Origin of the sequence: Streptomyces fractus (genome assembly GCF_049844455.1) — a bacterium.
In the GTDB taxonomy this organism is placed as follows: Bacteria; Actinomycetota; Actinomycetes; order Streptomycetales; family Streptomycetaceae; genus Streptomyces; species Streptomyces fractus.
The window spans coordinates 7,160,907-7,272,861 of record NZ_JBMYHI010000002.1 but is presented as its reverse complement, the minus strand read 5'-3'; the positions used below and the strand labels follow the sequence as shown (position 1 = coordinate 7,272,861).

Annotated in this window: 99 protein-coding genes, 1 tRNA gene and 4 pseudogenes (1 of these 104 running past the window's edge); 43 read left to right on the top strand and 61 right to left on the bottom strand. The window is 71.1% G+C overall.

Annotation, left to right across the window (positions count from 1 at the left end):
* A protein-coding gene (locus tag ACP4E5_RS34965; protein WP_425835813.1) for a M20/M25/M40 family metallo-hydrolase crosses the window boundary here: on the bottom strand, positions 1 to 656 show its start. It extends 670 nt beyond the left edge of the window; only the first 656 of its 1,326 coding nucleotides appear in the window; it begins with the start codon at positions 654 to 656; the stop codon falls past the left edge of the window.
* A 197-nt stretch (positions 657 to 853) separates the two neighbouring features.
* Between ACP4E5_RS34965 and ACP4E5_RS34960 the strand changes: the two genes are divergently transcribed.
* Positions 854 to 938, top strand: a tRNA-Leu gene (locus ACP4E5_RS34960).
* 18 nt (positions 939 to 956) lie between these two features.
* On the opposite strand, the gene ACP4E5_RS34955 is transcribed toward ACP4E5_RS34960, so the two are convergent.
* The 6 genes from ACP4E5_RS34955 to ACP4E5_RS34930 are packed head-to-tail and all read right to left on the bottom strand — an operon-like array spanning position 957 to position 7,738.
* Positions 957 to 2,168, bottom strand: a complete 1,212-nt coding sequence (locus tag ACP4E5_RS34955; RefSeq protein WP_425835811.1) for an ROK family transcriptional regulator — start codon at positions 2,166 to 2,168, stop codon at positions 957 to 959.
* Positions 2,165 to 3,154 (bottom strand): ABC transporter ATP-binding protein, encoded by a 990-nt coding sequence (locus ACP4E5_RS34950; RefSeq protein WP_425835809.1) that lies wholly within the window; start codon positions 3,152 to 3,154, stop codon positions 2,165 to 2,167. Before ACP4E5_RS34950 ends, ACP4E5_RS34955 begins: the two co-directional genes overlap by 4 nt.
* Positions 3,151 to 4,137, bottom strand: a complete 987-nt coding sequence (locus ACP4E5_RS34945) for an ABC transporter ATP-binding protein (RefSeq protein WP_425835807.1) — start codon at positions 4,135 to 4,137, stop codon at positions 3,151 to 3,153. Before ACP4E5_RS34945 ends, ACP4E5_RS34950 begins: the two co-directional genes overlap by 4 nt.
* Complete coding sequence (locus ACP4E5_RS34940; RefSeq protein ID WP_425835805.1) at positions 4,124 to 5,056, bottom strand: ABC transporter permease; 933 nt, start codon at positions 5,054 to 5,056, stop codon at positions 4,124 to 4,126. Before ACP4E5_RS34940 ends, ACP4E5_RS34945 begins: the two co-directional genes overlap by 14 nt.
* Positions 5,053 to 6,036 (bottom strand): ABC transporter permease, encoded by a 984-nt coding sequence (locus ACP4E5_RS34935; RefSeq protein ID WP_425835803.1) that lies wholly within the window; start codon positions 6,034 to 6,036, stop codon positions 5,053 to 5,055. Before ACP4E5_RS34935 ends, ACP4E5_RS34940 begins: the two co-directional genes overlap by 4 nt.
* Before the next feature lie 10 nt (positions 6,037 to 6,046).
* Complete coding sequence (locus ACP4E5_RS34930; RefSeq protein WP_425835801.1) at positions 6,047 to 7,738, bottom strand: ABC transporter substrate-binding protein; 1,692 nt, start codon at positions 7,736 to 7,738, stop codon at positions 6,047 to 6,049.
* Positions 7,739 to 8,379: 641 nt separating this feature from the next.
* Here ACP4E5_RS34930 and ACP4E5_RS34925 point away from each other — a divergent pair.
* On the top strand, positions 8,380 to 9,852 hold the full coding sequence (locus ACP4E5_RS34925; protein ID WP_425835799.1) for a protein kinase domain-containing protein: 1,473 nt from the start codon (positions 8,380 to 8,382) through the stop codon (positions 9,850 to 9,852).
* 63 nt (positions 9,853 to 9,915) lie between these two features.
* Here ACP4E5_RS34925 and gnd read toward each other — a convergent pair whose 3' ends face one another.
* Genes gnd through tkt form a run of 6 tightly spaced genes read right to left on the bottom strand, consistent with a single transcriptional unit; the run spans position 9,916 to position 18,205 of the window.
* The gene (gene gnd / locus ACP4E5_RS34920) at positions 9,916 to 10,791 is read right to left on the bottom strand and encodes a phosphogluconate dehydrogenase (NAD(+)-dependent, decarboxylating) (protein WP_425835797.1); all 876 of its coding nucleotides are present in this window, start codon (positions 10,789 to 10,791) and stop codon (positions 9,916 to 9,918) included.
* A 31-nt stretch (positions 10,792 to 10,822) separates the two neighbouring features.
* The gene (gene pgi, locus ACP4E5_RS34915; RefSeq protein ID WP_425835795.1) at positions 10,823 to 12,478 is read right to left on the bottom strand and encodes a glucose-6-phosphate isomerase; all 1,656 of its coding nucleotides are present in this window, start codon (positions 12,476 to 12,478) and stop codon (positions 10,823 to 10,825) included.
* A complete protein-coding gene (gene opcA / locus ACP4E5_RS34910) occupies positions 12,471 to 13,418 on the bottom strand; it encodes a glucose-6-phosphate dehydrogenase assembly protein OpcA (RefSeq protein WP_425835793.1) in 948 nt (315 codons plus the stop codon). Before opcA ends, pgi begins: the two co-directional genes overlap by 8 nt.
* On the bottom strand, positions 13,415 to 14,959 hold the full coding sequence (gene zwf / locus ACP4E5_RS34905) for a glucose-6-phosphate dehydrogenase (RefSeq protein ID WP_425835791.1): 1,545 nt from the start codon (positions 14,957 to 14,959) through the stop codon (positions 13,415 to 13,417). Before zwf ends, opcA begins: the two co-directional genes overlap by 4 nt.
* A complete protein-coding gene (gene tal / locus ACP4E5_RS34900) occupies positions 14,956 to 16,077 on the bottom strand; it encodes a transaldolase (protein WP_425835789.1) in 1,122 nt (373 codons plus the stop codon). The genes zwf and tal overlap by 4 nt, the downstream gene beginning before the upstream one ends.
* Positions 16,078 to 16,120: 43 nt before the next feature.
* Positions 16,121 to 18,205 carry a transketolase gene (tkt, locus tag ACP4E5_RS34895; RefSeq protein ID WP_425835787.1) on the bottom strand — a complete coding sequence of 695 codons (2,085 nt, stop codon included), beginning with the start codon at positions 18,203 to 18,205 and terminating at the stop codon, positions 16,121 to 16,123.
* Between the two features lie 184 nt (positions 18,206 to 18,389).
* On the opposite strand from tkt, the gene ACP4E5_RS34890 reads away from it, so the two are divergent.
* Both ACP4E5_RS34890 and ACP4E5_RS34885 read left to right on the top strand, forming a co-directional pair.
* Positions 18,390 to 19,328: a helix-turn-helix domain-containing protein gene (locus ACP4E5_RS34890; protein ID WP_425835785.1), complete on the top strand. Its 939-nt coding sequence runs from the start codon at positions 18,390 to 18,392 to the stop codon at positions 19,326 to 19,328.
* Between the two features lie 146 nt (positions 19,329 to 19,474).
* Entirely contained in the window at positions 19,475 to 19,852 is a 378-nt protein-coding gene (locus tag ACP4E5_RS34885) for a YchJ family protein (protein ID WP_425835783.1), read from the top strand.
* 22 nt (positions 19,853 to 19,874) lie between these two features.
* On the opposite strand, the gene ACP4E5_RS34880 is transcribed toward ACP4E5_RS34885, so the two are convergent.
* Positions 19,875 to 20,576, bottom strand: coding sequence for a FadR/GntR family transcriptional regulator (locus ACP4E5_RS34880; RefSeq protein ID WP_425835781.1), 702 nt, complete (start codon positions 20,574 to 20,576; stop codon positions 19,875 to 19,877).
* Between the two features lie 129 nt (positions 20,577 to 20,705).
* On the opposite strand from ACP4E5_RS34880, the gene ACP4E5_RS34875 reads away from it, so the two are divergent.
* Together ACP4E5_RS34875 and ACP4E5_RS34870 are read left to right on the top strand one after the other, a co-directional pair.
* The gene (locus ACP4E5_RS34875) at positions 20,706 to 21,230 is read left to right on the top strand and encodes a gluconokinase (RefSeq protein WP_425835779.1); all 525 of its coding nucleotides are present in this window, start codon (positions 20,706 to 20,708) and stop codon (positions 21,228 to 21,230) included.
* Positions 21,231 to 21,281: 51 nt separating this feature from the next.
* A complete protein-coding gene (locus ACP4E5_RS34870) occupies positions 21,282 to 22,688 on the top strand; it encodes a GntT/GntP/DsdX family permease (RefSeq protein ID WP_425835777.1) in 1,407 nt (468 codons plus the stop codon).
* A gap of 64 nt (positions 22,689 to 22,752) precedes the next feature.
* Here ACP4E5_RS34870 and ACP4E5_RS34865 read toward each other — a convergent pair whose 3' ends face one another.
* The 4 genes from ACP4E5_RS34865 to ACP4E5_RS34850 all read right to left on the bottom strand — a co-directional run bounded on the left by ACP4E5_RS34865 (position 22,753) and on the right by ACP4E5_RS34850 (position 26,760).
* The gene (locus ACP4E5_RS34865) at positions 22,753 to 23,370 is read right to left on the bottom strand and encodes a cytochrome b/b6 domain-containing protein (RefSeq protein ID WP_425835775.1); all 618 of its coding nucleotides are present in this window, start codon (positions 23,368 to 23,370) and stop codon (positions 22,753 to 22,755) included.
* Positions 23,354 to 24,007, bottom strand: coding sequence for a molybdopterin-dependent oxidoreductase (locus ACP4E5_RS34860; protein ID WP_425841888.1), 654 nt, complete (start codon positions 24,005 to 24,007; stop codon positions 23,354 to 23,356). The genes ACP4E5_RS34865 and ACP4E5_RS34860 overlap by 17 nt, the downstream gene beginning before the upstream one ends.
* Positions 24,008 to 24,163: 156 nt before the next feature.
* Entirely contained in the window at positions 24,164 to 25,708 is a 1,545-nt protein-coding gene (locus ACP4E5_RS34855) for an APC family permease (protein WP_425835773.1), read from the bottom strand.
* Positions 25,709 to 25,782: 74 nt separating this feature from the next.
* Entirely contained in the window at positions 25,783 to 26,760 is a 978-nt protein-coding gene (locus ACP4E5_RS34850) for a hypothetical protein (RefSeq protein ID WP_425835771.1), read from the bottom strand.
* 224 nt (positions 26,761 to 26,984) lie between these two features.
* Here ACP4E5_RS34850 and ACP4E5_RS34845 point away from each other — a divergent pair, with 224 nt between their 5' ends.
* From ACP4E5_RS34845 to ACP4E5_RS34825, 5 genes are all read left to right on the top strand, one after another.
* Positions 26,985 to 27,875, top strand: a complete 891-nt coding sequence (locus tag ACP4E5_RS34845; protein WP_425835769.1) for a DMT family transporter — start codon at positions 26,985 to 26,987, stop codon at positions 27,873 to 27,875.
* A gap of 10 nt (positions 27,876 to 27,885) precedes the next feature.
* Positions 27,886 to 28,431: an NUDIX hydrolase gene (locus ACP4E5_RS34840; RefSeq protein WP_425835767.1), complete on the top strand. Its 546-nt coding sequence runs from the start codon at positions 27,886 to 27,888 to the stop codon at positions 28,429 to 28,431.
* A gap of 21 nt (positions 28,432 to 28,452) precedes the next feature.
* Positions 28,453 to 28,845 carry a YidH family protein gene (locus tag ACP4E5_RS34835; protein ID WP_425835765.1) on the top strand — a complete coding sequence of 131 codons (393 nt, stop codon included), beginning with the start codon at positions 28,453 to 28,455 and terminating at the stop codon, positions 28,843 to 28,845.
* 17 nt (positions 28,846 to 28,862) lie between these two features.
* Positions 28,863 to 29,168 carry a DUF202 domain-containing protein gene (locus tag ACP4E5_RS34830; RefSeq protein ID WP_425835763.1) on the top strand — a complete coding sequence of 102 codons (306 nt, stop codon included), beginning with the start codon at positions 28,863 to 28,865 and terminating at the stop codon, positions 29,166 to 29,168.
* Positions 29,169 to 29,336: 168 nt separating this feature from the next.
* Positions 29,337 to 30,374 carry a phosphotransferase family protein gene (locus ACP4E5_RS34825; RefSeq protein WP_425835761.1) on the top strand — a complete coding sequence of 346 codons (1,038 nt, stop codon included), beginning with the start codon at positions 29,337 to 29,339 and terminating at the stop codon, positions 30,372 to 30,374.
* A gap of 14 nt (positions 30,375 to 30,388) precedes the next feature.
* On the opposite strand, the gene ACP4E5_RS34820 is transcribed toward ACP4E5_RS34825, so the two are convergent.
* Positions 30,389 to 30,982 carry a TetR/AcrR family transcriptional regulator gene (locus tag ACP4E5_RS34820; RefSeq protein WP_425835759.1) on the bottom strand — a complete coding sequence of 198 codons (594 nt, stop codon included), beginning with the start codon at positions 30,980 to 30,982 and terminating at the stop codon, positions 30,389 to 30,391.
* A gap of 112 nt (positions 30,983 to 31,094) precedes the next feature.
* Positions 31,095 to 32,792, bottom strand: a complete 1,698-nt coding sequence (locus ACP4E5_RS34815; protein ID WP_425835757.1) for a class I adenylate-forming enzyme family protein — start codon at positions 32,790 to 32,792, stop codon at positions 31,095 to 31,097.
* 163 nt (positions 32,793 to 32,955) lie between these two features.
* On the opposite strand from ACP4E5_RS34815, the gene ACP4E5_RS34810 reads away from it, so the two are divergent.
* From ACP4E5_RS34810 to ACP4E5_RS34800, 3 genes are all read left to right on the top strand, one after another.
* Positions 32,956 to 34,206 (top strand): exo-beta-N-acetylmuramidase NamZ family protein, encoded by a 1,251-nt coding sequence (locus tag ACP4E5_RS34810; protein WP_425835755.1) that lies wholly within the window; start codon positions 32,956 to 32,958, stop codon positions 34,204 to 34,206.
* 88 nt (positions 34,207 to 34,294) lie between these two features.
* Complete coding sequence (locus ACP4E5_RS34805) at positions 34,295 to 35,617, top strand: MFS transporter (RefSeq protein ID WP_425835753.1); 1,323 nt, start codon at positions 34,295 to 34,297, stop codon at positions 35,615 to 35,617.
* Positions 35,618 to 35,720: 103 nt separating this feature from the next.
* Positions 35,721 to 37,022 (top strand): serine-threonine protein kinase, encoded by a 1,302-nt coding sequence (locus tag ACP4E5_RS34800; protein ID WP_425835751.1) that lies wholly within the window; start codon positions 35,721 to 35,723, stop codon positions 37,020 to 37,022.
* Between the two features lie 30 nt (positions 37,023 to 37,052).
* Here ACP4E5_RS34800 and ACP4E5_RS34795 read toward each other — a convergent pair whose 3' ends face one another.
* Positions 37,053 to 39,893: a penicillin acylase family protein gene (locus ACP4E5_RS34795; protein ID WP_425835749.1), complete on the bottom strand. Its 2,841-nt coding sequence runs from the start codon at positions 39,891 to 39,893 to the stop codon at positions 37,053 to 37,055.
* Between the two features lie 269 nt (positions 39,894 to 40,162).
* Here ACP4E5_RS34795 and ACP4E5_RS34790 point away from each other — a divergent pair, with 269 nt between their 5' ends.
* Positions 40,163 to 40,765 (top strand): hypothetical protein, encoded by a 603-nt coding sequence (locus ACP4E5_RS34790; RefSeq protein WP_425835747.1) that lies wholly within the window; start codon positions 40,163 to 40,165, stop codon positions 40,763 to 40,765.
* Positions 40,766 to 40,905: 140 nt separating this feature from the next.
* Here the strand turns inward: ACP4E5_RS34790 and ACP4E5_RS34785 are convergent, their stop codons facing one another.
* The 3 genes and pseudogenes from ACP4E5_RS34785 to ACP4E5_RS34775 form a co-directional block, all read right to left on the bottom strand.
* Positions 40,906 to 41,676 (bottom strand): immunity 49 family protein, encoded by a 771-nt coding sequence (locus tag ACP4E5_RS34785; RefSeq protein ID WP_425841885.1) that lies wholly within the window; start codon positions 41,674 to 41,676, stop codon positions 40,906 to 40,908.
* Between the two features lie 963 nt (positions 41,677 to 42,639).
* Positions 42,640 to 43,149: pseudogene (locus tag ACP4E5_RS34780) on the bottom strand (hypothetical protein); the annotation flags it as partial.
* 50 nt (positions 43,150 to 43,199) lie between these two features.
* Positions 43,200 to 43,712, bottom strand: a complete 513-nt coding sequence (locus ACP4E5_RS34775) for a helix-turn-helix domain-containing protein (protein WP_425835745.1) — start codon at positions 43,710 to 43,712, stop codon at positions 43,200 to 43,202.
* Between the two features lie 135 nt (positions 43,713 to 43,847).
* Here ACP4E5_RS34775 and ACP4E5_RS34770 point away from each other — a divergent pair, with 135 nt between their 5' ends.
* Both ACP4E5_RS34770 and ACP4E5_RS34765 read left to right on the top strand, forming a co-directional pair.
* Positions 43,848 to 44,966 (top strand): aryl-sulfate sulfotransferase, encoded by a 1,119-nt coding sequence (locus tag ACP4E5_RS34770; protein WP_425835743.1) that lies wholly within the window; start codon positions 43,848 to 43,850, stop codon positions 44,964 to 44,966.
* Positions 44,951 to 46,291, top strand: coding sequence for a uracil-xanthine permease family protein (locus ACP4E5_RS34765; protein WP_425835741.1), 1,341 nt, complete (start codon positions 44,951 to 44,953; stop codon positions 46,289 to 46,291). Before ACP4E5_RS34770 ends, ACP4E5_RS34765 begins: the two co-directional genes overlap by 16 nt.
* Here ACP4E5_RS34765 and soxR read toward each other — a convergent pair.
* Positions 46,239 to 46,715 (bottom strand): redox-sensitive transcriptional activator SoxR, encoded by a 477-nt coding sequence (gene soxR, locus ACP4E5_RS34760; RefSeq protein ID WP_425835739.1) that lies wholly within the window; start codon positions 46,713 to 46,715, stop codon positions 46,239 to 46,241. The genes ACP4E5_RS34765 and soxR overlap by 53 nt on opposite strands.
* A 102-nt stretch (positions 46,716 to 46,817) precedes the next feature.
* Between soxR and ACP4E5_RS34755 the strand changes: the two genes are divergently transcribed.
* Positions 46,818 to 47,279 carry a MaoC family dehydratase gene (locus ACP4E5_RS34755; protein WP_425835737.1) on the top strand — a complete coding sequence of 154 codons (462 nt, stop codon included), beginning with the start codon at positions 46,818 to 46,820 and terminating at the stop codon, positions 47,277 to 47,279.
* A 45-nt stretch (positions 47,280 to 47,324) separates the two neighbouring features.
* Here ACP4E5_RS34755 and ACP4E5_RS34750 read toward each other — a convergent pair whose 3' ends face one another.
* From ACP4E5_RS34750 to ACP4E5_RS34735, 4 genes are all read right to left on the bottom strand, one after another.
* Positions 47,325 to 47,960, bottom strand: coding sequence for a TetR/AcrR family transcriptional regulator (locus tag ACP4E5_RS34750; RefSeq protein WP_425835735.1), 636 nt, complete (start codon positions 47,958 to 47,960; stop codon positions 47,325 to 47,327).
* A gap of 95 nt (positions 47,961 to 48,055) precedes the next feature.
* A complete protein-coding gene (locus tag ACP4E5_RS34745; RefSeq protein WP_425835733.1) occupies positions 48,056 to 48,256 on the bottom strand; it encodes a hypothetical protein in 201 nt (66 codons plus the stop codon).
* A gap of 52 nt (positions 48,257 to 48,308) precedes the next feature.
* Entirely contained in the window at positions 48,309 to 48,599 is a 291-nt protein-coding gene (locus ACP4E5_RS34740) for a YiaA/YiaB family inner membrane protein (RefSeq protein ID WP_266721342.1), read from the bottom strand.
* A gap of 81 nt (positions 48,600 to 48,680) precedes the next feature.
* Positions 48,681 to 49,832, bottom strand: a complete 1,152-nt coding sequence (locus tag ACP4E5_RS34735) for an acyl-CoA dehydrogenase family protein (RefSeq protein ID WP_425835731.1) — start codon at positions 49,830 to 49,832, stop codon at positions 48,681 to 48,683.
* 90 nt (positions 49,833 to 49,922) lie between these two features.
* Between ACP4E5_RS34735 and ACP4E5_RS34730 the strand changes: the two genes are divergently transcribed.
* From ACP4E5_RS34730 to ACP4E5_RS34720, 3 genes are all read left to right on the top strand, one after another.
* Positions 49,923 to 50,573 carry a TetR/AcrR family transcriptional regulator gene (locus tag ACP4E5_RS34730; protein ID WP_425835729.1) on the top strand — a complete coding sequence of 217 codons (651 nt, stop codon included), beginning with the start codon at positions 49,923 to 49,925 and terminating at the stop codon, positions 50,571 to 50,573.
* Between the two features lie 77 nt (positions 50,574 to 50,650).
* On the top strand, positions 50,651 to 51,367 hold the full coding sequence (locus ACP4E5_RS34725) for an ArsR/SmtB family transcription factor (protein ID WP_425835727.1): 717 nt from the start codon (positions 50,651 to 50,653) through the stop codon (positions 51,365 to 51,367).
* 111 nt (positions 51,368 to 51,478) lie between these two features.
* Positions 51,479 to 52,468 carry an urea transporter gene (locus ACP4E5_RS34720; RefSeq protein ID WP_425835725.1) on the top strand — a complete coding sequence of 330 codons (990 nt, stop codon included), beginning with the start codon at positions 51,479 to 51,481 and terminating at the stop codon, positions 52,466 to 52,468.
* Between the two features lie 31 nt (positions 52,469 to 52,499).
* Here ACP4E5_RS34720 and ACP4E5_RS34715 read toward each other — a convergent pair whose 3' ends face one another.
* From ACP4E5_RS34715 to ACP4E5_RS34690, 6 genes are all read right to left on the bottom strand, one after another.
* Positions 52,500 to 52,982, bottom strand: coding sequence for a VOC family protein (locus ACP4E5_RS34715; RefSeq protein ID WP_425835723.1), 483 nt, complete (start codon positions 52,980 to 52,982; stop codon positions 52,500 to 52,502).
* Positions 52,983 to 53,109: 127 nt separating this feature from the next.
* Positions 53,110 to 54,192, bottom strand: coding sequence for a Zn-dependent alcohol dehydrogenase (locus ACP4E5_RS34710; RefSeq protein ID WP_425835721.1), 1,083 nt, complete (start codon positions 54,190 to 54,192; stop codon positions 53,110 to 53,112).
* Positions 54,193 to 54,324: 132 nt separating this feature from the next.
* Positions 54,325 to 55,551 (bottom strand): MFS transporter, encoded by a 1,227-nt coding sequence (locus tag ACP4E5_RS34705; protein ID WP_425835719.1) that lies wholly within the window; start codon positions 55,549 to 55,551, stop codon positions 54,325 to 54,327.
* A gap of 38 nt (positions 55,552 to 55,589) precedes the next feature.
* A complete protein-coding gene (locus ACP4E5_RS34700) occupies positions 55,590 to 56,996 on the bottom strand; it encodes a CitMHS family transporter (RefSeq protein WP_425835717.1) in 1,407 nt (468 codons plus the stop codon).
* 155 nt (positions 56,997 to 57,151) lie between these two features.
* Positions 57,152 to 57,763, bottom strand: a complete 612-nt coding sequence (locus tag ACP4E5_RS34695; protein ID WP_425835715.1) for a TetR/AcrR family transcriptional regulator — start codon at positions 57,761 to 57,763, stop codon at positions 57,152 to 57,154.
* Between the two features lie 19 nt (positions 57,764 to 57,782).
* Positions 57,783 to 58,295 (bottom strand): hypothetical protein, encoded by a 513-nt coding sequence (locus ACP4E5_RS34690; protein WP_425835713.1) that lies wholly within the window; start codon positions 58,293 to 58,295, stop codon positions 57,783 to 57,785.
* A gap of 178 nt (positions 58,296 to 58,473) precedes the next feature.
* On the opposite strand from ACP4E5_RS34690, the gene hmgA reads away from it, so the two are divergent.
* From hmgA to ACP4E5_RS34675, 3 genes are all read left to right on the top strand, one after another.
* The gene (gene hmgA / locus ACP4E5_RS34685) at positions 58,474 to 59,796 is read left to right on the top strand and encodes a homogentisate 1,2-dioxygenase (protein WP_425835711.1); all 1,323 of its coding nucleotides are present in this window, start codon (positions 58,474 to 58,476) and stop codon (positions 59,794 to 59,796) included.
* Positions 59,797 to 59,856: 60 nt separating this feature from the next.
* A complete protein-coding gene (locus tag ACP4E5_RS34680; RefSeq protein WP_425835709.1) occupies positions 59,857 to 60,606 on the top strand; it encodes a GntR family transcriptional regulator in 750 nt (249 codons plus the stop codon).
* A gap of 88 nt (positions 60,607 to 60,694) precedes the next feature.
* Entirely contained in the window at positions 60,695 to 61,897 is a 1,203-nt protein-coding gene (locus tag ACP4E5_RS34675) for a type ISP restriction/modification enzyme (RefSeq protein WP_425835707.1), read from the top strand.
* Between the two features lie 131 nt (positions 61,898 to 62,028).
* On the opposite strand, the gene ACP4E5_RS34670 is transcribed toward ACP4E5_RS34675, so the two are convergent.
* Entirely contained in the window at positions 62,029 to 62,739 is a 711-nt protein-coding gene (locus tag ACP4E5_RS34670) for a TetR/AcrR family transcriptional regulator (protein ID WP_425835706.1), read from the bottom strand.
* A 63-nt stretch (positions 62,740 to 62,802) separates the two neighbouring features.
* On the opposite strand from ACP4E5_RS34670, the gene ACP4E5_RS34665 reads away from it, so the two are divergent.
* Both ACP4E5_RS34665 and ACP4E5_RS34660 read left to right on the top strand, forming a co-directional pair.
* On the top strand, positions 62,803 to 63,789 hold the full coding sequence (locus ACP4E5_RS34665) for an ATP-binding cassette domain-containing protein (RefSeq protein WP_425835704.1): 987 nt from the start codon (positions 62,803 to 62,805) through the stop codon (positions 63,787 to 63,789).
* Positions 63,790 to 63,818: 29 nt separating this feature from the next.
* Positions 63,819 to 64,571 (top strand): ABC transporter permease, encoded by a 753-nt coding sequence (locus tag ACP4E5_RS34660; protein ID WP_425841882.1) that lies wholly within the window; start codon positions 63,819 to 63,821, stop codon positions 64,569 to 64,571.
* An 18-nt stretch (positions 64,572 to 64,589) separates the two neighbouring features.
* Here ACP4E5_RS34660 and ACP4E5_RS34655 read toward each other — a convergent pair whose 3' ends face one another.
* The 4 genes and pseudogenes from ACP4E5_RS34655 to ACP4E5_RS34640 all read right to left on the bottom strand — a co-directional run bounded on the left by ACP4E5_RS34655 (position 64,590) and on the right by ACP4E5_RS34640 (position 67,506).
* On the bottom strand, positions 64,590 to 66,338 hold the full coding sequence (locus ACP4E5_RS34655; RefSeq protein ID WP_425835702.1) for an amidohydrolase: 1,749 nt from the start codon (positions 66,336 to 66,338) through the stop codon (positions 64,590 to 64,592).
* A 272-nt stretch (positions 66,339 to 66,610) separates the two neighbouring features.
* The gene (locus tag ACP4E5_RS34650; protein ID WP_425835700.1) at positions 66,611 to 66,880 is read right to left on the bottom strand and encodes a hypothetical protein; all 270 of its coding nucleotides are present in this window, start codon (positions 66,878 to 66,880) and stop codon (positions 66,611 to 66,613) included.
* Positions 66,881 to 67,006: 126 nt separating this feature from the next.
* Positions 67,007 to 67,219 (bottom strand): annotated as a pseudogene (locus tag ACP4E5_RS34645) (anti-sigma factor domain-containing protein); the annotation flags it as partial.
* Between the two features lie 131 nt (positions 67,220 to 67,350).
* On the bottom strand, positions 67,351 to 67,506 hold the full coding sequence (locus tag ACP4E5_RS34640; protein WP_425835698.1) for a hypothetical protein: 156 nt from the start codon (positions 67,504 to 67,506) through the stop codon (positions 67,351 to 67,353).
* Positions 67,507 to 67,726: 220 nt separating this feature from the next.
* On the opposite strand from ACP4E5_RS34640, the gene ACP4E5_RS34635 reads away from it, so the two are divergent.
* Entirely contained in the window at positions 67,727 to 69,412 is a 1,686-nt protein-coding gene (locus tag ACP4E5_RS34635) for a serine/threonine-protein kinase (RefSeq protein WP_425835696.1), read from the top strand.
* 36 nt (positions 69,413 to 69,448) lie between these two features.
* Here the strand turns inward: ACP4E5_RS34635 and ACP4E5_RS34630 are convergent, their stop codons facing one another.
* A complete protein-coding gene (locus ACP4E5_RS34630; RefSeq protein ID WP_425835694.1) occupies positions 69,449 to 70,258 on the bottom strand; it encodes an SGNH/GDSL hydrolase family protein in 810 nt (269 codons plus the stop codon).
* A gap of 225 nt (positions 70,259 to 70,483) precedes the next feature.
* Here ACP4E5_RS34630 and ACP4E5_RS34625 point away from each other — a divergent pair, with 225 nt between their 5' ends.
* From ACP4E5_RS34625 to ACP4E5_RS34605, 5 genes are all read left to right on the top strand, one after another.
* Positions 70,484 to 70,939, top strand: a complete 456-nt coding sequence (locus tag ACP4E5_RS34625) for a hypothetical protein (RefSeq protein ID WP_425835692.1) — start codon at positions 70,484 to 70,486, stop codon at positions 70,937 to 70,939.
* A 359-nt stretch (positions 70,940 to 71,298) separates the two neighbouring features.
* The gene (locus tag ACP4E5_RS34620; protein WP_425835690.1) at positions 71,299 to 72,129 is read left to right on the top strand and encodes a glycosyltransferase family 2 protein; all 831 of its coding nucleotides are present in this window, start codon (positions 71,299 to 71,301) and stop codon (positions 72,127 to 72,129) included.
* A 20-nt stretch (positions 72,130 to 72,149) separates the two neighbouring features.
* Entirely contained in the window at positions 72,150 to 73,154 is a 1,005-nt protein-coding gene (locus tag ACP4E5_RS34615; protein ID WP_425841880.1) for a glycosyltransferase family 2 protein, read from the top strand.
* A gap of 44 nt (positions 73,155 to 73,198) precedes the next feature.
* Positions 73,199 to 74,011 carry a polysaccharide deacetylase family protein gene (locus tag ACP4E5_RS34610; RefSeq protein WP_425841878.1) on the top strand — a complete coding sequence of 271 codons (813 nt, stop codon included), beginning with the start codon at positions 73,199 to 73,201 and terminating at the stop codon, positions 74,009 to 74,011.
* A complete protein-coding gene (locus ACP4E5_RS34605) occupies positions 74,004 to 77,906 on the top strand; it encodes a lipopolysaccharide biosynthesis protein (protein WP_425835688.1) in 3,903 nt (1,300 codons plus the stop codon). The genes ACP4E5_RS34610 and ACP4E5_RS34605 overlap by 8 nt, the downstream gene beginning before the upstream one ends.
* Before the next feature lie 299 nt (positions 77,907 to 78,205).
* On the opposite strand, the gene ACP4E5_RS34600 is transcribed toward ACP4E5_RS34605, so the two are convergent.
* Positions 78,206 to 79,627 carry a GH39 family glycosyl hydrolase gene (locus ACP4E5_RS34600; RefSeq protein WP_425835686.1) on the bottom strand — a complete coding sequence of 474 codons (1,422 nt, stop codon included), beginning with the start codon at positions 79,625 to 79,627 and terminating at the stop codon, positions 78,206 to 78,208.
* A 163-nt stretch (positions 79,628 to 79,790) separates the two neighbouring features.
* Here ACP4E5_RS34600 and ACP4E5_RS34595 point away from each other — a divergent pair, with 163 nt between their 5' ends.
* Positions 79,791 to 80,885, top strand: coding sequence for a DUF5925 domain-containing protein (locus ACP4E5_RS34595; RefSeq protein ID WP_425835684.1), 1,095 nt, complete (start codon positions 79,791 to 79,793; stop codon positions 80,883 to 80,885).
* Positions 80,886 to 81,103: 218 nt separating this feature from the next.
* On the opposite strand, the gene ACP4E5_RS34590 is transcribed toward ACP4E5_RS34595, so the two are convergent.
* Positions 81,104 to 81,469 carry a GntR family transcriptional regulator gene (locus ACP4E5_RS34590; protein ID WP_425835682.1) on the bottom strand — a complete coding sequence of 122 codons (366 nt, stop codon included), beginning with the start codon at positions 81,467 to 81,469 and terminating at the stop codon, positions 81,104 to 81,106.
* 71 nt (positions 81,470 to 81,540) lie between these two features.
* Between ACP4E5_RS34590 and ACP4E5_RS34585 the strand changes: the two genes are divergently transcribed.
* On the top strand, positions 81,541 to 82,476 hold the full coding sequence (locus ACP4E5_RS34585; RefSeq protein WP_425835680.1) for a GNAT family N-acetyltransferase: 936 nt from the start codon (positions 81,541 to 81,543) through the stop codon (positions 82,474 to 82,476).
* Entirely contained in the window at positions 82,454 to 82,951 is a 498-nt protein-coding gene (locus ACP4E5_RS34580) for a ribonuclease FAU-1 family protein (protein ID WP_425835678.1), read from the top strand. The genes ACP4E5_RS34585 and ACP4E5_RS34580 overlap by 23 nt, the downstream gene beginning before the upstream one ends.
* Here ACP4E5_RS34580 and ACP4E5_RS34575 read toward each other — a convergent pair.
* Positions 82,944 to 83,555: a class I SAM-dependent methyltransferase gene (locus ACP4E5_RS34575; protein WP_425835676.1), complete on the bottom strand. Its 612-nt coding sequence runs from the start codon at positions 83,553 to 83,555 to the stop codon at positions 82,944 to 82,946. The genes ACP4E5_RS34580 and ACP4E5_RS34575 overlap by 8 nt on opposite strands.
* Before the next feature lie 108 nt (positions 83,556 to 83,663).
* On the opposite strand from ACP4E5_RS34575, the gene ACP4E5_RS34570 reads away from it, so the two are divergent.
* Positions 83,664 to 83,801, top strand: a complete 138-nt coding sequence (locus tag ACP4E5_RS34570; RefSeq protein ID WP_425835674.1) for a hypothetical protein — start codon at positions 83,664 to 83,666, stop codon at positions 83,799 to 83,801.
* 21 nt (positions 83,802 to 83,822) lie between these two features.
* Here the strand turns inward: ACP4E5_RS34570 and ACP4E5_RS34565 are convergent, their stop codons facing one another.
* Genes ACP4E5_RS34565 through ACP4E5_RS34550 form a run of 4 tightly spaced genes read right to left on the bottom strand, consistent with a single transcriptional unit; the run spans position 83,823 to position 87,349 of the window.
* Positions 83,823 to 84,308: a GNAT family N-acetyltransferase gene (locus ACP4E5_RS34565; protein WP_425835672.1), complete on the bottom strand. Its 486-nt coding sequence runs from the start codon at positions 84,306 to 84,308 to the stop codon at positions 83,823 to 83,825.
* Positions 84,305 to 85,813, bottom strand: a complete 1,509-nt coding sequence (locus ACP4E5_RS34560) for a tripartite tricarboxylate transporter permease (protein WP_425835670.1) — start codon at positions 85,811 to 85,813, stop codon at positions 84,305 to 84,307. The genes ACP4E5_RS34565 and ACP4E5_RS34560 overlap by 4 nt, the downstream gene beginning before the upstream one ends.
* A gap of 4 nt (positions 85,814 to 85,817) precedes the next feature.
* Entirely contained in the window at positions 85,818 to 86,351 is a 534-nt protein-coding gene (locus ACP4E5_RS34555) for a tripartite tricarboxylate transporter TctB family protein (RefSeq protein ID WP_425835668.1), read from the bottom strand.
* 14 nt (positions 86,352 to 86,365) lie between these two features.
* Positions 86,366 to 87,349 (bottom strand): Bug family tripartite tricarboxylate transporter substrate binding protein, encoded by a 984-nt coding sequence (locus tag ACP4E5_RS34550; RefSeq protein WP_425841875.1) that lies wholly within the window; start codon positions 87,347 to 87,349, stop codon positions 86,366 to 86,368.
* 155 nt (positions 87,350 to 87,504) lie between these two features.
* Between ACP4E5_RS34550 and ACP4E5_RS34545 the strand changes: the two genes are divergently transcribed.
* Both ACP4E5_RS34545 and ACP4E5_RS34540 read left to right on the top strand, forming a co-directional pair.
* The gene (locus ACP4E5_RS34545) at positions 87,505 to 88,194 is read left to right on the top strand and encodes a response regulator (protein WP_425841872.1); all 690 of its coding nucleotides are present in this window, start codon (positions 87,505 to 87,507) and stop codon (positions 88,192 to 88,194) included.
* A gap of 131 nt (positions 88,195 to 88,325) precedes the next feature.
* Entirely contained in the window at positions 88,326 to 89,243 is a 918-nt protein-coding gene (locus ACP4E5_RS34540; protein WP_425835666.1) for a lytic polysaccharide monooxygenase auxiliary activity family 9 protein, read from the top strand.
* Positions 89,244 to 89,371: 128 nt separating this feature from the next.
* On the opposite strand, the gene ACP4E5_RS34535 is transcribed toward ACP4E5_RS34540, so the two are convergent.
* Entirely contained in the window at positions 89,372 to 89,818 is a 447-nt protein-coding gene (locus ACP4E5_RS34535) for a MarR family winged helix-turn-helix transcriptional regulator (protein ID WP_425835664.1), read from the bottom strand.
* Between the two features lie 87 nt (positions 89,819 to 89,905).
* Here ACP4E5_RS34535 and ACP4E5_RS34530 point away from each other — a divergent pair, with 87 nt between their 5' ends.
* Entirely contained in the window at positions 89,906 to 90,280 is a 375-nt protein-coding gene (locus ACP4E5_RS34530) for a cupin domain-containing protein (RefSeq protein ID WP_425835662.1), read from the top strand.
* 91 nt (positions 90,281 to 90,371) lie between these two features.
* Here ACP4E5_RS34530 and ACP4E5_RS34525 read toward each other — a convergent pair whose 3' ends face one another.
* Complete coding sequence (locus ACP4E5_RS34525; RefSeq protein ID WP_425835660.1) at positions 90,372 to 91,364, bottom strand: DNA polymerase Y family protein; 993 nt, start codon at positions 91,362 to 91,364, stop codon at positions 90,372 to 90,374.
* Positions 91,361 to 94,840, bottom strand: a complete 3,480-nt coding sequence (locus tag ACP4E5_RS34520; RefSeq protein ID WP_425835658.1) for a DNA polymerase III subunit alpha — start codon at positions 94,838 to 94,840, stop codon at positions 91,361 to 91,363. The genes ACP4E5_RS34525 and ACP4E5_RS34520 overlap by 4 nt, the downstream gene beginning before the upstream one ends.
* Before the next feature lie 181 nt (positions 94,841 to 95,021).
* Between ACP4E5_RS34520 and ACP4E5_RS34515 the strand changes: the two genes are divergently transcribed.
* Positions 95,022 to 96,068, top strand: a complete 1,047-nt coding sequence (locus ACP4E5_RS34515; protein ID WP_425835656.1) for a DUF3533 domain-containing protein — start codon at positions 95,022 to 95,024, stop codon at positions 96,066 to 96,068.
* 84 nt (positions 96,069 to 96,152) lie between these two features.
* Here ACP4E5_RS34515 and adhE read toward each other — a convergent pair whose 3' ends face one another.
* The 8 genes and pseudogenes from adhE to ACP4E5_RS34475 form a co-directional block, all read right to left on the bottom strand.
* Complete coding sequence (gene adhE / locus ACP4E5_RS34510; protein WP_425835654.1) at positions 96,153 to 98,750, bottom strand: bifunctional acetaldehyde-CoA/alcohol dehydrogenase; 2,598 nt, start codon at positions 98,748 to 98,750, stop codon at positions 96,153 to 96,155.
* Positions 98,751 to 98,915: 165 nt separating this feature from the next.
* A complete protein-coding gene (locus tag ACP4E5_RS34505) occupies positions 98,916 to 99,998 on the bottom strand; it encodes a S1 family peptidase (protein WP_425835652.1) in 1,083 nt (360 codons plus the stop codon).
* Positions 99,999 to 100,228: 230 nt separating this feature from the next.
* Positions 100,229 to 101,161, bottom strand: coding sequence for a slipin family protein (locus ACP4E5_RS34500; RefSeq protein WP_425835650.1), 933 nt, complete (start codon positions 101,159 to 101,161; stop codon positions 100,229 to 100,231).
* 166 nt (positions 101,162 to 101,327) lie between these two features.
* On the bottom strand, positions 101,328 to 102,230 hold the full coding sequence (locus tag ACP4E5_RS34495) for a S1 family peptidase (protein ID WP_425835648.1): 903 nt from the start codon (positions 102,228 to 102,230) through the stop codon (positions 101,328 to 101,330).
* A gap of 232 nt (positions 102,231 to 102,462) precedes the next feature.
* Positions 102,463 to 103,059 (bottom strand): GTP-binding protein, encoded by a 597-nt coding sequence (locus tag ACP4E5_RS34490; protein ID WP_425835646.1) that lies wholly within the window; start codon positions 103,057 to 103,059, stop codon positions 102,463 to 102,465.
* A pseudogene (locus tag ACP4E5_RS34485) lies at positions 103,043 to 103,306 on the bottom strand (DUF742 domain-containing protein); the annotation flags it as partial. The gene ACP4E5_RS34490 and the pseudogene ACP4E5_RS34485, both read right to left, overlap by 17 nt.
* Before the next feature lie 101 nt (positions 103,307 to 103,407).
* A pseudogene (locus ACP4E5_RS34480) lies at positions 103,408 to 103,837 on the bottom strand (roadblock/LC7 domain-containing protein).
* Complete coding sequence (locus ACP4E5_RS34475; protein WP_425835644.1) at positions 103,834 to 106,212, bottom strand: sensor histidine kinase; 2,379 nt, start codon at positions 106,210 to 106,212, stop codon at positions 103,834 to 103,836. The pseudogene ACP4E5_RS34480 and the gene ACP4E5_RS34475 overlap by 4 nt, the downstream one beginning before the upstream one ends.
* 528 nt (positions 106,213 to 106,740) lie before the next feature.
* Between ACP4E5_RS34475 and ACP4E5_RS34470 the strand changes: the two genes are divergently transcribed.
* Positions 106,741 to 107,190, top strand: a complete 450-nt coding sequence (locus ACP4E5_RS34470) for a cell division protein SepF (protein WP_425835642.1) — start codon at positions 106,741 to 106,743, stop codon at positions 107,188 to 107,190.
* 29 nt (positions 107,191 to 107,219) lie between these two features.
* Here ACP4E5_RS34470 and ACP4E5_RS34465 read toward each other — a convergent pair whose 3' ends face one another.
* Entirely contained in the window at positions 107,220 to 108,842 is a 1,623-nt protein-coding gene (locus ACP4E5_RS34465) for an MFS transporter (RefSeq protein ID WP_425835640.1), read from the bottom strand.
* A gap of 260 nt (positions 108,843 to 109,102) precedes the next feature.
* Between ACP4E5_RS34465 and ACP4E5_RS34460 the strand changes: the two genes are divergently transcribed.
* Both ACP4E5_RS34460 and ACP4E5_RS34455 read left to right on the top strand, forming a co-directional pair.
* On the top strand, positions 109,103 to 110,236 hold the full coding sequence (locus ACP4E5_RS34460) for a hypothetical protein (protein ID WP_425835638.1): 1,134 nt from the start codon (positions 109,103 to 109,105) through the stop codon (positions 110,234 to 110,236).
* A gap of 223 nt (positions 110,237 to 110,459) precedes the next feature.
* Positions 110,460 to 111,449 carry a phosphatase PAP2 family protein gene (locus ACP4E5_RS34455; protein WP_425835636.1) on the top strand — a complete coding sequence of 330 codons (990 nt, stop codon included), beginning with the start codon at positions 110,460 to 110,462 and terminating at the stop codon, positions 111,447 to 111,449.
* Between the two features lie 103 nt (positions 111,450 to 111,552).
* On the opposite strand, the gene ACP4E5_RS34450 is transcribed toward ACP4E5_RS34455, so the two are convergent.
* Positions 111,553 to 111,768, bottom strand: coding sequence for an I78 family peptidase inhibitor (locus tag ACP4E5_RS34450; RefSeq protein ID WP_425835634.1), 216 nt, complete (start codon positions 111,766 to 111,768; stop codon positions 111,553 to 111,555).
* Positions 111,769 to 111,955: the final 187 nt, after the last annotated feature.

Sequence of the window (111,955 nt, the reverse complement as noted above, 5' to 3'; positions counted from 1 at the left end):
TGCCCGGCGGTGCCGGCCACGGCCAGCTTCATCCAGTGCATGCCCTTCTCGGCGGTCTGGACGAGGTAGAGCCGGCGCTGCTCGTTCACCGTGAAGGAGAAGCCGCCGACCTCGCTGATCGCCTCGGTGACGCCCTCGAAGAGGTCCGGGTGGTTGCGCACCAGGTGGCGGGCGCCGAAGACGCCGCCGGCCTCCTCGTCGGCGAGGAAGGCGAGGACGATGTCGCGCGGGGGCTTGCGCCCGCTGCGCAGCCGGTCGCGGACGACCGCGAGGGTCATCGCGTCCATGTCCTTCATGTCGACGGCGCCGCGCCCCCAGACGCAGCCGTCGGCGATCTCGCCGGAGAACGGGTGGTGGGTCCAGTCCGCCGCGTTCGCCGGGACGACGTCGGTGTGGCCGTGGATGAGGAGGGCGGGCCGCGAGGGGTCCTCGCCCTCGATGCGGGCGACCGTGGAGGCGCGGCCGGGGTGGGACTCGAAGATCTTCGGCTCGAGGCCGACCTCGGCGAGCTTCTCCGCCGTCCACTCGGCGGCCTTGCGCTCTCCCGGGCCCGAGTGGTCGCCGTAGTTGCTGGTGTCGATCTGGATCAGTTCGCGGCAGAGGTCGACGACCTCGTCCTGTCCGGAGACCGCCCTGCCCGTGCTCGGCTCGCTCACGTTGGTTCCTCTCTTGCCGTGGATGCCTCTCATCCTCTCTCCCCCGGCCTCGGGACCCAAGGCCGGGCACCTCTCGTCACGTGCCGTTCACAGGCGGGGCCACCGGCCCGGGGGCCTGATCGAGGCACTCCGAATCCCTGGTAATGTTCTCTGTGTCGCCGCGGGGAACACGCCCGCACAGAGGCGGCACACACCTTGTCCGGGTGGCGGAATGGCAGACGCGCTAGCTTGAGGTGCTAGTGCCCTTTATCGGGCGTGGGGGTTCAAGTCCCCCCTCGGACACAGCGAAAAGGCCCCAGTTCATCTGGGGCCTTTTGCGTTGCCCGAAGTCTGGTCGGGGGCGCCCGTGCGTCGCTCGAAGACCAGCGGCCGGGCCACCCGCAGGGCCGTGGTGAGGGCGCCGAGCAGCACCGCGTCGTCGCCCGCTGCGCCCGCCTCGACGCGGGGGCGCAGCGGGGTGAGCCGGTGCAGGGTCGCGGCCACCGTCGTCAGGAGCAGATCGGCGCCGCGGCCCACTCCCCCGCCGAGGACCACCAGGTCGGGATCGAGGACGGCGGTCACGGCGGCGACGGCGACGGCGAGGCGTTCGCCCTCCTGTCGTACGGCGGCGGAGGCGGCGCGATCGCCGGAGCGGGCGGCGTCGAAGACGCGCTTGGCGGTGAGCGGGCCCGTCATCCCGAGGGTGCGGGCCGCGCGGACCACGGCGTCGGCGGAGACGGCGTCCTCCAGCACGCCCCGCCGGGATGCCGTGCCGAGGGCCGCGGCGCCGTCCAGGGGCAGGAAGCCGATCTCGCCCGCGGCGCCGTGCGCGCCGAGGAAGAGTTCGCCGTCGGCGACGACGCCCATGCCGAGGCCTGTGCCGATGAGGACGTAGACGAAGAGGCGGCTGCCCGCGCCCGCGCCGAAGGTGTACTCGCCGAGGGCGGCCAGGTTGGCGTCGTTGTGGACGGACAGCGGGGTGCCGAGGCTCTCGCGCATCCGCTCGATCAGGCCCGGCCGGCCCCAGCCGGGCAGGTTGACGGCGTAGCGGACGCGGCCGGTGTGGCGGTCGAAGACGCCGGGGGTGCCGACGGCCGTGTGGACGATGTCGGCGGGCGCGAGACCGGCGTCCGTCAGGGCCTGTTCGGCGCAGGTGACGGCCGCGTCGGCGACGGTGGTGGCGGCGCGGGCGCTGTTGCGTACCTCCGTGCGGGACACGATGGCGCCGGACAGGTCGGCGACCGCGGTGCGCAGGCGGGCGCGGCCGATGTCGATGCCGAGGACATGTCCGGCGAGCGGGTCGGGCTCGTAGAGGACGGCGACGCGACCGCGGGACCTGGCGTGGGTGCCCGCCGCGCGGACGAGCCCCGCGCTCTCCAGGACGGCGAGGGCGGAGGAGACGGTGGGTTTCGACAGGCCGCTGTCGCGGGCGAGTTGGGCGCGGGAGGCGGGGCCTTCGAGGCGTAATCGCTCGAGGAGCATCCACTCGTTGTTGCTGCGCAGCCGTCGGCGGTTCCACGGGGGCGTGGTCATGCGGCCGGTCCGGGGGCCGTGACGTGGCAGGCCGCGGCGTGGTCATCGGCGACGGGGCGCGGGCGTGGGGTGACCTGGTGGCAGAGATCGGTGACGAGGGGGCAGCGGGCGCGGAAGCGGCAGCCGGGGGTGGGGTCGATGACGACCGGCGGGTCGGTCCGCGCGGCGGCCGCGTCGATGTCGAGAGGGGCGCGGGGGTCGGGGACGGCGGAGAGGAGGAGTTCGGTGTACGGGTGGCGGGGGTGGGCGAGGACCTCTTCGGTGGGCCCGGTCTCGACGACGTGGCCGCCGTACATGACGGCGATCCGGTCGGAGAGGTAGCGGGCGCTCGCGATGTCGTGGGTGATGTAGAGGATCGAGACGCCTTCGCTCTCGCGCAGGTCGGCCATGACGTTGAGCAGGCCGATGCGGATGGAGACGTCGAGCATGGAGACGGGTTCGTCGGCGAGGATCAGTCGGGGGCGGTGGGCGAGCGCCTGGGCGAAGCCGATGCGTTGGCGTTGCCCGCCGGAGAGTTCGTACGGGTAGCGGGTCAGGACGTCGGCGGCGGGGGTGAGGCCGACCGCCTCGACGACGCGGTCGGCCTCCGAGCGGCGCTGCGCCGCGGAGAGTTCGGGGCGGTGGAGCTTGAGGGCGCGCAGGATGCCGTGCGAGACGCGGTAGGCGGGGTTGAGGGAGGCGAACGGGTCCTGGAAGACCATGGGGACGGCGCCGCGGTAGGCGAGTTTCTCGCGGCGGCCGCGCAGCGCGGTCAGCGAGCGGCCCTCGTAGCGGATGTCGCCGCCGGTCGGTTTGTGGACCTGGGCGACGAGGCGGGCGAGCGTGGACTTGCCGCTGCCGCTCTCGCCGACGAGGGCGACGATCTCGCGGGCGCCGACGGTGAGGTCGACGTCGTCGACGGCGTGCAGGAGGCGGCGGGTCAGCCCGGTCCCGACCCTGAAGTGGCGGGTGAGGGCGGAGAGTTCGAGGAGCGGGCCGGGGTTCACGGGGCGGCCTCCGTCGCGGTGGGGGCGTGCAGGAGGCAGCGGGAGCGGACCGCGGCGACCTCGTACAGGGCGGGCTCCGTGTCGTGGCACCGCGGCATGACGACGGGGCAGCGCGGGTGGAAGCGGCAGCCGGTGGGCGGGGTGGCGAGGTCGGGCGGGCTGCCGGGGATGCCCTTGAGCGGGACGCGGGGGCCGCGGATCGACGGGAACGCGTCGAGCAGGCCGCGGCTGTAGGGGTGGGAGGGGCGGTCGAAGACGGTCCGGGTGGGTCCTGCCTCGACGACCTGGCCCGCGTACATGACGAGGAGCTGGTCGGAGAAGTGCGAGACCAGGGACATGTCGTGGGTGACGAACACGACGGCGAAGCCGAGGAGTTGCTGGAGTTCCTTGATCTGCGCCATGAGGGAACGCTGGGCGACGACGTCGAGCGCGGAGGTCGGCTCGTCCATGATGACGAGGTCGGGGGTGAGCAGCAGCGCCATGGCGATCATGGCGCGTTGGCGCATGCCGCCGGAGAGCTGGTGCGGGTAGCTGCGCAGATGGACCGGGTCGATGCCGACGAGGTCGAGGACCTCGACGGAGCGGGCGTGGATCTCCTCGCCGGTGTACGTGCCGTGGGCGGCCATGGCGTCCTTGTACTGGGCGGCGAGGGTCGTGACCGGGTTGAGGGCGTTCATGGCGGACTGGAGGACGACGGAGAAGTCGCGCCAGCGCAGGGCGGCGAGGTCGCGTTCGGTCATGGTCACGAGGTTCTCGCCGCGGAAGCGGACGGCGCCCCCGGTGATCCGGGCGGGCGGGTTGAGGAGTCGCGCGACGGCGAACATGAGCGTCGACTTGCCGCAGCCGGACTCGCCGACGACGGCCGCGAACTCGCCTCTGTGGACGGTGAGTTCGACGTGGTCGACGGCCGTCACCGGCCCTTGGGCGGTGTCGTACGCGACGCTGAGGTCGGAGACGGTCAGCAGGGCGTCAGGTGCGGGCACGGGTGCGCCTCCTTCGGACGGGGCGCAGGGCCGGGTTGCCGATCTCGTCGAAGGCGTAGTTGACGAGGGCGAACGCGACGCCGAGCAGGGCGACGCAGAGGCCGGGGGCGATGGACCAGAGCGGGGTGCCGGTCTGGAGGGCCTGCTGGTTCTGCGCCCAGTAGAGCATCGTGCCCCAGCTCTGCGAGTTCGGGTCGCCGAGACCGAGGAACTGGAGGCCCGCCGCGGTGAGCACCGAATAGAGCGCGGCGCCGAGGAAGTTGGCGACGATGAGCGAGGTCATGGTGGGCAGGACCTCGCGGACGATGATGTAGGAGCGTCGCTCGCCGCGCACCCGGGCCGATTCGAGGAAGTCCCTGCGCCGCAGGGACAGGGCCTGGGCGCGCAGCTGGTTGGCGCCGTAGGACCAGCCGGTGAGGACGAGGACGGTGAGGATCACGGCGAGGGAGCCCTTGCCCGCGTACTTGGCGAGGATGATCACCAGGGGGAACGCGGGGATGACGAGGACGACGTTCGTGAGCAGGGACAGCAGGTCGTCGGCGAGGCCGCCGAGGTAGGCGGCGGAGACGCCGACGAGCACGGAGAGGACCGTGGCGAGGGCGCCGGCCACGACCGCGATGACGAGCGACTCCCGTGTGCCGTAGACGAGTTGGGAGTAGATGTCCTGGCCGAGGGCGGTGGTGCCGAGGAGGTGGGCGGTGGAGGGGCTCAGGCGCGGGGGGAAATTCGCCTCGTCGGGGTCGGCGACGGAGGTGAACAGGCCGGGGAACGCGGCGACGACGGTGAAGACGAGCAGGATCACCGTGCCGGTCACGGCCTTGCGGTTGCCGCGGACGGCCCGCCAGAGGCCTCCGGCGGCGCGGGTGCGGGCGGGGACCTTCTCCGGGGGCGGCGTCGTGACGGCGGTGGTGGTGGTCATGACCTCGCCCTCGGGTCCAGCCACACCGTCGCGATGTCCACGGCCAGGAGCGCCACCAGGACCGCCACGGTGAAGAGCATGAACAGGGCCTGCATCAGCGGGTAGTCGACGTTCTGGACGGCGTTGTAGAGGAGGTAGCCGACGCCCGGGTAGTTGAAGACGTACTCGATGAGGATGGCGCCGGAGATGACGAAGCCGAGGGACATCGCGAAGCCCGCGAGGTTGGGCAGGATCGCGTTGCGGGCCGCGTAGCCGTACATGATGCGGCGGCCCGCGAGGCCCTTGGCGCGGGCCATGCGGACGTAGTCCTCGGCGAGCGTCGTGATCATGTTGTTGCGCATGGTGAGGATCCAGCCGCCGATCGTGGTGATGAGCAGCGTCGCCGCGGGCAGTACCGCGTGCGAGAGGACGCTGCCGACGAAGCCGGGTGAGAAGCCGGGCACGATCGACGTGTCGTAGTTGAAGTTGGCGGGGAGCAGGCCGCCGGTGCCCTGCGAGAAGACCAGGATCAGCAGCAGGCCCACCCAGAAGTACGGGAGCGCCGAGGTGACCACGAAGATCGGCGGCAGGATCGCGTCGAGGGTGCCGCCCCGGCGCCAGCCGGAGACCGTGCCGATGAGCGTGCCGAGCACGAAGGCGAGCACGGTGGTGACGCCGACGAGGCCGAGGGTCCAGGGCAGGGCGCCCGCGATCAGCGTGGTGACCGGTTCGCCGAGCGTCTGGCCGATGGAGCGGCCCCAGTTCCCGGTGAACATGTGGCCCAGGTAGTCGAGGTACTGGACGGCTACGTTCTGGTCGGGCTTGAAGCCGAACGACGTCAGCATCTGTTCGAGGGCGTCCCGGGAGACGCGGCCCCGGGTGCGCACGGTGAGCGCGTCGACCGGATCGCCCGGCATGAAGCGCGGGATGAAGAAGTTCAGGGTGAGGGCCGCCCAGAGCGTCAGGAGGAAGAACCCCAGGCGGCGCAGGATGAAGCGCACAAGTCACCGCCTACTGGGCCGACTTGGAGTACAGGTGGGTGAGAACCTGGCCCGTGTCCGGGAAGTTGTAGGCCGCGGGCTGGGCGTAGGGGTCGGCCTCGGTGGGCCAGCCGGCGATGTCCTTGGTGTTGTACTGGAACCAGTCGACCGCTTCCACGACGGGGATCACCGGGACGTCGTCGAGCATGTACTGGGCGACCTTCTTGACGATGTCGACCTGCCGCGTGTCGCTCGCGGAGGCGTAGTCGTTCAGGAGTCGGTCGACCTTGGGGTTCTTGTAGCGCTCCCAGTTGCTGGTGGCGTTCTTGCCGAGCGGGGCCGCGTTCGCCGAGTGCAGGATCTGCCGCAGTTCGTAGTACGGCGTGGGGCCGCTGGTCTGCTGGGAGTAGTACGCCAGGTCGTAATCGCCGGTGTAGAGCTTGCCGATCATGGCCTGCTGGGCGAGGTCCTGGACGGTGAGGTCGATGCCGACGGCCTTCAGGTTCTGCTTGATGACCTTCAGCGAGGCGTCCCAGTCGGTGTAGCCGGTGATCGTGATGATCTTCAGCTTGAGCGGCTTGGACGGGGAGTATCCGAGGCCCGCGAGCAGCTTCTTGGCGCGGGCCGGGTCGGGCTTGTCGTAACCGGCCTTCGCCACGGCCGCCTTGTCGAAGTACTTGTCGAACGTCGGGGTGACGATGCCCGACTGGTTGGCGGCCGGTTCCTGTCCGCCGACACCGATCTTCGAGACCTTGTCGCGGTCGATGGCGTACGAGATCGCCTGCCGGACCTTGAGGTTGCTGGTCGTCTTGTGGGACGGGTCGAGGTTCGGGTGGATGCTGACGTTCAGGACGGGCGGCGACCAGGTGTGGTTGTCGGGCGACTTGTCCAGGTAGAACTGCTTGATGCCGGGGATGAACTGGCTGCCCCACTGGGCCTTGCCGTTGGCGAGGTCGAGGTTGGCGGGGCCGTTGTCGAGGTAGGCCGGGTACTCGACCTTCTGGATGTACGGCCGGCCCTTCTGCCAGTAGTCGGGGTTCGCCTTGTACTGGATGTTGTTCGGGGTGCACGGATCGACCTCGAACGGGCCGGTGCCGACGGGCTTCTTGTCGACCCACGTGTCGGGGTGGGCGGCGGCAGCGCCGCTGCCGAAGACGTGCTCGGGCACGATGGCGACCTGGTGGGCGAAGGCGTAGAAGTAGGGCTGTGCCGCCTTCTCGAACTTCAGGGTGACCTTGTCGCCCGAGGCGGTGACCGACCGGAGTCCCGCGGTGGTCCACAGGGCGTACAGGTCCGTGGACTTGACGCGTTTCATGAGGTTGAAGGTGAAGGCGACGTCCTTCGCGGTGAACGCCTTGCCGTCGTTCCACTTCACGCCGGAGCGGACGGTGAAGTCGATCCGCGTCCTGGCCGCGTTCCACTTGTAGCTCTTGGCGAGCATCGGCGTCTCGGCCTGGTCCTTGAGGGTGTTGACGTGGATCAACGGCTCGTAGACGAAGCCGATGGACGTGTTGTAGACGGCCGGGTTGAACGGGTTGAAGTTGCAGGTCCAGGTCTGGCCCGCCGTGTTGGCGATGGTGACCGTGCCGCCCTTCTTCTTCGGGCCGCTGCTCTGGGTGCCGTTCGTGTCGTCGGAGCCCTTGTGCTTGGTCTCCGAACAGGCCGTCGCCGTCAGGGCGAGCGCGCCGATGACCGCGGCGGCGAGGATGCGCGTGGGCCTCATGTCCTGCCAGTCCCTTCGTGGGGCGGTGCCTCAGGACCCGGTGCGTGTCGTGGCGCCGCCGGGATCGAGAGCGACTGAACCTTGCACAGGTGGCACGTGGAGCTCCTCACGCCGGAGGCGAGCGCCCGTGGAACCGTCGATAAAGTTAGGTAACTAAACGAGGTGCTACGAGAATGTACGCGCGCCGGATGCCGTGCGTAAGTCCCCGAGCCCGCAAGGAATCCGGGGTTCGGCGGGGGGACCCGGCGCGGTGGACTGCCCGGTGGTGCCGCTGGGGCGCGTGATGCAATGGGCGGCCACGGAACGGATACAGGGTGGAGTGTGCGGCGTGTTGATCAACGGTGGGGCCGATGCGGACAACTTCCGTCCGCTGGACGACCGTGATCCGCGGACGGTGGGTGGATACCGCCTGGTCGCGGGGCTCGGCTCCGGGGGCATGGGGCGCGTCTATCTGTCGCACACGCCGGGCGGCCGGGCCGTCGCGGTCAAGGTCATCAGACCCGAGCTCGCCGAGGACCCCGAGTTCCGCCGCAGGTTCCGCACCGAGGTCGCCGCGGCGAGCAAGGTGCACGGGCTCTACACGGCGCCGGTCGTCGACAGCGACACGGAGAGCCCGATCCCGTGGTTGTGCGACGGCGTACGTGCCCGGGCCCTCGCTCGCGGAAGCGGTGCGCGAGCACGGGCCGCTGCCGGTGGACACGGTGCTGCGGATGACGGCGGGGATCGCGGAGGCGTTGCAGGCGGTGCACGACGCGGGAATCGTGCACCGCGACCTGAAGCCGTCGAACGTGCTGCTGGCGTCCGACGGGCCCCGCGTCATCGACTTCGGTGTGGCGCGGGCGGCGGACGCGACGTCGGTGACGCGCAGCGGTGCGGCCGTGGGCACGGTCGCGTACATGGCTCCGGAGCAGGTGCTCGGCGGCTCGGCGAGCGGGTCCGCCGATGTGTTCGCGCTCGGCCAGACCGCGGTGTTCGCCGCCACGGGGAGCACCGCGTACGGGGACGGCGAGCCGCACGCCGTGCTGTACCGGGTCGTGCACGAGGAGCCCGATCTGTCCAAGGTCCCCGACGCCCTGCGGGAGTTGATATCCCGCTGCCTCAGCAAGCCCGCCGAGGACCGGCCGACGGTGCGGGAGGTCATCGAGACGGTGCGGGTGATCCGCGAGGCGCAGCCCGGTGGGCCGGGTCCCGCGACGGACGCGTGGCTTCCCGGTGAGCTCGCCGAGGGGATCGCGGCGCGTGCCGAGGGGGCCCGGGTGACCGGGGCGGAGCCGACGGGTCTCGCGACGCCGCCGCGCGGGGCCGCGAGTGCGCCCGGGACGCCGGGGAGCCCGGTCCCCGCCGGTGCGTTCGGGCCGCCCGCCGCGCCCGCGGGCGCCGAGACCGCGGCCGTGAGCACGGCTCCGCGGCGCGGGCGTTCCCGTGCCTGGCTGTTGGCTGCCGCCGGGGTCGTGCTGGTCGCGTGCGGTGCGGCGGCAGCGCTGTATTTCGTTCCCGGCGCGGACCACCAGGGCGGCGCCGCCGCGGGGCCGGCCGCGACGAGCCACGCCGGGGCCCCGGGGTCCGCTTCGAAGTCGCCGTCCTCCTCGAAGTCCGCGTCGCCGAGCGGCTCCACGTCGCCGAAGGCCTCCAAGTCGGGTGCGGCGCCCGCCCCTTCGGGCTCGGCCACGGACCCCACGTCCGCTCCCCCGACGCCCACCACGAGCGGCCCGCCGACCTCGGCGCACCCGCTCCCGTCGACGTACAACGGCATCGTGATGACGGACAGCCACGACCTGTACCTCGCGGACGAACCGGTGCGGGCCAAGCCGGACGACGGGCGGTCGAACGAGGATCTGACCTACGCCGTCTACAGCAACGGCGCGGTGCTTGCCCCCGGCAACACGTCGGGAAGTTCGCTCGCGCTGCTCCCCGCCGGGCAGCCGGCCACCCTCGCCGCGTGCCGCGATGCGCACGCGGCCAAGGACTCCTACTGGGTCTACGACCTGCCGGTGGGCCAGCGGATGTGTCTCGTCGGCGGCTCGGGGGACGTCGGGCTCCTGACGCTGCGGGGCAAGACGGAGGGCAAGAACGTGACGCTGGACGCGAAGGTCTGGCGGACCGCCGGACGGTAGACGCACGACGAAGCCCGCCGGACCGCGAGGTCCGGCGGGCTTCGTGTGTGTCGCTCGCGTCGCTTACTTGGACTCGACGGCGTGGCCGCCGAACTGGTTGCGCAGCGCCGCGATCATCTTCATCTGCGGCGAGTCCTCCTGGCGGGAGGAGAAACGGGCGAAGAGCGACGCGGTGATCGCCGGCAGCGGCACCGCGTTGTCGATGGCCGCCTCGACGGTCCAGCGGCCCTCGCCGGAGTCGGCGGCGAAGCCGCGCAGCTTGTCGAGGTGCGTGTCCTCGTCGAGCGCGTTGACGGCGAGGTCGAGCAGCCAGGAACGGATGACCGTGCCCTCCTGCCAGGAGCGGAAGACCTCGCGGACGTTGTCCACGGAGTCGACCTTCTCCAGGAGCTCCCAGCCCTCGGCGTAGGCCTGCATCATGGCGTACTCGATGCCGTTGTGGACCATCTTGGAGAAGTGGCCGGCGCCGACCTTGCCCGCGTGGACGTAGCCGAAGTCACCCTCGGGCTTGAGGGCGTCGAAGACCGGCTTGACCTTGGCGACGTTCTCCTCGGAGCCGCCGACCATGAGCGCGTAGCCGTTCTCCAGGCCCCAGACGCCGCCGGAGACACCGGCGTCGACGAAGCCGATGCCCTTGATGCCCAGCTCGGCGGCGTGCTTCTCGTCGTCCGTCCAGCGGGAGTTGCCGCCGTCGACGACGATGTCGCCGTCGGAGAGCAGGTCCTTCAGCTCGTCGACCGTCGCCTGGGTGGCGGCGCCCGCCGGGACCATCACCCAGACCACGCGCGGGCCCTCGAGCTTCTCGACGAGCTCCTGGAGGGAGGCGACGTCGGAGATCTCCGGGTTGCGGTCGTAGCCGATGACGGTGTGGCCCGCGCGGCGGATGCGCTCGCGCATGTTGCCGCCCATCTTGCCGAGACCGATGAGACCGAGCTGCATGTCAGTTCACTTACCTTCAGGTTGCGGGTGTTCAGGAGGTGCGGCCGCGCAGCGCGCGGTAGGTGCCGACCAGGGACTGCGTCGAGGCGTCGAGGCCGGGGACCGCGGCGCCTTCGGTGAGGGCGGGCTCCACGCGCTTGGCGAGGACCTTGCCGAGTTCGACGCCCCACTGGTCGAAGGAGTCGATGTTCCAGATGGCGCCCTGGACGAAGACCTTCTGCTCGTAGAGGGCGATGAGCTGGCCGAGGACCGACGGGGTCAGCTCGCGCGCGAGGATCGTCGTCGTCGGGTGGTTGCCCTTGAACGTCTTGTGGGGCACCAGTTCCTCGGCGACGCCCTCGGCGCGCACCTCGTCCGGCGTCTTGCCGAAGGCGAGCGCCTGGCCCTGCGCGAACAGGTTGGCCATCAGCAGGTCGTGCTGGCCCGCGAGGGTGTCGGACAATTCACCGACCGGCTTCGCGAAGCCGATGAGGTCCGCCGGGATCAGCTTCGTGCCCTGGTGGATGAGCTGGTAGTAGGCGTGCTGGCCGTTGGTGCCGGGGGTGCCCCAGACGACCGGGCCCGTCTGCCACTCCACGCCGCGGCCCTGGCGGTCCACGGACTTGCCGTTGGACTCCATGTCGAGCTGCTGGAGGTACGCGGTGAACTTGGAGAGGTAGTGCGAGTACGGCAGCACGGCGTGCGACTGCGCGCCGTGGAAGTTGCCGTACCAGACGCCCAGCAGGCCGAGCAGCAGCGGCGCGTTCGCCTCGGCCGGGGCCGTGCGGAAGTGGTCGTCGACGAGGCGGAAGCCGTCGAGCAGCTCACGGAAGCGGGCCGGGCCGATCGCGATCATCAGCGAGAGGCCGATGGCCGAGTCGAAGGAGTAGCGGCCGCCGACCCAGTCCCAGAACGCGAACATGTTGGCCGTGTCGATGCCGAACTCGGAGACCTTCTCGCCGTTCGTCGACAGGGCGACGAAGTGCTTGGCGACGGCCTTCTCGTCCCCGCCGAGCCCGTCGAGGAGCCAGGAGCGGGCGGCCTTCGCGTTGGTGATCGTCTCGATCGTCGTGAAGGTCTTGGACGCGATGATGAACAGCGTCTCGGCCGGGTCGAGGTCGCGGACGGCCTCGTGCAGGTCGGCGCCGTCGACGTTCGACACGAAGCGGAACGTGAGGTCGCGGGCGGTGAACGGGCGCAGCGCCTCGTAGGCCATGGCCGGGCCGAGGTCGGAGCCGCCGATGCCGACGTTGACGACGTTCTTGATCCGCTTGCCGGTGTGTCCGGTCCACTCGCCCGAGCGGACCTTGTCGGCGAAGGCGGCCATCTGGTCGAGGACCTCGTGCACCTTCGGCACGACGTTCTCGCCGTCGACCTCGATCACGGCGTCGGCCTGGGCACGCAGGGCCGTGTGCAGGACGGCGCGGTCCTCGGTCGTGTTGATCTTCTCGCCGCGGAACATGGCGTCGCGCTGCCCGAACACGTCGGTGGCGGTGGCCAGTTCCTGGAGCAGGGCGAGGGTCTCGTCCGTGATCAGGTGCTTCGAGTAGTCGATGTGCAGGTCACCGACGTCGACTGTGTAGCGCTCGGCACGGGCCGCGTCCTTCGCGAACAGGTCGCGCAGGTGCGTGCCGTTGAACTTCGCGCGGTGGTCCTCGAGCGCCGTCCACTGCGGGCGGCGGGTGAGGAGGGGGTTGCTGTCAGGCATGTTGAACGGACTCCTTGGTGACATTGCCGTGGGGGGCTGCCTGGAGGGCCACGGCGTACATCTCGTCGGCGTCGAGGCGGCGGAGTTCCTCCGCGATCAGCTCGGCGGTGGAGCGGACCTTGAGGGCGAGGGTGCGCTCGGGCTGTCCTGGCAGGGTCAGCTTGGCGAGCGGTCCTTCGGGGCGGTCGATACGGATCTCGCCGGCCGGGGTGCCGAGGCGGACCGCGGTGACGACAGGGCCGTCCGTCGTGACCCGCTCGACCTTGACGCCGAGCCGGGCGCCGAGCCAGCGCGCGAGCAGTTCGGCGCTGGGGTTGTCGGCCTCGGACTCGACGGCCGCGGAGACGATGTCGGCGCGGGCCTGGTCGAGGGCGGCGGCCAGCATGGAGCGCCACGGGGTGAGGCGGGTCCAGGCCAGGTCGGTGTCGCCGGGGGCGTAGGACTTCGAGCGCTGGGCGAGCGCGGCGACCGGGTCCTCGACGGCGTACGCGTCGGTGATGCGGCGGGCCGCGAGGGCGCCGAGCGGGTCCTTGGCGGGCACGTCGGGCGCGTCCACCGGCCACCACACGACGACGGGCGCGTCGGGCAGCAGCAGCGGCAGGACGACGGAGTCGGCGTGCTTGCCGGTCTCGCCGTACAGGCGCAGCACCACGGTCTCACCGGTGCCGGCCTCGGAGCCGAGGCGGACCTCGGCGTCGAGCCGGTTGCCCTGGCGGTCGCGGGGCAGGCGCTTGGTGCGCCGGATGACGACGAGGGTGCGCGAGGGGTGCTCGCGGGACGCCTCCTGGGCGGCCTTCGTCGCGTCGTAGGCATTCTCCTCGTCCGTGACGATGACCATCGTCAGGACCATGCCCACGGCGGGCGTCCCGATGGCACGGCGCCCCTCGACGAGCGCCTTGTTGATCTTGCTTGCCGTGGTGTCGGTCAGGTCGATCCTCATGGCCTGCGCCAGCTCCGTCCGTCTCGTGCGAGCATCTCGTCCGCTTCCTTCGGGCCCCAGCTGCCCGAGGCGTACCGGGCGGGCCTGCCGACCTTGTCCCAGTGCTCCTCGATGGGGTCGAGGATGCGCCAGGACTCCTCGACCTCTTCCGTACGGGGGAAGAGGTTGGCGTCGCCCAGCAACACGTCCAGGATCAGCCGCTCGTACGCTTCCGGGCTGGACTCGGTGAACGACTCGCCGTAGGCGAAGTCCATGGACACGTCGCGGATCTCCATCGACGTACCCGGCACCTTGGATCCGAAGCGCACCGTCATGCCTTCGTCCGGCTGAACGCGGATGACGATCGCGTTCTGGCCGAGTTCCTCGGTAGCAGTGTGGTCGAACGGGGAGTGCGGGGCACGCTGGAAGACGACGGCGATCTCGGTGACGCGGCGGCCGAGGCGCTTTCCGGTGCGCAGGTAGAACGGGACGCCCGCCCAGCGGCGGTTGTCGATCCCGAGCTTCACGGCCGCGTAGGTGTCGGTCTTCGACTTGGGGTCGATGCCGTCTTCCTGGAGGTACCCGGGGACCTTCTCGCCGCCCTGCCAGCCGGCCGCGTACTGCGCGCGGACCGTGGACTTCTCCAGGTCGGCGGGGAGCCGTACGGACTTCAGGACCTTGAGCTTCTCGTTGACGAGGGACTCGGCGTCGAACGCGGCCGGCTCCTCCATCGCCGTGAGGGCGAGCAGCTGGAGCAGGTGGTTCTGGATGACGTCGCGGGCGGCGCCGATGCCGTCGTAGTAGCCGGCGCGGCCGCCGATGCCGATGTCCTCGGCCATCGTGATCTGCACGTGGTCGACGTACGACCGGTTCCAGATGGGTTCGTACATCTGGTTGGCGAAGCGGAGCGCCAGGATGTTCTGGACGGTCTCCTTGCCGAGGTAGTGGTCGATGCGGAAGACCTGGTCCGGCGAGAACACGTCGTGCACGATCGCGTTCAGCTCGCGCGCCGACTCCATGTCGTGGCCGAACGGCTTCTCGATGACGGCGCGCCGCCAGGAGCCCTCGGCCGCGTCCGCGAGCCCGTGCTTCTTGAGCTGCTGCACGACCTTGGGGAAGAACTTCGGCGGTACGGAGAGGTAGAACGCGTAGTTGCCGCTGGTGCCGCGCTTCTCGTCGAGCTCGTCGACGGACGCGCGCAGCTGCTTGAACGCGGTGTCGTCGTCGAAGTCGCCGGGGATGAAGCGCATGCCCTCGGCGAGCTGCTGCCAGACCTCCTCGCGGAAGGGGGTGCGGGCGTGCTCCTTGACCGAGTCGTGGACGACCTGGGCGAAGTCCTGGTCCTCCCACTCACGCCGGGCGAAGCCGAGGAGCGAGAAGCCCGGCGGCAGCAGGCCGCGGTTGGCGAGGTCGTAGACGGCCGGCATCAGCTTCTTGCGGGACAGGTCGCCCGTGACACCGAAGATGACGAGCCCGGAGGGGCCCGCGACGCGCGGCAGACGGCGGTCGCGGGGGTCCCTCAGCGGGTTCTCCCAAGCGTTCTCCGCAGAGAAGGGGCTCACTTGGACTCAGCCTCCGTCAGGCGCGCGGAGACGGTGGAGAGCAGGTCGTTCCAGGCGATCTCGAACTTGGCGACGGCCTCGTCCTCGAGCTGCTGGGTGACCTCGTCGAGCGAGATGCCGAGCGCGTCGACGGCCTTCAGCTCGGCGCGGGCCTGCTCGTAGCGGCCGGTGATGGTGTCGCCGGTGATCTCGCCGTGGTCGGCGGTCGCCTTCAGCGTGCCCTCGGGCATGGTGTTGACGGTGCCGGGCGCGACCAGCTCGTCGACGTACAGGGTGTCCTTGTACGCCGGGTCCTTGACGCCGGTGGAGGCCCACAGCGGGCGCTGCTTGTTGGCGCCCGCGGCCTCCAGCTTGGTGGCGCGCTCGGCGGCGAAGGCCTGCTCGAAGGCCTCGTAGGCGAGACGCGCGTTGGCGAGCGCGGCCTTGCCCTTGGCGTCCTTGGCCTCGTCCGTGCCGATCTTGTCGAGGCGCTTGTCGATCTCGGCGTCGACGCGCGAGACGAAGAACGAGGCGACCGAGTGGATGGAGGCGAGGTCGATGCCGCGCTCGTGGGCCTTCTCCAGACCGGCCAGGTAGGCGTCCATGACGGCCTTGTAGCGGTCGAGGGAGAAGATCAGCGTGACGTTGACCGAGATGCCGAGGCCGATGACCTCGGTGATCGCCGGGAGGCCCGCGAGGGTCGCCGGGATCTTGATCATCACGTTGGGGCGGTCGACGAGCCAGGCGAGCTGCTTGGCCTCGGCGATGGTGGCCTCGGTGTTGTGGGCCAGGCGCGGGTCGACCTCGATGGAGACGCGGCCGTCACGGCCCTGCGTGGCGTCGTACACCGGGCGCAGGATGTCGGCGGCGGCGCGGACGTCCTGCGTGGTCATCATGCGGACGGCCTCGTCGACGGTGACCTTGCGGACGGCCAGGTCGGCGAGCTGCTCCTCGTAGCCCTCGCCCTTACCGATGGCGGCCTGGAAGATCGAGGGGTTCGTGGTGACGCCCACGACGTGCTGGTCCGCGATGAGCTCGGCGAGGTTGCCGGACTCGATGCGGGTGCGGGACAGATCGTCCAGCCAGATGGAAACGCCTTCGTCGGACAGCGACTTGAGGGGTGCGACGGCGTTGCTCATGTTCTGCTTCATCTTCTTTCGTACGTACTTGGTTACGTAGGGGTCAGGCGCGGGCGGCGGCGAGCGACTCGCGGGCCTTGTCGGCGACGTTCTCGGCGGTGAAGCCGAACTCGGCGAAGAGGGTTCCGGCGTCGGCGGAGGCGCCGAAGTGCTCCAGGGAGACGATGCGTCCGGCGTCACCGATGTAGCGGTACCAGGTCAGGCCGATGCCGGCCTCGACCGCCACGCGGGCCTTCACCGACGGCGGCAGGACGGACGCGCGGTACTCGGCGTCCTGCTCCTCGAACCACTCGACGGACGGCATCGACACGACGCGAGTGGCGATGCCCTCGGCCTCGAGCTGCTCGCGGGCGGCGACGGCGAGCTGGACCTCGGAGCCGGTGGCGATCAGGACGACGTCGGGGGTGCCCTTCGAGGCCTCGGCCAGGACGTAACCGCCCTTGGCGGCGTCGTCGTTGGCCTCGTAGGTGGGCAGGCCCTGACGGGAGAGCGCCAGGCCGTGCGGGGCCGGCTTCTCGCTGCCGCGCTTGAGGATCTCGCGCCAGGCGATCGCCGTCTCGTTGGCGTCGGCCGGGCGGACCACGTTCAGGCCGGGGATGGCGCGCAGCGCGGCGAGGTGCTCGACGGGCTGGTGGGTCGGGCCGTCCTCGCCGAGACCGATGGAGTCGTGGGTCCAGACGTAGGTGACCGGGAGCTGCATGAGGGCCGACATGCGGACGGCGTTGCGCATGTAGTCGGAGAACACCAGGAAGGTGCCGCCGTAGATGCGGGTGTTGCCGTGCAGCGCGATGCCGTTCATCTCGGCGGCCATCGAGAACTCGCGGATGCCGAAGTGCACGGTGCGGCCGTACGGGTCGGCCTCGGCCAGCGGGTTGCCCTTCGGGAGGAAGGAGCTGGTCTTGTCGATGGTCGTGTTGTTGGAGCCGGCGAGGTCGGCGGAGCCGCCCCACAGCTCGGGGACGACCGGGCCGAGCGCCTGGAGGACCTTGCCGGACGCGGCGCGCGTGGCGACCTTGGTGCCGGTCTCGAAGGACGGCAGGGCGTCCTCCCAGCCCTCGGGGAGGCGTCCCGCGAGCACGCGGTCGAGGGTCGCGGAACGCTCCGGGTTGGCGTTTCGCCACTCGGCGAGCTGCTTGTCCCAGGCGGCGTGCGCCTCGGCGCCGCGGTCCAGGGCCTGGCGGGTGTGCGCGATGACCTCGTCCTCGACGATGAAGGACTGCTCCGGGTCGAAGCCGAGGACGCGCTTGGTGGCGGCGATCTCCTCGGCGCCGAGCGCGGAGCCGTGGGAGGCCTCGGTGTTCTTCGCGGTCGGGGCGGGCCAGGCGATGATCGTGCGCATCGCGATGATGGACGGCTTGTCGGTGACGGCCTTGGCGGCGGCGAGCGCCTCGTAGAGGGCCTTCGGGTCGACGTCGCCCTCGGCGGTGGGCGCGATGCGCTGGACGTGCCAGCCGTACGCCTCGTAGCGCTTCAGGACGTCCTCGGAGAAGGCGGTCGCGGTGTCGCCCTCGATGGAGATGTGGTTGTCGTCGTAGACGAAGACGAGGTTGCCGAGCTTCTGGTGGCCCGCCATGGACGACGCCTCGGCGGAGACGCCCTCCTCCAGGTCACCGTCGGAGACGATCGCCCAGATGGTGTGGTCGAAGGGGCTCTCGCCCTCGGCGGCCTCCGGGTCGAACAGGCCGCGCTCGTAGCGGGCGGCCATCGCCATGCCCACGGCGTTGGCGACACCCTGGCCGAGCGGACCGGTCGTGGTCTCGACACCGGCGGTGTGGCCGTACTCCGGGTGGCCGGGCGTCTTCGAGCCCTGCGTGCGGAACGCCTTCAGGTCGTCGAGCTCCAGCTCGTAGCCGGAGAGGAAGAGCTGGGTGTAGAGGGTGAGGCTGGTGTGGCCGGGCGAGAGGACGAAGCGGTCACGGCCGGTCCACTCCGGGTCGGCCGGGTCGTGCCGCATGACCTTCTGGAAGATGGTGTACGCGGCCGGGGCCAGGCTCATGGCGGTGCCGGGGTGTCCGTTGCCGACCTTCTGCACCGCGTCCGCGGCCAGGAGGCGCGCGGTGTCGACGGCACGCTGGTCGCGCTCGGTCCACTCGAAGGGGGCCAGTCCGTCCGGTGTCTGCGTGCTCATCTGTACAGCTTCCTTCGCATTCGTTGTCCTGCCGAGGTACCGAAAGGCACCGCCCGACCGGGTCGAAAGTCCCAGGTCGAACCACCTACGAATGTAAAGGTCATACTTTTGGCTCGACAGGTGCCCCCGTGCCAGCGTTCGGTGAAAATGGGACACGCACATCGGTCGAACCCCGGGAAAGTGGATGACGGAGCAGGACCCCTCACAGACGAGCGCACATCTGCGGGCGCCCACTGAGAATCGAGCGCACATCCGCACGTACCCGTTCGACCCGGGCGCGAGCCTGTCCGGCGTCGGGATCCAGGTCGGGCCGATGGGCTCGGAGGGTCCGTGGGCGGGTGGCGTCGGCCTGTCGCGGCGCGTGCACCGCATCGACTTCCACGTGCTGCTGTTCTTCCGTGAGGGCCCGGTCCGCCACATGATCGACTTCACCGAGTACGAGGTGGGGGCCGGGGACATCCTGTGGATCCGGCCGGGGCAGGTGCACGGCTTCTCCGAAGAGGACGCGTACGTCGGCACGGCGCTGACCATGCAGCCGGGCTTCCTGCCGCGCGCGATCGTCGAGGCGACGGGGCTCTACCGCTACGACCGGCCGCCGCTGCTGCACCCGGATCCGGATCAACTGGCCGCGATCGACGCCTCGTTGGAGCAGTTGCGGCGGGAGTACCTGGACACGACCACGCTTCCGCTCAGCCTGCACACCGCGGTGCTGCGGCACACCCTGACGGCTCTGATGCTGCGGGTGGCACATGTGTCGGCGCAGGCCGCGACGGAGGACGACGGGACGCCGCAGCAGGACACGACCTTCACGCGGTTCCGCACCGCCGTCGAGCACGGCTTCACGTCCAACCACAGTGTCAGCGCGTACGCGGACGAGCTGGGGTACTCGCGGCGCACGCTCGTCCGCGCGGTGCGGGCCGCGACGGGGCTCACCCCGAAGGCGTTCATCGACCGGCGGGTGGTCCTGGAGGCGAAACGGATGCTCGCGCACACGGAGTTGCCGGTGGGGCGGATCGGGGTCGCGGTCGGGTTCGCGGACTCGGCGAACTTCTCGAAGTTCTTCCAGCAGCACGTAGGGGCTACGCCGGCCGGGTTCCGTGAGGGGACGGTCGGCCGGGGTTGACGACTCGGGGCGCTGCCCCGGACCCCGCGCCTCAATCGCCGGCGGGGCTTCAAAAGATCGGGGCTCCGCCCCGGACCCCGCTGCTCAATCGCCGCAGGGGCTTGATCGGCTCACCCGGCGCAGGGGTGGTCCGTCACAATGAGCCCATGTCACGCACCACCACCTGCCCTTGCGGGCTGCCCGCCGCCTACGAAGGCTGTTGCGGGCGTTATCACTCCGGCCGCAGCGCCGCCCCTTCCGCCGAGGCCCTGATGCGCTCCCGGTACGCCGCGTTCGTCCGGCGCGACGGCGCGTACCTGCTGCGCACCTGGCACCCGGACACCCGGCCGCCCGGCATCGACTTCGCCGACGCCCCGCAGTGGACCGGCCTGGAGATCGTGGAGGCGGTCGACGGTTCCGCGTTCCACCAGCACGGCACCGTCACCTTCCGCGCCCACTACCAGGGCGGCGAGCTGCACGAGCGCAGCAGGTTCTCGCGGGTGAACGGCGCGTGGGTGTACGTCGACGGGGACTTCATCGAGTAACTCCGAGGCCCGGAACGGGAGTTCAGGGCGCCAGGATGTCCAGCTCGTGCAGCGCGCCCACCGCGATCTCCCGCGTGAGTTCCTCCGCCCGCCGCGCGTTCCGCTCCCGTACCGCCTCCGCGACCTTGACGTGCAGGCTGACCGCCGCCGGGTCCGGGTCCTCGAACATGACCTGGTGGTGGGTGCGGCCCGCGAGGACCTCGGCCACCAGGTCACCCAGGTGGGCGAACATCTCGTTGCCCGACGCGTTGAGGACGATCCGGTGGAACTCGATGTCGTGGCCGAGGTACGCCTCCAGCTGCTGGCCCCGTGACGTCGCCACCATGCCGAGCGCGCACTCGGTGAGCGCCGCGCACTGCTCCGCGCTCGCGCTCCGCGCGGCAAGACCCGCGGCGACCGGTTCGACCGCCGAGCGCAGCACCGTCAGCGAGCGCAGCTGGCGCGGGCGGTCGGCTCCGGCGAGTCGCCAGCGGATGACCTGCGGGTCGTAGACGTTCCACTCCTCGGCGGGCCGCACCGTGACACCGACGCGGCGGCGCGAGGCCACGAGGTGCATCGACTCCAGGACGCGCACCGCCTCCCGCATGACCGAGCGGGACACCTCGAAGCCCTGGGCGAGTTCATCCGTGCGCAGCACACTGCCCGCGGGGTACTCGCCCGCGGTGATCGCGGGACCGAGGCTTTCCAGTACGCGGGCGTGCAGGCCCCGGCCCATGGTGGTCATGGGACAACCCTAGCCCGGAGCCAATGGTCTGACTTATATGTCACACCCTCTTGAATTCGTCAGACCTATTGGGTTTCAGTGTGGTGTCACAGCGATGTCGACGAAGACAGCGAAGCGAGGCAGTACCCGATGAGCACCCCCCACGTCGTCGTGGTCATGGGCGTCGCAGGAACCGGCAAGACAACGATCGGTCCCCTGCTCGCCGAACGACTCGGCGTTCCCTACGCCGAGGGCGACGACTTCCACCCCCAGGCCAACATCGACAAGATGTCGGCCGGTACCCCCCTGACGGACGAGGACCGCTGGCCCTGGCTCGACGCCATCGGCCGATGGGCGCACAGCCGCGCGGGGCTCGGCGGGGTGGTCTCCAGCTCCGCCCTGAAGCGCAGCTACCGCGATCGCCTGCGGGCCGAGGCCCCCGGCGCCGTCTTCGTCCACCTCACCGGCTCGCGCGAGCTGATCGAGGACCGGATGGGGCATCGCGAGGGGCACTTCATGCCCACCTCGCTGCTCGACTCGCAGTTCGCCACGCTCCAGCCGCTCGCGGCGGACGAGGCGGGCGTGGCCGTCGATGTCGCGGGTTCGCCCGAGGAGATCGCGGACCGGGCCGTCGCGGCCCTGGCCGAGCTCGACTCCCCCGCCCCGACCGCGTAACCCCACACCGGCAAGTTCTCCCAGTCCCCCACTCGTTCAAGGGATAAGACCGTGACCAGACTCAGCGTCGAGATGCTGGCAGCGGACACCGTCGAGCCGATCACGTCCGCGGGCCATGCCCAGCTCGGGATCGCCGTGCTCGCGGGAATCGCCGTCATCGTCCTGCTCATCACCAAGTTCAAGATGCACGCCTTCCTGGCGCTGACCATCGGCTCGCTCGCGCTCGGCGCGTTCGCCGGTGCGCCGCTGGACAAGGTGATCGCGAGCTTCAGCGCCGGACTCGGTGACACCGTCGCCGGTGTCGGCGTACTGATCGCGCTCGGCGCGATCCTCGGCAAGCTGCTCGCCGACTCCGGCGGCGCCGACCAGATCGTCGACACGATCCTCGCCAAGGCCGGCAAGTCCGGCGGCAGGGCCATGCCGTGGGCCATGGTGCTCATCGCGGCCGTGATCGGCCTGCCGCTCTTCTTCGAGGTCGGCATCGTCCTGCTGATCCCCGTCGTCCTGATGGTCGCCAAGCGCGGCAACTACTCGCTGATGCGGATCGGCATCCCGGCCCTCGCCGGACTGTCCGTCATGCACGGCCTGATCCCGCCGCACCCCGGCCCGCTCGTCGCGATCGACGCGGTCCACGCCAACCTCGGGCTCACGCTCGCGCTCGGCATCCTCGTCGCCATCCCGACGGTCGTCATCGCCGGCCCGCTCTTCTCGAAGTACGCGGCCAAGTGGGTCGACGTCCCGGCCCCCGAGAAGATGATCCCGGCCCGCGCCTCCGACGAGCTGGAGAAGCGGCCGAGCTTCGGCGCCGCCGTCGCGACGATCCTGCTGCCCGTCGTGATGATGCTGTCCAAGGCCCTCGTCGACGTCATCGTGGACAACCCGGACGCCACCGTCCAGCGCGTGTTCGACGTGGTCGGCAACCCGATGATCGCGCTGCTCGTCGCCGTCGTCGTCGGCATGTTCACCCTCGGCCGCCCGGCCGGCTTCACCAGGGGCAAGGTGCTCTCCACCACCGAGAAGTCCCTCGGCCCGATCGCGGGCGTGCTGCTCATCGTGGGCGCGGGCGGCGGCTTCAAGGGCACCCTGGTCGACTCCGGCGTGGGTCAGATGATCATGGATGTCTCCAAGGACTGGTCGATCCCGACGCTGCTGCTCGCCTGGCTCATCGCGGTCGTCATCCGCGTCGCCACGGGTTCGGCGACGGTCGCCACGGTCTCCGCCGCCGGTCTGGTCGCGCCCCTCGCGGCCAACATGACCGACGCGCACACGGCGCTCCTTGTCCTGGCGATCGGCGCGGGCTCGCTGTTCTTCAGCCACGTCAACGACGCCGGTTTCTGGCTGGTCAAGGAGTACTTCGGGCTCAGCGTCGGCCAGACCGTCAAGACCTGGTCGCTCATGGAGACGATCATCTCCGTGGTCGCGGGTGCGCTGGTGCTGCTGCTGTCCCTGGTGATCTAGCCGAGGACCGTACGCCTGGTCACGAGGGCGCCCCGCCCGTCGGCGGGGCGCCCTCGACGCGTGTTCAGGGGGCGTCGAGCCACTCGCCGTGCTCCCGCGCGGCCCAGTCCCGGTCCACGAAGCCGGTACGCAGGCCCCGGCGCGCCTCGGGGTCGCCGACCGCCATGCCGATGTGCCCGGCGAGCACGATGCCGAGGGCGAGCGCCAGCCAGTCGTGCACGAAGGTGCTGCCGGTGCGCACGGCGAGCGGGGCGAGGTGCGTGAACCACATGAGCAGGCCCGTGCCGAGCATCAACAGGACGGCGCCCGCGAGCCAGGCCGCCCACAGTTTCTGCCCGGCGTTGAACTTGCCCGCCGGGCGGTGGCCGGGGCGCCGGTGCAGGGCGGCGCGCAGCCACTCCTTGTCGTGCGGGGCGAACCGGTTGAGGCGGCCCAGGTCCGCGCGGAAGGCGCGGGAGACGAGGCCGGCCAGGAAGGGTGCCGGGAGCAGCAGGCCCGACCACTCGTGGAGCGTGACCACGAGGTCGCGGCGGCCGACGAGTTCGGCGAGCTGCGGAACGTAGAGGCAGGCGGCCGTCACGACGCACACGCCCATGAGGGCGGCCGTGGCGCGGTGCACCCAGCGTTCGGCGCGCGTGAACCGGCGGACGGTCGCCGTGAGTTGTTCAGTGCGTGGGTTCATCGTCGCGTCCGTTCGAGCGGCCGACCCAGGCGTCGACGTCGTAGCCGCGCTCCTCCCAGTAACCCGGCTGCACGTCGTCGGTGACGGTGATCCCGGAGAGCCACTTCGCCGACTTGTAGAAGTACATGGGGGCCGCGTAGAGGCGCACCGGGCCGCCGTGCGCGTGCGTGAGGTCCTTGTCCTGCATCCGCAGCGCCACCAGGACGTCGGCGCGGCGCGCCTGCTGGAGCGTGAGGCTCTCGCTGTACGTGCCGTCGAAGCAGGTCAGGCGTACGGCCCTGGCGGTGGGGCGCACCCCCGCGGCGTCCAGGATCCGCGAGAGCCGTACGCCTTCGAAGGGCGTGTGCGGGACCCGCCAGCCCGTGACGCACTGGATGTCACGGACGAGGCGGGTCTGCGGCAGCGCCCTCAGTTCGGCGAGGGTGTACGTCGACGGGTGGTCGACCAGTCCGTCGACCTTGAGGCGGTAGGTCTCGGCGCTCTTGTGGGGGACGGAGGCCGCGACCGAGTAGTAGCGGAATCCGCCGCCGTTGGGCAGTACGCCCGTCAGGCCGGTGGGGTCCTTGGCCGTGATGGCCTCGAAGCCGCGCTGGAGTGCGGGGGCCGCGGCGACGGTGAGGGCGCCGGCGCCCAGCATCCCCAGCACGACGCGGCGCCCTACCGGAGGGCCTTGGTTCGGTGTCACGCTTTGATTGCAGCACCACGGGTGGGCGTCGGCCAGGGTTTTCCGGTCGACGTCAGCGTTTCGTCACCTGTGGTTGCGCTCCCGGGGCTCTGCCCCGGGCCCCGCTGCTCAATCGCCGCAGGGGCTTGATTTTTGGTCCAGTTGGAAGGCCTCGTTGCCCAGGCCGATCCTCGCGTGGGCGCGCGGGTCCCTGCGGCGGAGGATCAGGCCGTACACCGCGCCAGCCAGTGCGGCCAGGGCGATGATGCCGGGGAGGATCCAGTTGAGGGCGGAGTCCGGGCCCGAGCCGACCAGGACGTCGAAGTCCTTGACCGTGTAGACGGCGATCACGAGGAGGGCGACGCCCGCCACGCCGGACGCCGCGAGGCGCCACGCCTGCGCCGCCGCGGAACCGCGTCGCGCGAAGAACACGATGACGGCGAGGGACGCCGTGGCCATGAGGAGGATGACGCCGAGCGCGCCCACATTGCCACCCCATGTGAACAGGTGCAGGACCGGCGCCGTCGGGTCGCCGAACCGGCCGTCGTCGGCGATCGCGAAGCCGCCGACGACGATCAGCGAGATCACCGATTGCAGCACCGAACTCTTGCCGGGCGCGCCGGTCGCCGTGTTCGTCCGGCCGAACGCGGCGGGCAGCAGCCCCTCGCGGCCCATCGCGAACGCGTAGCGCGCCACCACGTTGTGGAAGCTGAGCAGCGCCGCGAACATGCCCGTCACGAACAGGACGTGGACGATGTCGGTGAACGCGCCGCCGAGGCGGTCCTCGGTGAGGCCGAAGAGCAGCCCGGCCGACTGCTTGCGGGCCGCTCCCACGATGCCCGAGGGCCCCGTCGCCACCGTCATCGCCCACGAGCTGAACGCGAAGAACAGGGCGACGCCGCCGACCGCGAGGAACATCACGCGCGGCACCAGGACGTGCGGCCTGCTGGTCTCCTCCGCGTACACGGGGGCCTGCTCGAAGCCGGTGAACGCGGCGATGCAGAAGCACAGCGCCGTGCCGAGCCCGACGCCCGAGAGGGTCTCCGGGTTGAAGGCGTGCAGGGACAGGCCCTGGGCGCCGGGGTCGCCGATGGCCGCGATGTCGAAGACGACCACGACGGCGACCTCGATGAGCAGCAGCACACCGAGGACCTTCGCGTTCACGTCGATCTTCAACAGGCCGAGCGCGCCGACGGCGACGACGGCCACCAACGCCGGTATCCACCAGGCCAGTTCGAGGTTCAGATACTGCTCGGCGAGGCCCGCGACCTCGTAGCCGAACAGTCCGAAGATGCCGACCTGGAGCGAGCTGTAGGCGACGAGCGCGACGAGGGCCGCGGCGGCGCCCGCGGTCGGGCCGAGGCCGCGCGCGATGTACGCGTAGAACGCGCCCGCGTTGTGCACGTGTCGACTCAACTCCGCGTAGCCGACGCTGAAGAGGGCGAGCACGACGCCGAGCACGAGGAAGAGGAGCGGCTGGCCGACGACTCCCATCACGGCGAACGTCGTCGGCATGACCCCCGCGACGACGAGCAGCGGCCCGGTCGCGGCGAGCACGGAGAGCAGCAGCCCCGCCGTTCCGAGCCGCCCGGCGCGCAGCACGCCCGTCTCGCCCAGATACGTGTGAATGGCCGGATCCGCCGTGGCCTCGGGCGGTCGCTCGCTCGCGCTCATGGGGGACGTCCCTTCCTTCGTGAAGAGTGGAGTGTGCTCTGCGCGGTGCTTCGCGCAGTGCTCTACGCGGTGCTCTACACCGAGCCGAGCGCGGCGCTGCGCGCGACCCGGAACGCTTCGTACGGGTCCCGGTCGGGATACGACCAGGGGTGCGGTGTGCTGTGCCGGCCGATCCGGTGGAACAGGGCGGCCGCCTCGGCGGGGCGGCCCTCGCAGTACTTCGCGTGCGCGAGGTAGTTGAGGTCGATGCGGCCGCGCGGGTGCCCGGCTCCGGGCCGCTCGCGCGCAGCGCCCCACTCCAGCCACCAGTCGAACGCGGCCTTCAGCACGAGCCGGGCGCGCCGCCCCGACCAGTGCCCGGACGCCTTCGGGTCGCCGGGGAGCACGCCCGCGCGTGCGAGCACCCGGTAGCGCTCGGCGTGCGCGACGACCGGGAGCAGCGCCAACGGCGAGTCCGGCGCGACCTGTTCGGACGCCCAGGACGCGAAGTCGTACACCTCGTGCAGCGGGTCCTGCCCGACGTCGGCGCGCCGCTCGGCGAGCCGCGCGACCATCAGGTGGTGCGCGTGGTGGTGCCCGGGGTGCCGCAGGCGCACCTCGTCGAAGAGCCGCACGACGTCCTCCTCGCTCCCCAACTCCCGCTCCAGGAGCATGAGTCCGAGCAGGGGCGTCGGGTCGTCGGGCACGAGTTCCGCCGCCTCGGCGCAGGCCGCGCGCACCTTCTCGGGGCGGCCGCGGCCCTCGACGGCGCGCAGCACGCCGGCGCAGGCGAGCAGGACGACCGCGTCGGTGGAGTCGGGTTCGGCGAGCAGCCAGTCGCGGGCCCAGACCCGGGCCGTGGGTTCGCCGGCGAGGCCGAGGATCCGGTGGCCGCGCAGGTCCCAGTCGGAGCCGGTGGCGCGGAGCAGGGATCTGACCTCGGTCCAGCGGCCCCGGGCGAGGGCGGAGCGCGCCGCGACGAGTTCGGTGTCGTCGAGCGCGGGGTCGCCGAAGGGAGGGGTGTGCGCGGGCTTCTTTCGGGAGCGCCCGAGCGGAGGCGGAGGTGGGGGCACCGCGGCGGGGGTCCTTACGACTGTTCAGATGTGGGCGAGGTGGACGGCACGTCGATGATCACGCACAGCAAACCCGTACGGAGGTGTCCGCGTCAAGGGCGGCCGGTGACGCACCTCACCAACTCGTCGAACCGGCAGGTGAGTTCGGCCGGGGATCGTCCGGGAGTGTGGTGGTCCCGGTCGCTCGCGCGCGGGTGGCCCCGCGGGCCGCTATCGTCGTCAGCGTGTCGGTTCTCGTCCTCGTCCTCGCCGTGAGCGCGGCGTTCTGTCTGGGCATCGGTTTCGTCCTCCAGCAGAACGCGGCGGTGCGGGCGCCCCTCAGTGACTTTCTCTCGCCTCGGCTGCTGCTCGATCTGATGCGCGTGCCGCGCTGGCTCGGCGGCATCGGCCTGATGGTGTGCGGGATGGTGCTCGGCGCCCTGGCCCTCGGCCAGGGCGAGGTGACCCTCGTCGAGCCGCTGCTCGCCACGAACCTCCTCTTCGCCCTGCTGCTCTCGCGCCGTCAGACGAGATCGCCGCTCGGCCGGCAGGGCTGGGCCGGACTGCTGCTGCTCGCGGGCGGTGTCACGGCGTTCATCGTCGCCGGGCAGCCGCGGGGCGGCAGCGCGGTCACCGACCCGCTGCGGCACTGGCTGATCATCGGCGCGATGGTCGGCGGGGCGCTGCTCCTCGCGGCGCTCGCGCGACGCTCCCGGCTGACCGCGGGACCCGCGCTGCTCGCGGTGGCGGCGGGCCTGTTGTACGGGGTGCAGGACGCGTTGACGCGGGTGAGCGGTCAGCGGTTCTCCACGGGCGGCTGGCAGGAGCTGTTCACCGGCTGGCAGCCGTACGCGGTGCTGGCGCTGGGGGTCACCGGGCTGGTCCTGGTGCAGAGCGCGTTCGAGACGGCGCCGCTGCGGATGTCGCTGCCCGCGCTCACGGCGGCGCAGCCGCTGGCCGGGATCGTGTGCGGCGTCGGCTTCCTGGGCGACCGGCTGCGGATGGACACGGGGGCGCTCGCGTGGGAGGCGGTGGGCCTGGCCGGGATCGTGGTGGGCGTCGTCCTGCTCGGGCTGCACCCCGCGATGCCGGGGGCCGCCGCGACCGGCCGGGACCGGGTGAGAGCGCCCCTTTAGCCTGCGGTTCATGAACCCTGCTGAAGTGAGTCCCGCTGAAGTGAACCCCGCCGAGGAAATTCTCGACATCGTCGACGAGCACGACCGCGTCATCGGCCGGTCCCCGCGCGGCGAGGCCTACGCGAAGCACCTGCGCCACCGCTGCGCCTTCATCCTCGCCAGGAACCCGGACGGCGACATCTTCGTGCACCGCCGCACCCCCACCAAGCTCGTCTTCCCCTCCCACCACGACATGTTCGTCGGCGGGGTGGTCGGCGCCGGTGAGACGTACGACGAGGCGGCGCTGCGCGAGGCCGAGGAGGAGCTGGGGGTGAGCGGACTCCCGCGCCCCACCCCGCTGTTCAAGTTCCTGTACGAGGGCGACGCCGGGCAGTCCTGGTGGTCGTACGTCTACGAGGTCACCTTCGACCTGCCGGTGCGTCCGCAGGTCGAGGAGATCGACTGGCACGCGTTTCTCAGCCCCGACGAGCTGGAGCGGCGGATCGGCGAGTGGGACTGGACGCCCGACGGGCTCGCGGCGTACGAGCGGTGGAAGGCCTGGCGGGCTCGCGGGTGACCCAGAGGTAATGTGCCGCGCGTGATCGAATTTGTACGCAGCATCCGCCTCTGGTTCGCCCCGGAGCGGGTCAGGGACGAGGGGGACACCCCCGACTACCGTTTCTCGCTCGCCAACGAGCGCACCTTCCTGGCCTGGGTGCGCACCGCGCTCGCGCTGATCGGTGGCGGTTTCGCCGTGGACCAGTTCCTGCCGGACCTGCGCTGGGGCTGGCGGGTCGGGCTCGCGCTCGCGCTGCTCGCGGCGGGTGCGCTGTGCGCGCTGCGGGCCGTGGGGCACTGGGTGCGCTGCGAGCTGGCGATGCGGCGCGGCGAGGACCTGCCGGTGTCGAGGTTCCCCGCGGTGCTCGGCGTGGTGGTGGCGCTCGTCTCGGTGGCCATGGTCGTCATCGTGTTCGTGGGGTGGGAAGGGTGAGCGGGGCGGGCGGGCCCGTGCGCGACCCCGGGCTCCAGCCCGCCCGGACGCGGCTCGCGTGGCGGCGTACGACGCTGTCGGGCACGGTCGCCGCGGTGCTCGCGGTGAAGGCGACGCTGAACAGCGGCGTCGGACCCATGCGGTTCGTGGCCACGGCGCTGTGCCTGCTGCTGTGGCTGGGCTTCGTGGCGGTCGCCCACCAGCGGATCACCGGGCTCGCCCGGAACGAGGCGGCGCCGCCCGTGATGACCCGTCGGCAGGCGTCCGCCGCCGCGCTGTGCACCGTGGCGATCACGCTGTGCGCGGCGGTGCTCATCACGTGAGGGCGGGTCCGGACGGGTCACCGCCGCCGACCGCGTGTCCGCCTCCCCCGTACCCGCCGGCGCCGTAAGAACGATCACGTTTGCGAGAGCCTCTGGACGTCATACCGACTGGTCGGCATGATGGCAGCCACTGTTGCCCGGATACGCCCGGATCCCCGGAGGACCGCCATGAGTCACCCCCCTGGCCTCGACCTCGACCAGTTGCGCGCCCACCTCGACCGGGAGCGCCCCGGCCTGGTCACCGGGCCGCTGACCGGGCGGCTCATCGAGGGCGGGCGCTCGAACCTGACGTACCGGGTGAGCGACGGCGCCACCACGTGGGTGGTGCGCAGACCGCCGCTGGGGCACGTGCTCGCGACCGCGCACGACATGAAGCGCGAGCACCGGGTGATCGCGGGGCTGCACCCCACGAACGTGCCGGTACCCGAGCCGGTGCTGCTGTGCGAGGACCCCGACAACACGGCCGCCGACGGGGCGCCGTTCTACGTCATGGAGTTCGTGGACGGGACGCCGTACCGCACCGAGCAGGAACTCGCGCCGCTCGGGCCCGAGCGCACACGCGCCGCGGTGCTCGGCCTCGTGGACACGCTGGTCGATCTGCACGCGGTGGACCCCGCCGCGGTCGGGCTCGCCGACTTCGGGCGGCCCGAGGGCTTCCTCGACCGGCAGCTGCGCCGCTGGGGCAAGCAGCTGGACGCGTCCCGCAACCGCGAACTCCCGGGCATCGACGAGCTGCAGGCGGCGCTCGGCCGTGAGCTGCCGACGTCGCCCGCGCCGACGATCGTGCACGGCGACTACCGGCTCGACAACGTGCTCGTACGCCAGGATCCCGACGGGGTCGACCGGATCAAGGCGATCCTCGACTGGGAGATGTCGACGCTCGGCGACCCGCTCACGGACGTGGGCCTGCTGGCGATGTACAGCGCGCGGCTCGACATGCCCGACTCGCCCATCTCCACGACCGCCGCGGCGCCCGGCCACCCCTCCCCCGCCGAGCTGATCCAGCGCTACGCCGAGCGGTCGGGCCGCGATGTGTCGTCGATCGCCTGGTACACGGCGTTCGCCTGGTTCAAGCTCGCCGTGATCCTGGAGGGCATCCACTACCGCTACACGCTCGGCCAGACCGTCGGCGCGGGCTTCGACCGCATCGGCGAGCTGGTCCCGGTCTTCATCGCCCACGGCCTGGACACCCTCAAGGAGGGCTGAGCCGCCGGACCGCCCTACGGTCGCAGCGCCCGCAGCAGCAGGTCGGCCAGCTGGTCGGCCAGCTGCTGCGGGGTCAGCGGGCCGTCGGGGCGGTACCACGTGGACAGGTGGTGGATCGAGCCGAAGTGGTAGTCGACCACCAGGTCGGCCGGGGTCTCGGTCGTGAAGACGCCGGCCTTCTGGCCCTCCTCGATCAGCGCCCGGAAGCGCTCGTGGTAGCGGCGCCGCTCGGCGCGCACCAGCTTGTTCTTCTCCGGGCTCAGATGGTGCATGGAGCGGAAGAAGATCGACGCGTCGTCGAGGTTGTCGATCGTCGTGACGACGACGTCCGCGGCGGCGTCCCGCAGCCGCTTGTCGACCGGCTCGTCCCGGTCGGCGAACGCGTCGAGCCGCTCCTGCTGGAGGCGCAGCACGCGCGCGTACACCTCGTGCAGCAGATCGTCCTTCGAGCCGAAGTAGTGGTAGAGGGCGCCCTTCGTGACGCCCGCCGCCTCCACGATCTCCTGCACCGACGTGCGGTCGTAGCCCTGGGCGGCGAACAGCCGGGTGGCGGCCGCGAGGAGTCGTTGCGGTACGGGCGCGCCGTCGCCGTCGTGCGTCCTGGGCACTGCCGCCACCTGCCTTTCCGTGGTTCTCAGCCTTGTACTGACGGGAAACGCGGTTCCCGCCGGAGGATCTTCCCACTTGCCGGCCGCGGGCGGAGCCCGGCTTCGTCACGCCTCATGAACGAAGCTCCCTGCGGAGGATCTTCCCGGTCGCCGTCTTCGGCAGATCGCCGAGGACCTCCACCTCGCGCGGGTACTTGTACGCGGCGAGGCGTTCCTTGCAGTAGGCGGACAGTTCCTCGGGGCTCGCCTCCGCCCCCGGGCGCAGACTCACGTACGCCTTCACGCTCTCACCCCTGTACGCGTCCGGGATGCCGACGACCGCCGCCTCGCGCACGGCGGGGTGGCCGTAGAGGACGTCCTCGACCTCGCGGGGCCACACCTTGAACCCGGACGCGTTGATCATGTCCTTCTTGCGGTCGACGACGTACAGCCAGCCGTCCTCGTCCATGAAGCCGATGTCGCCGGTGCGCAACTCCCCGCCGGGGAAGCCCTCTTCGGTCGCCTCGGGGCGGCGCCAGTAGCCGGGCACGACCTGGGGGCCGCGTACGGCGATCTCGCCCTGCTCGCCGAAGGGGACGTCCGCCCCGTGGTCGTCGACGATGCGGACGACCGAGTCGGGCCCGGGCACGCCCACCGCGAGCGTTCCCGACGCCGGGTCGACCGGCGCCTCGACGCCCGGCGGCACGGACGCGCAGGGCGCCGTGCACTCGGTCAGGCCGTAGCCGTTGTGGATGTACGGGCCGAAGGCGGCGCGGAACTTCTCCACCAGGGCGGGCGGCACGGGCGCGCCGCCCGACGAGATCGAGTGGAAGGACGCGAAGTGCTCACGCGTCGCCTGCGGCTGCGCGCCGAGCGCCATGAAGGCCGTCGAGGGGCCGACCGTGTACGCGGGCCGGTGCTCGGTGAACGCGTCGAGGACGACGCCCGGCTCGAAGCGGTAGGCGAGCGCGAGGGTGCCCGCGCCCGCGAAGGAGGCGACGAGCTCGCAGACCATGCCGGTGATGTGGAACAGCGGCGCGAGCGCGAAGTAGACGGACCCTTCGGGCAGGCCGAGGCCGGTGCGCTGGCGCTCCGCGTTGAAGGTGATGTTGCGGTGCAGGTTGGTGGCGCCCTTCGGGGTGCCGCTGGTGCCCGACGTGTAGCTGATCAACGCGATGTCGTCGCCGGTGAGTTCGCGCCCGGCGGGCGCCTTGTTGCCCGCGTGCGCGACCGCGACGAGATCGTCGGCGTCCGCCGCCCCCGGTTCGACCCGCGCGAAGTTCAGCACCCGCTCGTCGCCCCGCGTCTGGAGGTCCAGTTCGCAGGCGGTCAGCGCGATCCGGACGGGCGAGTCGGCCGCGGTCTCGCGCAGATACGACTCCCAGGCCCGGTCCGAGCAGACGATGCCGGTCACCTCCGCGTCGTGCAGGACGTGCCCGACCTCCCCCGCCTTGTACATCGGGTTCACGGGGACCACGACCGCGCCCGCCTTGAACGCGCCGAGCAGCGCGAGCACGAAGTGCGGCGAGTTCTGCAGCATGATCGCGACGCGGTCGCCGCGCTCCAGGCCGCGCGCGGCGAGGTGGCCCGCCACGGAGTCGGAGAGCGCGTCCACGTCGGCGTACGAGAGGCGGCCGTCGAAGTAGGCGAGGGCCGCGCGGTCCGGGGCGCGGCGCACCGCGTCGGCGAAGGCGTGCACGACGGTGGCGGCCGGGGTGACCGGGGCCTTCTGCGCGTCGTTGAGGACGCCGAGCCAGGGCTTGGCCTCGTAGATCGAACCGGCCTGTCCCGCGGCCCGGCCCCCGGTCTGTCCCTGCGGATCGTGCACCATCGGTCTCCTTCGAAAGCTCCCCGAAAGTTCCGGCCTGCCGGGCAGACTAACCAGTCGGTATGTCGCTGCGAAAGAGCTTCGTGGTGTCGGTTCGTTCCGCGCGGCGGATTCCGCGACTAGGGTCCGTGACCACGCCAGTCCCCAAGATCACGGAGGTTCACCCATGAACGTGTCGAGACGAGGGCTGCTCGCGGCGAGTGCGGGCGTCGCGGGTGGCCTGGGCGTCGGCGGCGCGACGGCGAGCGCCGCCCCCGGCATCGGCGGTCCCCGGCTGCGCACCGGGTTCGAGCGGCTGGTGGACAGCGGCTACGCGCTGCTCGCGGGCCAGAAGGTCGGCATGGTCACCAATCCGACCGGGGTCACCCGCGACGTACGGCACATCGTCGACGTGATGCACGCCGACGAACAGGTCGACCTGAAGGCGGTGTTCGGGCCCGAGCACGGCTTCCGCGGCACCGCGCAGGCGGGCGGCTCGGAGGGGAAGACCGAGGACCCGGCGACCAAACTGCCCGTCTATGACACGTACTTGAAGAGCGGTCAGGCGCTCGCCGACATCTTCACGGAGTCCGGCGTCGACACGATCGTCTTCGACATCCAGGACGTGGGCGCGCGCTTCTACACGTACATCTGGACGCTCTACGACTGCATGGAGGCGGCCCAGCTCGCGGGGAAGCGGTTCGTGGTGCTCGACCGTCCGAACCCGGTGACCGGGCGGAACGCCTACGGGCCCGTCCTCGACCGGAAGTTCGCGAGCTTCGTGGGCCGCCGCGAGATCGCGCAGGCGCACGGCATGACGGTCACCGAGCTGGCCCGCCTGTTCAACGGCGAGTACCTGGAGCACCCCGTCGAGCTTGAGACGGTGCAGATGACCGGGTGGAAGCGCCGCGACTTCTACGACGCGTCCGGCCTGCCCTGGGTGCCGCCGAGCCCCAACATGCCGACGCCGGACACGGCCCTCGTCTACTCCGGCACCTGCATGTTCGAGGGCACGCTGCTCTCGGAGGGCCGCGGCACGACCCGCCCCTTCGAACTGCTCGGCGCCGAGGGCATCGACGCGGGCTGGGCGGCGGCCGCGAACGAACTCGGCCTGCCCGGCGTGCACTTCAGGGAGGCGTACTTCGCGCCGACGTTCTCGAAGTTCCAGGGCAAGACGATCGGCGGCGTCCAGATCCACGTCGACGACCGCGAGGCGTTCGAACCGGTACGCACGGGCATCGGCCTCCTGGTGACGGCCAAGAAGGTCTGGAAGGACTTCGGCTGGCGGCCCGACAACGCGATCGACCGACTCACCGGCTCCACGCGGGTGCGCACGATGGTCGACGCGGGCGCGTCCACGGACGAGATCGTCGGGGCGTGGCAGGAGGAACTCGCCGCGTTCCGGGGCGTACGGCGCAAGTACCTCACGTACAAGTAAGCAACCGCCACGTAGCCGTCATCTCGGAATCCGGGACGGGCATTCCAAGATATTGACTGGACCGTACACGGACAACGACAGTCTGCTCGTGCTCAAAGACGACTCAACCAGGGAAGACCTCGCCGAGGCGGAACCGGCGCAGGCCCAGCAGGAGAGCCTGCGCCGCGTGGCCGTTGCCAGCTTCATCGGCACGGCCATCGAGTTCTACGACTTCTACGTCTACGGAACGGCCGCCGCGCTCGTCCTCAACGCCGCGTTCTTCCCGAACCTCAGCCCGATCAACGCCACCCTCGCCTCGTTCTCGACGTACGCCGTCGCGTTCGCGGCCCGCCCGATCGGCTCGCTGATCTTCGGTCACTTCGGTGACCGGATCGGCCGCAAGTCGGTCCTGGTGGCCTCGCTGCTCCTGATGGGCCTGTCGACGGCGTTCGTCGGCCTGCTGCCCGGGTACAGCACGCTGGGCGTGTGGGCGCCGATCCTGCTCGTCCTGCTCCGGTTCCTCCAGGGCGTCGGGCTCGGCGGCGAGTGGGGCGGGGCCGCGCTGCTCGCGGTGGAGCACGCGCCGCGCGGCAAACGCGGGTTGTTCGCCGCGTTCCCCCAACTCGGCCCGTCCGTGGGCTTCTTCGCCGCCACCGGCATCTTCTGGCTGCTCTCCGAGTCCCTCTCGGACGTCGCCTTCAAGTCGTGGGGCTGGCGCGTCCCGTTCCTGCTGTCGTTCCTCCTCGTCGCGGTCGGCCTGTTCGTCCGTCTGAAGATCAGCGAGACGCCGGTCTTCGCCAAGGTGATGGCGGAGCAGGAGGCCAGCAGGGCGCCGGCGCTGGAGGTCTTCAAGCGCCACCCGAAGGAGATCCTCCTCGGCGCCGGCGGCATGATCATCGCGTACGGCCTCTTCTACACGGCCACGACCTACTGCCTCGCCTACGGCACGACGACGCTCGGCATCCCGCGCTCCACGATGCTCGCCGTGTCGCTGGTGGCGTGCCTGTTCCTCGCGGCCGGCACCTGGCTCGCGGCGACGCGCTCCGACGGGCGCGGGCGCCGCAAGATGGTGCTCGCGGGCTCGGTCCTCGCCATCGTGTGGGGCCTGGTCCTGTTCCCGCTGATGGACACCGAGAAGCCGGTGCTCATCGCCCTCGCGCTCGGCGGCGCCCTGTTCTGCATGGGCGTGGTGTACGGGCCGATGGGCGCGTATCTGCCGGAGCTGTTCGGGGCGAAGGTGCGCTACTCCGGCGCCTCCTTCGCGTACAACCTGGGCGGCGTCCTCGGCGGCGCCGTCTCCCCGCTCATCGCGACGCGGCTGCAGAGCGCGCTCGGTTCTTCGTCGGTGGGCTGGTACGTCAGCGCCATGGCGGTCGTGTCACTGCTGTGCGTGCTGGCCCTTCCGGAGACACGGGAGCGTCAACTCGGTTGATGGGTCCGTCAATTGACGACGGAACATCTGGCCAACCCCCTGGTACGGCGGGACGATGCGCGGCACGCGTTGCCGCACACGACGCCTACCACGGGGGTTCACCATGTCCGCACCCAAGGCACACCAAGCGCCTGAGGTCCACGTACGGCCCTACTGGGAGCTGAGGTTCGACGCCGACGGCGATCCGGATCCCCATCAGCTCGCCACGCTCCTGCGCGAAGCGCGCCAGGTGCGCGATCTGGTGGTCTTCGCGCACGGCTGGAACAACGACCGCTCCATCGCGAACCGTCTGTACGACCGCTTCTTCGCGCCGTTCCCCGGCCTCGCGCCCGGGGCCTCCCTCGGCTACGTAGGGGTGCTGTGGCCGTCGATGCGCTTCACGGACGAGCAGATCCCGGACTTCGACCCGTCGGCCGCCTCGACCACGGTCGCCTCCGTCGTCCCGCGGACCACGCTCGACAAGGGCACCCGGCAGGGGCTCATCGAGGCCTTCCCGCGCAGTGAGCCCGTCGTGGACCTGCTGGCGCGCCGCCTGGAGGAGCAGCCGGACGCGGCGTCCGCCTTCGACGAGTTCGGCGGTCTGGTACGGCAGTTGGTCGGGGTCGGGCCCGCGGCGTCCGGCGCGGACACCGCGGAGGACGGCGGCCCGCACAGCACGCCCGCGATGCTCCACGAGGACACCCGGGCCATGTGCCTGGAGTTCGCGGCGGCCCTGGAGACGGCGGCTGGACCGGGCGCCGCCGCGGCCTTCCGGCTGCCCGGCGGGCTCGCGAAGGCGTGGAAGGGCGCGCACGAACTGCTGCGCCAGGCCACGTACTTCGCGATGAAGCGGCGGGCGGGGAAGATCGGCAGGTCCGGTCTCGGCCCGGCGCTCGGGCGTCTCGCCGAGGAGGCCCCGAAGGTGCGCGTGCACCTGGTGGGGCACAGCTTCGGCGCGCGGCTCGTCTCCTTCGCGCTGGACGGAATGCCGAAGCCCGCCCGCAACGTGAAGTCCGTGACGCTCCTTCAGGGCGCCTTCTCGCACTACGCGTTCGCCGGCCGGGGCGCCCTGAAGGGGCGGCAGGCGCGGGTGGACGGTCCGCTGGTGGCCTGCTTCTCGCGGTACGACACCGCGCTGAGCGTGATGTATCCGCTGGCGTCGCGGCTCGCGGGCGACGACAGGACGCTGGTCGATCTCGGCGAACGGTGGGGCGCCCTCGGGCACGACGGCTTCCAGGAGGTCGACGGCGCGGTGCGCTTCACGCTGGCGGACGTGCTGCGGGCCGGGGTGCCGGGCGCGGGATGTGTGAGCGTGGACGCGGCGCAGGTGGTGCGCGATGGGCCCCCGCCTTCGGGGGCCCACAGCGACATCTGCCACGCGGAGTTGGCGCGGGTGGTGCTCGGTGCGGGGCGGGTCACCACGTAGGTCGCCCTGCGGGTAACCGCCCCGCTCCGGTCACTGGCGGTGTGCCGGGAACTCCACGACCTGCTGGTACGTGGGCCGGTTCTGCCACTGGATGGTGCGGTGCGTGATGCCGCCGACGGCGCGCTGCGCGATGCTGTCGGCGCACCACTGGTCGCCCGCCTTGCAGGTGTCGTCACCGGGGTACACCTCGGTGGCGGGCTTGGCGGCCGCCTCGGCCAGCGTGGCGAGGAGGACGTCCCGGCAGGCCGAGAGGTCGCCGGAGCCGCAGTACGTGGCGCCGAGCTTCCCCTTCACGGGCTCGCCCAGCACCGACCTGAGGTCCTTGTCGACGTAGCCCCACCAGCCGTACTGGAAGGACGACCCGGCGTGCGAGCCCGTGGGTCCGTGTCCTGCGGACGGCGACTCGTCGACGGTCAGTTGCGAGGTCAGGGACTTGTAGAGCCCGTCGCCGAGGCCGGGCTTGAACTCGGCCTCGACCATCAGCGGCCACCACGCGTCCATGAGCCGTACGGCGTCGGGGTGGGCGTACGTCTTGGACCCGGCGGACGTCTGGTTGCGCTGGGCGCCCGCCTTCTCCCAGGCCTCCAACTGCTGGACGGCCTTGGTCAGTTGCGGGTTGCCGAGGTCGCCGAGCGGCTTGCTGCGGATGACCTTGAGCATCTCGGGGAGCACCTGCTCGCCGCGCAGGTCCGTGACGGCGGCCTCCTCCATGGCCCGGGTGAGCGCGGCACGGGTGACGCCGCCCCGCTCGGTGAGCTTCTTCACCCGGTCGTTCAGGAGGTCGGCCCGGTGGACCGCGCCCATGCTGAAGTTGGGCGACGAGAAGCCCTTGGCCTGCTTGTTGTTCCAGGAGACGTAGTAGTCCTGGTCGATCGAGTTCGGGTGCTGGGACGGCGGCGTCTCGGCGGACGTGTTGTCGGCCGGGTCGAAGTCCTTCCACTCATAGGCCTGTTCGCCCCGCACCGGCAGCGACATGTCGACGTCCTTGGCGCGCACCGGGTTCGTACCGCTGTTGTAGTACGCGATGTCGCGCGAGTCGGCGTAGAACCAGTTGAACGCGTAGTTGATGTGCTGCGCCGCCTTCTGGAAGGACGCCGCGTCCTTGACGTACGACGGGTCGTTCAGCATCTGGAAGCCGAGGATCGAGTCGGCCTCGTGGCGGTACGTGGAGCGAAGTGCCGTGTAGGCGACGGGTTTTCCGTCGACGGTGGCGCGATGGCTGACGATCCCGTACTTCGTGCGGAAGACCTGCATGCGGTAGGAGCCGGCGGCCGTGGAGTCGGCGATCGTCGGCTTCCAGGCGTTCTTCCGCTCCAGCTTCTCCATGGGCGTGCACGTGCCCCGGTACATGTACGAGGACGACTGCCTGGTCGGCTTGGAGCCGTCGGGTTCGCACAGCGGGACCGCGTACGTGTCGGTGATGTCCTGGGTCGCCGAGGTCGCGGACCACGCGTAGTCCTGGCCGCGGCCGAGCTGGATGTACATGCCGACGCCGGCGAAGGAGACGCCGCGCGCGCTGATGCCGGGGCCCTGGAGCTCCTGCATCATCAGCAGCTGTGGCGCGAAGTAGCCGGTCTGCGGGCCGAACACGGCGACCGGGTTGCCGGACGCGGTGTGCTTGCCGGAGACGAGGAGGGCGTTCGACATGCCCTTCTTGGAGGCCGACTGCGTGAACAGGTTCGACGGCAGGACGCCCTTGTCGTACATGCCCTGGAGCGGTTTGAGCTTGGCGGGTGCCTTGACGGGGTCCTTCGCGACGGTGTCGCTCTTCGTCGACTCCGTCGCCGCCGAGCCCTCCTTGTCGTACACGAGGGGCTCCTTCTCCACCGAGCCCTTGTCGGGGAGCGCCTCCCCGCGCGCGTGGGCCGGCTTCTCGCCGTACGGGAACTTCGTGCCGTCGTGGATCGTGGTGACGGCCTCCGGGTCCTCGCGGCCGCGGAAGGACTCCCAGACCTCGGTGCCCTTCTGGACGCCGTACTTCTCCTGCGACTTGAGCAGGGAGAGCGCCGCGTCGACCTCTCCGCCGCCGCCGTTGCCGAAGAGTCCGCCGACGACGGAGGCGAGGGCGATCATGTCGGTCACCTTGAACGGCTGGATCTCGCCCGCGTTCGTGATCGCGTCGACCTTGCCGGTGAGCACGTACTCACCGGGGAAGTAGCGGCCCTTCTTCGACTTCTCCCGATAGGCGTTGAGCCCGTCGATATAGGCCTGCGCGTCGTCCATGGCCTGCTTGCCGCGGGCCCCGCCGGTCCTCTTGATGTAGTCGACCTGCTGTTCGAGGTCCTTTTCGGTGTACGGGGCCTGCGGCCAGAACTCCTGTTCAAGACCCTGGTTCGCGAGGGCGCCGCCGGCGAACGACGTCAGTTCGCCGCGGCCGATGTGACGGAACAGGTCGATCAGCCAGAGGCGGTCCTGACCTGCGGCGAAGCCGGCCCCGAATTCTGTTCCGTAGCGCGAGGAACCTTTGATGTGGGGTACGCCGTTCTTCTTGTCACGGGTGATCGTCACATCCTCGCGGGGACGGGTGACGGAACCGACCTGATCATCCTTGACGCCGAAGGAGGAATCGTTGAAGAAGTTCGTGAGTGTGTCGTCGGTGAGAGACGGATATCCGGACGACAGCGCGTCATAGGGACCGAGTTGATCGTCGGCGTGCGGTGGCTGGGTACCCAGCAGTTTGTTGCCGAGGATCTGGGCGAGGGTGGCACTGCCGTTCGCTCCGGGCGGCAGGATGTCCGCGCACTGCCCCTTGCAGTAGTCGGCGGCCGCGGTGGGGTCGTCGGCGGCGGTCGCGGTCGACGTCGGCGAGAGCAGTCCGGCGGTGAGCACAAGTGCCGCCAGGGCCGTAACTCTCTTCGTAAGGCTTCCCATAAGGCTTCCCATGGCGCCGGAGGTTACCGACGGTTAGCCAAAGACAGAAGATGAACATGCGTCACGTTTTCGGAATCAGCACAGGGAACACTCAGGCGTCACTCAAGTACTCCCCGGCCTCAGAAGGTGCCGGTGATGGGGCCCATCGGAAATCGGATGGGATTCCGTGGCCTTCGAGGGGATCCGAATCGCGTGTCGATACGTCTACTCGGCGACGTTGCTTCTTGGCTGCGGCGACGCCGACGTACGTGTGACGGAGGTGCAGGGCGATGGCCGGATTCCGAAGTCTGGCGAGACAGGTGCGCGATCCGCTGAGCGATCTGGCACTGCGGCGCTATTCACTGCGCAAGTGCCTTGAGAGATTTGCCCCTTACGGGCACCGAGCGACCTGGGACCACCTCTGTTCCCGGGCGGGGTTCGACCCCGAGGACCGCTCCCCCGACCCGGCCCGCCTCGTCGCGGCACTGGAGGAGCTGGAGGAGGCGCGGGCCGTCTGGCTCGCGTACGAAGTCGCCTTCGCGGAGCGCAGGCGCAAGGAGAAGCACGACGGGCTGCGCCGCCCGGGCAGCGTGGACGACTGGCACCGGCTGACCTGGGGCGGCTTCGGCGTCGCCTGGTGCGACGACCCGTCCGTGCATCCCACGGAGCCGCTGGCCGAAGTGCTGCGCAGGCTCATCACGGCACTTGAGCGCGACCCCGGCGCGTGCTGCCCGGTGTGCGCGGGCAGCAGCCTGGTCTGGCAGCACGATCTGGCGCACGAACCCTCCTCGGGTCCCGTGTGCACCCGCTGCGGCATCGTCGTGCCGCGGCCCGTCCTCACACCCATGGCACTGGCGGAGGCCAGGCTGGCGCGGCTGCTTGTCTCCGCGTAGGCCGGCCCGCGAGAACCAGGTGACGTACAGCGCGACGGGGGTGCGGCCCCGATTCCGGCGCACCCCCTGATCCAGACGCACTCTCCCCCTGGTCCAGGCGCACCCTGATCCACGCGCACACCTGATCCGAGCGACGGACCCTAGCTCGGCGCGACCTCCAGGCGTTGCCGGTTGAGCAGGTACTTCGGCAGGTACGGCAGGTCGGTGCGGAGCGGGAAGTCCATGTCGTACGCGAGGCACGCCAGCGCGAGCGGGCCGAGTGCCACGCGGGCGCGCGGCGCGCGCGAATCGCCCCAGTAATCGGCGTGCTGCACAAGGGATTCCGCGAGCGCCTCACCGAAGGCCTCGTGGTCGTGGGTGAGCAGCCGGTGGAAGAGGGCGACGGGCTGGTAGTCGACGAGGTTGAGGAAGTCCTTCGGCGCGAGGGTCGCGACGTCCGGGTGCGAGGCCTTGATGGTGGTGACGAGCCGGTCCACGACGTCGTCGACGGGGCGGCGCAGCCAGTGGCCCTGAAGGACGTCGATCCAGTGCGGCACATAGTCGTCCACCGGGGCGCTGCCGCGCAGGGTGTCGAGCGGTACCTGGCACAGGCGCGTGGTGAGGTCGCGGTCGCGAGTGACGAGGGAGAGGTAGAAGGCGTCGAGCCAGGCGCGGGCGACATCCTCCTCCTCCAACTCCCCTTCTCCCACCTGCGGTTCACCGTCCTTGGCGTGTGCGAAGAGGGCGGTGCCGCGCCGCTGGGCCGCGAGCCAGGCGTCCCACGTCTCGACGCGCGCGGCGTCGGGGTCGCCCTCCGCGTGCGCGAGGGCGCGGGCGAGCGCGGCGGCGAAGGACTCCGGCCCGGCGCCCGGCACGGTCGGCGCGGCACAGGCGAGCCGGCCCGCCCGGTCGAGCGCGCGCAACGCCTTCATCACGTCGACGAGTTCGCGCGGCGGCCGCTGCTCGATCGTGCGGGTCGCGTCGTCGATGTCGGTGAGCGAGGCGAGGCGCCCGTCGTGCCACCAGTAGACGCGGGGCGAGAGCGGCCCCGGCCCTTCGTCGTGGGCCCGGACGGCATACGTGGCGAGGTCGTCCAGGGCGTCGGCCGCGGCGCCGTCGACGATCGGGTGGAAGGCGAGCAGGTGCCGGGTGGGCACGGCGACGAGGGCGCCCGCATCCGGCATCCGGCGCCCGGTGACCTCCGCGACGACCTCGGGCAGCACGACGGCCTTGGTCGCGACGGAGTGCGCGTCGCCGTACACGGAGTACAGGACGGGGTGCCCGTCGAGCCGGACCTCCTCGTGCCGCATCGGTGCGCGGGTCAGGGCGCGCCGCGCTGCGCCCCACAGCTCGTCGGCGCCGGCCCGCGCCACGTCCTCGTCGGTCAACAGGCGTACGGAGTCGGGTCCGTCGAGCGCGAGCGCGAGGCGCAGCCCTTCGGCGACCTCGCGCGTGGGCACCGGCGCCGCACCGCCGACGGCGTCCGCGGGCACGAGCCGCAGACACGTCCCCGCGAGCAGTTCCTCGGCGTCCTCGCCGCCCCGTGAGGCGTCCGCCAACGCCGCGAAGTGGGCGTCGACGAGCGCGGGCCAGCCGTCCTCAGGCGCCTCCGCGCACCGCAGCGCGAGGTTCGCCAGCGGGAAGAGGTGACCGTCGCGCTCGACCGCGTCACCGGCGAGGCGGAGGCCCTCCTCCGCCCCGTATCGCGCCCGCACGCACGTGGCCACGAGCGCCCGGAGCCGCTCGGCCTGCGGCGTCGCGAGCATGGGCAGATGCGAATCCGGAGCCTCGTTCTCAATCACGGGGGCGACTCTACGAGGCGTGGGGCGCCTCGAGCGGGTCAATGCCGAAGACCGACCCGAACCGGCGCGGTGGGCCTCCCGCCGGGCTCCGTCAGGGGTGAGGACGTCCGTCTGGATCGCCAGCTTGAACTCGGCCAGCGTGATCGCCACCTTCAGCGGGGTGTCCCCGGAGCGGGCCGAGACCTTGAAGCCGACCGGGGTGCCGGGGTGCACGAACATCTGCCAGGTGTACGAGCGGTACTGCCCGCCGCCCGTGGGCGAGATGTCGGTGGTGGCGGTGGAGTCGTAGCCGGTGCGGAGCCCCAGCGGATCGCGCACGAAGCGCGCGCGGTACTCCGTCGCGCGGGCGTCCGGGGCCCAGAAGACCAGCGCGGACAGCGTGCCCCAGCCGTCGTGGCTGGGCCAGATCAGCCCCGAGCGGGCGTCCGGGTACGCCGAGGAACCGCCACCGCCCGCCGGGTCGTGCATGGCCCACGGGTCGTACGACTCCTCGTCGCCCTCGTACGGGAACCGCACCAGGTGGTAGCCGTCGTCGTCGTAGACCAGGGACTGGCGGCCCGTGCGGGCCGACTCGTACTTGAGTGAAGCGACCGCCACTGCCATGCGAGGCATGGTCGCGCCAAGTCCCGCCGCCGACAAGGGGAAGACAGGCCCTACGGCTTGGCGATCCCCACGACGAGGACCCGCGTCCCCGGCTCCAAAGGGCGCCAGCGGTGCGCGAGTCCGGCGGCGCAGTACAGCGTGTCGCCGCGCTCCAGGACGTAGTGGGTGTCGTCCACCTCGGTCTCGATCGAGCCGTCGGCGACGTACATCACCTCGTCCCCGTCGTGCCGGAAGACGCGCTCCCAGTCGTGCTCACCGGTGAACTCCAGGGCGTGCAGCCGCTGTTCGCCGCGCACGAGGGGGCGCGCGCCGTCGGCCATCGCGGGCTTCTCCGCCGCGCGCACCACGTCGACCGGGCGGGGCGGCTCGGCGGAGGCGAGGAGTTCGACGGCGGTGGTGTCGAGGGCGTCGGCGATGCGTTGCAGCGAGCCCATGCTGGGGCGCGAGCGCCCGTTCTCGACCTGGCTCAGGAACGGGACGGAGACCCCGGCGCGGCGGGCCACCTCGGCGAGCGTCAGTTCGAGGCCGCGGCGCCTGCGCCGGATTCCGGGTCCCACGTTCATGAACTTGTAACGCCCTTTCGCATCGGCCCCTGTTCCCCGCAGCCTACCGTCGTGGTTAACTCATTAACCAGTACTTAAAAAAGTTAACCACTGTCTTGATCACTGTCTTGATCTCCGACCGGATGGAGGGCCTCCATGGCTCGTGTGGACCAGAACCAGCGCCGCCGCCGCGGCACCGGACTCCTCGCCCTCGACGAGGACGCGGCGTTCGGCGGCTACACGCTCTTCGCCCCGCTGACCGGCACGGGCGAGGTGTACCTGATCGACCTGCACGGCGAGGTCGTCCACCAATGGAACCTCCCGAACCGCCCCGGCCGGCACGCGCGGATCCTCCCGAACGGGAACCTCGCCTACAACGGCGTACTGCCCGACGAGCCCGCCCTCTTCCCCATGTGGCACAAGTACCGCGGCGGCCTCATGCAGGAGATCGCCCCGGACGGCACGGTGCTGCGCGAGCACCGCGACCCGTTGCAGCACCACGACGCCCACCACTACGGCGACGGCCGGATCCTCTACACGGCGCTCGAAGCGCTGACCGGGGACGCGGCGGCGGCCGTGCGCGGCGGCGTACCGGGGTCCGAGGCCGGCGGCACCACCGTCTGGGCGGACACGATCGTCGAGGTCGACGCCGAGGGGAACACGACCTGGGAGTGGAAGGTCTCCGAGCGCCTCGGCCGCGAGGACTTCCCGCTGCACCCGGACTACGCCCGCGAGCACTACCCGCTCATCAACAGCGTGCTGCCGCTCGCCGACGGGAACATCCTCGCGAGCTTCCGCTCCGTGTCGGCCGTCGTCGTCATCGAGCGGGCGACGGGGGACATCATCTGGCGCTCCGAGCCGGGCGTGGTGTCTCAGCAGCACTGCCCGACGGAGCTGGACAACGGCAACTTCCTCGTCTTCGACAACGGCGTCTTCCGGCCGCACTGGGACGTGCCGTTCAGCCGCGTCATCGAGATCGAGCGCTCCAGCGGCAAGATCGCGTGGGAGTACCACGACCCGGCGCGCGAGTCGTTCTTCGCGCCGTTCATGGGCAGCGCCCAGCGCCTCCCGAACGGCAACACCCTGATCACCGACTCCCCCGCGGGCCGGCTCTTCGAGGTGACCGAGGACGGCTACCTGTGCTGGGAGTACATCGTCCCGTTCTTCGGCGGCTACTCCGAGGAAGAGGTCCGCAAGCTCTTCCCGTCGGAGCCCAACGCCGTCTTCCGCTCCTACCGCTACGCCGCGGCCGAGCTGCCGTGGCTGAAGCGGTGACCGCGACCGCCGCACCGCCTACAGCTCCGGTCGACGAGCGCCTGCCCCTGAAGCGACTCGTCCCCCTCGCCTGCCAGCACGTGCTGGCGGGCGTGGCCGCGCCCGTCTCCTCCGTCATCCTCATCGCGACGACGCTGAAGCTGTCGACGACGCAGACCGCCTCGCTGCTCAGCGCGACCCTCGTGCTGTGCGGGGTGGGCGCGCTGCTTCAGTCGCTCGGGGTGGCGGCGCTGCGCGTCGGCGCCCGGCTGCCGTTCCTGATGCTGCCGGGCGGCGCCGCGGTGGCGATCTTCCTGCAGATCGCGCAGGAGTACGGCCCGGCGACGGCCTCGGGCTCCGTCCTGGTCGCGGCCGCCTTCCTGCTCTGCGTACTCCCCTTCTACGGGCGCCTGGTCCGGCTGTTCCCGCCGCTGGTGATGGGCACGACGGTCGTCCTCATCGGCATCAACATGATCAAGGTGACCGCGCCGATGGTCGCCTCGGGTCCCGGCCTGGGCTTCGCGACGCTGGGCGTCATCGCGTTCTTCTTCCTCGTCCTGCGTGGGGTGTGGCGGCAGATGGCGGTGCTGCTCGGCCTGGTCTGCGGCACGGTGATCGCCGCGCTCATGGGCACCGACATCGAGGTCGCGCACGGCGGCACCTTCGCGCTGCCCGACCCCTTCCCGTACGGCGCCCCGCACTTCGACCTGCTCGCCGCCATCCCGCTCCTGGTCTTCGCCCTCGCCTCGCTCGCCGAGGCCACCGGGCAGACGGTCCTCAACAGCGAGGCCGTGGGCCGCACCCCCGACCCGGGCCGCGACGTGCCGCGCATCGCCCGCGCCGACGCGCTCGTCTCGCTCGCCTCGGGGCTCTTCGGTACGTCGCTGATGGTGACCAGCGCCGAGAACATCGGCATCGTCCAACTCACCCGCGTACGCAGCCGGTTCGTGACGGCTGCGGCCGGTGTGCTGCTGATCGTGTGCGGCCTGATCACCCCGCTGACGCGCGTGCTCGCGGCGATCCCGGAGCCGGTCGTCGGCGCCGCGGGCCTCGTCATCTACGCGGTGATCGCCGTGATGGGCTTCGGCATGCTCTCCCGTACGGACCTCACGCACGGCACCGACAGCGTCGTCATCGCGCTCGCCCTGGTGATCGGGATGCTGCCGATCGTGGCGCCGGAGATGTACGCGGAACTGCCGACGTGGGCCCGCACCCTGTTCGGCAGCGGGGTCGCGGCCGGGGCGATCGCGGCGGTCGTGCTCAGCGCGGTATTCAGGGCGCTGGGGCCGAGGATCATGCCTGCGCCGGACGCTCCCGGCGTTCCCCCATCAGACGGGAGCCCGTGAGGCGCTCGCCGAAGACGTCGTCCGGGTTGGACAGGACGCAGGTCTCCAGGGACAGACAGCCGCACCCGATGCAGTCGGTCAGATGATCTCGCAGCCGGCCCAACTGCTTGATCCGCTCGTCCAGTTCGGACCGCCAGACCTCCGAGAGGCGCGCCCAGTCGTCCCGGTTCGGGGTGCGCTCCTCGGGGAGCTCGGCGAGGGCGTCGCGGATCGTGGCGAGCGGGATGCCGACGCGCTGGGCGGCCCGGATGAAGGCGACGCGGCGCAGGGTGTCGCGGCAGTACCGGCGCTGGTTGCCCGAGGTGCGGCGGCTGGTGATCAGACCCTTGGACTCGTAGAAGTGCAGCGCGGAGACGGCGGCGCCGCTGCGCGCCGACACCTGGCCGACGGTGAGCTCGTGGATCTTCTCCGGAATCTGTGGCACCCATCCGAGAGTAGACGAACCTAGTGCGGGAGCGGCTGCGTTGTTAGCATGCGAAGAGCCCTGAGCAAGCGCTTAGGCATCGTATCTGGGAGGTCACTGAACATGGCGGAGCCGCGCGTTTTCAAGGACGTCGACGACCTGAAGGGCGCCGTCGGCGAGCAGCTCGGGTACAGCGACTGGGTCGAGATCGAGCAGAGCCGCATCGACCAGTTCGCCGAGGCGACGGGTGACCACCAGTGGATCCACGTCGACCCGGAGCGCGCGAAGGACGGGCCGTTCAAGACGACCATCGCGCACGGCTATCTGACCCTGTCGCTGCTGCCCCTCTTCGGCCCGCAGCTGATGAAGGTCGAGGGCATGAAGATGGGCGTCAACTACGGGACGAACAAGGTCCGTTTCCCCGCCCCCGTCCCGGTCGGCTCGCGGCTGCGCGCCACCGCGAAGGTCACGAACGTGGAGGACGTGGCCGGCGGCGTGCAGGTGACCGTGGCGTTCAGCGTGGAGCGCGAGGGCGGCGACAAGCCGGTGTGCGTCGCCGAGTCGGTGTCCCGCTACTACCTCTGAGCCGCGCTACTGCTTCTGAGTCCCACTACTGCCCCCTGAGTCCCGCTACTGCTTCTGGGCACTCACCATGCGCAGCACGAGGTCGGCGTACAGTGCGCCGACCTCGTCGGGCGTCCGCTTGCCCTCCGCGTTGAACCATCGGGCCACGTCGATGCAGAGCGAGAGCACGGCGACCGTGGTGCCCGGCACGTCGGGGACGTCGAACTCGCCCGCCTTCACGCCGTCGTTGATGATCTCCCGCACCGCGGAGTCGCTCCGCCGGCGCAGCGCCACGATCTCGGGCCGGTTCTCCTCGCCGAGCGAGTCCAGCTCGTACTGGACGACGCGCGCGGTCATGTGGTGCCCCGCGTGCCAGCGGACGAAGGAACGGACGGCCTCCGCGAGCCGCTCGGCGGCCATGCCCTCGCTCTCGACGGCCCGGAGCAGGATCGCCAGGGCCTTGTCGTGGCCGATCCGGCTGATCTTGAGAAGCAGCTCTTCCTTGGTCTTGTAGTGGATGTAGAGCGCGGCCGGGCTCATGCCGGCGCGGCTCGCGATGTCGCGGGTCGTGGTGGCGTGATAGCCACGCTCGGCGAACGCCTGCACCGCGGCGACGAGCAGCCGCCGGGCCGCGTCGGGCGTGACATCGGCCCACGGCATCTCGTCCGTGGCCTCGCTGTCACCACGCTCGTCCTGCGTCATCGGTGCACTCACATCCTCCCGTGGGGCTGGTGCCACACCCTACCCTCCGGGGTGAGCGAGCGCTTAGCCCCCGGTTTCGGGAAACGGGGCGCGTTTCACTCGGGAGGCGCCACCATGGTGGCCAGGATCGCGCGCACCGTCTCCAGCGTCGAGGAGGCGCCGCGAAGGAGTTCGACGACGACCGGTTCCGGGTCGGCCCGCTGAAGCTGTACATCGACGACGTGGTGGAGCCGCACACCGCCGCGGTCCTCGGGCGACGTGGACCGGTTCGCGCGGCTCGGCGTGGTCGCAAGCAAGGACTGGGCGGAGGGCGGCGGCGAGGTGGTGCACTCCCGCGGCTGACCCGCCTCACACCACCGGCTTGAACGGGTCGTGGTCCGCAAGGATCTTCTCCAGGCGGGCCTGGTCGACCCTGCTCACGATCTGGCCCGCCTCCTGGCGGTCCCGGATCACCTTGGCCAGCGTGAACGCCGACGTCGTGAGGTAGAGGACGGCGATCGCCAGGAACGCGCGGATCCAGCCGCTGACGTCGAGGCTGTAGATCCCGATGGCCGTCGCGGTGAGAGCGACGACGAAGGAGGCGACGGCCTGTCCGTAGAAGGCCACGGTGTTCTGCTGCTTGACCGGTGTGTCACTCATGCGGACAGCATGGAGCGGACGGGGGCGCACCCCCATCCGCTCCGGTACTCAACTACGTACTCATTCCAGGTCAGTTGGGGATCAGAAGGCCGACACGCCCGTCAGCGCGCGGCCGATGATCAGCTTCTGGATCTGGCTCGTGCCCTCGTAGAGGGTCATGACGCGGGCGTCGCGCAGCAGCTTCCCGACGGGGTACTCGTCGATGTAGCCGTAACCGCCGAAGACCTGGAGGGCGTTGTTCGCCGCGCGGACCGCCGCCTCGGACGCGAACAGCTTCGCCTTGGACGCCGCCGTCGCGAAGTCCTCGCCGCGGTCGATGAGATCGGCGACGCGCCAGGTCAGCAGGCGGGCCGCGTCCACGTCGACGGAGATGTCGGAGATCAGCTCCTGCACCAGCTGGTACGAGGCGATGGACTTGCCGAACTGCTCGCGCTCGCCCGCGTATCCGACGGCCGCGTCGAGGGCGGCCTGGGCTATGCCCACGCAGCCGGCGGCCACCGACATCCGGCCCTTGGCGAGCGCGGACATGGCGATCGAGAAGCCCTTGCCCTCCGGGCCCATCATCGCGGAGGCCGGCACGCGGACGTCCTCCAGGACCAGCTCGGCGGTGGCCTGGCCGCGCAGCCCGAGCTTGCCGTGGATGGTGTTGCGGGTCAGGCCGGGGGTGTCGGTGGGGACCAGGAAGGCGGAGATGCCCTTGTGGCCCGGGGTGTCGTTGGTGCGGGCGAAGAGGAGGACGACGTCGGCCCAGGTGCCGTTGGTGATGAAGATCTTCGTGCCATTGATCACGTAATCGTCGCCGTCGCGCACGGCCCGGGTCTGGAGATCCGCCGGGTTCGAGCCGTGGCCCGGCTCGGTGAGGCCGAAGCAGCCGAGCGCCTCGCCGGCCGTCAGCCTCGGGATCCAGTGCCGCTTCTGTTCCTCGCTCGCCCACTGCTGGATCGGCTTGGTGACCAGGCCGAGGGAGACGGAGACGATGCCGCGCACCGACGAGTCGCCGCGCCCCAGCTCCTCCGTGACCAGCGTGTACGCGAGGTGGTCGCCGCCCGAGCCGCCGTACTCCTCGTCGATGGTCAGGCCCAGGAAGCCGACCTCGCCGAGCTTCTTGACGATGCCCCGGTCCACCTCCTCCGCCCGGTCCCACGCCACCACGTTCGGCGCGATCTCGCGGTCGACGAAGTCCTTGGCGAGCCGGCGCACCGCCGTCTGCTCCTCGCTCAGCTCCAGGTTCATGCGCCACTCCCGTGTGGTTCGGCCCGATCAACCGGATCACCGGTTAATTAGCACTGCTAGTTTATGGCTTGCAGCCCTACTATGTGCCGCATGGCCCGACCGCGCAAGCCCCTCCTGAGCAGAGATCGCATCGTCGACGCGGCCCGCACCCTCGTCGACGCCGAGGGCCTCGCGGCCGTCTCGACGCGACGGCTCGCCGCCGAGCTCGGGGTGAGCGGGCCCTCCCTCTACAACCACTTCCGCACGAAGGACCAGATCCTGGAGGCGGTCGCCGACTCGGTGAGCGCGCAGGTCGACCTGTCGATGTTCGAGGCGGACGACGCGCGGGACTGGCGCACCGCGCTGCACGACTGGGCCGTCTCCTACCGGGCGGCGCTGCGCGCGCACCCGAACATCGTCCCGGTGCTCGCGCGCGGGCCGGGACACCGGCCGGCCGGACTGCGGCTCGCCGACGCGGTGTTCGGCTCGATGGTCGACGCCGGGTGGCCGCCGCCGCAGGCCACGTCCATCGGCGCGCTCATGCGGTACTTCGTGACGGGCTCCGCGCTCGGCTCGTTCGCCGGCGGCTTCCCCGACGACGAGGCGGCGTACGACCCCGCCGACTATCCGCACCTCGGCCAGGCGCATCTGCTCGCCGAACGGCAGGAGATCGTCGACGACCGCGCCTTCGAGACGGGACTCACGGCGCTGCTCGACGGGCTCGCCGTGCAGTACGAGCAGGTGGGCGCGGGGGCGCGCTGACGGTTCGGGGCGGGTGACGCCTCCGCGCCGGTGACCGTTCGGCGGGCGCCGAAGCGTGGGCGGGGCATGGTGGACGTATGGCCGCCTCCAAGGAACCCGGCGCTCCGCGCCTCGCCGCTCTCGCCTCGCTGATCGCCGACGAGACGCGGGCCGCCTGCCTGCTCGCGCTGTTCGACGGGCGGGCCTGGACGGCGGGCGAGCTGGCGCGGCACGCGGGCGTCGCGGCGTCGACCGCGAGCGAGCACCTGGGCAAGCTCGTCGCGGGCGGGCTGCTCGCCGAGGAGCGGCAGGGCCGCCACCGGTATCTGCGGCTGGCCGACGCGCGGGTCGCGCAGCTCCTGGAGGGCCTCGCCGGATACGCCGCGCCGGACGGCGGGGAGCGGCCCCCCACGCTGCGGGCCACGTCGGCGCGGACCGCGATGGCCCGCGGGCGGACCTGCTACGACCATCTCGCGGGCCGGCTCGGCATCACGGTCACCGACGCGATGGTCGAGCGGGGACTGCTGCGGGCCGACGCCGACTCCTCGGCCTTCGCGCTCACCGACGCGGGGCACGGCTGGTTCCGCGACCTCGGGTCGCCGCTGGAGCCGGGGCCGCGGCGGCCGCTGACGCGCGGCTGCCTGGACTGGACGGAGCGCCGGCCGCACCTGGCCGGACGGGCGGGCGCCGCGCTGTGCACTCACGCCTTCGCGGCGGGGTGGGTCGAGCGGATCGGCTCCGAGCGGGCGGTGCGGGTGACCGGGGCCGGGGAGCGGGCGCTGCGGGCGGAGCTGGGGGTGTCGGCGGCGCACTGAGCGGGCGCGGTGGCGGTGGCGTGTTCCCGCCCCCGGCCCGGAACTTCCCAGGGAGTAGCTGTAACGTACATTCGCCGGGCCGGAAACATCTTCGTAACACGGGAGCGGCGCATGGCGCAGACGATGGATGCCGCGATTCATCAGGAAATCGGGCAGAGTTGGGCAACCGACTGTAGACAGTTCGCACTGCGCGTGCTGCGCGGAATCGGCCAGGTGACGTTCCTGCCGCGCGCCCTCACCGGCGCTCTGTTCGCCGCCGCGCTGTTCTCCGCCGGGTGGGAGTACGGGCTCTACGGGGTCGGGGGCGCCGCCGTCGGCACGCTGGTGGCCGCGCTGCTCGGGGTGGACAAGGAGCGGCTCACGGTCGGCATGGAGGGGTTCAACTCGTGCCTGGTGGGCGTGAGTTGTGCGGTCTTCTTGAACCCTGACCAGCTGTCGTCGGTGCTCGTGGCGCTGCTCGGGTGCGCCGCCGCGACCGTGGCCACCGCCGCCGGGGGCCGGGCCCTCGGCTCGTGGGGGCTGCCCGCCCTGACCCTGCCGTTCTGCCTCGTGGCGAGCGTCGTCACGCTGGCCGCGCCGGGGTTCGCGCGGGTGTGGACCGGCGGGGGCGGCATCGCCGCGTTCCCCCGGGCGGTGTCCGGGGCCAGGACGGGCCTCCAGCTCGACGACGTCGTGCACGGGTTCTTCGCCGGATTCGGCCAGATCTTCCTGATGCCACAGTGGTACGCGGGGGCCCTGGTGCTCGCCGGGCTGCTGGTGGCCGGGCCGCGGGTCGCGGGCGTGGCCTGCCTCGGGAACGTCGCGGGCATGGCGACCGCGTGGGCCCTCGGCGAGCCCGCCGCGCAGCTCGCCGACGGCACGTCCGCGTACAACGCCGCGCTTGTCGCGCTCGCGCTGTGCGGGGTGTTCCTCGCGGCTACGCGGCGGACGGTGGCGTACGCCGTCGCGGGGGCCGTGGCCGCCACGGTGTGCGCGCCGGCGTTCGGGGCGCTCGCGGCGCCGGTGGGCGGGCACATGTTCACGTGGCCGTTCGCGCTCACCACGCTGGTGTTCCTGGTCGCGGCGAGGTCGTTCCCCCGGTTGACCCACTCAGGGGCTTGAAAAACCAACCACCGCAGGGGCTTGGATTGGGTCAGGCCGATTCGAGGGTGGCGACGTCCAGTTTGCCCATCTTCATCATCGCGGCCAGGACCCGGCCGGCCCGGTCCCGGTCGGGGTCCGCGAGGAGTTCGGGGAGGCGGCGCGGGACGATCTGCCACGACAGGCCGTACTTGTCCTTGCACCAGCCGCACGGACCCGCCTCGCCGCCGTCCGCCGTCAGGCGGTCCCACAGCCGGTCGACCTCGGCCTGGTCGTCGCAGTCGACGGAGAACGAGACCGCCTCGTTGAACTTGAACTCGGGGCCGCCGTCCAGCGCCTGATACTCGGTGCCCGCCAGGCGGAACGACACGACGACGCCCGAGCCCGGCTCCTGGGACCCCTCGTCGCCGAAGCGCTGGACCTCGAGGACCTTGTTGTCGGAACCGGGGAAGAGCGACATGTAGAAGTCGACGGCCTCCTCGGACTTGCCGTCGAACCACAAGCAGGGGCGGATCTTCTGAGCGCTGGCGGACATGGTGTGCCTCCTGGGTTCCCGATCCGATGCCGGTGCCGGTCGCGCCGGTCTGCCATCAGACTTCTCCTCTTACAGACCGGACGCGACCCGGGAACTCATCGGCACGGCGGCCCCGGAAGCGGCAGCCCTAGAACACGACCAGCGCCCGCCCGCCCTTGCCCGCCACCATGTTGTCGAACGCCGCCGGGATCCCGTCCAGAGCGATCCGCTCGGTCACGAGGGTGCTCAGGTCGAGGCGCCCCGCACGGATGTGCTCGGCGAGCACCGGGAGGTCCTGTGCCGGGTCGCAGTTGCCGTAGACGCAGCCGGACAGGGTGCGGCCCCAGTGGAAGATCTCCAGGGCGTTGAAGGTGACCTGCTGGTCCTTGCCGCCGATGCCGACGACGGTGGTGCGCCCGCCGCGCCGCGTGGACTCCCAGGCGGTCCGGATCGTGACGGCACGGCCGACGCACTCCACCGCCACGTCGACGCCCTGCTTGTCCGTGAGCCCGCGGATCTCGCGCGCGGTCGTCTCGGAGGCCACGACGTAGTCCGTGGCGCCCGCCGCGCGGGCGAGTGCCTCCTTCTCCGGGGAGACGTCGACCGCGATGATCTTCGAGGCCCCCGCGATGCGCGCGGCCTGGAGCGTGGCGAGGCCGACACCGCCGACGCCGTACACCGCGACGGTCTCCCCCTCCCGTACGCGGGCGGAGTGGTGCACGGCGCCGTACCCGGTGAGCACGGCGCAGCCGAGCAGGGCCGCGTCGGTGAGCGGGACGCCGGCCGGCACCGGCAGGACGCAGTTCGCGGCGACGACCGTCTCCTCGGCGAACGCGGCGACGTTCAGTCCGGGGTGGAGGTCACTGCCGTCGGACGCGCGCTTCGCGTGGATGTTCGCCGCTCCCGCGAGCGCGTTGGCGCACAGCCAGACCTCGCCGAGCCCGCAGGCGTGGCAGCTGCCGCAGGAGGGCGCCCAGTTGAGGACGACGCCGTCGCCGGGGGCCACGTGCGTGACGCCTTCGCCGACGGAGACGACGGTGCCGGCGCCCTCGTGGCCGAGGACCGCGGGGACCGGGACCCGCATGGTGCCGTTGGTCAGGGACAGGTCGGAGTGGCAGACGCCGGCTGCGGCGAGCCGCACCCGGACCTGGCCGGGCCCCGGTTCGGGCAGGTCGATGTCGGCGATCTCCAGCGGCGAGCCGACGGCGGGCAGTACAGCGGCGCGGACCATGGTGAGAACAACTCCCTGAGCGAGTGCGGGGTGTCACGTACGTGCCCAGCCAAACTAGCGTCGCTAGTTTCAGGGGTCCAGGGGTCCAGGGGTCCAGGGGTGCTGGCGTCTGCTGGGGCCCGGGCCGCCGGGTCAGTGCCGCTGGCGCTCCTTCTCGCGTCGGCGGAGGCGGGGAGCCCATGTCCTCTTGGGCACGGAACCGCGCCCGCCACCGCCCCGCACGCCGAGCCCCGCCGCGACGGCCAGCAGCCCGCCCAGCATCACGAACGGCGCCGCCGTCCCCGCCACGCCCGCGATCACGCCCGCGGACGCCGGTGCCGCGACCTGGCCGAGCCGGTTGCCGGTCAGCCGGAGCGCCAGGGCGGTGGAGCGGGCCTCGGCGGGGGCGGCCTGGACGACCGTGGTCATGGAGAGCGGCTGGCCCACCCCGAGGCAGAAGCCGAGGACGATCAGCATCGCGCCGAGCACCCACACCGGCACGGGCAGCGCGATGCCCGCGCACAGCAGCGCCGCGAGCAGACACGTCGTCGCGATCAGGGCGGTCCTGCCGAGCCAGTTGATGAGCGGGGTCATGACCAGGCGGCAGGCGACCGTCGCGCCCGCGCGCAGGCTGAGCAGCACGCCGACCACGGAGGGCGCGATGCCCCGGTGCTCCCCCACCACCGGCAGATACGCGGTGAGGATGTCGGTGGCCGACAGGACGGCGAGGCTGATGAAGATGCCGCCGGGCACGCCACGGGTGCGCAGGATGCGGTGCACGGGGACCCGGGAGGCGTCCTTCGTGCGCGCGCCCGTCCGCGTACGGACGGTCTCGATGCGCCACAGCGAGGTCACGGCCAGCGCGCAGACGCCCGCCGACACGAGGAGCGCGAGCGCGCTCGTGCCCGCCATGTCGTGGCCGTCGATCAGGGCGCCCGCGGCGATCGGCCCGACGAGCTGGCCGAGGGAGGCGCCGATGGTGAAGTGGCCGAAGTTGCGGTCCTGGTCCTCGGGCGCGGACTGCCGGGCGACGATCGACTGGGCGCCGATGACGAAGCACAGGTGCCCGAGGCCCATGACACCGCTCCAGGCGGCCATCGCCACAAGGGTGTTGGCGAGTCCGCTCAGCGCGCACCCGCCCGCGATGAGCGCCACGCCGATGGGGAGCAGCGGCGCGCACCGGCCGTGGTCCGTGCGTCGGCCGAGCGGCACGGCGGCGAACAGCGGGAGCAGCGCGTAGACCCCCGCGATGACGCCGACGGCACGCTCGTCGGCGCCGAGCGCGAGGGCCCGGTAGGAGACCGCGGGCCGCGCCATCGACACCGCCCCCTGCGCGAAGCTGAAGGCGATGACGAGGCGGAGCAGCCAGGCACGGCTCATGAGGTCACACGGTCCATCGGGTCACTGGATTCATCGGGTCACACGATTCCGAACAGCAGACCGGCGCCGAGGACGACCAGCGCGGTCAACGCCGCCCATTTCACGGTGAACTTGGTGTGGTCGCCGAACTCGACCTTAGCCATGCCCACGAGCACGTAGACCGCGGGGACCAGCGGGCTCGACATGTGCAGCGGCTGTCCGGCGAGCGAGGCGCGGGCGATCTCGAGGGTCGAGACGCCGTGCGCGTGACCGGCCTCGGCGAGCACCGGCAGGATGCCGAAGTAGAAGCCGTCGTTGGACATGAAGTACGTGAAGGGGATGGACAGCACGCCCGTCACGAGTGCCATGTGCGGGCCCATCCAGTCGGGGATGCCGCCCACGACCCACTTCGCCATGTGGTCGACCATGCCGGTGCCCTGGAGCACGCCGGTGAAGACGGCGGCGGCGAAGACCATGCCCGCGACGTTGAGCACGTTCTCGGCGTGCGCGCCGATCCGGGCCTTCTGGTCGGCCATGTGCGGGTAGTTGACCGAGAGCGCGAGCGCGGCGCCGAGCATGAACAGGACCGGGATCGGCAGCAACTCCATGATCATGGAGGCCAGGAGCACCACGGTGAGCAGGGCGTTGAACCAGTAGAGCTTGGGGCGCAGGGTGGCCCGGTTCGGGTCGAGCCCGGAGAACGTCTCGCCCTCTTCGTTCTCGTACGAGGGGGTGGACGACGCGGATCCGCCACCGGCGCCGGCACCGGTCCCCTTGCTGCCGCTCCCGGCGCCGACGAGCACCTTCTCCTCGACGGTCTCGGTGACCGTGACGTCCTCGTCGAGCGACAGGTATCCGAGCCGCTTGCGCTCCCGGCGCCCGAGGACGTACGAGAGGGCGAACACGAAGACGAGGCCGACGGCGAGCGCCGGGATCATCGGCACGAAGATGTCACTGGCGTCCACCTTCAGCGCGGTGGCGGCGCGGGCCGTCGGGCCGCCCCAAGGCAGCGTGTTCATCACGCCGTTGGCGGTCGCGGCGACACCCGTCATCACGACGAGGCTCATCTTCAGGCGCTTGTACAGCGGGTACATCGCCGAGACGGTGATCATGAAGGTGGTGGAGCCGTCGCCGTCGAGCGAGACGATCGCGGCGAGCACGGCCGTGCCGACGACGATGCGGACGGGGTCGGCCTTCGCGAACTTCAGGATGCCGCGCACGATCGGGTCGAAGAGACCGACGTCGATCATCACGCCGAAGTAGACGATCGCGAACATCAGCATGGCGGCGGTCGGTGCCAGGTCGCCCACGCCGTCGAGGACGTAGTCACCGAGGTGCGCCCCCTTGCCCACCAGGACGCAGAACAGCGCCGGTATGAGCACGAGTGCCGCGATCGGCGACACCTTCTTCATCATGATCAGCACCAGGAAGGTGGCGATCATGCCGAACCCGAGAATGGTCAGCATGGAGGGATTCCCTAACGTCTGCGTTCGCCTTCGAACAGCCGCCGTGGGGGAGGCAGCCAGCGAGACGCTAGGTGGGTCGAACAAGCGTTAACAAGACGTTGACACGCGAGCAATAAGCGCAAAACTCCAGGTCACGGGCGGTTCACGCGGCTGCGTCAGTCGAGTACGCGCGCCAGGTACGCGCGCAGCAGCTCCCGCACCTCCCCGATGACCGCCGCGTCGCCGCGCTCCGGGTCGATGCGGAACGCGAGCCGGACCAGGGCGTCGGCGGACTCGACGGCCACCAGGAACGCGCGGCGCAGCGCGGCGTCCGGGGCGCGGTCGAGGCGCGGGGCGAGGAGTTCGGTGAGGGTGTCGGCGACGCGGTGGTTGGGGTCGGCGTCCGGGGCGCCCACGGGGACCTGGGTGCCGAAGTCGACCAGGGAGAAGCCCGGCGCCGTGCGCTTCATCGCGAGGTACTCGTCGAGCACCGCGTCCATCGCGGCCCGCCAGTCGCCGGCGGGAACCTCCCTGAGGCGCGCGGTGACCCGCCGCACGTACCGGTCGAGGTTGCGATCGGCCAACGCGTCCACCAGGGCGCGTTTGTTGCCGAAGAAGCGGTAGACGGAGCCGATGGGGACCTCGGCGCGGTGCGCGACCGCGCGGGTGCTCAGCTCGTCGTAGCCCGTCTCGTCGAGGAGTTCGGCGCAGGCGTCGAGGATCCGGGACAGACGCTCGGCGCTGCGCCGCTGAACGGGCGCCCGGCGCAGGGGCGTTGAGTGGGCCATCCCGCCAGACTAGAACAGGCTAAGGGGAGGCGGTCAGGTCCGCGGTGGCCTCGACGGGCTTGTCCGCGACGGCCCACACCGTGTGGTCGTCGGCGTAGAGGCGGGCGGTGAGGTGGTGGGTGCCGCGGTGCAGGCGGGTGCCGGGGAGGCGGTAGTCGACGGAGCGCGGCCGGGCGAGGAAGCGGCCGTCGAGGTAGAGCCGCACGTACCCGTGGCCCTCGACGGCCCGGGCCGGGGTGCCCGGAGGGCTGAGGCGGAAGCGGCGGACCCGGACGCGGACCTCCCAGCCGCCCGCGGGGCCCGTCTGCGGCTTCACGATCAGGCCAACCTCCGGTGCGCCCTCCTCGGGGACCCGGCGGTAGTGGTGGCCCTCGGCGTCGGTGCGGGAGAGGACCTCCCCGACGCGCCGCGGCCCGCCGTCGTCCCTCCCGCCCCTCCCGTCTCCGCCGTCCCCGCAGCCCGCGGCGCCCGCGAGCAGGGCGCAGGTCAGCAGCGCCACGGCGGGCGCGCGCAGGGACGGAAGGCTGGGCATGTCCCGGACGGTAGAGGACCGTTGACGTCGGCGGATCCCTCGCGGGGAGGACGCCCGCGGGCGCCCGCTCGGCCTCTGGTACCGCTGCGCGTCAACCAGATGACGGACGGTGACGTCTTGCGCCGCCCACCCGCGAATCCTACGGTGTTGCATAGGAATCATTGACCAGGGAGCGATGATGAGCGGGGACGTACGCAAGACCGCCGAGGGGCTGACCTACCTCTCCGGCTTCGGGAACGAGCACGGATCCGAGGCCGTGCCCGGGGCACTGCCCGAGGGGCGCAACGCGCCGCAGCGCGCGCCGCTCGGCCTGTACGCGGAGCAGCTCAGCGGCACCGCGTTCACCGAGCCGCGGGCCCACAATCGCCGCTCGTGGCTGTACCGGATCCGCCCGTCGGCGGCGCACCCGGAGTTCAGCCGTGTCGACAACGGGGCGGTGCGCGCGGCCCCGTTCACCGAGACCGTTCCCGATCCCAACCGGCGCCGCTGGGACCCGCTGCCCGAGCCCGCCCCCGGCACGGACTGGCTGGCCGGCCTGTGGACGCTGGGCGGCAACGGCGATGCGACGCAGCGCACCGGCATGGCCGTGCACCTCTACCACGCCAACTCCCCCATGACGGAACGGGTGTTCAGCGACGCGGACGGCGAGCTGCTGATCGTCCCGCAGCGCGGCGGGCTGCTGCTGCGCACGGAGTTCGGGATGCTCGCCGCCGGGCCGGGCGAGGTCGCGCTGATCCCGCGCGGCGTCCGCTTCCGTGTCGAGCTGCTGGACGAGTCGGCGCGCGGGTACGTGTGCGAGAACTACGGCGCCCCGTTCCAGCTGCCCGACCTCGGCCCGATCGGCGCCAACGGCCTTGCGAACGCACGGGACTTCAGGGCCCCCGTCGCCGCGTACGAGGACTCCGAGGGACCGGTCGAGGTCGTCAACAAGTTCTGCGGAAACCTCTGGGCCGCGACGTACGACCACTCCCCGCTCGACGTCGTCGCCTGGCACGGCAACCACGTCCCGTACGTATACGACCTGCGCCGCTTCAACGTCATCGGGACCATCTCGTACGACCACCCGGACCCGTCGATCTTCACGGTGCTCACGTCGCCGTCCGACACCCCGGGGCTCGCCGGCGTCGACTTCGTCGTCTTCGCGCCGCGCTGGCTGGTGGGCGAGGACACGTTCCGGCCGCCGTACTTCCACCGGAACGTGATGAGCGAGTACATGGGGCTCATCGAGGGCGCGTACGACGCCAAGACCGCCGGTAAGGGGGGATTCGTGCCGGGCGGCGGCTCGCTGCACAACATGATGTCGGCGCACGGGCCGGACCGGGACACGTTCGACAAGGCGAGCGCGGCCGAGCTGAAGCCGCAGAAGGTCGACGACGGCCTGGCCTTCATGTTCGAGACGCGCTGGCCCGTCACCCTGGCCCCGCAGGCCTCGACCGCGGACCACCTGCAGCGCGGCTACGACGACGTGTGGCGCGGCCTGGAGCGCCACTTCCGCGGATAGGACCCATCGTCCATGGTCGCCGCATTGCACCACTCCCCCCACGACCGGTACGGATAACCCGTGACGTCATTCGCCCCGGACTCGATCGTCCTGAACCGCAAATTGCCGCTCTGGTATCAGGTGTCGCAGTCCCTGCGCGCCTCGATACTCGGAAGATCGCCGCAGGACCCGCTGCGCCTGCCCACCGAGGAACAGCTCGCGGGGCACTACGGGGTCTCCGTGCTCACCATGCGTCAGGCACTGAAGGAGTTGGAGGACGAGGGCCTCATCACGCGGCACCGGCGCCGCGGCACGTTCATCGAGCCGGATGCCCAGCAGGGCGCGCCGGTGCGCCTGCTCGGCTCGGTCGACGCGATCGTCGCGCAGCAGTCCGGCATGACGACGCGGCTGCTCGACCACGACACGGTGCCGGTCCCCGTGGCCTTCGCCGAGTACTTCCCGGGGGCCGGGGTCGTCCCCGCGTACCACCGGCTGCGCAGCGACGAGAAGACCGGCGAGCCGACGAACCACGCCCGCAACTACCTGCGGCCCGACATCGGCGCCCGCGTCGACCTCGCGGACCTGGAGCGGTGGCCGATGACGAAGGTGCTGCGGGACGTGGTCGGCGTGCGCATCAGCCGGATCACGGACTCGGTGCAGGCACGCCTGGCGGACCCCGAGACGGCCCGCCTCCTCGAAGTCCCCCTGCTCAGCCCGATCCTGCACTACACAGGCATCACGTACGACGAAGAGGGCAGAGTCCTGGACGTGGCGGTCATCCACTACCGGGGCGACCGCTTCTCGTTCACGGTGACGTTGGACGCGGACTGATTTCAAGCCCCTGCGGCGATTGAGGCGCGGGGTCCGGGGCAGAGCCCCGAGTCCGCAACCACGGTGCCGCGCAAGAGGGGGACGTACCATGCCGGTCGTGACGAACGACCCGCTCCTGGCGGAGCTCATGCCCTGGTCCGTGGCACCGCTGCGCACGGGCCGCGGCTGGCCCGTCGCACCGGACGCCGCGTCCCTGAAGGCCCGTTGGGACACCTTCGTGGCGGCCGGGCAGGCCGAGCGCGCGGCGCTCCTCGAACCCTCGCGGGCCCGCACCCTGCACACCGCCACCGCCCAGCTCCCGGGCCAACGCACCGGCACGGAGCCCCTCGCGCACGCGGAAGGCCCCTGCCCGGAACCCGTACCGCTGCTGCACGGCCCGTTCGACGAGCAGTGGCTCATCCCGGACCAGCGCCTGATCGACGCGGCACGCCCCGAGTTGTGGCGGGTCGCGGACGAGCGGCAGCTGTTCCTCGTCGAGCAGGGCTACGTGCCGGACGCCGGCGGCCCCGCGCTGCTCGCGTCCGCCGTGCTCCCGGAGGGCCGCTCCCCCGCCGGCCGGCCCGGCCGCATCCGCCCGCTGTACCGCCGCCCCGGCGGCGCGGAGCCGAACGTGGCACCGGGCCTGCTCACCCACCTCTCCGGCGCGTACGACCGGGAGGTGACGGCGGCCGATCTGTTCGCGTGGATCCTGGTGGCGGGCGCCCGCGACGGCTCCCCCGACATCCGCGTGCCGCTGCCGGACGACGCCGATGTGTGGGCGCGCGGCGTGGAACTCGGCCGCCACGTCCTGTGGTTGGAGCGGCGCGGCACGGACGCCGAGCGCCCCAAACTGCCCGGCGGCCGCCGCCCGTACGTGCGCGCCCCGCTGCCGGCCCGGCCGACGGAGATCCTCTACGACCGCGAGGAGGAGGCCCTGCACATCGGCGACGGGCGCATATCGCCGGTGCCCGAGGCGGCCTGGGACTTCCGCGTCAGCGGGGTGGGCGTCCTGGAGCAATGGTTCGCCCGCCGCACCGGGCCCGCCGAGCCGGGAACGCTCGCGGCCGTGCGCCCGGCCACCTGGCCCCAGCCGTGGACGTCACAACTCCTGGAGCTCATCACGATCCTGACGCTCCTGTCCGATCTCGCCCCGCTCCAGAAGGAGTTGCGGGAATCCGCCCTCGCGGACCCGATGACCACGAAGGACCTGGAACAGGCGCGCGTGCTCCCGGTCCCGGACGCGGCCCGCCGCCCGGCCTCCGTCCTGGACCACCAGGAAGAGGGCCCGGGCGGCCAGTTCGCGATCCTGTGACACTCGGGGAGATCGGGAGCGAGCGCTCCCGGCACCGGAACGCGAGCACCTGGCCGGCCACCGGCCCGGCCGCCAGGAACCGGGCGAGGGCGACCTGTTCGCACTCCTCCCACACCGCCCGGCGGGCATGCTCACTCCGCCGCGAACCCCTCCAGCGTCCTCCGCAGCGCCCGCTCGAACACGGCCTCCAGGTCGATCGGGCCCGCGTCCTCGGCGAACGACGCCGCGAGGCGCGGATAGCGGCCCGAGGCCAGCTGCCGGCCCAAATACCCGATCCGCACCGCCTGTTCCTGTTCGGCGCTCCACGGCAGGGAGCGGGTCCGCTCGGCCGTCGCGATCTCGTTGGCGACGTACGTGGTGACCACGCTGGTCACCGCCGCGACCAGCTCCATCTTCGTGCCGTACGGCAGGTCGAGCGGGTCGAGGCAGGTCAGGCAGTACTCCAGGTACGCCAGCGCGTTGGGGCTGAACCCGTAGACCGGTGACATCAGGCCCGGCATCCAGGGGTGCCGGTGCATCAGCTCCCGTGCCTGCCGGGCGAGCCCGAGCACGTCCGCCCGCCAGTCGCCGCTCGGCTCCGGGAACGCGTACTCGGCGCTGACGGCGTCGACCATCAGCTCGTACAGGTCCTCCTTGCGCGGCACGTAGTTGTAGAGCGACATCGTGCCCATGCCCAGCTCACCGGCGACCTTCCGCATGGACACCGCGTCGATGCCCTCGGCGTCGGCGACGCGCACCGCCGTCGCCGCGATGTCGGCCCTGCTGTGGGCAGGCCGTGGCCCCCTCCCGGCGCGCTCGGGGCGCGCCCAGATCACTTCGGGTTCGGCCGCTCGGCCCGTCATTGATCATCACCTCGCGCACCATCCTAGTTACGTACACCGTACGTAGTGCGCTACGGTGGGGCCATGACTTCTACGTACGCTGTACTTAGTGAGGGTCTGGAGAAGCGCTTCGGCAAGGGAGCGAAGACCGTGCACGCCGTACGCGGCCTGGATCTGGCGGTCCGCGAGGGCACGGTGTGCGGCCTGCTCGGGCCGAACGGGGCGGGCAAGACGACCGCGGTCCGGCTGCTCACGACCCTGCTCAGGCCCGACGCCGGCACCGCGCGTGTCGCCGGGTACGACCTCACCGCCGACCCGCGGTCCGTCCGCCGCAGCATCGGCGTCACCGGCCAGTACGCCTCGGTCGACGGCGACCTCACCGGACGCGAGAACCTGCGCCTGTTCGCCCGCCTGCTGCGCGCGCCGGGCGCCCGGGCCCGCGCCGACGAGCTGATCGAGCGCTTCGAGCTGACCGGCGCCGCCGACCGCGTCGCGCGTACGTACTCCGGCGGCATGCGCCGCCGACTCGACCTGGCCGCGAGCCTGATCACCCGCCCCGCCGTGCTCTTCCTCGACGAGCCGACGACCGGCCTCGACCCGCACAGCAGGAACGACATCTGGGAGGCCGTGCGCGAGCTGTCCCGCGAGGGCACGACCGTCGTCCTCACCACGCAGTACCTGGAGGAGGCCGACCAGCTCGCCGACGACATCGTGCTCATCGACGAGGGCCGCGCCGCCCACTCGGGCACGCCCGCCGAACTCAAGGCGCAGATCGGCCACTACGCGGAGGTCGTCGTGCCGGAGGACGCGGGCGAGCAAGCGCTGCACGCGGCGGCCGTCGTCCTCGACCAACTCACCGGAGCCCGGCCCCGGTTGGACGCCGAGCGCCGCACCGTGGGCGCCGTCGTCCTCGATCCGGCCGTCACCCTCCCCCGCGTCGTGCGCGAACTCGACGCGTCCGGCGTCCCGTTGCTCGACGCGACGCTGCGCCCGCCCACACTCGACGAGGTGTTCCTGCGCCTCACCGTCACCGGACACACCACCACCGAGCCCCAGGAGGCCGCCGCGTGAGTACCGCCATCCTCTACGACGGCACGGCCATGCTCGGCCGTCACCTCCAGCGCGTCCGGCACGCGCCGGCCATCCTGATCATGACGCAGACCATGCCGATCGTGTTCCTGCTGTTCTTCGGCTACGTCTTCGGCTCCGCGCTCGCCATGCCGGGCGCCGACTACCGGGCGTTCCTGGTGCCGGGCATGCTGGTCGCCACCGCCGCGAACGGGATCATGACCGGGATGTTCGGCGCCGCCCAGGACTCGCACCGGGGCGTGATGGACCGGTTCCGTACGCTGCCGATGAGCCGGGCCGCGGTGCCGCTCGGGCAGGCGGTCGCCGATCTGCTGACGACCGCGGTCGGCCTGGTGCCGCTGGTGCTCGTGGGGCTCGCGATGGGCTGGCGGATCGAGGGCGGGCCGACCGCCGCGTTCGGCGCGTTCGGGCTGCTCCTGATCTTCCGGTTCGCCGCGACGTGGGTCGGGATCCTGCTCGGGCTCGCCTCGCGGAGCGAGGAGGCGGCGGGGCAGCTGGGCGGCGCCACGTTCATGCTGCCGCTGCTGTCGAACGCGTACATCCCGACGGACGGGATGCCGGGCTGGGTGCGCACCCTCGCCGAGTGGAACCCGATCAGCGCGGTCGCGACGGCCGTGCGCGAGCTGTTCGGCAACGCGCCGGTGCCGCACGGCGCGGCCTGGCCCGTGGCGCATCCTGTGGCCGGCTCGCTGGCGTGGTGCGCGGTGCTGCTCGCGGTGTGCGTGCCGCTCGCCGTCCGCCGCTACACGCACGGCGGACGGTGAGCGGATCGGGAGCGTCGCCTACTTCTGCGGGGCCAGTTCGGGGCCCAGCGAGGAGAACTTCTCCTGGGACACGACCCGCTTCGGCGGCCAGGTGATGTTGCTCGGCGGCCACTTCTGCCCGGTCTTCTTCAGGAACCACTGCGGCGGCTCGTACATGGGCGGCTCATAGCCCTCCGGGATCGCCGTCTTCCACTCGACGTCCTTCGTACGGTCCTTGAACTCGTCCTTGATCGCCTTGAGCCGCTCCGGCTGGGTGATCAGGTCGACCGCCGTGGCCGCCAGATACTTCGCGGCGGCGAGCACCGCGGCCTGTCCGGGCGCGGCGGCGGCGCAGGCGGCCGTGGACCAGGTGTGGAACTTGCCGCCGATGGGGGCGAGCGCGGCGCCCATCGACACGGTCGGCACGTTCCAGCTGATGTCGGCGACGTCGGTCGAGCCGCCGCCGAGGAACACCGGGTCGGGCGGCTTGAGTTCGGCGACCTTGTCGTGCATCCCGGCCTCGGGGAGCCCCAGCGACTTCTGGAGGTCCTTCGCCAACTGGTGGGCCTGCGCGCTGAATTTCGGCGGGCCGATCTGCTGCATGTTGTCGTGCAGCAGCTCCGCGAAGGACTTGGAGGGCAGTTGGTTCCAGCAGGCGGAGGTGATGCGGTGCTGCACCTTCGTCTGCGAGGCCTTGGCGGCGGCCTCCGAGATCGCGATCACCTTGTCGAGCAGCACCTGGACGCGGGCGGTGCTGCCTTCGCGCACGTAGTAGCTGATCTCGGCGATCTCCGGCGTGACGTTCGGGATGTCGCCGCCGTTGTTGATCACCCAGTGCAGCCGGGCGGAGGGCGCCATGTTCTCCTCGCGCAGGAACTCCGACATGGTCGCCATCATCACGGCGGCGTCGAGCGCGGACTTGTTCCCGAGCGGGGTGCCGCCGTGTCCCGCGACGCCGAGGAACGTGAAGGTCACGGCGGTCATGGCGTTGCTGGTGCCCCAGCCGGTGGCGTTGGCGGTGGAGGGGTGCCAGTCGAGGAACGCGTCGAGGCCCTCATACACGCCCTTGCTGACCGCGTACGTCTTGCCGATCAGGGCCTCCTCGGCGGTGGAGCCGAAGAACTTCACGGTGACCGGGAGCTTGTGCTGCTTGGCGGCCTGCGCGACGGCCGCCGCCGCGGCGGCGGCAGCGGTGCCGAGCGCGCTGTGCCCGCAGCCGTGACCAGGACCGTAGCTCGGGGTGAAGGGGTCGTGGATGTACTCGCGCGGGTCGTGGTGTCCGACGCCCTTGTTCTGCGAGAGGCCGGGCAGCGCGTCATACTCGCCGCTGAACCCGAGGACCGGGCCGCCGCTGCCGTACGAGTAGGTCGCGGTGAACGCCGTGGGGAATCCGGCCGTGCCGAACTTCACGTCGAATCCGGCCTTTTCGAGGAAGCCGGCCTCGGCGATCGAGGAGTTCCACTCGCGCAGCGACAGCTCGGCGTGCTCCCAGATCTCCTCGTTCAGACCCGTGATGCGGGAGCTGTTGGCGCCGATCCAGCCGAGGGCGGCGGTCTTGGCGGGGCTGTCCTTCGCGAGACCCTCGGGCGCCTTGTATTCGGCGAACTCGGCGCCGTCCGCCGCCGCGCCGTCCGCCGCGGCGGCCATCGCCGGGTCCGCCTGGGCGGTCATCGCGGCGGTGGTCACTCCGGCGGCGCCGAGCATCTGTACGATGCGGCGTCTGCTGATCTGCGGCCCGGACGTGGCCTGGGGCATCTCGTGCTCATGGTGGTCGTGCAGGTCACACACGCGTACCTCCGGGGGTGAGGTGGGTGTAGCTGTAGCTGCCATCGACGATCACGCGCCACAGTGGACCCTGGAGGTTGCCCCGTCAACATCCGTACGTGACAAGGGCGTTACGCGGCGTTCGGGCAAGCGGGCACGACAAAGGCCCGCATCGTCCTCCTCGCCGGAGTGTCCGCCGCGTGCCGTGGGGATGACGGTCGCTGTGCTGCGCGGCGATACACCAGACGGCGCGGAGGCGCGATACGGGCCTTGTCTCATACTGGGGCGGCCGCTTCCTAGTGGCCGCCGAACAGCGAGCGGCGAAGCCGCCGCAGCGGCGCGAAGAGCGAGACCCTTCGCATCCGTGCGCGGCTGCCGCTGCGCTCGTGCGCCGTGTCACGCGTGGTCAGCTCGCGCATCAGCGACGTCGCCTCCACCGTCTCGCGCTGCGGGACGGCAGGGCCGCCGAGCACCGAGAGATGGCGGTCGAGGCGCGAACTGGTCGCACTGTTCCCGCAGGTGATCGCAGGCACTCGCGGCCTGCTGCGCACTGTTATCTGTTCCATGTCACTCCCCACCCGTACGAGGGCACCCGGCCCGGGCAGGTTAACCCTATCGCCCCAGCGCGACACCCGTGTATCCCGGTCGCAGTATTCACCTCCCCCGTAAGGAGGTTGACGGTTCGAAAGCGATCACTCTCCGAATACGACTGATTCCAGGGCGAGTTGGACAAGTGGGGCGCTTATGGGCCGTCGAGAACCGCCGTCCGGCTCCGCCGTGACAGCGAGTGAGGAGACGCCCGGAGTCAAGCCGGTGGCCACCACCGGCGTGTCGGAGCCGTCGTCGGGCAGCACACCGAGGGAACGCGGCGGCGCCGCGGGCCCTGTGACAGTGATCACCGCGCGGCGCACCGGGGCGACCTTCGACGGACGCCGGGTCGCCCTTGATGTGCGTACGACCGGCGCGGTGTTCCGACCCGGGCAGGCGGGGCTCAGGACGCTGTGCGTGGGGTGCGCGTCGCCTTACGGGTCTTGTGTCACGGCACGAACTCGGCCCCGGTTTGGCCGAGTTGGCCGTCGGCATCGCGCTGCTCCTCGGCGCGCTGCACGCGCTCGCGCCCGGCCCGACCGCGCGCCGCGTCCGTGACGGTCACGCACATGCTCGGCGTGATAGCCCTGGGCGTCCTCGTCACAGCCGGCTCCGCGGGGCGTGGCGGCACCGCACGGCGGCACGGGCGCACTCGCATGACCACGGGTTCGCGCGGTGGGGCCTGAGCCGCGCGGTGCCGTTCGGTTCGGACTTCGTCGTGGTGGTACTCGGCTGCGGATTGGTGTTCAAGGGGGCCGCAACGGCACTCGGTTGAGCTACTTTTGTTCAGACTTGTCGTGCCGCGCTTGCTTGTCTTCCCACGAATGGGGGCGCCCGTGGTTGAGCGTGTGGTCGCCGGACGGTACCGACTGCTCGACCCCCTCGGCGCGGGCGGCATGGGCACCGTGTGGCGGGCCCGCGACGAGGTGCTCGGGCGCGAGGTCGCCGTGAAGGAGGTGCGCGCGCCCGCCGGGCTCCCGGACGCCGAGGTGCAGCGGATGTACGCGCGCCTGGAGCGGGAGGCGTGGGCCTCGGCGCGGATCACGCACCGCAACGTCGTGACGGTCTACGACGTGGCCACGGAGGAGCACCGCCCTTGGGTGGTCATGGAGTTGGTCCGCGGCGTCTCGCTCGCCGAGCAGTTGGACGCGGAGGGCCCGATGCCCCCGGCGCACGCCGCGCACATCGGCGCGGAGGTGCTCGCCGCGCTGCGCGCCGCCCACGAGGCGGGCGTGCTGCACCGCGACGTGAAGCCCGCGAACGTACTCCTGTCGAACGAGGGCAGGGTGGTACTCACCGACTTCGGCATCGCCATGGTCGAGGGGACGCAGGCGCTCACCATGACGGGCGAGGTCATCGGCTCCCCCGAATTCCTCGCCCCTGAACGGGCGTTGGGGCGGACCCCGGGACCCGAGTCGGACCTGTGGTCGCTCGGTGTGCTGCTGTACGCGTCCGTGGAGGGGCACTCGCCGTTCCGCCAGGAGACCCCGCTCAGCACGCTGCGGGCCATCGTGGACGAGGAATTGCCGCCACCGGGCCGCGCGGGGCCGCTGACGCCCGTGATCGAGGGACTGCTGCGCAAGGATCCGGCGGAGCGGACCCCGGCGTCCGAGGCCGAGCACGACCTGCGCGTCGTCGGTGCGGGCGGCACCCTGCGCGCGGGCCCGGTGCAGGCGTCCCCGCTCGCCTCGCAGCCGACGATGACCTCCATGCGGTCCCCGGTGCCCACGCCTCCCCCGACGCCGATACCGGTACCGACCCCGGCGGGCGCGGCGCGGACGGCCGCCACGGCCCCGGTCCCCGCCGGGCCGGGGACCCGGCACCCGCGCCGCGCCTCGGTGGCCGTGATCGCGGGCATCGTGGTCCTCGTCCTCGCCATCGGAGGACTCACGTACGCCCTGCTCAACCGCGACTCGACCCCCAACGGGAACGCGAACAACGGCGGCGGCACGTCCGGAGGCGGGAACAGCGGGGGCACCACAGGCGGCAACAGCGGCGGCAGCGGTGGTAAAAGCGGGGGCGGCAACGGCGGCGGGACGACCGGCGACAACAACGGCGACGGTTCCACCGGCGGAGGAAACGGCGGCAACGGCGGCTCCAGTGGCGGCCACACGACCACTCCGGCCCAGTCCGTCCGGGTCACCGTCCGTACGGTGCGCGGCAGTTACTCGGGCCCGTGCCCGCCACCGCTCGCCGCCGCCCCGGCGTTCGCCGCCACGATCACGGTGGGCCGCACCCCGGCCTCCGTTCAGTACCGCTGGGTGGTGAAGGGCAGCGCCGCCTCGGGCTCCGGCTGGAAGACGCTGACCGTCCCCAAGGGCGCCGCGAACAACGCCCGTACGGTCACCACCACGCTGACGCGCTACGAGGAGGGCGGCACGCTGCGCGGCCAGATCGGCGTCGAGGTGCGCAGCCCGGTGGCGGCGACGTCCAACTACGCGTCGTATGCGATCACGTGCGAGGTGGTGACCCCGACGAGCGGGGCCACCACCGGTTCACCCACGTACTGAGGCCCGCGGCACCGAGGTCCGCGTGCCGGGAGCCGGCTACGCGGCGGAGGCGAACACGGGCAGGTACCCGCTCGACTGCCCGGTGGCCGTGGGGTGGTACGACTCGCCGATGTTCGACCAGTTGACGCTGTGCAGCCACGCGGCGCCGGAGCAGATCTCGTGCCCGGTGAACGTGCTGGTCACGTCGCCGAAGGTGAAGCCCCTGGTCGCGGCGTTCTGCTTGATGGTGGAGTTGAGGAGGTCCGCCGCGCTGTTGATGGCCGAGCGCTCGTTCTCGGAGAGGCCCGCCACGCAGCTGCCGCTGAGCTTGTAGAAGCGCGGGTAGCCGAGCACCACCACGTGCGCGGCGGGCGCCTTCGTACTGATCGCCGAGTAGACGTCGGAGAGCTTGCCCGGCAAGGTCGAAGTGACGTACGCGCGCGCTTCGTTGACGCGGTTCAGGCAGGTGGACTCGGAGTACAGGACGCAGGTCGTCATGACGTCGGCGAAGCCCGCGTCATTGCCGCCGATCGAGATCGACACGAGCCCGGTGCCCGCGCCGAGCGGGCCGAGCTGATTGGCGATGACATCACCCGTACGAGCACCCGAGCACGCGGTGAAATTAAAGCTTGCGGGTGAGTGGGCCGCCGCCCACAAGGCGGGGTACGCCTTCGTGGAGCGCTTGCAGTCGCCGCTGCCGGCGTCGTAGCTGCCGGCGCCGACGCCGGAGGAGTAGGAGTCACCGAGGGCCACATAGCCCGTGGGCGCCGCGGAGTCGGAGGCCACCGCGGCGCTCGCCCCGGTCAGGGCTGCCACAGCGGCGAGGACGAAAGAGGAGACGTGGGCCGCAATCCGGAAAGATCTCATGGAACCTCCCTTTAGCAGGATCGGCAGGGTCGCTGCCGCCCGCTTGTGTTGCAGGTTCATGCCAGGGAGATGACATACCCTCAGCTCATCGGCGCTACGCCCGTAGAAGGCCACTCAACTGGACTGCTGCGCTCCGGAGTTGCCCTGATTGTGTCCTTGACGCCGGCCCGAGGACTGCGCCACATTGAAGCCCGGCATCCGGCGCGTCGGGGGGCAAAGTCGCCAATGCAGACCATCGGCATCAAGCCGTCTTCATCGGACGGTCCGTACCTGCTCGCGGGGGCGGGCGTCGTCGCGGGAGGCGCGGGCCTCGTCCTCGCGCTCTCGCACGCCGGATCCCCGCTGCGCGGACCACTCGCGCTCTTCTTCCTGCTCGCCGCGCCCGGCGCCGCGTTCGCGGCCGCCCTGCGCGGCCTCGACCCGTGGGCCCGCACGGTGACCTCCGCGGCCGGCGCGGTCGCAGTCGTCATGCTGATCGCCCAGGGCATGCTCGCCGTGCACCGCTGGTCGGTGGACGGCGGCGTGCTCACCGTCGCGATAATCAGCGCCTCCGCTTTCGTTCTGCAATGGATTCTCCGGCGGCTGCGTGGGGGCGCGGCGCGGGATATCCGCAAACGGATGGGAGAAATCCGCCAAGTCCGCCAAGAGGGACGGAAGTTAAGGGAATGGCCAAAACAATAAAAAAGTGAGGCCACGTTCCAGGTCTTGCCATACAGTCTCAATCATCAATACCGTCGTACATCCACCCGCATCGGGCCGGCACGAAATGCGATCAAGGGGAGGGACCGAGGTCGCGAAGGTCCGGGGCGGGGCGCGGCAGGGGGGTGCCGCGTTCCGGTGAGCCGCTCGCTTCGGCGTCCGGGGTCACCGGGTCGCGTGCCGCGCGGCCGGTCCGACAAACCGGTGTGCAATGCCAGCTCACCCGGCCTGTACGGAGAGCTCTTCCGGCATGGCCGTAAGTGAGAACCCCCCTTTCGAACCGGACACGAAGCCGGACCGCCCGGGGGCGGGCGGTCCACCGGACGAGAGGGACCAGACTCATGAGCAGTTCCGTTGTGCCTCCGGTGATACCCGAGGGGACACCGCCGGAAGGCCGAATTCCCGCCCGCTACCGGGCCATCTCCACGCACCTGGCGATCGCGCCGCGGGTCAGCGTGGTCATTCCGGCCATGAACGAGGCGGAAAATCTTCCGTACGTCTTCAAGACCCTTCCCGACTGGATCCACGAAGTCGTTCTTGTGGACGGAAATTCCACCGACGACACCGTGGAAGTGGCCAGGGAATTGTGGCCGGAAGTCGTGGTCGTACCGCAGCGCGGAAAGGGCAAGGGGGATGCCCTGATCACCGGCTTCACGGCCTGCACCGGAGACATCATCGTGATGGTCGACGCGGACGGCTCCGCCGACGGCCAGGAGATCGTCTCGTACGTCTCCGCGCTGGTCTCCGGCGCCGACTTCGCCAAGGGCTCGCGGTTCGCCAACGGCGGCGGCACCGACGACATGACGCCCATCCGCAAGCTCGGCAACTGGGCGCTGTGCTCGGCCGTCAACGCCAAGTTCGGGGCCCGCTACACCGACCTCTGCTACGGGTACAACGCGTTCTGGCGGCACTGCCTCGACGAGATCGAGCTCGACTGCACCGGGTTCGAGGTGGAGACCCTGATGAACATCCGGGTCGTCAAGGCGGGCCTGAAGGTCCAGGAGATACCGAGCCACGAGTACCTGCGGATACACGGGGCCAGCAATCTCCGCGCCGTGCGGGACGGGATCCGGGTGCTCAAGGTCATCGTGAAGGAGCGCTCGAACCGCCGCGCCCTGCGCAGCAGGCCGACCCCCACGAAGCTCAACCTCGTGCGGGGGGACAGGTCTTGACGGAGCAACACGCCGCGCGGATGACGGCGTCCGTCGTCATCTGCGTGTACACCGAGGACCGCTGGAGCGACATCCTCGCCGCCGTCGCCTCCGTGCGCGCACAGTCGTACGCCGCCCTGGAGACGCTCCTCGTCGTCGACCACAATCCGGCCCTGCTCGACCGTCTCACCGGGGAGTTCGCGGGCGTGGCGGGCGTGCGGGTACTCGCGAACGCGGGGCCGCGCGGGCTGTCCGCCGGGCGCAACACCGGGATCGCCGCCGCGCGCGGCGACATCATCGCGTTCCTCGACGACGACGCCGTCGCGGAGCGGGACTGGCTGCACTGGTTCGCCGACGGATACGCGGACCCGCGCGTCCTCGCGGTCGGCGGGCACACCGAACCGATCTGGGCCTCGGGCCGCAGGCCCCTCTGGTTCCCGGAGGAGTTCGACTGGGTGGTGGGCTGCTCGTACAAGGGCCTGCCGCGCGGCAAGGTCGAGGTGCGCAATGTGCTCGGCGGCAACGCCTCGTTCCGGCGCGGCGCCTTCGACATCGCGGGCGGCTTCGCGACCGGCATCGGCCGGGACGGCGACAAGCGCCCGCTGGGCTGCGAGGAGACGGAGCTGTGCATCCGGATCACGCGGGCGAGACCGGACGCGGTGCTGCTCATCGACGACCGGGCCGTCATCCACCACCGGGTGCCGGCCGGCCGCGAACGCTTCGCCTACTTCCGTACGCGCACCTACGCCGAGGGCCTCTCCAAGGCGCTCGTCGCCCGAAGTGTCGGCTCCGACAAGGGACTTGAGACCGAGCGCGCCTACTCGACGCGGGTCCTTCCCGCCGGGGCGGCGCGCGGCGTACGGGACTTCGCGCTCGGCCGGGCCGGGGGCGCGGGCCGCGCCGGGGCGATCGTGGCCGGTGTACTGACGGCGGCCGGGGGCTACGCGCTCGGCAGCTGGCGGGCGCGCGGCGCCGGCGCGGCCTTCACCGTGGCGGAGATCGACGCGCCCGCGAAGGAAGTCGGGAGAACGGAGGCGGCCGCGTGAACGCGCAGCAGCTGAGCACCGACGGCGGGGCCGTACCGATCCTCATGTACCACGCCGTCTCCTCCGACCCGAAGCCCGGGACGCGCCAACTGTCGGTGTCGCCCGCCCAGTTCGCCGAACAGATGGAGCTGCTCGCCGACCACGGCCGCACCCCACTGACCACCGCCGAACTCGCCGGGATCTGGCGCGGCGACGGCCGGGCACTCCCGGACCGGCCCGTCCTGATCACCTTCGACGACGGCTACGAGGGCGTCCACACGCACGCCGCGCCCGCCCTCGCCAAGCACGGCTTCGCGGCCACCCTGTTCGTCTCGACGGGGTGGCTGCGCGGCGCGTACGACACCGGGGGCGGGCTCGACGCGATGCTCGACTGGGACCAGGTGCGGGCGCTCGCCGGGCAGGGCGTGGAGATCGGCGGACACAGCCACACCCATCCGCAGCTCGACCAACTCGCCGACGCGGACCTGGAGTTCGAGCTGCTGCGCTGCCGGGAGATCGTCACCGGCGAGCTGGGCCGGGCGCCGGTCTCCTTCGCGTATCCGTACGGCCACTCGGACCGTCGGGTGCGGCAGGCGGTGCGCGCGGCCGGGTTCGCCCAGTCGCTCGCCGTCGGCAACGCGCTCGCCCGGCGCCCCCAGGGCCCGTACGCCCTGCGGCGGGTCACCGTGCGCCGCTCGACCGACGTCACCGAGTTCGAGCGGCTCGTCGAGGGCCGCGCCATCGGCCGCGCCTTCGCCGCGGACCGCGCCCTCACCAAGGGCTATGCCGTGGTCCGCAGAGCCCGGCAGGCCCGCAGGAAGGCGGCCGCCCTGATGCCCGGCCCGCTCCGCCAGAAGGAGCCACGCACCCGTGTCTGACACGACGACCACCCGCGCCACGACCGACCCGGCCACCACGACCGACGCCGGATCCCCGGCCCCCGCCGGGCGCCGGCTCAGGCTGCCCGGCATAGGGCGCGGCAAGAAGGGCACAGAAGACGGCATGGGCGGTTCGGGGGGCGGGAGCCAGCTGTTCCGGAACGCCTATGCGCTGATGCTGAACACCGGCATCTCCGGGGTGCTCGGCGTCGGCTTCTGGCTGGCCGCCGCGCACTACTACACGGCGGACGCGGTCGGTCAGGGCTCGGCGGCGATCGCGGCGATGAAATTCCTCGCGGGCCTCACCGCCGTGACGCTGACGGGGGCACTCGCCCGCTTCATCCCGGTCGCCGGGCGCGCCACCGGCCGGTTCATCTTCCGTACGTACGCCGGGAGTTCGGCGGCCGTCGCGTTCGCCGCGCTGATCTTCCTGCTCACGCTCGACGTGTGGGGGCCCTCGTACCGGTTCCTGCACGGGACGCTGAACGGGCTCGGCTTCATCGCGGCCGTCATCGCCTGGTCGCTGCTCACGCTCCAGGACGGGGTGCTCACCGGGCTGCGCAGCGCGCTGTGGGTGCCGGTCGGCAACACGGTGTTCTCGCTGGTGAAGCTGGGGCTGCTCGTCGCGTTCGCGGGTGCGTTCGCGACGACCGGCGTGTTCGTTTCGTGGGTCGCGGCGATCGCGTTCTCCGTGATCCCACTCGGCCTTCTCGTGTTCCGGCGGCTCGCGCCGCGGCACATCGCGGCCACCGACGCCAAGGCGGAGCCGCCCTCGCTGCGTGAGATGGGCCGCTTCCTCGCGGGCGACTACACGGGCTCGCTGTTCTCGCTCGCCGTCGTCTATCTGGTGCCGGTGCTCATCGCCTCGCAGGTCAGCTCGGCGGACAACGCGTACTTCTACATCGCGACCACGATCGGCGGCACGGTCAACCTGCTGGCCATCAACATGGGCGCCTCGCTGACGGTGGAGGGCTCGCACGATCCGGCGCGGCTCGCCGCGAACACCCGGGCCGCGCTGCGCCGCATGGCCCGCATCATGCTGCCGATCTGCGGACTGCTCTTCCTCCTCGCCCCGTACGTGCTGCACGTGTTCGGGCAGGACTACTCGGACGCGGCGACGCCTCTGCTGCGCTGGTTCGCGGTCGGGGCGGCGCTGCGGGTGGTCATGGAGACGTACTTCGCGGTGCTGCGCGCGCAGAGCCGTACGTCCGGACTCGCTTGGTTGCAGGGCCTGTTGTGCGTGCTCGTGCTCGGCCTGACCCTGCTGCTCCTGCCCCGGATGGGGCTCACCGGCGCGGGCGTCGCCGAGATCTCCTCGCTCGCCGTGATCGTGACGATCGCCGCGCCGAAGCTGTGGCGTGTGGTGCGCGCCGCGCCCGCCGCGCCGGCGCCCGAGGACGCGCCGCCCGACGGCGACCTGGCCGACCTGGGCACACCGAAGGCGCAGACCGCCGCGGACGAGAGCCCGAAGTGGGCGCTGCGCGACGCGATGGACTCGAACACGCTTCAGCTTGCGGTGCAGCTGAACCTGGACCACCAGGAGCGCCGACCGGACGTCCGGCCCGGCCCCGTGACGCCCCCGGCCGGCACGCGCATGCCCACGTGGGTGACCGAGCCGCCTTCCCCGCAGACCTCCGCCTCCCAGGCGTCGAGCGACATCCACGGGGAGGACGGCTCGGCTGTCCTGCCCGACCCGTACCCGGAGGCCGTCGACCTGGCCTTCGACACCGAACCCGACACCGATCTCGACTCCGATCCCGATCACGAGACCGGCCTCGAGACCGATCCCGACTCCGGGCCCGACTCGGACGCCGAGCCGGACGCCGAGCAGGAGCCCGCCGCCCCGGTGCACCCCGCCACGCCGGCGGGGCGGCCCCGGCTCACCCCCAGCGTCGTCGTCCTCGCGCTGCTGCTCGTCGCGGCCGTCGGGCTCTATTGGGGGCCCGTCCTCGGGATGGGCGAGGCCGATCTGGACCGGATGGGCGGGCTCGGCCTGATCTCCGTCCTGTCGCCCGTGACGCTGCTCGGCGCGGCCCTGCTCATCGGCGTCTTCGCCTCGCTCCTGTGGCTCGAACGCCCCCGCAAACTCCTGCTGCTGCTCACGCTGCTCGCCACCGTCATATCGCTGCACGCGCTGCCCGCCGTCATCGAGGCGGAGCCGCGGTTCGCGACGGCCTGGCAGCACCTGGGCTTCATGGACTACATCGACCGCACCGGCTCCGCGGTTCCCGACCTCGACGCCCGCTGGAGCTGGCCCGGCTTCTTCGCCGCGGCCGCGTTCCTCGCGAAGGCCTGCGGTGTCAACGATCTGACCGAGATCATCCGCTGGTGGCCGACGGTCATCCAACTCCTCTACCTGGCACCGATGTTCCTGCTGCTGCGCTCCGTACGGGCGAGCTGGCGGGCCAAGTGGTCCGGTGTCTGGATCTTCGTCCTGAGCGGCTGGGTGGGCCAGGACTACTTCTCGCCGCAGGGCTTCACGTACCTCCTCTATCTGGTGTTCGTGGCGATCCTGCTGGTCTACTTCCGGGCGCCCCGCATGCTGTGGGGGAACCGGCGCCCCGGCGAGGCCGAGGTCGCGCCGTCCGACAGACGGCAGCGCGCGGTGCTGCTCGTCCTCCTGATCGCCCTGTTCGCGGCCACGGTCCCGGCGCACCAGCTGACCCCGTTCGTCATGCTGGGCGTCCTCGCGGTCCTGGTCCTGATCGGCAGGTCGGAACTGCGGGGCCTGCCCCTGCTGTTCGGCGTCATCGTCGCCGTCTGGCTGGGCTTCCTCGCCGAGCCGTACTGGTCGGGCCACTTCAACGACCTGTTCGGCGGGATCGGCGGCGTCGGCGGCAACGTGACGTCCTCGGTCTCCGGCCGCATCCAGGAAGGCAGTTCGTCCCACAAGCTCGTCCTCTACGCGCGCGTGCTGCTCGCCGGCGCCGTGCTGGCGTTCGCCTGCTACGGCTGGTGGCGCCGGCGCGAGTGGAAGTACCGCGAGCGCTCGCTGATCGTGCTGGCCTTCGTGCCGTTCCTCGGCTTCGGCATGCAGTCCTACGGCGGCGAGATGGCGCTCAGGGTCTTCATGTTCGCCCTGCCCGGCGTCGCGCTCCTCGCCGGACTCGCACTCTTTCCCCGCACCGGCGTCACGGCGAAGGAACGCGACAAGGACCGCATCAGCCTCGCCCCGCTGGCCGCCCTCATGGCGGGCCTGGTACTCATGGGCGGCTTCCTGGTGGCCCGTTGGGGCAACGAGCCCTTCGAGCGGATCCGCCCGGGCGAGGTCGCCGCGATGGACTACGTCTACGCCCACGACAAGCCGACCGTGCGGCTGCTGTGGATGAGCAACGACACGGTCAACAACGTCACGCCCGCGATGCCGTGGGGCGACCGCGACATGGAGAAGGTCCAGTACGTGCCGACGCTCGCGCCCGTCGACCCGGTGCTCGTCGGCTCCCTCGTCAAGGCGCTCAAGGACGCGGGCCCCAACTCGTACCTCATGCTCAACAAGAGCCAGACCGTCTATCTCCAGATGGACGTCGGCTACTCCAGGACCTGGCCCACGCGCCTCGTCGAGAACCTGGACCGGCGCGAGGAACTGAAGAAGGTTTACGTCAACGCGGACGTGACCATGTACCAGCTGCGCAAGGAGCCGACGGGCCCGGTCGCGAAGGCCGAACCCGGGCCGATCGGCCCGCAGATCACCTGGACACCCTGGTCGCTGGTGGGCGCACTCGCCGCGGTCGCGCTGATCCTCCTGCTCACGGCGCGCGAGGTGGTACGGGTCGCGCTGCGGCCGAGCGTGCGTCAACTCCGCTGGTTGCAGAGCACGTTCTGGTTCTCGCTGCCACTGCTCGCGGTGGTGCTCGCGTCGCTGATCCAGCGGTTCATCACGATGGGTCTGAACTGAGGCCGTTCAAGCCCCTGCGGCGATCGAGCAGCGGGGTCCCGGGCAGAGCCCCGTGACCGCGACGCCGTCGACCGCGGGGACAACGGCCTAGGTCCTGTCTTCAAGCTCCCGTCGTCGCCCGCAGGGCGGCGCCGCGGCGTAATGGGGTCTCCCCTGCTCGAGCGAAGCCGAGAGCTTGGGGAAGCGTGCGATCGCAAGGCGCCGGAAGCTTCTAGTAGCGGAGCTACTCGGAGTTTTCGGCAACGCCGCGAGCGTGCGTGCCAGGCGTCGCGGCGCAGACGGGAGTTTGAAGACAGGGCCTAGCGCCGCAGCCACTTCACCTCGTAGCCCCGCATCTCGAACCGCTTGCCGTCGATCTTCGCGCTGATCGGACGCTTCAAGGTGTTCACGACGAGTACGGCCTTGTCGTCGGCGAGCACCCTCACGTTCGGCACGTCGTCCGCGGCCACCGACACCTTCTCGAACTTCGTGCCGGGACCGAACTCCTCGTTGAACCGCGACACCAGGCCGTACATCGGCAGCGCGCTCCCGCCGGAGGCGCGGTCGGTGGGCCGCCACAGGCAGCCGGCGCAGCCCGCGCCCTTCTCGTCCTCGGGGTTCCAGTAGAAGCCGGACGTCGCGCCGCCCATGGCCATCGCGATCATCCCGGAGGCCTGCACGGCGACGCGGTGCGGTTCGCTCCAGCCCTGCCGCTCGTCCCTGCTGTCGGCGGGCTCCACGTAGTACTCGGCCCACCACAGCGGCAGCCCGTCGGTCTCCCGCTCGATCCACCTGCTGACGTCGGTGAACTTGTCGGTGGCGCCGAACTCGTCCGGCAACAGCTCGTCGTCGTTCGTGTAACTCGACCCGTCGACCACGACGAAGTCGGCGCCCGCCTTGTTCTTGTTCCAGTAGTCGAAGGCGTCGACGATCCGCTGGTCCATCCGCCCCCAGGCGCCCTTCACGGCATCGGAACCGCCGTCGGTCTGCCGGGGATGGAGGCTGTCCATGACGAGATAGGGGCCGCCGACCATGATGTCCTCGCGGACGTTCTTCAGCGCCTTGTAGACGAGGTTGTAGAGCTTCGTGTACCCCTCGTAGTCCCAGCGGCCCTTGCCGTCGTTCCAGAAGCCCTTGAACTCGTTCCAGACGATGAAGTGCCGTACGTACGGGTACCGCTTGGCGACCGTCGCCGCCAGGTTCGCGTAGTCCTTGTAGTGCTCGGGCGACGGCGCGGTCTCGAGGGCCGCCTTGCTCCAGTCGGTGTTGCCGACGCCCGCCTTGCCGCCCTTCATCCAGTCGGGCGCGCAGCACAGCGTGACCACGGGCGTGCCACCGGACTTGCGGATGAAGTCGATCCGCCGGTCCATCTCCTCGAACTGGTAACGCCCCTTCGCCGGCTCCGGGTTGCTCGCGCCCCAGCCCATGATGTGCTGGTTCTGCGGCATCGGCCGGCCTCCCAGCAGCTTCTCCGCGCGCTCGGTCGCCTCGGACGAGCCCTCGTCGGCGGAGAACTGCGTGTGCGTGAAGCCCCAGCCGACCTGTGGCCCCAGCTCCTTCGGCGGCTCACCGGGCGTGCCGTGCACCCTGTCGCCGTCGGTGGTGGTGCCCGCGGTGCCGGGTCTGCCGTCCGGAAGCGTGCTGATCACGGTCAGCACCAGGGCCAGTACGGCCATACCCACGCCGAGCAGGGCGATGAACCGCCATCGCCGCGCCCCCGATTCCCACCCATGACGTCCCATCAAGGACAAGAGTAACGAGGGGAGTTGGCGGAAGGACCGGCTCCGTTGCCACGGACTCGTAACGAGGTTCGACCGCAGGGGTGCGCGTGGCGGCCGGTACGAGGCAGGGGGCACGCTGCGGAAATTGCCTGCGGGAGACCCGTTCGTGCCGGATCATGGCGGCATGTCTGCGAACCCTTTCGACGCGCTGCCGGTCCGGCTGGGCGTCGACGACAGCGACTCTCCCTCCGACGTCGTCGACGCGCTGTTCCTCGGCCGCTTCGCCACGGGCGAGCAGCCCTACTCGCACGCGAGGAACATCGACCGGGTGCGCTCCGCCGCGACCCTGCTGCCGCCGGACGCCCGGGTGCTGCGCTCCGCGCGCGACGACGACCGCAGCGCGACGCTCGCCGAGGGGGACGGGTGGACGTTGCTCATCTCCCGGTGGGCCAGGGGCGCGGATGTCACCGTGACGGCGACGACGGCGGAGCTGGCGGAGAAGGTCCTCGGCCAGGCCACGGACGGCGCGGTCGACGAGCCGGAGCCGCAGCCGGAGAACGTGGCGATGGGCTTCTGGTACGTCTCCCCGCGCCGCGGCCCGCACCGTACGACGCGACAGATCTCGGCCGGCACCTGGGAGGAGGTGCGCCCCAACTACACGGGGCCGGTCGCCGAGGCGATGGACTCCCTGATGAAGACGCGCCCCGAGGACATCGCGGGCCGCCTGCTGCTGTTGCACGGGCCGCCGGGCACGGGCAAGACGTCGGCGCTGCGCACACTGGCCCGCTCGTGGCGGGACTGGTGCCAGGTGGACTGCGTCCTGGACCCGGAGCGCCTCTTCTCCGACGTCGGCTATCTCATGGACATCGCGATCGGCGAGGACGACGGCTCGGCGAACGGGCGTTGGCGCCTTCTCCTCCTGGAGGACTGCGACGAGTTGATCCGCGGCGAGGCGAAGCACACGGCGGGCCAGGCGCTCTCGCGGTTGCTGAACCTGACGGACGGCCTGCTGGGCCAGGGGCGCAACGTCCTGGTCGGGGTCACCACGAACGAGGACCTGGAACGCCTCCACCCGGCGGTGGTCCGTCCCGGCCGCTGCCTCGCCCGCATCGAGGTCTCCCCGCTGACGCGCCGCGAGGCCACGGAGTGGCTCGGCACGGACGAGGGGGTGGGCCGCGAGGGCGCCACCCTGGCGGAGCTGTACGCGCTGCGGCGCGGCATCTCCCCCACGTCGGTCCCGGACCAACGGGGGGACCGGGAGGCGGGCTTGTACCTGTAGGCCGTCGTCCCCCTACGCCACGGGGCTCCGCCCCGGACCCCGCGCCTCAATCGCCGGCGGGGCTGGAAAAGATCGGGGCTCCGCCCCGGACCCCGCTGCTCAATCGCCGCAGGGGCTTGAATTTGCCCACCCGCCTTGGGCAATCTGCCGCCTTGGGCGGCAGGGTGGGCAAGGCGGCACCCCGGTGCCGCGCACCGCTAATCGTGGCCCGACCCCGCCTACGCGTACGCCGCGCGCAGCGCGTCCCGGGCGGCGGACAGCGCCGCGTCCTCGGACAGGCCGAGCCGCCGCACCCGCTCCGCATACGCCTGCGCCGCCGCCGACGCCTCCCGCTCCGCCGCGTCCCCCGCGGAGGCGACGAACGTTCCGTTGCGGCCCCGCGTCTCGATCACCCCGTCCGTCTCCAGGGCCCGGTACGCCTTCGCCACCGTGTTCGCGGCGAGCCCGAGCTCCTCCGCGAGCCCCCGCACCGTGGGCAGCTTGTACCCGACGGGCAGCACCCCCGACCGGGCGAGCTCGGAGATCTGGGCCCGCACCTGCTCGTACGGCGCGCCACTGTCGTCAATGCGGATCTTCAAGGTCACGCGGTCGATTCTCCCGCAGCACCGAAAAATAGGAGGCACCCGGTGGCGCGCGGCGCGTAGCGTGCGCCCCCATGACCGTGATCGTGCGCGAGCTGCACCTCGACCACCCGGCCGACACCGAGGCCTTCGCCCGGATCCGCCGCGCCTGTCTGCCGGCCATCCTCGCGACCCCGGCCTCCGTCGCGTACGCCGCCGCGCACGCCCACCCCGACGCCCACTACCGCCAGCTGCTCGCGCAGACCGGCGACGGCGAGGTGATCGGCACGGCCCAGGTGGGCCTCGCGTACGACAGCCCGGAGCCGGGCCAGAGCTACGCGAACGTATACGTACACCCGGAGCACACGGGCCGCGGCGCCGGCACCCTCCTCCTGCGCACGGCGGAGGAACACCTCGGCCGGCACGGTGCGACGGAGGTGCACTGCTGGGCCCTGGACGCCCCGCGCAACCTGGCCTGGGCCGCGGCCCGCGGCTACCGTTCGAGCCGCAGCGCCCACTTCCTCCGCCTCGACCTCACGACCGGCACCCTCCCGCCCCGCCAACCGCTCCCGCCCCACGTGGAGTTGCGCACCGCGTCGGACTACGCCGCGGACCCGCGACCCCTTTTCGACCTGGACGCGGAGACGGTCGCGGACGAGCCGGGCGACATCCCGACCGAGTTCACCGACTACGAACAGTGGTTGGGCGACACCTGGCACCACCCCCTCCTCCACCACGACCTGACGACGGTCGCGGTCGTGGACGGCCGCCCGGCCGCGTTCACGGCGGCTCGCACGGACGGCGAGGGACGCTACTCCACGGGCATGACCGGCACGGCCCGCGCCTTCCGCGGCCGCGGCCTCGCCAAGCTCGTCAAGAACGACTCCCTGCACCGGGCCCGCGCCGCCGGCATCACGGTGGCGTACACGGGCAACGACACCGGGAACGAACCGATGCTCGCGATCAACAAGTGGTTCGGCTACGCACTCGACGCGACGGAGATCCGCCATGTCCGCACCCTCGCCCACTGACGGCACCCTCCGCGTGCACCTGGTCAAAGCGGGCCGCACAAAGATCAGTTACCCGGTGGACCTCCTCCACGACGACGGCACGCACGTCACCGTCCGCGGCCCCTGGGCGGGCGACGGCGTGCGCGACTTCGGGTTCGTGCGGTTCGCCCCCGGCGACGTCTTCACCGAGCACTACTGGCGCGACCGCTGGTACTCGGTGAAGGAGGTCCGCACGGCCGACGGCACGCTGAAGGGCTGGTACTGCGACATCGCCCGCCCCGCCGAGCGCACCGCCGACGGCGACATCCGCTGCGAGGATCTCGACCTCGACCTGTGGGTGTCGGCGGACGGCAGCCAGGTGATCCGCCTGGACGAGGACGAGTTCGCCGAGAGCGGCCTCGCCGAGAGCGACCCGGAGGCCGCGCGGGCGGCGACGCGCGCCCTCGATGACCTGGAAATCCTGGCGAAACAGGGCGAGTTCCCACCCTTCACGTGACGCCGAGCACCGCGTACCGCTCGTCCGCGACCTCCCGCCCCCACAACCGCGCATCCCCCGACAAGGACTCCTGCCGGACGTCCGCGACGAGCGGCGCGAGCGCCTCCACCAGCCGCGCCGCCGGTATCCCGACCGGGCTCAGCTCCCCCCACACGCCCTCCACCAGCACGAGCCGCCCGCCTGGCCGCAACAGCGACACCCACCGCCTCAGCACGGCCCCGGTGTCGGGCAGCGTCCACAGCACGTGCCGTGCGAGCACCACGTCGTACGAACCCGGCTCCACCGGCGGCTCCGCCGCGTCACCGAGCAGAAACTCCGCGCCACGCCCCGCGAGCTTGCGCCGGGCGATTTCCAGCATTCCCGGCGCACTGTCCACTCCGGTCACCCGATGCCCCCGCTCGGCCGCGAGGAGTGACATACTCCCCGTCCCGCACCCGAGATCGAGCACGCCACAGTCCCCCTCCGGCAACCACCCCGCAACCCTCTCGCCCCAGGCCGCCCGCACACACGGATCCCGCAGCCCATGGTCGGGTTCGTCGTCGAAATCACCGGCCACCGCGTCCCAGTCGATCGCGCCGCCGACCGTTCCCCCAGATGTCGTCATGGCCCCACCGTGACATCCGCCACTGACAATTGCGCTTTGAAGGGCCACGCTCCGGGAACAGGTCTACAACGGCCCCACGTTGGGACCCGTGTAGGTACAGGAGGCACCATGCGCCGAGTGACCATGCACAAGCCGACCGGGGCGAGCACCATCAGGCGCCGACTGCGCGAAGACGCGGCCGATGTGAAGCAAGAGCGCCCCGAAGTGCGCAAGGACGTCCGCAAGACGTGGTGGCCGGACGAGTGAGCGGGGCCGGGCGAATGCTGCTCAGACCCTGATCCCGCTGGTGGGCCCCAGCCGCTTGCGATAGTGCACGCGGTCGTAGGCGCCGTCCGTGCGGCGTTCCACGACCTCGTATCCGTAGCGCGGGTACAGCTCCTGGTTCTCCCACATGAGTGCGTTCGTGTAGAGCCGCACCTCGAACAGCCCGAGGGCACGCGCGTGCTCGTCCACGAAGGTGAGCAGGCGGCGGCCCACCCCCTGCCCGTGGGCGTCGGGGTGGACCGCGATGCTGTCCAGGAAGAGGTGGTCGGGGCGGGCCTCGACCACGACCAGGCCGGTCACGTCCGGGGCGCCCGTGACGTGCACCAGGCCCGCCGCCACGTTCGCCGCGTGGTCGGCCTCCATGGGGGCGGGCACGACGCCGATGCGGGCGATGTAGTGGTGGTACGCGGCGTCCGTGACCGCCTTGACGGCCGGCACGTCCGCGGCCGTCGCGCGGCGGATCTCGGGTTCACGGCTCTCGTCGGTCATGCCGTCCTGTCTACGTCACTTCCCCTCCCGCGCACCACCAGCTTCTTCAGCAGCGGCCACGCCACGATGAGCAGGACGACCGCGTAGACCGTCACGGAGAACGGTGTGTCGACCAGGCCGCTGACGCTGCCGTCGCTGATCTGGAGGGCGCGGCGCAGCTGTTGCTCGGCGTTGGGGCCGAGGATGACGCCGATGACGGCGGGTAGGACCGGGAGTCCGTAGCGGCGCATGCCGAAGCCGATGAGGCCGATGATCAGCAGGATGACGAGGTCGATGGCCTCGCCGCCGACGGCGTACGCGCCGACCGCCGCGAAGAAGAGGATGCCGGCGTAGAGGTACGGGCGGGGGATGCGCAGCAGCTTCGCCCAGACGGGCGCGAGGGGGAGGTTCAGGGCGAGCAGCAGCACCATGCCGACGAAGAGGGACGCGATGAGGCCCCAGACCAGATCGGGCTCGCGTTCGAAGAGGAGCGGGCCCGGCTGGATTCCGTACTGCTGGAAGGCGGCGAGCATGACCGCGGCGACCGCGGTCGTCGGGAGGCCGAGGGTCAGCATGGAGACGAGGGTGCCGGCCGCCGATGCCGAGGACGCGGACTCGGGGCCCGCCACACCCTCGATGGCGCCCTTGCCCCACTCGTCCTTGTGCTTCGAGAGGCGCTTCTCGGTGACGTAGGAGAGGAACGTGGGGATCTCGGCGCCGCCCGCGGGGATCGCGCCGAACGGGAAGCCGATGAGCGGACCGCGCAGCCAGGACTTCCAGGTGCGCTTCACGTCGGAGCCGCCGAGCCAGGGGCGGCCGACGGGGATCGCCTCGCCGCTGGTGCGGCGCAGGTGGGCGGCGACCCACAGGGCCTCGCCGATGGCGAAGAGGCCGACCGCGACGATGACGACGTCGATGCCGTCGGCGAGCTGCAACGAGCCGAAGGTGAGCCGTTGTTGGCCGGTCATCTGGTCGAGGCCGACCAGGCCGATCGTGAGTCCGATGAGGAGCGACGCGAGGCCGCGTACGCGGGACGAGCCGAGCACCGATGTCACCGCGATGAACGCGAGGACCATGATGGCGAAGTAGTCGGGCGCGCCGATGTCGACGGCGAGCGAGGCGACCTTCGGGGCGAGGGCGACGAGCAGGATCGTGCCGATCATGCCGCCGGCGAAGTGTCCGATGGCGGCGGCCGCGAGGGCCTGCGCGCCGCGTCCTGCCTTCGCCATGGGGTTGCCCTCCATGGCGGCGACCACGGCGGCGCTCTCGCCCGGGGTGTTGAGGAGGATCGAGGTCGTCGAGCCGCCGAACATGGCGCCGTAGTAGATGCCCGCGAACATGATGAACGCGCCGGTGGGTTCGAGGCCGTACGTCACCGGGAGGAGCAGGGCGACCGCCATCGCGGGGCCGATGCCGGGCAGCACGCCGATGGCCGTGCCGAGGAGGACGCCGATCGCGGCCCACAGGAGGTTGATGGGGGTGAGGGCCGTGCCGAAGCCGTCGAGGAGTGAGTTGAGGGCGTTCATGGGGTCACAGCACTCCCATCAAGGGGCCGCCCGGCAGGGGGACGCCGAGCAGGTTGTTGAAGAGGACGAAGGTGAGGAGGGAGAGGCCGGCGGCGATCAGGGGGTCGCGGGTGAGGTGGCGGCTGCCGAGCGCGTACGCCGCGCCCCAGAACAGCAGCGCGCCCGCGAGCGGGAAGCCGAGCGGTTCGATGAGCACGGCGGTGGCGAGGAAGACGCCGGCGAGCAGCAACACCGTGCGCCAGTCGGCTGGTTCGGACAGGTCGACGTCCTCTCCGGCCTCGGCCTCTCCCCTGCCGCCGCGCAGTACGTCGACGGCGAGCAGGACGGCGACGAGCAGCAGGCCGATGCCGACGACGACCGGCACGGTCTTCGGGCCGACGGGTCCGCGCTGGGCGATGTCGACGTTCATGGTGAGCGCGTCGGTGAGGACGAGTACGCCGATCACCAACAGCAGGACGCAGACGCCGAGTTCGGAGTGCTGGCGCAGCCAGGACGTGCGCGTGGCCTGGTCGTCCGGGCGGGTTTCGGTGGCGGTCACGGGCTCTACGGGATTCACAGGCCGAGCTCCTTCAGTACGGACACGACGCGCTTGTCCTCGGCGTCGAGGAACGTCCCGAAGTCGTCGCCGACGAGGAAGGCGTCGTCCCAGCCGTTCGTCTTCAACGCCTTCTTCCACTGCTCGGAGGCGTGCAACTTCCGTACGAGGTTGGTGAGTTTGTCGCGCTGGGTGCCGGAGAGGCCGGGCGGGGCGACGATGCCGCGCCAGTTGGTGAAGTCGACGTCGTAGCCGGACTCCTTGAGCGTGGGTCCGTCGAGGCCGGTGGCGCGTTCGGGTCCGGTGACGGCGAGGAGGCGCAGCTCGCCGCTCTTGATCTGGTCCAGGTACTCGCCGACGCCGGAGACGCCGAAGGCGACCTTGTTGCCGAGGATGGAGGCGAGGAGTTCGCCGCCGCCGTCGAACGGGACGTAGTTGACCTTCTTCGGCTCGATGCCCGCGGCGCGCGCCATCAGCATGGGCGCGAGGTGGTCGGGGCCGCCGGGCGAGGAGCCGCCGCCGACGGGCAGCTTGCCGGGGTTCTTCTTCCAGGCGTCGATGAGCTGCTTGATGTTCTTGTACGGGGAGTCCTTCGCGACCACGACGACATCGGGCTCCTCGGTGAGCCGGGCGATGGGTGTGGTGTCGGCGAGGGTCTTCGGGGAGTGGTTGGAGCGGGCGGCCCCGACGACGCCGAGGCCCATGGACATGGCCAGTTTGCCGTTGCCGTGCTCGCCGACGAGGCGGGTGAGGCCGACGGTGCCGCCGGCGCCCGGCAGGTTGAACACCTCGATGTTGTGGGTGAGTTCGGCGTCCTCGGCGTTCTTGGCGGCGGTGCGCGCCGTGATGTCGTAGCCGCCGCCGGGGGTGTTGGGGACCATGAGGCGCAGGCCGGGGATCTGGGTGCCGGTGTCGGCGCTGCTGCCCGTGGTGAGCAGTGGCGGCCCCACCAGGACGAGCAGCGCGGCCCCGAGCAGGGCGAGGGGTGTGCGCAGGCGCACGTGTGCCACCTACTTCTTGGGGTTGTTTTGACGATGGGTTGGTTGTGAGGTGGCCCACATGTTGCCCACGCGTTAACAAGCTGTCTCCCTTCCGCAAGCAACGAACGTTGTGGTCCTTGTGGTCGCGCACCTAACCTGCGCCAGTGACAAAGGTCTTGATCAAAGTCCTGATCGTGGACGACGACTTCATGGTCGCGAAGCTGCACAGCCGGTACGTGTCCGCGATGGACGGGTTCGTGGTGGCCGCGGTGGCGCACAGCGGCGCGGAGGCGTTGCGCGCGGCGGAGTCGCTGCGGCCCGATCTGGTGCTCCTGGACGTGTATTTGCCGGACATGGACGGCATCGAGGTGCTGCGGGCGCTGCGCGCCGCGGAGGAGCGGGATCCGGCGCGTACCGCGGTGGACGCGCTGTTCATCACGGCGGCGCGGGACGCGGAGGTGGTGCGGGCGGCGCTGCGGGCGGGGGCGCTGCACTATCTGATCAAGCCGTTCAACCAGGCGGCGCTGCAGGAGCAGTTGAGGCATGTGGCGGCGTTGCGGACCCGCCTCGACGACCTGGACGAGGCCCGCCAGGAGGACGTCGACCAGATCTTCGGCGCCCGTCCGCCGGGTTCGCGGGAGCTGCCGAAGGGGCTCGCCGCGCACACCGCGGACCTGGTGGAGCGGACGCTGCGCGCGCATCCGGCGGGGCTTTCGGCGACGGAGTGCGCCCGGGAGGCGGGCACGTTGTCGCGGGTGAGCGCGCGCCGGTACCTGGAGTTCTTCGCGGGGACGGGGCGGGCGCGGGTGACGCTCCGGTACGGCGGGACGGGGCGTCCTGAGCGGCGGTACCGGTGGGTGTCCTGAGCGGAGTCTGAGTGGCGCCTTAAGGGGGTCATAAAGATCCACTCGGAGCGCTCCCAGGGGCCGAACCGGGCGTTTTTTCGGGCTAACTTCCTTGCCGCACCCCCCAATGCACCCGATCAAGGAGTACCCCCATGTCCGCAAGCCGTCGCAAGCTCGCCGCGTTCACCACGGTCGGGGCGATCCCCCTCGCCCTCACCGCCCTGTCCGCGGCTCCCGCCGCGGCGCACGGCACGCTCGGCGATCCTGCCAGCCGGGTCGCCGCCTGTTACGCGGAGGGCGCCGAGAGCCCCACGTCGGCGGCGTGCAAGGCGGCGGTCGCCGAGGGCGGCCCGCAGGCCCTGTACGACTGGAACGGCATCCGGGACGGCGAGGCGGCCGGCAAGCACCAGGAGAACATCCCGGACGGCAAGCTGTGCTCGGCGAACTCCGACGAGTTCAAGGGCATGGACCTGGCCCGCGACGACTGGCCCGTGACGAAGGTCTCGGCGGGCTCGTACACCTTCAAGTACAAGGTGACCGCCCAGCACAAGGGCACCTTCAACCTCTACATGACGAAGCAGGGCTACGACCCGTCGAAGCCGCTGAAGTGGTCCGACCTGGACCTCTCTCACCCGGTGGCGACGAAGACCGACCCGGTGGCATCGAACGGCTACTACACCTTCTCCGGCAAGCTCCCCGACCGCACGGGCCGCCAGCTGATCTACGGCATCTGGCAGCGCTCGGACAGCCCGGAGGCGTTCTACTCCTGCTCGGACGTGACGTACGGCGGCGCCGCGTCCACGACCTCGGCCACCGAGCCCTCGGACGAGCAGATCGCGGCGGACACCGACAAGTCGACGGTCGACCACAGCGGCATGAACATGGACGACCACTCCTCCCACACCAACTCCCCCGCCGCACAGGGCAATTCACAGAACCTCGCCGAAACGGGCGGCGACTCCACGACCCCGTACATCGCGATGGCCGGCGCGGCGGCCCTGTCGATCGGCGCGGCGGCCCTGTTCACGTCGATGCGCAGGCGCGCCACGAGCGGCCGTCACGGCCGCTGAGCCAAATTGGACCCCTGCGACGATTGAGCCATTCAAGCCCCTGCGGCGATTGAGCAGCGGGGCCCGGGGCGGAGCCCCGGGTCCGACCGGGGAGCCGCCGGCTCAATCGCCGCGGGAGCCCAAAAGGGTCACCACGTGGGGCGGATGGGACCGCCGGAGGCGATGGTGGCCAGGCCGTCCGCCAGCGCACGGGCCTCCCGTTCACCGAGCCGGTCCACCCACCCCCGAACCGCTTCGGCCGCCGCCTCCTCCGCCGCCCGCGTGCACTCCCACCCGCGCGCGGTCAGCACGACAAGCCGGGCCCGCGCGTCCTGCGGATGGGGCCGCCGCTCCGCGTACCCCTTACGCACCAGTTCGTCGACGAGCTGACTCGCGGCCTGCTTGGTCACACCGAGGTGCACGGCGAGATCCGTGGCGGTGGCGTCTCCGGCAGAGAGGCGCACGAAGGCGAACCCGTGCGCGGGGCGCAGCTCGTCGAACCCCCTGGCCACGACCCCTTCGTGGATACGTCGCGTCAATTCGCCCGCGGCGGCGAGCAGCGCGGTGGACAGGTTCATGGCTTCGGCGTTCTGCACGCGGACATTGAAACACCCTTGACGTGATGGTCAAGCGGCCTGACTATATGGTCAAGTTACTTGACCATCTCACACGAGGGAGAAGACATGTCAGTTATCCGCGCCTCGGAGGCCGTCGTGCACGAACTGCACGGCGGCCGCTTCGTCTCGTATGCCACTCCCGCCGCCGGGAGCAAGGAGTTGGCGGCCTGGCGGGGCGAGATCCCCGCGGGGATGCGGGGGCCTGCGCACAAGGTCTCGCGCGAGGAGGTGTTCCTCCTGCTCACCGGCAGCCTGTGCCTCACCCTCGACGGGGTTCGGCACACGCTCGCGCCGGGCGATGTGGCGATCGCCAACGCGGCGACGACTCTTGAGGTGGAGAATCCGACGAGTGAGGTGGCGACGATGTGGGTGACCACGTCGGTGGGGCTGGAGGCGGAGTTGGCGGACGGTACGCGTATCGCTCCGCCGTGGGCCCAGTAGGTCCGGGTCGGCTGCTCGTCTCCCGCTCGCGGGGCTCTGTGCCCCGGACCCCGCTGGCTCTCGTCCCAGAGCGGGACTTGAGTGGCTGGATTCAGGCCGCCGCGGGGCGCACCATGTCGGGGCCGAACTTGTGCCGGGCTCGGTCGACGGCCGCCTCGATGCGACGGTCCCGTTCGTCCGCCGGGTCGAACAGGAGTTGGCGAGGGGCGAGTTCCGCCGACACCAGATGGTCCGACCGCAACGTGAAGGACCGTACGCGGGCCCGCTGCAGGCCCAGCCGGTCATGGAGTTCGTACGCGGACGCCGTCAGGGCCGGGGTGTGGGCGGTGGCCTCGCGGAGCTTCAGCGTGCGGGTCGTCGTGCTGCGGTCCGCGTAGCGCACGGTGAGGGTGAGGGAGCGGGTCGCCTGCTCCTCGGCGCGCAGCCGCAGGCCGAGCCGGTCGGTGAGCGCGAGGAGCGCGGCGCGTTGCCGGTCGCGGTCCAACTCGTCCTGCGGGAAGTCGTGTTCGACGCGGATCGAGCGGGCCGGGGCCGCCGGTACCACCCGTGTCGGGTCGAGGCCGCGAGCCGCGTCGTGCAGTCGGCGTCCGGCGGCGGCGCCGAGGATCCGCTGCAGGGTGCCGAGCGGCGCGGCGGCGATCCGGCCGACGCTGTCGAGGCCGTACGAGGACAGGGTGCGGGCGGTCGCGGGGCCCACACCGTGCAGGGCGGCGGCCGGTTTGTGGGCGAGGAAGGCGGTGACCGCGTCCAGGTCGTCGGGGAGTTCGCGGACCGCCGAGGGCGGCCCGTCGGCGGCGACCATGCGGGCCAGCATCGGGTTCGCGGCGACGCCGATGGTGGAGCGGAGCCCGTACAGGCCTCCCGTGCGGGCCCGGATGCGCTCGGCCAGACCGGCCGCATCCGTGCCGAAGTAGCGCAGGCCGCCCGTGACGTCGGCGAGCGCGGCGTCCGGCGGCAGCGCCTGCACGAGGGGCGTGAACTCGGCCAGCAGGGCGAGCAGGTGGAGGTAGAGCTTCTCGTCCACCAGGTCGTGGAAGTGGACGTACAAGACCTGCGACACCTGCTCCGCACTCCCTTTCGTCATCCCGCGCTCCCCGGGCTCTGGTGCCACAACTTGCGGCTCTGCTTGACGGGTTCGCCGGGTGGCTGGAGGTCGGCCCAGGGGTGCAGGTCGTAGCCCGTCTCCAGGCGGATGCTGCGGCCGTCCGCCACCGTGTCGGACGGGGGCCGCTCCGCGGTGAGCCGGTCCGTCACCGCCGACAGGCCGCCCGTGCGGCGCAGTTCGGCGAGTTCGGCAAGGTCCCAGGCGGCGGACCCGGTGACCGACAGCGCCTTGCCGTTGCCGCCGCCCCTGCGCTGCACCACGCCGCGTACGAGGAGCAGCCAGGAGTGGAAGACGGTGTGTGCGGCCGCGTCGTGGCTGTCCTCGAAGAACGCGCAGTCGACAAGACCCGAGGTGTCGTCGAGCGTGGTGAAGATGACGCGTTTGCCGGAGCGGACCGGCGGGGTCTGTACGGCGCCCTTCGCGCCCGCGACGAGGACCACCTGTCCGTGCGGCAGATCCTTGAGTCGGTGCGCGGAGGCCACCCCGAGTTCGTCGAGCAACTCCCGGTGATCGCCCAGGAGATGGCGCGAGGTGTCCATGCCGAGCACGCCGAGTTCGGCGCCGAGCCGTTCGGCGTCGTCGAGGTCGGGCAGCTGGGCGGGGGCCACCTCAGCGGGCGCCTCCCCCGTCGCTCCGAGCGCCAACTGTCCCTGCGCACCGCCCCGTTGACCCCGCAGCGACTCCGCGATGTGCAGCATCAGGTCCCGCCGGTTGCGCCCGAAGGCGTCCAACGCACCGACCTGCGCGAGCCGTTCGGCGACCGGGCGGGACGGGCGGGCGCGGGAGAGGAAGTCCTGGAGCGAGACATAGGGGCGTCCCGCGACGATCCGCTCCGCCTCGGCCTCGCTCATGCCGCGTACGTCACTGAGCGCAAGTCGGACACCATGAACGAAACCGCCACCACCATCAGACACCAGTTCGATTCGATAGGCCGGATCCGACGCGTTCACATCGAGCGGCAGCACCGGCACCCCCCACCGCCTCGCGTCCGCGAGCAGCAGCCGCTTCGGGTACATGCCGGGGTCGTGCGTGAGCAGCCCCGCGTAGAACGCCGCCGGATGGTGCGCCTTCAGCCACGCCGACTGGTACGACGGCACGGCGAACGCCACGGCGTGCGCCTTGCAGAACCCGTACGCGCCGAACGCCTCGACGATCTCCCAGGTCCGCGCCACGACCTCCTCCGCGTATCCGCGCCTGCGCGCCTGCTGCGCGAACCAGGCCCGCACCCGCCCGAGCTGGTCCGGCTTCGAGAGCGCCCGCCGCGTGTAGTCGCCGAAGGCGAGGCCGCATCCGGTCATCACGTCCAGGATCCGGATGATCTGCTCGTGGAAGACGACCACCCCGCACGTCTCCTCCAGCGCCTCCTTCAGGTCCGGGTGCGGGTACGCGGGCGCCTGTTTGCCGTGCCGCGCCTTGATGAACGGGTCGACCATGTTGGCCGCGACCGGCCCAGGACGGAACAGCGAGATGTCCACGACCAGGTCGTGGAAGGTCTCGGGCCGCAGCCGCGCGAGCAGATCGCGCTGCCCCGGCGACTCGGTCTGGAAGCAGCCCAGGGTCTGCGAGGACTGGATGAGCCGATACGTCTTCGGGTCGCCCGGCGGCACCTGCGCCGGATCGTCCAGGTCGATGCGGCGGCCGCCCACCCGCTCGATCTCCTGGACCGAGTGCGCCATCGCGGACTGCATCCGCACCCCGAGGACGTCGAGCTTGAGCAGCCCGAGGTCCTCCACGTCCTCCTTGTCGAACTGGGACATGGGAAAGCCTTCGGTGCTGGTCGGCACGACCGGGGTGCGCCGCAGCAGGGTGGTGTCGGAGAGCAGCACGCCGCACGGGTGCATGGCGATCCCGCGCGGCAGCGCGTCGAGCGCCTCGACCAGGTCCCACATCTTGCTGCCCCCGTGCGCCTCCGGGTCGATGCCGCGCAGCTCGGGCAGTTCCCGGAGCGCGGAGCGGGCGTCGCGGGCCCGGATGTGCGGGAAGGACTTCGCGAGCCGGTCCACCTCGGCCGGTTCCATGCCGAGGGCGAGACCCACGTCCCGTACGGCATGGCGGACCCGGTAGGTCTCCGGCATGGACACGGTGGCCACCCGCTCGGGTCCGAAGCGGTCCAGGATCGCCCGGTAGACCTCCAGGCGGCGGGCGGACTCCACGTCGATGTCGATGTCGGGCAGCTCCATGCGCCGCTCGGACAGGAAGCGCTCCATGAGGAGCCCGTGTTCGACCGGGTCGGCGGTCGCGATGCCGAGCAGATGGTTGACCAGGGAGCCCGCCCCTGAGCCGCGCGCGGCGACCCGGATGCCCAACTCCCTCGTATCGGCGACGACTTGGGAGACAGTGAGGAAGTACGAGGCGTAGCCCTGCCGTTCGATCAGGCCCAGCTCGTCCTCCAGGCGCTCCCAGTACCGGCGCTTGTAGTCGTAGCGGCGGGCCAGCATCGCGGCGTCGCAGCGCGAGCGGAGGACCCGGTCGGGGGTGCGCCGGGCGGCGCCGACGAGGCCCGGTTCGGGGAAGTGCACGCGGCCGAGCCCCAGGTCGTCCTCGGGGTCGACCCGGCAGGAGGCGGCCGTGTCCTCCGTGACGTCGAGGAGGCGGCGCGCGGTGTTGGCGCCGTATCCGGCGGCCTCGGCGACCTGCTCGGCGACGCGCACCATGTCGGCGGCCGGCTTGAGCCACCGCTCGCCGCTGTCGAGGGTGCCGCGCGGATCGATCGGCACCAGGCGGCGGGCCGAGTCCAGCACGTCCGCGACCGGCCCCTGCTCGGCGTCGGCGTAGCGGACGGCGTTGCTGAGTACGGGGAGGATCCCCTGGTCGGCGGCGAACCCGAGGGCGCGGGCGGCATGGCGCAGCGAGCCGGGCCCTGTGCCGCTCAGCCCGTGGGAGACGACCTCGATCCGCAGCGCCGCGCTCCCGTATCGCTCCCGCCAGGGCGCGAGCAGCCGGGCCGCGCGGTCCGGGCGCCCCGCGGCGAGCGCGCGGCCGACGTCCGAGTCCGGGCCGAGCAGGACGACGACGTGGCCACCGTGGTCGTGGCCCTCGCCGAGCACTCCCCAGGGGAGCAGGGGCCGGCGGTCGCCCCCCGCGTCCCGGTGCGCCGCGGTGACGAGCCGGCACAGCTCGGCCCAGCCGTCCGCGCCACCCTGGGCGAGGAACACCACGCGCTGCGCCGACTCGTCGACGAACGCGCCGCCCCTGGCCGGTGTGCGCCGCCGTTCGGTGCGCTCGGCCGCCTCAAGGGGTGCGGCCACGGCGAGGTCCACCCCGAACAGCGGACGGATCCCGGCCCTGCCCGCGGCCTTGGCGAAGCGGACGGCGCCGCCGAGGGTGTCCCGGTCGGTCAGCGCGAGGGCGTCGAGGCCGCGCTCGGCGGCGCGCTCGGCGAGCGCGTCCGGGTGCGAGGCCCCGTACCGCAGGGAGAACCCTGAGGCGGTGTGCAGATGCGTAAAACCCCGCATCCGAACCACCTCGCCACTACTCCCCCCTCTAGCCGACCTGCCACAACAGCCCCATCAGGACCGATGCCCTCACCGTAAACCATGTTCGAATATTTGTGCGAGTCGAAACGCGGGGCGGGTCCGCCCACCCGTTCGGCCCACCCCGACTGCACGAGCCAGGGCCGCGCCCGAGCGTTGAGGCATGAAGTTCGCCGAAGAGTTCAGATCCGCCGTCACGCCCAGAGCCGCGCTCCTTGTCATCGGTGTCCTGGCTCTCCAGCTCCTGTTCATCACCTCGTACGTGGGGGCGCTGCACAATCCGAAGCCGAAGGACGTCGCGTTCGGCGTCGTCGCGCCGCAGCCCGCGGCGGCGAAGCAGCTCGCGCAGCAGCTGGACAAGCTGCCGGGCTCCCCGCTCGACGCACGGGTGGTCAAGGACGCGAAGACCGCGCGCGAGCAGGTCCTGAACCGGGACATCGACGGCGCCCTGGTGTTCAGCGCGAAGAGCCCCCGGGACACCCTCTACGTCGCGTCCGGCGGCGGCACCGTCCTGGCGTCCGCGCTCGAGGGGCTGGCCACCACGATCGACGCCCAGCAGCAGCGCACGGTGAAGACCGTCGACGTGGCGCCCGCGTCGGTGCAGGACTTCGACGGCCTCTCGGCGTTCTACCTCGTCGTCGGCTGGTGCGTCGGCGGCTATCTGTGCGCCTCGATCATGTCGATCAGCGCCGGGTCCAAGCCGGCGAGCCCGCAGCGCGCCGCCATCCGGCTCGGCTCGCTCGCGGTCTTCTCGATCGTGGGCGGCCTCGGCGGATCACTGATCATCGGCGACTCGATCCTGGGCGCGCTGCCGGGATCCTTCTGGGGCCTGGCCGGGCTCGGCGCCCTGATCACCCTCGCCGTCGGCGCGATCACGCTCGCCCTGGAGGAACTCACCGGCGTCGTCGGCATCGGTCTCGCGGTCCTGATCATCGTCGTCGCGGGCAACCCGAGCGCGGGCGGCGCCTTCCCGCTGCCGATGCTGCCGCCGTTCTGGCAGGCGATCGGCCCCTGGCTGCCACCGGGCGCGGGCACCTGGGCAGCCCGCTCCATCGCCTACTTCCACGGCAACGACCTCACCCAGTCCCTGCTCGTCCTGTCCGCGTGGGCGGTGGTGGGCACCGTCGCGACGCTGCTGGTGTCGGGCCTGCGCGAGAAGCGGCGGGGCGCGCGGACGGGGCCGGTGCCTGCGGCGGAACCCACCGCATGAACCCCTGATGCTCCAGTGGGTCCTGCCCTCCCGGCTGGAACCGGGTCGCCGGCCGGCTCGGGCTCAACAGCCCGTCGCCAGGCCCTACTTGGCCCCGTAGTACGCCTGCCGCATCAACCGCTTCATGTCGTCGATCATCGGCATCCGCGGGTTGGCGGGCGCGCACTGGTCGGCGTAGGCGTTCATGGCCTGCTGCGGCAGGGCCTCCATGAACTCCCTTTCGTCGACGCCCTCTTCGCGGAACGACGCCGGGATCCCGCAGCGGTCGCGCAGTTCCTCGACCGCCTTCGCGTACGACTCCACGCCCTCTTGCGGGCTCGCGGCCGGCAGCCCCAGCATCTTCGCGATCTCCTGGAACCGCTCGGGCGCCCGGTAGGTCTCGGCCTTCGGCCACGGCGTCGCCTTGTACGAGACGGTGCCGTTGTGCCGGATGACGTGCGGAAGCAGCAGCGCGTTGGTGCGGCCGTGCGCGACGTGGAAGGTGTTGCCGAGGGTGTGCGCCATCGCGTGGACGAGGCCGAGGAAGGCGTTGGCGAAGGCCATGCCCGCGATGGTCGAGGCGTTGTGCATCTTCTCGCGCGCCTCGGGGGCCCGGGAGCCCTCCGTCACGCACGCCTCCAGGTTCTCGAAGATGAGCCTGATGGCCTGGAGGCACTGGCCGTCGGTGAAGTCGTTCGCGTACACGGAGACGTACGCCTCGGTGGCGTGGGTCAGCGCGTCGAAGCCGGAGTCGGCGGTCACCGTCGGCGGCAGGTTCATCGGCAGCGTCGGGTCGACGATCGCCACGTTCGGGGTGAGCGCGTAGTCCGCGAGCGGGTACTTCTGGGCGGCGGCCGGGTCGGAGATGACGGCGAAGGGGGTGACCTCGGAGCCCGTTCCCGAGGTGGTCGGGACGGCGACGAGCTTCGCCTTCTCCCCCAACTGCGGGAACGTATAAGCCCTCTTGCGGATGTCGAAGAACTTCTCCTTCGTGTCAGCGAACTCGATCTCCGGGTGCTCGTACATCAGCCACATGATCTTCGCGGCGTCCATCGGCGAGCCGCCGCCGAGCGCGACGATCGTGTCGGGGCGGAAGTCCCGCATCGCGGCGGCGCCCGCCTGCACGGTGGCCAGCTCCGGGTTCGGCTCGACGTTGTCGATGACCTGCAACGTCACCGCTGTGGGGCGGGAGTTGAGGATGTCGGTGACCTTCTGGACGAAGCCGATGTCACCCATCGTCTTGTCGGTGACGACCGTGACCCGGTGCACATCGTCCATCTCCGCGAGGTACTTGATGGCGCCCCGCTCGAAGTAGATCTTCGGCGGGATCTTGTACCACTGCATGTTGGTGTTGCGCCGGCCGATCCGCTTGATGTTGACGAGATTGACCGCGGAGACGTTGTTGGAGACCGAGTTGTGGCCGTAGGAACCGCAGCCGAGGGTCAGCGACGGGAGGAAGGAGTTGTAGACGTCGCCTATGCCGCCGAACGTGGAGGGCGAGTTGACGATGACGCGGATCGCCTTCACGCGGCGGCCGAACTCCTCGGCCAGCTCCGGGGATTCGGTGTGGATGGCGGCGGAGTGGCCGAGGCCGTTGAACTCGACCATCCGCGCGGCCAGTTCGATCCCCTGCTCCGTGTCGCTCGCCTTGAGGGCGGCGAGGACCGGGGAGAGCTTCTCGCGGGTCAGCGGCTCGTCCGGGCCGACCTCCGCGCACTCGGCGACGAGGATCGAGGTGTCATCGGGGACCTCGAAACCGGCCTGCTCGGCGATCCAGGCGGCCGACCTGCCCACGACGGACGCGTTCAGCTTGGCGCCCGAGCAGTCGCCGCCGTGGGCGGTGGCGCCGAAGACGAACTCCTCCAGCTTGGCCTTCTCCGCGGCCGTCACCACGTGCGCCTTGAGGCGTTGCAGCTCGGCGATCCCGTCCTCGTAGATCTCCCGGTCGAGGATCACGGCCTGTTCGGAGGCGCAGATCATGCCGTTGTCGAAGGCCTTGGAGAGCACGATGTCGTGGATGGCGCGGCCCAGCTTGGCGTCCTTCGCGACGTACGCCGGTACGTTGCCCGCGCCGACGCCGAGGGCGGGCTTGCCGCACGAGTAGGCGGCCTTGACCATGGCGTTTCCGCCGGTGGCGAGGATCGTGGAGACGCCCTCGTGGTTCATCAGGAGGCCCGTCGCCGCCATCGACGGCTCCTCGATCCACTGCACGCAGTGCGCGGGGGCGCCGGCCTCGACGGCCGCGTCGCGCACGATGCGCGCGGCCTCGGCGGAGCACTTCTGGGCGCCGGGGTGGAAGGCGAAAACGATCGGGTTACGCGTCTTCAGGGCGATCAGCGCCTTGAAGACCGTGGTCGACGTGGGGTTGGTGACGGGGGTCATCGCGCAGATGACGCCGACGGGTTCGGCGATCTCGGTGATGCCGTTGATCTCGTCGCGGGAGATGACACCGGCCGTCCTGAGTCCGCGCATCGAGTTCACGACGTGCTCGCTGGCGAAGAGGTTCTTGACCGCCTTGTCCTCGAACAGGCCCCGGCCGGTCTCCTCGACGGCGGCCCTCGCCAGGTCCCCGTGGTGACTGAGCGCCGCGAGCGACGCCTTCTTGACGATGTGGTCGACCTGCTCCTGGTCGTACGTCTCGAATTCCGCGAGCGCCGCCCGCGCTCCCGCGACGAGTTCGTCGACTGTCCCCTCGACATCCACGGCAGGCTCCCTTTTTAGTGCCTTTTTCGCTGATGCCTCAATTCCACACCTTTACGCTCCGCTGATGGAGCGCGGAAGGGCCCTGGTGCGCGGGACCAAGGCCCCGGGGACCAAAGAAAAAGCCCCGCCTCCCGGTTTCCGGGAGGCGGGGTACAGGCGTTCAGGTCAGCCGATTTCCGTGCCCGTGGCGGAGAGCGCCTCCGTCACCGGCTGGAAGAACGTCTCGCCGCCGGACGTGCAGTCGCCGCTGCCGCCGGAGGTGAGGCCGATCGCCGAGTCGCCGGAGAGGAGCGAGCCGCCGCTGTCACCGGGCTCGGCGCAGACGTCGGTCTGGATGAGGCCGTTGACGATGTCGCCGTTGCCGTAGTTCACGGTGGCGTCGAGGCCCTTCACCGTGCCGTCGTGCACCTGCGTGGTGGAGCCGGAGCGGGTCACCTTCATGCCGACGGTGGCTTCCGCCGCCTTGGTGATCTGCTGCGCGGAACCGTTGTAGAGGTTGACCTCGCTGGGGTGGTCGACGTCCGACGTGTACTTCACGAGCCCGAAGTCGTTGTCGGGGAACTGGGAGTCGGCGTTCGTGCCGATCTCCTGGCCGCTGGAGTCGGACCACGTGGAGATCGACTCCGTGCAGTGGCCCGCCGTGAGGAAGAACGGCTCGCCGCCCTTGGTCACGTTGAAGCCGAGGGAGCAGCGGCCGCCGCCCCCGCTGATGGCGTCGCCGCCCGCGATGAACGGCTTGAACTCGCCCTGACTGCGCTTGAGTTCGGCCTTGTCGCCGAGCTTCTCGACGACTCCGGTGAGCTGGTTCCAGTCGGCGCCCTTGACGGTGCGGTCGGCGGTGACGACGACCTTGTTGGTGGCGGGGTCGACGGCCCAGGAGGTGCCCGGGATGGTCGCGTCCTGCTTCAGGGTCGTCCGTGCGCCCTTCAGCTCGGCGAGGGAGTTCTGGACGACTCTGGCCTTCGCGCCGGCGGCCTGCGCCGTCTGCGCGGCGTCGTCGTCGAGGACATTGACGACGAGCTGCTTGGTCTTGGCGTCGTAGTAGCTGCCCGCCGAGTTCGCGCCCAGGTCCTTGGTCAGACTCGAGGCGAGACTTCCGGCCTTGGCGATCGACAGCTTCTGGGGCACCAGGTCGGGGGCGTCCGTGCTGGCGTTCGCAGTCTGGAAGGTGATGCCCGCGGCGGCCAGGGCGAAGATTCCCGCTCCGACCACTGCGGCACGTCGCTTGGGTATGCGTCGGTGCTTCAACTCTCGTCCTCCTGTGGGGGGTTGGGATTCCGGTTCGAGTGGGGCCGGACCGGATCCGTGAGGCTGACTGGGCTACTATCCCGACCGTCACAGGGGGCACACAAGGTCGACTTCCGGACGCGCGTTCGCCAACCGTCGTACGCCCTTCACCACTTGGGTGCGCCCCCGCGCCGCACGTCGATCCCCATTGCAAAGACTCCAGGCACTCAGGGATGGGCGGAGGGTGAGGTCTAGTCCTGTCCGGATTTCGCCCCTGCTTGGCCACCGTTCACGGCGGGTTCAGGGGCCTCCGCCGCCTCCTTCTCCTCGAACACGGGGGCCTGCGCACGCGCTTCGGTCAGCCCCGGCAGCGTCCCCTCGGCGAGGTGCGTGACGGCGGTCTGAGCCGCGTGCGCGGCGTCCCCCGGCGCGGCCCGCTCCAGGAAGCGCAGCAGCTCGACCGGGAAGGGCAGCACCAGCGTCGAGTTCTTCTCGGCGGCGACCGCCACCACAGTCTGGAGCAGCCGGAGTTGGAGGGCCGCGGGCTGTTCCGACATCACGCCCGCCGCCTCGGCGAGCTTCTTCGAGGCCTGCAACTCGGCGTCGGCGTTGATGACGCGGGCCCTGCGCTCCCGGTCGGCCTCCGCCTGCCGGGCCATCGAGCGCTTCATTGTCTCCGGCAGCGACACGTCCTTGATCTCGACCCGGTCGATCTGGACACCCCAGCCGACGGCCGGACTGTCGATCATCAACTCCAGGCCCTGGTTGAGCTTCTCGCGGTTCGACAGCAGATCGTCGAGATCGCTCTTGCCGATGATGGAACGCAGCGACGTCTGCGCCATCTGCGAGACGGCGAACCGGTAGTCCTCGACCTGCACCACGGCCTCGGCCGGGTCGATCACCTTGAAGTAGATGACGGCGTCCACCCGCACCGTCACGTTGTCCCGCGTGATGCCGTCCTGCGCGGGCACCGGCATCGTCACGATCTGCATGTTGACCTTACGGAGCCGGTCCACGAACGGCACGACCATCGTGAACCCGGGGCCGCGCACGGACCGGGTGAGCCGGCCGAGCCGGAACACCACCCCTCGCTCGTACTGCTTGACGACCCGCGCCGCGGACATCATGTAGACCCCGCCGGCGCATACGACGGCCACTCCCGCCGTCACCAGTTCCTCGACCATCTCACGGCCCCCCAGGGTCCGAAGTGGGCGCAAAAGGCGCGTACTTCGACGGTAGTCCCGTAAGGGGCACATAGGGAGAGCCCCCGCCGGGCCGAAATGGCCGGACGGGGGCTCCCACTGCTGGCTGCTGCGACCGCGGAGGTATCGCGGGGTGGAGCGGGTCGGATCAGTAGACGCTCACGCCGTACGCGCTGAGCGCCTCGGTCACCGGCTGGAAGAACGTGGTGCCGCCGGAGGTGCAGTTGCCGCTGCCGCCGGAGGTGAGGCCATAGGCCTTGGTGCCGCCGTAGAGCGGGCCGCCGGAGTCACCGGGCTCGGCGCAGACCGTGGTCTGGATGAGTCCGGAGACGACGTCGCCGCCGCCGTAGTTCACGGTGGCGTTCAGGGCGGTCACCTTGCCGCTGTGGATGCCGGTGGTGGAGCCGCGCCTGGTCACGGTCGTCCCCACGGAGGGGGTCGCCGCGCTCGTGATGTCCTGGCTGCCGACGGTGCCGGCGTGGGCCACGCCGCTCGCGTACTTGACGATGCCGTAGTCGTTGCCGGGGAAGCTGGATCCGGTGGTGGTGCCGATGGTGGTGGAGTGCGAGGAGTTGGACCACCAGGTTCCGGCGCCGTCGGTGCAGTGACCGGCGGTCAGGAAGTAGTAGGTCCCGGCGCTGTTGCGGACGTTGAAGCCGAGTGAGCAGCGCCAGCTGCTCGCGTAGATGGCGTCGCCGCCGGATATCAGCTTCTTGAACGTGCCCGGCGTGCGCTCGACCTTGAGGGCGCCCGCGGTGTCACCGGCCGCCTTCTCGATCTTGTTGATCTCGGCCTGCGAGACCGTGCTGTCGACGGTGACGACGACCTGCTTGGTCTTGGAGTCGACAGCCCAGGCGGTGCCGGCGACATCGGCGGAACGCACCGCGTCCCGGGTCTGGGTGAGTTCGGCGGCGCTGAACGTGTGCGCCGCGTCGGACGCGTTGGCGGAGGGAATCGCGAAGGCTGCCACGGCGAGCAGACCGGTACCGACGGCGATCAGCCGGGTCGATCTGGTTCTGCCGCTGCGGGGGGTGCTGCGCATGATCCTCACTGCTCGTTCCTCCCGTAGGGAAGTCGGGGGCCCTCGTGGGGTTGGGCCCGTGAGGCGCAGTCAGGGGTGCGGCGGCGGTCCGGATCCCGGACACGCCGTGCTCCTGACAATCGCTGACGGGAGTATTCGCCGGTCCGGCGGCCACGCACAAGAGTGCCTTTCGGACTTCCGCCACTTCTCCGCAAACGTCTCCGCCCCGCCGCGGGAGCGGCGGGGCGGAGACGTTCCCTGGTCAGCGGGACAGCGCAGGCGTCCGCTTCGGCCGCGTGCGCACCCCGATCACCTGGTCCATCAGCGCGCCGAGCACATCCCGCACCGAAGCCCGGGTGCGGGCGTCGCACTCGACGATCGGCACCTCGCCGCCGAGCCCCAACGCCTCCCGGATCTCGCCGAGTTCGAAGCGCTCGGCCCCCTCGAACCGGTTCACGGCGAGCACGAACGGCGCCCCTTGCGTCTCGAAGTAGTCGAGCGCGGGGAAGCAGTCCTCGATGCGCCGTGTGTCGACGAGCACCACGGTCCCGAGCGCGCCCTCCACCAGGTCGTCCCAGAGGAACGAGAACCGGTCCTGCCCGGGCGTGCCGAACAGGTACAGCGCGAGGGTCGGGTCGAGCGTGATGCGTCCGAAGTCGAGGGCGACGGTGGTCGTCGTCTTGTCCTCGACCCCGTCGAGCGAGTCGACGCCGACGGAGACCTGGGTGATCGAGGCCTCGGTGTCCAGCGGTTCGATCTCCGACACCGCCCCGATGAACGTGGTCTTGCCGACACCGAGACCTCCACTGACCACGATCTTCACGGCCAGCGGGGCGATGCGTTCAGAGCGCCCTGACATGGTCCCTGATCCTTTCGAGGGTGTGGAGCGGCAGCTCCGCGGGTTGCGAACACGACAGTCGTCCGCCGACGACGAGGTCGGCGACGAGCACCTTGGCGACTCCGAGCGGAACCCCGACGGCCTCCGCGATGTGCGCGATGGTGGACGGTTCTTGACACATCGTCACGATGCGCTGGTGCTCGAACGCGAGCGGCGCGGCCCCCTCCGCCGCGTCGAGCGCGACGACGAGGGTCTCCAGGCGCAGATCGGCCTGCGCGGGCAGGGCGCGTCCACCGGTGATGATGAAGGGGCGGACGAACTGGTCGTCGTCACCCTCATGCTCTTGGGACGGCTCGTGCGACACCTCGCTCATCGTGGCAGCGTCCCCCGCAGATCGGCGATGAGCGTCGGCGTGAGGAGGTCTCCCGCCCGCTCGGCGAGGACGGCCATTCTCGTAGCCCACGAGGCCGAGTTCACCGCTGCTGTCGGCGAGCACGCCGAGGCAGCTGCCGTCCCGGATCGCCGAGACGAGCAGGAAGCCGCGCCCCATCTCGATCATGATGAGCTTCACGCCGTCGAAGCTGTACCGCTTCGAGGCGCTGCGGGCGAGGCTGGACAGGCCCGACACGATGGCGGCGAGCCGGTCCGCCTCGGTGCGGTCGAGCCCGTCCGACACCGCGATGAGCAGCCCGTCGGAGGAGACGGCGACGGCGTCGCGGACGCCGTCGGTGTTGCGGACGAAGTTGGCGAGCAGCCAGTTGAAGGTCTGCGAGTCGCCCCGCGTGTCGACGGTGGTCACTTGGTGTCGTCCTGCCCTTCGGCGCCGTCCCCGGCCTCGATCCTGTCCGGCGTGCCGGTCTTCTCCCGCGTGGCGGTCTTCTCGCGCGCGCCGGTCTTCTCCTGGGTGGCCGCGCGCTCCCGCTCGACACTGATGGATCCGCGCATATGGGCGCTGCGCAGGCCCGACAGCATCCCGGACACGCCCTCGGGGGTGCGCTCGGTCGCGGGCTCCTCGGGCGCGGGCCTGGTCGGCGCGTCGGTCTCGTGCACCGCCTTCGAGATGGCGCTCCGCTGCGGCCGCTTGACGAGTCCGTTACGGGTACGGGACGCGGAGGACGCCGAACCTGCGGGTGCGGTACGGGACTTGGCTTCGGAGCCCGCCGCGGCCAGCGGCCGTGTCTCCTTGCGGGGGACGGGCAGCTTGGCCGGCCCCGCGGGCGTCGAACCGGACTCCACGGGCGGCTTCGCGGGCTTGTCCACCTGGGCCTTTGCCTCCGTAAGCAGTGCCTCGGGCACCAGCACCCGGGCCACGACGCCGGCGGCGGGCGCCTCGCCGAGCCGCACCTCGATCCCGCACTTGCGGGCGAGCGCGCCGACCACGAAGTGGCCGAGGAACCGGGTGGGTTCGGCCATGAAGCTGGCGTTCCCCGAGAGCCGTACGTTGGCCTCCGCGAGGGCCCGGGTGTCCATGCCGAGCCCGTGGTCGACGATGGCGACGAGGTAGCCCTCGCTGGTGCGCCGCCCCTCGATCTCGACGTCGGAGTCCGGCGGCGAGAAGGTGAGCGCGTTCTCCACCAACTCGGCGAGCAGGTGCGAGAGTTCGGCGACGACGGAGCCGGACACGTGGGCGGGCTCGACGCGCCGCAGAGTGACCCGCCGGTACTCCTCGACCTCGGACAGCGAGGCCCGCAGCACGTCCGTGACGGACAGCGGCGTCGACCAGGTGCGCGGACTCGACTCCCCCGCGAGTACGAGCAGGGATTCGGCGTTGCGGCGCATTCGGGTGGCCAGGTGGTCGAGTTCGAAGAGGTTCGCGAGGGTGTCGGGGTCGGCGTCCTGGTGCTCCAGCTTGTTGATGAAGCTGATCTGACGGCGCACCAGGTTCTGGTTCCGCCGCCCGAGGCTGACCAGCGAGTCGGTGGCGTTGCGGCGCAGCACGGCCTGCTCGGTGGCGAGGTCGAACGCGGCGCTCTGCACCCGGTCGAACGCGTCGGCCACCTCCCGCACCTCGGCGCCCGCGTGGGCGGCGAGGCTGAGCGGGGCGGGCGGCTCGGGCGAGGTGTCCCCGGCCGCCTGCACCGCGGCGACGGCCTTCGGCAGCCGCACCCCGGCCAGTTCCCGTGCCTGCTGGGCGAGCCCGGTGAGCGGCGCGGAGACGGAGCGTACGCAGTCGTGGGCGAGCGCGCCGAGCGCGGCGATGAGGGCGAGCGCGAGGAGGACGAAGAGCAGCAGGTCGCGCTGGGCCGAGCTCTCCAGTTCCGCGGCGCGGTGCTCGACGTCGGCCCCGATGGAGACCTGCACGTCCCGCAGCCCGTTGATGGTCGACGTCATCGTGTTCCACCAGGCCATGGGCGGTACGTCACGGGAGCTGAGCCGGCCCGCGCCGTGCACGGCGGTCGACTCGTAGCCGAGGGCGCGCTCGGCGTCGGGGGTGGCGAGGGCCGCGTTCAGGCGGCGTTCCTGCGCGGCGGTCGCGGTGCGCGGGAACGTGTCGAGGGCGGTGAGCCGGCCGGAGCGGATCTCCATGAAGCGGCTGTAGTCGTCGCCGCGGAAGTGCCCGCCGGCTCGTACGGAGCCGAGCACGATGGCCCGCTCCTGGCCCATGAACTCCTTGGCGGAACCGAGGACCTGGAGCGACTGGTAGGCGTCGCGCAGCGGTCCGTCGGCGACGTCGTCGAGGCCACGGCCGAGTCCCGCCAGCTCGGCGATGGTGTTCGTGAAGTAGTCGAAGGTGGGTTTGACCTGCCCGGATCCGTCGTCCGCGCTCTTGCGGATGCCGGCGAGCGAGTCGAGCCGCCCGAGCGCGTCGCGTGCGGCGGCGGAGGTGCCCCGCTCGTCGTACGCGTCCTGGAGGGCGGCGCGCGCGGTGTCGGTGGCCTTGCGCTGGGCGGGCAGCTTCGCGCTGAACTGGCGCACCCCGCCGACGTACCCGGTGGTGAGGCCGCGCTCCTTCTGCAGCTCGTGGACGAGCCCTTGGAGGGTGACTTCGAGTCGGGCGTCGGCCGCGGTCGCCGAGGCGGCCCGGTAGCCGGAGATCTGTTCGGCCGCGAAGAAGCCGAGGAGGGTGAGGAGGACGGCCGTGGCCAGGGCGAGGATGCGCAGGAGTCGGGTTCGGATGGTGCGGGGTCGGGATGAAGCGGTGACGGAGGCCGTCACCGACGAGACGAGGTCCACTGAAATGCCTTATGGAGAGGGCTGGTTGACGGCGCGGAAACGCTGCTTCCGCGCCGGGCCAACGAGTCCTCCGGGACGCCGGTCACCGGATCGGATGATTGTTTTACATACCGGAAACAGCATCGCGACAGGACCGCAGATGACCCCGCGTCACACGCCCGGGCCGCCCTCGGCCCGTATACAGGGCCAGCGCTTCACTCCCCGCACACCGGATGACAGACCGTCACCTCGGCCGCGTATCACCGGCGTCCGGGCGTCATGTCGATCCCTTGCGCGAGCTTCCCGTTCACCCGTACGCACCGAAGGTCACCCATACGCCGTGAAGAATCATATTTCACTCACCATCAGCAGCCGTATCCCGTACAACCCTTGGGAACTGGGGGACAACACCGCGTTGACTGTGCACCAGTACCGTCACGAAAACCCCGCGCGGCGGCTATCCCCTTGGCGCCGTATCTGCATCATGGACGAACATTGGGGATGCACGACATGCGGAACGCAGAGGAACCGCTGTGAGAGGAGGCGTCCATGGGATCGGTGCGCAAGGCGAGTGCCTGGCTTGGCCTCGTCGACGACAACGATGAAGAGCGTTACTACGACGACGACTACGACGAGGGGCCCGAGCCCGCCGCCGCCGGCGACGCGGCCTGGGTCACGGACCCGCGCGTGAAGGTCGCCTCCGAGGAGGCCCAGGAGAAGGGCCGCCGGATCGGCACGGTGACCCCCGACAGCTTCCGGGACGCGCGGCGCATCGGAGAGATGTTCCGGGACGGGGTTCCGGTCATCATCAACCTCACGTCGATGGAGGCGGCCGACGCCAAGCGCGTGGTGGACTTCGCGGCGGGCCTGATCTTCGGCCTGCGGGGTTCGATCGACCGGGTCGCCACGCGGGTGTTCCTGCTGAGCCCCGCGGACACGCAGATCGTGTCGGGCCGTGACACCAAGGAACCGACGGACGGTTTCTTCAACCAGAGCTGAGCGGTTCGGGGGCCTCCCCGAACCGCGGGTCACGCGGCCGAGGACTCGGCCGGTGACGAAGCCCGCCGCGGCGCCGCCACATCCGCGTCGTCCGCCGCGGGCGCCTCGCACTCCATCCGCCGGGGCAGCCGCAGCGCGGCGAGCGCCCCGAGGAAGAGCAGGACCGCGCTGACGATCAGCGTGACGTGCAGACCGTGCACGAACGCGGCGCGCGCGGCCTCCCGCAGCGCGTCCCCCGCCGCGCCCCCGAGCCGCGCGGCGATCTGGTACGCCTCCCCCAGCGAGTGCCCCGCGGCGGTCGACGTGCCGTCGGAGACCCCCGGCACATGGCCGAGCCCGGGCGCGTACGCCGCGTTCATCACGGAGCCGAGCAGCGCGATGCCCATGCCGGCGCCCAGCTGGTACGAGGTCTCGCCGATCGCGGCCGCGCCCCCGGCGTCGTCCGCGGGAGCCTCCGTGAGCATCGACTCGTAGGCCCCGAACAGCGTGGTCTGGAAGCCGAATCCGAGCAGTACGAAGCCGAATCCGAGCAGCCACGGCTTGTCCTGTTCGCCCATCGCGCAGAGCATCAGCACGGCGCAGGCGGTCAGCGCGAAACCGGACGCCACCATGGCGCGCGGGCCGAAGCGGCGCAGGTTCGCCGAGCCCAGGACGCCCGCGGTCATCGCGGCGAAGGTCAGCGGCAGCATCCGCAGGCCGGTCTCGAGCGGGCTGAGGCCGAGCACGAGCTGGAGGTACTGGACCGCGATCAGTTCGAGGCCGACGAGGGCGAGCATCGCGATGACGATGCAGCCGACGGACGTGGTGAACGCGACCCGCGAGAACAGCTTCATGTCGATGAGCGGGTGCTCGCGGCGGCGCTGGCGGCGCACGAAGAAGTAGAGCAGCACGACGCCGACGACGAACGGCAGCACCGCTTCGGCGTCGAGCAGATCGCGCTTGGTGCCCAGTTCCTTGATGCCGTAGACGACACCGAGCACGCCGAGCGCGGCGAGCAGCGCGCCGAACAGGTCCCACGGACCGTCGCTGCGCCCCTTGGACTCGGGCACGAGGACCCGGCACAGCGGCAGCATGATCAGCATCAGCGGGATGTTGATGAGGAAGACCGAACCCCACCAGAAGTGCTCGACGAGGAAGCCGCCGAGTACGGGTCCCGTGGCCGCGCCGACCGCGGCGACCGCGGTCCACACGCCGATCGCGACGGCCCGCTCGTGCCGGTCGGGGAAGACGTCGCGCAGGATCGAGAGCGTGGCGGGCATGATCATCGCGCCGCCGATGCCAAGGATCGCGCGGGCCACGATGAGCACCTGCGCGGTGTCGGAGAACACGGCGAGCGCGGAGGCCGCACCGAACAGGGCGTAGCCGAGCAGCAGGATCTTCCGGCGGCCCACTCTGTCGCCGAGCGTGCCGAACAGGATCAGCAGCGAGGCGCACACCAACGGATACGCGTCGCCGATCCACAGGAGCTCGACGGAGGTGGGCTTGAGGTCCTCGGTGACCGCGGGCAGCGCGACGTAGAGGATGGTCGAGTCGAGGGCGACCAGAAGGAGACTCGTACACAGGACGACGAGGACGACCCAGCGATGCGGGCGGGTGCCCATGGCGGCCAGGCGCCCGCGTGCGCGCCCGGAGGCCGTGTTCGTCCCGGACATGTACGTACCTCCCAGTGGTCCTCGCGTTCGGCGGATCCCAAGACGGGGGATGCCATAGGCCTTGTCTGAGGTTCCGGCTCGGGAGGAGCGGTCTCCCGGCCCCGCGACGAAAAGGCGAGTGAGCCGTCAGCGTACGCGAGTTCTCGCCATTGACACGTGGCGGACCTCTCAGGGCGCCCGCACGCGGGTGTGGCGTGCACCACTTGAGGGACGGGGGCCTGCTGACGGGACGGATGGGACGGGCGCAGATAATCGGGGCCGTGACGGACGTGGACCAACGACATCGACTCTCGCCGCGGTACGCCGCGCCCGCCCTGCTCGGATTCGCCGCGGTGCGGGCGCTCGGCCTGCTCGTGCTCGCTATGTGGAGCGCGGCGAGCGGCAAGAGCGCGCACACGCTGCTCACGGCCCGCTGGGACTCGCTCTGGTACACGCGGATCGCAGAGCACGGCTACGGCTGGTCGGTGACGCTGCCCGACGGCACCGTGCACTCGAACCTCGCGTTCTTTCCGCTGCTGCCGTGGCTCGAACGTTTCGTCTCGGCGCTCAGCCCGCTGTCGTACGCGGACGCGGGGCTCGTGGTGAGCCTGCTCGCCTCGCTCGCGGCGGCGTGGGGGATCTTCGCCGTCGGGGATCTGCTGCACGGGAGGAAGGCCGGGATCTGGCTCGCCGTGCTGTGGGGCGCGCTGCCCGTCGGGATCGTGGCGTCGATGGCGTACAGCGAGGCGCTGTTCACGGCGCTCGCGGCGTGGGGCCTGTACGCCGTGCTGCGCCGGCACTGGGTGTACGCGGGGTCGCTCGCCGCGCTCGCGGGTCTTACCCGGCCGATCGGGGCGGCCCTCGTGGTGGCCGTGTGGGTGGCGGCGGCGCTGTGGATCGCGCGGGAGCGGCGGGCGACGTGGCGGCTCGTGCTCGGGGTGGTGCTGGCCCCGCTGGGCGCGGCGGGGTACGTGCTGTGGGTCGGGCAGCGGGCCGGCGGCGGGCTCTTCGGCTATCTCGACGTGCAGGCGCAGTGGGGCAACGGCTTCGACGGGGGCGCCGCCTTCGCCCGCTTCGTCGCCGAGCGGTTCACGTCACCGCTGGGCGCGCTCTCCGGGATCGGCCTGATCGTCGGGGTCGCACTGGTGATCTGGCTGTACGTCGTAGGGGTAAGGCAGCGGCAGCCGGTTCCGGTGCTCGTCTACACGGGCATCGTGGTCGCGCTCGCGCTGTGCGCCTCGGGGTACTTCGGCTCGAAACCGCGGCTGCTGCTGCCCGCGTTCCCGCTGCTGCTGCCGCTCGCGGTGGCGCTCGCCCGGTGGCGTACGAGCAGGTCGGCATGGGTGGTCGGCGGTCTCGCAGTGTTGTCGGCGATCTACGGAGCGTTCTGGCTGAACGGGTCGGGCCCGCCGTGAGCGGTGAGTGAACGGCCAATTCCATGCGGGTATCAGGTGAACGCATTCATAAGCGTCATATAATGAGCCCCCGGAAACGATCATTGAATTCGGGAATCTTTCCTTCCGGGTGGCCGAAATCGTGGGAATATTCGGCCGCCTGAGATCAATCCCACATCACATCGTCATCACAAAGCCCCTGTTTCGTTCGGGTCCACCTGCCGATCGCTGTAGCGTCGATTGGGTGCGTACCGAACGAAACCTGACCCGCCGTGTGGAGCGGGTCTTCGCCAGGCTCGATCGCGAGCCCGAACGACCGACCCATGTGGACATCCCCCACATGAGCCGGCACCGGGTCGTGCTCTTCGGGCTGACCCTGTCCTTCTACCTCACGATCGTGGTGGCGGTGCTCACCACGTCATGGCTCGTGGCGGTCGACTGGCAGGTCATGTTCTTCCGCCCGTACCAGCAGTGGCCGGACATCCACGCCTTCCTCGACTACTGGGTCGTCCTCGGCCAGCGCGGTCCGACGGCCGTGATGGTGATGTCGTGGCTGGGCTGGCGCTCGTGGCGACAGCACACGCTGCGCCCGCTGCTGATGTTCGGCACCTCACTGCTGCTGCTCAACGTGACGGTGGGCGCCGCCAAGTACGGCATGGGCCGCGCGGGACCGCACTACGCCACGACCATCGGGTCGAGCGAGATGTGGCAGGGCGGCGACATATTTCCCTCGGGCCACACCGCGAACGCGGTGGTGACCTGGGGCATCCTCGCCTACCTCGCCTCCACGCCGCGGGCCAGGCGCTGGCTGTCCGCGGTCTCCGCGGTGATCTCCCTGAGCGTCGGCCTGACCACGGTCTATCTCGGTACGCACTGGCTGAGCGACGTACTGCTCGGCTGGGCCGCCGGCCTGCTCATCCTGCTCGCGCTGCCCTGGTGCGAGCCGCTGGTGGCCCGCGCCGAGGCGTGGATCTTCTCGTTGCGCGACCGCCTGCGCAGCCGCGGCTCCGGGGCCCGGCTGCCACAGCCGGAGTCCGATCCCGTGCCGGTCCCCGCGATGAGTCCGGCCCACGCGCGCGAGTCCGTCGGCGCCGGCAGATCGAGCCGCCAGCTGCTCCCACAGGGGCCGCACACCCCGCGTGGCGAGCGCACGCCGATCACCCCGGCGGGCAGCCGCCGGCCGGCCACGGAGAGACTCACGCGCGGGACGCCCTCGACGAGAACGGTGTCCTAGCGCGCCCACAGACGGCGGGGCCCGGTACGCACAGCCAAGCCCCGCACCGCGAAGGCCCCCGAACCTCTTACGGGTTCGGGGGCCTTCGCACGCTTCGGGGCGCTCAGCCCTTCCAGCAGCGCGTCACCCTTCCCTCGGTGATTTCGAGGTTGAGGCGTCCCGCGAGGTACTCCATGGTGATGATCGCGCCCGGCGGCAGGCGCCTGACGGTGGACCAGCCGCGGCCGCGGGCCTGAGATTCGGCGTGCTCCGCTTCGAGCCCTATGTACGCGTCCGGATTGTCCTGTGGTTCGGCCGGCGGGGTGGGGATGGATGACATGCGGCCACGGTAGGCCGCGGGTCACGCTTTTGTCACAAGATCACGACAGTTGTTTCTTAGGAGTTCCTCACACGATCGGGCGTTTCTCGCCTCTTACTTGCTCCTTACTTTCACCCGTAACACCCGGTCTTATCGAATTCTCGCGGCGTGCGGAAAAGCCCCCGCCCGGCCGCCCCCACGAGCCCCC

Excerpts from the sequence above, each read along its gene's own strand:
- ACP4E5_RS34625 (WP_425835692.1), top strand. The coding sequence starts at position 70,484 with ATGCAGACCATCGGCATCAAGCCGTCTTCATCGGACGGTCCGTACCTG.
- ACP4E5_RS34490 (WP_425835646.1), bottom strand. The coding sequence starts at position 103,059 with ATGTCAGGGCGCTCTGAACGCATCGCCCCGCTGGCCGTGAAGATCGTG.
- ACP4E5_RS34940 (WP_425835805.1), bottom strand. The coding sequence starts at position 5,056 with ATGACCACCACCACCGCCGTCACGACGCCGCCCCCGGAGAAGGTCCCC.
- gnd (WP_425835797.1), bottom strand. The coding sequence starts at position 10,791 with ATGCAGCTCGGTCTCATCGGTCTCGGCAAGATGGGCGGCAACATGCGC.
- ACP4E5_RS34865 (WP_425835775.1), bottom strand. The coding sequence starts at position 23,370 with ATGAACCCACGCACTGAACAACTCACGGCGACCGTCCGCCGGTTCACG.
- ACP4E5_RS34775 (WP_425835745.1), bottom strand. The coding sequence starts at position 43,712 with ATGAACGTGGGACCCGGAATCCGGCGCAGGCGCCGCGGCCTCGAACTG.
- ACP4E5_RS34500 (WP_425835650.1), bottom strand. The coding sequence starts at position 101,161 with ATGGTCGAGGAACTGGTGACGGCGGGAGTGGCCGTCGTATGCGCCGGC.
- ACP4E5_RS34650 (WP_425835700.1), bottom strand. The coding sequence starts at position 66,880 with ATGGAACAGATAACAGTGCGCAGCAGGCCGCGAGTGCCTGCGATCACC.
- ACP4E5_RS34890 (WP_425835785.1), top strand. The coding sequence starts at position 18,390 with ATGACGGAGCAGGACCCCTCACAGACGAGCGCACATCTGCGGGCGCCC.
- ACP4E5_RS34810 (WP_425835755.1), top strand. The coding sequence starts at position 32,956 with ATGAACGTGTCGAGACGAGGGCTGCTCGCGGCGAGTGCGGGCGTCGCG.
- ACP4E5_RS34565 (WP_425835672.1), bottom strand. The coding sequence starts at position 84,308 with ATGACCGACGAGAGCCGTGAACCCGAGATCCGCCGCGCGACGGCCGCG.
- ACP4E5_RS34735 (WP_425835731.1), bottom strand. The coding sequence starts at position 49,832 with ATGAACCTGGAGCTGAGCGAGGAGCAGACGGCGGTGCGCCGGCTCGCC.
- ACP4E5_RS34860 (WP_425841888.1), bottom strand. The coding sequence starts at position 24,007 with ATGCTGGGCGCCGGCGCCCTCACCGTCGCCGCGGCCCCCGCACTCCAG.
- ACP4E5_RS34955 (WP_425835811.1), bottom strand. The coding sequence starts at position 2,168 with ATGACCACGCCCCCGTGGAACCGCCGACGGCTGCGCAGCAACAACGAG.
- ACP4E5_RS34530 (WP_425835662.1), top strand. The coding sequence starts at position 89,906 with ATGTCAGTTATCCGCGCCTCGGAGGCCGTCGTGCACGAACTGCACGGC.
- ACP4E5_RS34465 (WP_425835640.1), bottom strand. The coding sequence starts at position 108,842 with ATGTCCGGGACGAACACGGCCTCCGGGCGCGCACGCGGGCGCCTGGCC.
- ACP4E5_RS34585 (WP_425835680.1), top strand. The coding sequence starts at position 81,541 with ATGACCGTGATCGTGCGCGAGCTGCACCTCGACCACCCGGCCGACACC.
- ACP4E5_RS34840 (WP_425835767.1), top strand. The coding sequence starts at position 27,886 with ATGAACCCTGCTGAAGTGAGTCCCGCTGAAGTGAACCCCGCCGAGGAA.
- ACP4E5_RS34575 (WP_425835676.1), bottom strand. The coding sequence starts at position 83,555 with ATGACGACATCTGGGGGAACGGTCGGCGGCGCGATCGACTGGGACGCG.
- ACP4E5_RS34800 (WP_425835751.1), top strand. The coding sequence starts at position 35,721 with ATGTCCGCACCCAAGGCACACCAAGCGCCTGAGGTCCACGTACGGCCC.
- opcA (WP_425835793.1), bottom strand. The coding sequence starts at position 13,418 with ATGAGGATCGACCTGACCGACACCACGGCAAGCAAGATCAACAAGGCG.
- ACP4E5_RS34930 (WP_425835801.1), bottom strand. The coding sequence starts at position 7,738 with ATGAGGCCCACGCGCATCCTCGCCGCCGCGGTCATCGGCGCGCTCGCC.
- ACP4E5_RS34815 (WP_425835757.1), bottom strand. The coding sequence starts at position 32,792 with ATGGTGCACGATCCGCAGGGACAGACCGGGGGCCGGGCCGCGGGACAG.
- ACP4E5_RS34615 (WP_425841880.1), top strand. The coding sequence starts at position 72,150 with ATGACGGCGTCCGTCGTCATCTGCGTGTACACCGAGGACCGCTGGAGC.
- ACP4E5_RS34670 (WP_425835706.1), bottom strand. The coding sequence starts at position 62,739 with ATGACGGGCCGAGCGGCCGAACCCGAAGTGATCTGGGCGCGCCCCGAG.
- tal (WP_425835789.1), bottom strand. The coding sequence starts at position 16,077 with ATGAGCAACGCCGTCGCACCCCTCAAGTCGCTGTCCGACGAAGGCGTT.
- ACP4E5_RS34450 (WP_425835634.1), bottom strand. The coding sequence starts at position 111,768 with ATGTCATCCATCCCCACCCCGCCGGCCGAACCACAGGACAATCCGGAC.
- ACP4E5_RS34515 (WP_425835656.1), top strand. The coding sequence starts at position 95,022 with ATGAAGTTCGCCGAAGAGTTCAGATCCGCCGTCACGCCCAGAGCCGCG.
- ACP4E5_RS34600 (WP_425835686.1), bottom strand. The coding sequence starts at position 79,627 with ATGGGACGTCATGGGTGGGAATCGGGGGCGCGGCGATGGCGGTTCATC.
- ACP4E5_RS34700 (WP_425835717.1), bottom strand. The coding sequence starts at position 56,996 with ATGCTGACCATTCTCGGGTTCGGCATGATCGCCACCTTCCTGGTGCTG.
- ACP4E5_RS34620 (WP_425835690.1), top strand. The coding sequence starts at position 71,299 with ATGAGCAGTTCCGTTGTGCCTCCGGTGATACCCGAGGGGACACCGCCG.
- ACP4E5_RS34720 (WP_425835725.1), top strand. The coding sequence starts at position 51,479 with ATGGCGCAGACGATGGATGCCGCGATTCATCAGGAAATCGGGCAGAGT.
- ACP4E5_RS34660 (WP_425841882.1), top strand. The coding sequence starts at position 63,819 with ATGCTCGGCCGTCACCTCCAGCGCGTCCGGCACGCGCCGGCCATCCTG.
- ACP4E5_RS34580 (WP_425835678.1), top strand. The coding sequence starts at position 82,454 with ATGTCCGCACCCTCGCCCACTGACGGCACCCTCCGCGTGCACCTGGTC.
- ACP4E5_RS34875 (WP_425835779.1), top strand. The coding sequence starts at position 20,706 with ATGAGCACCCCCCACGTCGTCGTGGTCATGGGCGTCGCAGGAACCGGC.
- ACP4E5_RS34705 (WP_425835719.1), bottom strand. The coding sequence starts at position 55,551 with ATGAGCCGTGCCTGGCTGCTCCGCCTCGTCATCGCCTTCAGCTTCGCG.
- hmgA (WP_425835711.1), top strand. The coding sequence starts at position 58,474 with ATGAGCGGGGACGTACGCAAGACCGCCGAGGGGCTGACCTACCTCTCC.
- ACP4E5_RS34725 (WP_425835727.1), top strand. The coding sequence starts at position 50,651 with ATGGCCGCCTCCAAGGAACCCGGCGCTCCGCGCCTCGCCGCTCTCGCC.
- ACP4E5_RS34795 (WP_425835749.1), bottom strand. The coding sequence starts at position 39,893 with ATGGGAAGCCTTACGAAGAGAGTTACGGCCCTGGCGGCACTTGTGCTC.
- ACP4E5_RS34630 (WP_425835694.1), bottom strand. The coding sequence starts at position 70,258 with ATGAGATCTTTCCGGATTGCGGCCCACGTCTCCTCTTTCGTCCTCGCC.
- ACP4E5_RS34710 (WP_425835721.1), bottom strand. The coding sequence starts at position 54,192 with ATGGTCCGCGCCGCTGTACTGCCCGCCGTCGGCTCGCCGCTGGAGATC.
- ACP4E5_RS34520 (WP_425835658.1), bottom strand. The coding sequence starts at position 94,840 with ATGCGGGGTTTTACGCATCTGCACACCGCCTCAGGGTTCTCCCTGCGG.
- ACP4E5_RS34665 (WP_425835704.1), top strand. The coding sequence starts at position 62,803 with ATGACTTCTACGTACGCTGTACTTAGTGAGGGTCTGGAGAAGCGCTTC.
- ACP4E5_RS34750 (WP_425835735.1), bottom strand. The coding sequence starts at position 47,960 with ATGACGCAGGACGAGCGTGGTGACAGCGAGGCCACGGACGAGATGCCG.
- ACP4E5_RS34740 (WP_266721342.1), bottom strand. The coding sequence starts at position 48,599 with ATGAGTGACACACCGGTCAAGCAGCAGAACACCGTGGCCTTCTACGGA.
- tkt (WP_425835787.1), bottom strand. The coding sequence starts at position 18,205 with ATGAGCACGCAGACACCGGACGGACTGGCCCCCTTCGAGTGGACCGAG.
- ACP4E5_RS34560 (WP_425835670.1), bottom strand. The coding sequence starts at position 85,813 with ATGAACGCCCTCAACTCACTCCTCGACGGCTTCGGCACGGCCCTCACC.
- ACP4E5_RS34635 (WP_425835696.1), top strand. The coding sequence starts at position 67,727 with ATGGGGGCGCCCGTGGTTGAGCGTGTGGTCGCCGGACGGTACCGACTG.
- ACP4E5_RS34730 (WP_425835729.1), top strand. The coding sequence starts at position 49,923 with ATGGCCCGACCGCGCAAGCCCCTCCTGAGCAGAGATCGCATCGTCGAC.
- ACP4E5_RS34695 (WP_425835715.1), bottom strand. The coding sequence starts at position 57,763 with ATGGCCCACTCAACGCCCCTGCGCCGGGCGCCCGTTCAGCGGCGCAGC.
- ACP4E5_RS34790 (WP_425835747.1), top strand. The coding sequence starts at position 40,163 with ATGGCCGGATTCCGAAGTCTGGCGAGACAGGTGCGCGATCCGCTGAGC.
- ACP4E5_RS34770 (WP_425835743.1), top strand. The coding sequence starts at position 43,848 with ATGGCTCGTGTGGACCAGAACCAGCGCCGCCGCCGCGGCACCGGACTC.
- ACP4E5_RS34715 (WP_425835723.1), bottom strand. The coding sequence starts at position 52,982 with ATGTCCGCCAGCGCTCAGAAGATCCGCCCCTGCTTGTGGTTCGACGGC.
- ACP4E5_RS34755 (WP_425835737.1), top strand. The coding sequence starts at position 46,818 with ATGGCGGAGCCGCGCGTTTTCAAGGACGTCGACGACCTGAAGGGCGCC.
- ACP4E5_RS34855 (WP_425835773.1), bottom strand. The coding sequence starts at position 25,708 with ATGAGCGCGAGCGAGCGACCGCCCGAGGCCACGGCGGATCCGGCCATT.
- ACP4E5_RS34470 (WP_425835642.1), top strand. The coding sequence starts at position 106,741 with ATGGGATCGGTGCGCAAGGCGAGTGCCTGGCTTGGCCTCGTCGACGAC.
- ACP4E5_RS34540 (WP_425835666.1), top strand. The coding sequence starts at position 88,326 with ATGTCCGCAAGCCGTCGCAAGCTCGCCGCGTTCACCACGGTCGGGGCG.
- ACP4E5_RS34880 (WP_425835781.1), bottom strand. The coding sequence starts at position 20,576 with ATGACCACCATGGGCCGGGGCCTGCACGCCCGCGTACTGGAAAGCCTC.
- ACP4E5_RS34570 (WP_425835674.1), top strand. The coding sequence starts at position 83,664 with ATGCGCCGAGTGACCATGCACAAGCCGACCGGGGCGAGCACCATCAGG.
- pgi (WP_425835795.1), bottom strand. The coding sequence starts at position 12,478 with ATGCCTGACAGCAACCCCCTCCTCACCCGCCGCCCGCAGTGGACGGCG.
- ACP4E5_RS34610 (WP_425841878.1), top strand. The coding sequence starts at position 73,199 with ATGTACCACGCCGTCTCCTCCGACCCGAAGCCCGGGACGCGCCAACTG.
- ACP4E5_RS34690 (WP_425835713.1), bottom strand. The coding sequence starts at position 58,295 with ATGCCCAGCCTTCCGTCCCTGCGCGCGCCCGCCGTGGCGCTGCTGACC.
- ACP4E5_RS34885 (WP_425835783.1), top strand. The coding sequence starts at position 19,475 with ATGTCACGCACCACCACCTGCCCTTGCGGGCTGCCCGCCGCCTACGAA.
- ACP4E5_RS34675 (WP_425835707.1), top strand. The coding sequence starts at position 60,695 with ATGCCGGTCGTGACGAACGACCCGCTCCTGGCGGAGCTCATGCCCTGG.
- ACP4E5_RS34525 (WP_425835660.1), bottom strand. The coding sequence starts at position 91,364 with ATGACGAAAGGGAGTGCGGAGCAGGTGTCGCAGGTCTTGTACGTCCAC.
- ACP4E5_RS34595 (WP_425835684.1), top strand. The coding sequence starts at position 79,791 with ATGTCTGCGAACCCTTTCGACGCGCTGCCGGTCCGGCTGGGCGTCGAC.
- ACP4E5_RS34825 (WP_425835761.1), top strand. The coding sequence starts at position 29,337 with ATGAGTCACCCCCCTGGCCTCGACCTCGACCAGTTGCGCGCCCACCTC.
- ACP4E5_RS34785 (WP_425841885.1), bottom strand. The coding sequence starts at position 41,676 with ATGAAGGCGTTGCGCGCGCTCGACCGGGCGGGCCGGCTCGCCTGTGCC.